We start from the raw sequence: 115,343 nt of genomic DNA, 5'->3' as shown, positions 1-115,343 counted from the left end.
TGTCTGCTGAGCATCTGATGATGTAGACATAACTTTACCTAATTCAGTATCAAAAAATTGCAAAATATCGTGCGTTATAATAAGCGATTGACTTGTTCAAAGCATCACATTTCGTTAAAGTTGCCACCTTGCATCCATACAAAGTTTAATTGAGAACGCCCCCGTGATTCTAAAACGACTAATTGGCTTGTTTTCGCCGGATTTAGCCATTGATTTAGGTACGGCAAATACACTTATTTATGCACCAGGCCGTGGCATTATATTAAATGAACCGACTGTTGTGGCGATTCGTCATAGCGGTTCGCAAAAAATTGTTGCTGCTGTTGGTCTTGATGCTAAACAAATGTTAGGTCGTACACCAGCGAATATTTCAGCGATTCGTCCGATGAAAGACGGTGTGATTGCCGATTTTGAAGTCACTGAGACCATGTTGAATCAGTTTATCGGTAAAGTACATGAAAAGCGTTTATTTCCACCAGCACCGCGTGTTGTGGTCTGTGTCCCATGTAAATCGACTTTAGTTGAACGTCGTGCGATTCGTGAAGCTGTATTTAATGCAGGCGCGCGTGATGTCCGTTTAATTGAAGAGCCAATGGCGGCAGCGATTGGTGCAGGTATGCCAGTCGAACAAGCATGTGGTTCGATGGTGGTTGATGTGGGTGGCGGTACGACTGAGATTGCGATCATTTCATTACAAGGTTGTGTTTATGCCGATTCATTACGTATCGGTGGTGATGTATTTGATGAGCAAATCATCAATTATGTCCGTAAAGCGCATGGTTGCGTGATTGGGGAAACCACAGCAGAAACCATTAAGAAAGAAGTGGGTATGGCTGTGACTGATGGCAAAACCCTTCAGATTGAAGTTCGTGGTCGTAATTTGGCAGAAGGCGTACCTCGTGCGATTACCGTCACTTCTGATGAAATCTCACAAGCGATTGCTGACCCATTACAAAGCATCGTGAGCGCAGTCAAATCTGCTTTAGAACAAACTCCACCTGAACTTTCTTCGGATATTGCAGAGCGCGGTATTGTGTTGACAGGTGGCGGTGCATTATTGCGTAACCTTGATAAACTGCTTGCGCAAGAAACAGGTCTACCTGTGATTGTTGCGGATGACCCTTTAACTTGCGTCACGCGTGGTGGCGGTAAAGTCTTAGAGTTCTTTGATAATCCGAACCATGACATGCTTTTTGTTGGCTAAATCATAAGGACTAGGCGGTGCAACCGAATCTTTTTTCAAGACAACCGCCATCTTTTCGCTCATTTATTATTGCGGTTATTTCATGTTTGGTGGTGCTTTTCTTTGATTGGCGCATGCCTTATGTGATTAAGCCTGCAAGAGATGTCTTGTATGCAGCGTATAATCCAATTTATGCGCTGGCAAGTTATCCTGTATTGTCGCGAGAATGGCTGAACCAACAAACCAAATCTGAAACCCAATTGCGCCGTGAAAATACCGCAATGCAGGCTGAACTCCTTCAAGCTCAAGTTCGACTCCAAAAACTTTCAGAACTCTCCGCGGAAAATAACCGTTTAAGGGGGCTTTTGGATACGCCATTGATTATCGATGGACGTATGCAAATTGCAGAAGTGATTGGAACAGATGCCGACCCATTGCGCCATATTATTATCATTAACCGTGGCTCTGTGGATCACTTAAAAGTTGGGCAAACTGTTCTCGATGATAAAGGGATTATGGGACAATTGATTAATGTGTACCCACATAGTGCCCGTATCATGTTGTTATCTGATAAAGAACATTCGTTGTCTGTACGTTTAGAACGGACAGGAATGCGTGCGATTGTATCTGGAACAGGTGATTTAGGTCACCTAAAAATGGAATACGTCCCGACGAGCGCGAATATTCAAGCGGGTGATAAGGTATTTAGTTCTGGTTTGGGTGAACACTTTCCTGCTGGTTATTTGGTGGGTACTGTTTCTAAGGTTAGCCGTCATACTTCAGGTGAGTTTGCAGAAATTGATGTTATTCCTGCGGCACAGCTTGCCAGTGGTCATCATGTGGTAGTGTTATTTTCAGAATCTTTAGCGCAGGAGCAACCTTATGCCGATCGCTAGATTGAGTTTTGAAAAACGCAAAGATCCACTTTGGATGATTATCATCTCAATTATTATCGGGTCAGTTCTTTTAGTTTATCCAATTGCTTACGAAGCTTCAGGATGGCGACCATCAATTATGCTGATGATCATGCTGTTCTGGATTCTTTATCAACCTAGTTGGTGTGGGGTTTGGTTCGCCTTTGGAATGGGTATTTTCACTGATTTATTGTTAGATGCGCCTTTGGGTTTAAATGCACTAAGTTTTGTGTTGATTACGTTTGGTACGCGTTATTTTATTCGTGAACGTCGAATTTTAACTTTCGCGAACTCATGGGTAATCGCTGTACTTGCAATTATTGCACACTTAACCTTTCTGTGGATGAGTCAAACAATATTGAGTACACATTTTTCAATAGCGCGACATTGGCAACCGCTTGTTACTAGCGTGATAGGATGGCCGATGGTTTATTACTGCTTACAAAAATGGCGCGTATAATTTTAGCTTCGAGTTCACCTCGTCGAAAGGAGTTGTTGCAACAACTCAGTTTGGATTTTGAAATATATAGTCCAAATATTGATGAAAGTGTCCGTGAAGGGGAAATTGTAGAACAATATGTTGAACGATTAGCGAGAGCAAAGGCACATGCTGTTCTAGGCTTATTTCCTAATGCAATTGTGATTGCTGCGGATACCAGTTTAAGTTTTGCAGGCAAGATCATTGGAAAACCACAATCAAAGCAGCACGCATTTGAAATCTGGTCAACAATTTCTGGGCAATGGCATGATGTCTATTCTGGGATTTGTGTGGCAACTTCTATCCAATGCTTAAGTGATGTGGTTAGAACACAAGTAGAGTTACAACAGCTTAGTCATTTCGACATGGAAAGATATTGGGCAACAGGTGAACCTGTTGGAAAAGCAGGGGCGTATGCAATCCAAGGGATAGCAGCTCAATATATTCCCCAAATTCGGGGCAGTTATAGTAATGTGGTCGGTTTACCGTTGTACGAAACAGCACAGTTATTAGAAAGCGTTAAAATTTAAAGTAGACACTTTCGGATATAAGAATTTTTATAAAATTTTGAGTGGATTATGGCAGAAGAATTGCTAATTAACGTCACACCGATGGAATGTCGTGTGGCTTTAATTGAAAATGGTACGGTCAATGAATTATTTGTTGAGCGCACTGTAAAACGTGGTTTAGTGGGTAATATTTATAAAGGTAAAGTGGTACGTGTACTGCCAGGTATGCAAGCTGCTTTTGTTGATATTGGGTTGTCTCGGACTGCTTTTTTACATATCAATGATATGGTTTGGTCACGTTCGCAACCTACCCCAAATGTTTTTGAGCTTTTGCATCCGGGACAGATGTTGACGGTTCAAGTAATGAAAGACATGTTGGGAACCAAAGGTGCACGTCTAAGCACAGATCTTTCTATCCCATCGCGCTATCTTGTGTTAATGCCTTATGGTAATCATATCGGTGTATCACAACGCATTGAATCAGAAGAAGAGCGTGATCGTCTTCGTAGCATGATTGAACGCATTCAGACTGAACACAGCTTACCAGGCAGTGTGATCGTTCGTACCGCAGCGGAAGGTGTGGACGAAGCTGCGATTGCACAAGATATGTGCTATTTGAGTAAGCTTTGGGAATATATTCAACGTAAACAAAAAGAAGTTGCGACACCTGAACTTATTTTTGAAGAATTACCTTTACCACAAAGAATTGTCCGCGATTTAGCCAGTGATGAAACTGCAAAAATCTATGTCGACTCTCGTGAAATTCATGCCAAATTAAATGAGTTTGTGCTTGAGTTTGTGCCAACGATTGAAAATCGTCTGATTCACTATCCCGGCGAAAAGCCACTTTTCGATTTGTATAACGTCGAAGAAGACATTCAGAAGGCCTTGCAGACCCGTGTAGCACTTAAGTCAGGTGGCTATCTGATGATAGATCAGACTGAAGCAATGACCACGATTGATGTGAATACAGGCTCTTATGTGGGTGGTCGTAGTTTAGAAGACACGGTGTTTAAAACCAATATGGAAGCGACACAAGTCATTGCGAGACAACTTCGTCTACGTAATTTGGGTGGCATTATCATTATTGATTTTATTGACATGCAAGAGCTTGAGCATCGACAAGAGGTCATGCGTCAGTTTGAACGTATGCTTGAACGTGATCATGCCAAAACAAAAATCACCCAAGTTTCAGAATTAGGCTTGGTTGAAATGACACGTAAACGTACACGTGAGTCTTTAGAGCATTTATTATGTGAATCATGCCCAACTTGTCAGGGACGTGGATATGTAAAGACAGCAGAGACAGTATGTTACGAGATATTTCGAGAAATTTTGCGTTATGCCCGTGCTTTTGATTCCAAGAGTGGCTTTACTGTCGTTGCACATCCAGCAGTGATTGATCGCTTATTAACGGCAGAAGCCCCAGCAGTCGCAGATTTAGAGCATTTCATTAGTCGAGTGATTAAATTCCAAGTTGAAAATTTATATACGCAAGAGCAATACGATATCATTCTGAGCTAAAGTTGTAACAAAATTTCGCTTAATCCTTGTTACAACTGAAATTTTACTTTCTATCATGAATTTTAAATACTAGAACCATAGAATGAGCCATAGGTATCTTGAGTACCTTAGCAAATAATATGAGGTATATAATTATGAATGTGAGCGAAAGATTAGTGAATCACGGTTTTAAGCATGTTTTAGACAGTAATCCAGTCAATACATGCTATATGGTCGATAGCCAAGGTAAAGAGGTTCAAATTACTACGGCGATGATCCGTTTAGCCTGCCATCAACTATTACAACGTTGTCGTACAATTAAAAAATAAGGGGCCATTTAAAGCCCCTTAATTTTTTAGCGAATTGCTTAATTCGCAACTTTCTGTTGTGGTAAATTTTCAATTGCTTGTTCAAAGCGTTGAATTTCATCTTCTAAATGGGTCAATAAGTTTTGCATTTTAGGTAAAGCATTACGACATGCAATCAAACCCACTTCTAACTTATCTAAATAACTTGTCATTGTAATATTTAGTGCTTGGCCATCCATGACGATTGATGCTGGATAAAGCGCATCAAGCTTGGCGCCATTCCAATATAACGGTTCGCGTGGACCCGGCACATTTGAAATTACAAGGTTAAATGCTTGGCGTTTCGGTAGCATACCAGAAACAATATTTAATCCAGCAGGGCCATAAACAACAGCACTGTAGTTTAGAATTTCATTCGCAGTCATACGACTAAAACGCTGTTTAGAGTTTTGTACGCTACGACGAATGATTTCTAAGCGCTCGATTGGATTCTCAATATGAGTCGCAAGATTGGCTAGAATCATCGTGATACGGTTACTTACATCTGAATCATCTGTACGTAAAGATGCTGGTACCATCGCGATCAAAGGTTTCTTCGGTAAACTATTATGACTAATCAAATATTCTCGAAGTGCACCAGAACACACGGCAAGTACTACATCATTGATGGTTACGCCGAGTGATTTAGCAATATTACGTAGACGATCAAGTTCAAAAGACTGAGCTGCAAAACGGCGAGAAGAACTTACACGTTGGTTTAAAATGGAAGGAGGAGCTTGGAAAGTTGAGACATAGTCTGGATTTTTACCAATTTCTTTAAACAATGTTTGTGAAAGTTCTTGCATGACTTTTGGCGTGACTTCAAGTTGAGACTTGATACCATCCATAATGCCTTTGATTTTACTTACTGTCGGGGGTTTTGGTGCTTTTAAACGTTTAGTACGTTTACCTTCTACACACCATAATGGTACGACATGTTTTTCATTTGGATCTTTTGATAATGATTTTTCAATGAGGCGCATACCCGCAACGCCATCGACCATCGCATGATGGATTTTGAAATACATTGCGAAGCGATTGCCTTCAATGCCTTCAATAATATCGCAAGTCCATAATGGTTTTGCACGGTCAATCAAGGAACTGTGTTGCTGTGAAATATAGACCAATAGTTCACGAATACGCCCTGGATTTGGTAACGCGATATGACGGAAATGATGATCAATATCGAATTCAGGATCTTCACCCCAGAATAATCCAGTTAGTTGATTGTTAAATGGAGGAACCGGAATACTCTTCGATTGACGGATATCTTGAACAAGATCATGTACGAATGTCGGAGATGCATTTTCTGGGATTTCAAATAAAAACAATCCCCCTACATGCATGGGTTGCTGTCTTTTCTCTAATGAAAGAAAAATAAAATCAATAGGGTGTAATGGGCGCATAGCAGATATAGCCTCTCATTGCATTTTTTATAAGATACTCTTGGAGCTCTTATTAGAATTATTGAACCGTTGTGTGAAGTATATACGGTTTGGTCTGGTTAAAATATGACTTTGTACAGGGGAGTCAGAAAAAATAAAACCACTGATGAATCAGTGGTTTTTATATACCAAATCTGCTAGGAATTATTTTTTCAGATTGCCCGAGTGTAATCCACACTCTTTGTGAGTTGCTTCTTCCCACCACCAACGACCTTCACGTTCATGTTGGTTTGGTAATACAGCACGAGTACATGGTTCACAACCAATTGAAATAAAACCACGTTCGTGTAGCGGGTTATATGGAATTTCCATCATTCGAATATAACTCCATACATCTGCACTGCTCCAATTTGCAAGCGGATTATATTTAATCAGTTGCTTGCCTTCACCTGAAAATCCAACATCCGCTTGAACTACGGGAATCTCATTACGTGTGCCTGGGCTTTGATCTTTACGTTGCCCTGTAATCCAACCATCCAAAGTCGCTAATTTTTTACGTAAAGGTTGTACTTTACGAACGCCACAGCATTCCTGATGACCATCTTCAAAAAAGCTAAACAACCCTTTTTCATTTACCAACTGCTGTACAGCAGCGGATTCAGGGAAGCAAATTTCGATCTTAATATTGTAATGTTTACGCACAGTTTCAATAAATTGATAGGTTTCTGCATGTAAACGCCCTGTATCTAAACTAAATACACGGAATGGTTTACCAATACGAGAAGCAATATCAATTAATACAACATCTTCGGCACCAGAAAATGAAATTGCAATTTCGCCTTCTTGGCTTAAAGCAAGCTCTAAAATTTCTCGTGGTGATTTATCTGAATATTCAGCAGCGAGCGCATCTACAAGGTCAATAGTCGGAATAACAGTCATAGGTGTTCCTGGCGAAAGGCTTGGGCACAATTGTAAATCATTCTAAGCAAAGCCATTTGCTTGTCTTCGATTTTAATCTTGCAGAATAAAATCGTTTTATTTAACAACAGCGCAAAAAATGAAAATCTTAATGGTATGATACAGCAATTTTTAATCAACATTGGATGCATTCATGGAAATCGTATGCCTAGACCTTGAAGGGGTACTTGTACCAGAAATCTGGATTAACTTTGCCAAGAAAACAGGAATTAAAGAATTAGAAGCGACGACGCGCGATATTCCAGATTATGATGTTTTAATGACTCAACGTTTAAACATTTTAAAAGAGCATGGTTTGGGTTTAAATGATATTCAAGCTGTGATTGCTGATATGGGACCATTTGAAGGTGCAAAAGAATTTGTTGAATGGGTGCGTACACATTTTCAACTGATTATTTTATCTGATACTTTTTATGAGTTTGCACATCCATTGATGAAACAATTAGGTTGGCCAACGATTTTCTGTCATAAACTTGAAACTGATGAAAATGGCATGATTACGGCGTATAAATTACGCCAGCCTGATCAAAAGCGTCAGGCAGTGAAAGCATTACATGGTTTAAATTTTCGTGTGATTGCTGCAGGTGACTCTTATAATGATACGACTATGTTAGGTGAAGCAGATCATGGTTTCTTATTTGATGCACCAGCAAATGTAATTGCTGAATTCCCACAGTTTCCACCATTGCATGGCTATGAAGCATTGAAACAAGCAATACGTTCTGTATCACAACGCGATATTCCAGAATAATTAAAATTTCTAAGCTTTTTATGAAAGATAAAGGAAATTTAAAAATAAAAGGCGCTTCTAAGCGCCTTTTATTTTTTACTATTTATTAGAATTTATAACCAATTTTCAAACCATAAGCGATCGCATCATTATTTTCAAACTCAGCTACGTAGTTCGGCGTATTAAATTGAGAACCTGATTGTGCTTTGGCATCCCCTAACCAGAAATACTTTACACCACCAGCAATAAAGTAATTCGGGGTAGGGCTATATTGAACTCCTAGACCTACATTCCAATAACCTTCTGTTGGCCCGAGTGTTGTAACTGGGTTACCTGCACCAGAATCCCAACCTACAGATACATTACCAGCCCAATGATCATTGACTTTACGGCCTACGCCAGCAGTTACAGAATATTGGTCATCTGTATAGGCAACCAAATCAAAACCATCTTTTTTACCAGTATTTTTTACAATATCTGATAAAAGTGAAGCTTCGCCAAATTTATAAGGGCGGATTGCAAAGTCTTTCCAATTCACCCAACGTAAGTTCGCAAATGCAATCGTGTTCTCCATGATCCCAGTTTGAAAGTCAAGATTGATGGATTGAGGTGTGGTGATTTCTGTTTGTCCTTCAGATTTATTAATTTGAATTAAACCCGCATTTAGATCTGCTGATAACGTCATTCCTGCAATACCATGCTTTTCATAAGCATTCATTTCATGCTTGATTTTTGCACGATATGTTAAAGATGCTTTGAGTGCAATTTCTGGAATTTGATAAGCGACACCAGCTAACCACCCAACAGCTTCATCACGTCCAGTTTTAAAGTCATAACCACTATAAGCACTGTAACTTACACCACGTAATAATACCGTTGCATCTAGTGTTTGATAAACAGCTCCTGCATAGAGGTTCCAGTTTTGATTTGGTTGATAACCTAAAATTAAATTCAAATCTTCAGTATCAACTGTAACTGAGGTACCACCTTTAAATGGAAAAGGGCGACTTTCAATAAAGTTATTTTTGCCTTTGTATTCTGCATCAGCTCCATAGGGTTGGTCATAAATAAGGCCAATAGAGAATTTTTCGGTTGCTTGGATTTTTAAAGCAGCGTTTGGCGAGTAATAATTACCTGCCATATTACCTGTGTCATTTTGTGAATTATCTTTTCCTGATACATTTGGATCAAGAACTGAAATACCTGCTTCAAAATAGTTGCCTGCTTGTAAAAAAGGGGCAATAGATTGACCTGAACGATCTAAGGCTGCTGCAAAAGCTGAAGTGGTTGGGAGTAAGCTAAGTAAAAGAGCGTGCTGAATCGCATTAAGCTTCATTGATATTTTCTCTCATATCACTTTGTAACAAGAATGTTGCGAAAAGTAACATAGTTTTTATGGCTCAAAATATTTTACAAATGTCCATAAATGAACTGATAAAGTCATGAAAATTTCTTGAGAAGTGTAGTGTTATATACTAGTCGGTATATTTGTAAATTTATTGTTAATACTTTGATTTATCGTATTTTCTATATTTTAAGAATCATTTGTAATAAATTTTTGAAACTATTTATTTTTAACACAAAAATAAAAAAGACCATCAAATGATGGCCTTTTTTATTCGATGTATTGATTAGAAACGGTAACCGATTTTCATACCATATGCGATTGCATGATTGTCTTTAAACTCAGCTAGATAAGCATCTGTTCCAGCATCTGCACCTGATTGTGCTTTAGCATCGCCTAACCAGAAGTATTTTACTCCACCTGCTATAAAATAATTAGATGCAGGACTATATTGCATACCTACACCAAGATTCCAATAACCTTCTGTAGGGCCTAAAGTCGTTACAGGATTACCAGCACCAGAATCCCAACCTACAGAAACATTACCAGCCCATTTTTCGTTAAGTTTACGTCCAACACCTGCTGTCACTGAGTATTGGTCATCAGAGTACTCAACTAGGTTGAAGCCTTTACCGCCAGTTGCTGCTGTTGCTAGTTTTGAGATTTGTCCGAATTTATATGGTTGAACAGCGAAATCTTTCCAATTTACCCAGCGGATATTTGCAAAAGCAACAGTATCAGCCATAATTCCTGACTGTAAATCAATATTTACAGACTGAGGTGTTGTTACAGTTGTTGTACCTGAACCATTTTTTATTGCTGCAACTTCTGTTGGATATAAAGCACCGATTGCCTCGTATCCTGTTTCTGTTGCATTTTTAACATCATGATCAATTTCTGAACGATAAGTAAGTGATGCTTTTAATGCAATTTCAGGAATTTGATAAGCCGCTCCTGCTAACCATCCCCAGCCATCAGTATTTTTAATATGGAGATCGTAGCCATTATAAACACTATATGCTGAACCACGGAGACTGATATCACCTTTTACAAGTTGATAAACAGGACCAGCATAGAGTGTGATATTTTTAATTGGTGAGAAACCAAAAACCATAGAGAGGCTTTCTGTATCTACATCAACACTAGTCGCTCCTTTTACACCTTGAACAGTTGTATCTGCTTTATTAATTGCATCACGGTATTGTTGTGTTACACCTTGAAGAATACCATTATCAATAGTTGCTTTTGTAAGACGCCCGATATCAGTATTTGCATTATAAACAGCAAGTGTTTCACCAGTTTTGGTTTTAAGAAGTGCTTGACCTGCTGCTGTTGTTAAATCAACACCAGCTGTTTGTAATTGTTTACTAACAGCAAGACCGACACGTTGTTCCGCAGTTAATGCATCAAAAGTCGGTTTAGCACGCGCCATAATGACATCTTCAAGTGCAGGTGAAAAAGCTTTATCTGCTCCATTTGCAACAAAAATATTATTTCCTGAGTATGTAGCCGCAGCACCAAATGGTTGATCATAAAGTAAACCAAAGGAGAATTTATCATTAAATTGAACTTTTACAGCTGCTGTAGGGAAGTAGTAATCATCAGCCATATCCTTGATTTGATCATGAGGAGCAGGTGTTTTACCAGCTTCTTGCCCTTCAACAGTTGGATCTAGAACCGAGAGACCAGCTTCAAAATAGTTACCTGGTTGAAAAAAAGCAGACATTGACTGACCTGAGCGATCTAATGCAGCTGCAAATACTCCAGTTGCAGGTAGCGTCGCTAAAATCATTGCAGTGCTAAGATGTTTTAATTTCATTTTAAATCTTTCCTTGAACTTCAAGATTTTCTAAGTAGAGAAGCTATGATTGGCTTGTCAAATCATGTATTGAAATAGATTTGATATAACTTCATGTAACAAAAATACCATAATTAAAATAAGAGTAAATGTTCTAAATGAACTTGTCAGTACGATTGATTACATGAAAATGCACAAAAAAAATGCTATTTAAATTTATGTACATTTGTGTTTTTATTGGTAATATGGTGATAAATATAAAGTATTACTAATAATTTAAAGTGTTTTGTTTTTGCATTTCTTTTTAATTTTTTTTTAATAAGGTCAAAGATTTTTTGTAAAAATTAAGAAATTTTTCTCCATAATTTTTCTTTAAAGCATTCTTTCACAACACAGAGAAGAGTTTAGGAATAATTTTACGCAAAATTTACGTTCACTGGTTTTTTCAATATAGAGAATTTACACCCTCAATTTCCATACTAATGATGACCTATTTTAAATGGCATATGCTATGTGGGAATTTATTTCTGTCTTCGTCCTTTCATTGTTGCTGGCGTATCCACTAGGTGCTTATCTTGCGGATGTGATGCAAGCCAAGCCAATGAAAAGTGACCGTTTTTTTAAATTGATTGAGCAACCGATTTATGCGGTACTCGGCGTCAAGCGCAGCGGGATGAACTGGAGACAATATTTGGGTGCTTTTGTTCTGAGCAATATTTTATTGCTGGGGGCAAGTGTCGCTATTTTAGTGACTCAAGCTTGGTTACCCTTGAACCCAGATCATATTCCTAATATGAATTGGGACTTGGCTTTACATACCACCATTTCATTTCTGACTAATACTAACCAGCAGCATTACTCGGGGCAAGCGCAACTGTCTTATCTATCGCAAATGACAGTGATTGTGGGGTTGCAATATTTGTCGCCCATTATTGGGCTTGCATTATTGGTCGCAATGTTAAGAGCTTTGTTCCTGGAATCTGCTAAAGAAAAAGGTTCAGATCAAAACAATTGGAATCAGATCAATTTAGGCAATTACTGGATGGATATTATCCGACCATTGTTTAGATTCTTTATTCCACTTGGTTTAGTTTTTTCTTTGCTGCTCACTTTTCAAGGTGTTCCAGCAACATTATCTGCTGGTCCAACCGCACAGGTCTTGGATCAAACAGTAGAGCTTAAAACCCAACATATTCCACTTGGTCCAGTCGCGCCAATGGTCGCGATTAAACAACTGGGGAGTAACGGTGGTGGTTGGTATGGTCCGAATAGTAGTGTGCCTTTAGAAAATCCAACGCCGTTATCCGATGTGATCGAGATGATTGCGATCTTGCTGATCCCATTGTCGGCAGTATTTATGGTGGGGCGTTTTATTCAACGCAAGAAATTGATGTGGATGATTTTTGGCACAATGTTGTTGATGTCGTTGGCTTCAACCTTATTAACTTTGTGGACCGAAAAATCATCTTTAAGTGTTAATGCTGCGTTGATGGAGGGGAAAGAGCTTCGTTTCGGTGCGGATGCATCTGCATTATGGGGAAGTTTGACCACGCAAGTGAATAACGGTTCGGTCAATATGATGCATGACTCAGCCTCACCACTGACAGGATTGGTTGAGCTGTGCAATATGCTGATTAATGCCATTTGGGGCGGTATCGGCTGTGGTCTATTACAGTTCTTTATTTACCTGTTCTTGGCTGTATTTATTGCAGGCTTGATGACCGGACGGACCCCTGAATTGTTTGGTCGAAAAGTGGAAGTCACTGAAATTAAGCTTTTAGCTTTTGTGATCTTGTTACAACCTGTAGTGATTCTTGGTTTGACGGCCATTGCAATTGCTTTCCCATCCATGACAGGGAATTCAAATCCAGCATTTCACGGCATTAGCCAAGTGTTTTATGAGTATGTCTCTGCTTTTGCCAATAATGGTTCAGGTTTTGAAGGCTTAGGCGATAACACCCTGTGGTGGAATCTGAGTGCCAGTATCGCTTTATTGGCAGGGCGTTATAGCGTGTTGATTATTCCAGTTTTGATCGCAGTCAGTTTGGCAACCAAGCCTCAAGCAGCCGAAAGTAAAGGTTCTTTACATATTGAGTCACCGACATTTGCACTGACTTTAATCGGGATCGTGTTGATTCTCACCTTATTGCAATTCATGCCAGTGTTGGTGATCGGACCAATTGCTGACTACTTGTCTATAAAAGTTTAAGTGTGGAGCAAGCACAATGAAACATTCAAATGCGACACAACAGATGGATATTTTGAATAAAGAAATTATTCAACAAACCTTTTATAAGCTGTTGCCACAGTACGCTTTTAAAAATCCAGTAATGGCCTGTGTCTGGGTGGGTACAATCTTAACGATTATCGCAACCTTGATGGGGAGTACCAGCTTCGGTTTTGGTCTGCTGCTGAGTCTGATCTTATTGGTCACGGTATTATTTGCTAATTATGCAGAAGCGGTTGCAGAAGCCAAAGGCCGCGGACAAGCCGCGTCATTGCGTCAGGCACGTGAAAACTTAACCGCAAATCGTATCCTCGATTTAAATGCGGTACCCAATACGATTTCTGCCAATCTACTTAAAAAAGATGATCTCGTCATTGTTAAAGCGGGTGAGATTGTCCCTGCGGATGGCGAGATTATTCAGGGTTTTGCGACCATCAATGAATCAGCCGTTACAGGAGAGTCTGCACCCGTACTACGTGAAGCCAATACCGACCGTTCAGGTGTGATTGGTGGCACTAAGGTCTTGTCGGATGAAATTATTATTCGAGTCAGTAATGAGGCAGGGCATAGCTTCTTAGACCGTATGATTGCCTTGGTGGAAGGTGCCAACCGTCAAAAGACACCGAATGAGATTGCACTGAGTATCTTATTGAATATCATGACCATCACCTTTATTGTGGTGGTGCTGACCTTACCTGTTATTGGTTCAATGATCGGGATCAAAATCAGCATCGTCTTGTTGATTGCACTATTGGTATGTTTGATTCCAACCACGATTGGCGGCTTGTTGCCTGCGATTGGGATTGCAGGGATGAACCGTGCTTTAAAAGCCAATGTCTTAGCTAAATCTGGCAAAGCGGTTGAAGTTGCAGGTGATATTGATGTGTTGCTGTTGGACAAAACAGGCACGATTACCTATGGCGACCGTCAAGCCACCGCCTTTTATCCATTGGCAGGTGTAACGCCAAGTGAGTTGCGCCAAGCCGCGATGTTGACTTCTTTTGCTGATCCAACCCCTGAAGGGAAATCGGTGGTGAGTTTGGGTAAAGAAATGGGAGAGAGCATTCGTGAGCCTCAAGATGCCGAATTCATTCAGTTTAGTGCATCGACACGATTGTCTGGTGTGGATTTGGCGACAGGGCAAAAGATTCGTAAAGGCGCAGTGGATGCCATTCTTAAATTCACCCATCAAGATATTAAGGATAACGTTGAGCTTAAAACTCGTGTCGAACAAGTGGCATCAAAAGGTGCAACACCACTCGTAGTGGCTTCGAATCACAGCATTTTAGGGGTAATTGAGCTATCGGATGTGATTAAGCAAGGCATTAAAGAGCGTTTTGCGCTGTTACGTGAGATGGGTATCAAAACCATTATGGTCACAGGAGATAATCCTTTGACTGCAGCAGCGATTGCTGCTGAAGCAGGTGTGGATGACTATATTGCTGAAGCGAGACCTGAAGATAAATTGGCTTGTATCCGTAAAGAACAAGCTGCGGGTAAATTGGTTGCTATGGTTGGTGACGGTACTAATGATGCACCTGCATTGGCTCAGGCTGATATTGGCTTAGCCATGAATTCGGGAACTCAAGCCGCGAAGGAAGCAGGTAATATGGTGGACTTGGACTCTGACCCAACCAAATTGCTGGATGTGGTGGAAATTGGTAAACAACAATTGATTACCCGTGGTGCATTAACTACTTTTTCCTTGGCAAATGATGTCTCCAAGTATTTTGTGATTTTACCTGCACTGTTTGCAGTCGCAATTCCACAACTTGGGGTACTGAATATTTTACAGCTTAGTAGTCCAAGCAGTGCCGTGATTTCCGCTTTGATCTTTAATGCTTTGATTATTCCAATGTTGATTCCATTGGCGCTCAAAGGCGTTCAATTCAAACCTGCCAGTGCACTGCAATTGTTACGCCGTAATATGCTGATTTACGGTGTAGGTGGCGTGATCTTTCCATTTATTGCGATCAAGTTGATTGACCTTATTGTGTCATTGTGGATTTAGGAGTGAAAAATGAATACTTTATTGAATCATGAGCAATTGAATCAACAGGACTTGGCATTATCTAATCAAGGACATTCAGTCCTACGTCCGAGTCTAGGTTTGATTGTGGTTGGTTTTTTCATTGCAGGGGTGCTGTATTCTACGGCTAGTGTTTCTATTGCTCAATTGCTCTTTCCAAAGCAGGCGAATGGTAGTTTGATTGAGCTGAATGGAAAGATTGTGGGTTCGAGTTTGGTGGGGCAAAACTTTGTTAGTGAACAATATTTCCATGGACGACCGAGTGCGGTAAGTTACAATGTAGATGGCATGGCAGGCAGTAATTTGGCAACCTCTAATCCTGATTTACAAACACAAATTAAAGAACGAACAGTGCAATTTGCACAAAATAATCATATTACTGAGCAACAAGTGCCAAATGAGATGGTGACAGCATCAGGAAGCGGAATCGACCCAGATATTTCACCTGAAAGTGCTTTATTACAGGTGAAACGTGTGGCACAGCAACATCATTTGCCTGAGCAGCAAGTTCGTGATTTGGTACAACAACAAATTCAGCCTGCGCAATTCGGCGTATATGGGCAAGCCCGAGTGAATGTGTTACAGCTAAATTTAGCCTTAGATCAATTGTCATCGACCACACGTTGATAGAGCGTAATTATGCAGATCGACCGTAATAACAAAGCAGATGCATGGTTGGCACATAGTCAACGTGAACAATCTGGACGTTTGACCATTTTCTTGGGTGCAGCACCTGGAGTCGGGAAAACCTATGCCATGTTGACCCGAGCGCATGAACTGATGCAGCAAGGGCAGCATGTGGTGGTCGGTGTGGTGGAAACTCACGGTCGATCTGACACCGAAGCTTTGATTCAAGGGTTGAATGTTATTCCAAGAAAGTCTGTGGAATATCAAGGGCGAATGTTAGACGAGATGGATCTTGATCAAATCCTCAAATTAAAGCCTGAAATTGTGTTGGTGGATGAACTCGCACATCTTAATGTACCCAATAGTCGGCATGAATATCGTTGGCAGGATGTCAATGAGTTGTTGGATGCAGGCATTGATGTCTATAGCACCTTAAATATTCAGCATTTGGAAAGTCTGAATGATGTGGTTTTTCAAATTACGGGGATTCGGGTAACTGAAACCGTCCCCGATGCATTACTGAAACGTTTGAAAGATATTCGATTGGTTGATTTACCTGTTCCTGAATTATTAGAACGGATGAATCATGGCAAGATTTATTTCGCCGATGTTGCCCCTCATGCATTACAAGGTTTTTTTAAAGCTGCAAATTTGACAGCGTTACGTGATCTGGCAATTCAAACTGTTGCAGGGCAGGTCGATATTGATTATCGAGAAAAATTTGTTGCGCAAGGGCAGATTATTCCGATTCAAAATCATGTCATGTTGGCGATAGATGGTTCTGAATTCTCTGAAGATTTGGTACGCCGTGCCCATCGGATTGCGGAAAGGCGCAATGCAACCTGGAGCGTCATTTCGATTCAAAAAAGTAAGGTTGAAACGACTCAAGCCTTTGCAGTGACGAAGGCTTTTAATCTAGCACGTAAGCTCGGTGCAGACACTTATTTACTCTATAGCAATCATATTGCATCGACCATTTTACAGGCAGCTTATGATTATGGTGCATCTAATATTTTACTTGGCAAAAGCCCTCAAAAATCGCTATGGCAGCGTCTATTTTCAGATCATATTGCCGATCAACTGTTAGAGAAACAGCATCCTTTTGAAATCACCTTTGTTCAGCCTTTAAAAGCCAAAAATAATGAAAAGCGTTTGCAGAAAGATGTGGCGCATTCATCTTGGCTGGAACAAGGTTTAGCGTTTAATCAACGTGAAGTGTTTGAAAGTATTATCATTGTGTTCCTAGGATTGATTGTGGCAGCAATTAGTGATCATTTTATTGGGTATAGTGATTTAGCTTTAATTTTTATTGTGACTGTATTACTGGTTGCGATACGCGCCCGCATGTTGATCACGATTATCAGCGTATTCATCTGTTTTCTACTCTACAACTACTTTTTTATCGAACCTCGATTTACCTTTATGATTAGCGCTGAACGAGGCGTGATTACCATCATTACATTTATTGTTTCAGCCTTACTGGTTGGGCGTTTAGCCAACCAATTACGTGCGCAGGTCTTGAGTTTACGTGCTGCAAATTCAGTCTCGTTACAGTTGCAAGAATTGGAAAGAAAACTATCGACCTGTGTGGATATTGAACAGGTATTAACCGTCGCCAAACAACATTTAGAGACCTCATTAAATGCGACAGTCTGGTTAAAAGTTGAAAATCAGTCTTTGGGTGATGTCTCTGCTTTAAATGAAAAAGATCAAATAGCCGCAGATTGGACGCAGAAGAATGCGAAACCCTGTGGACGCTTTACCAACACACTGACCAATTCTGAATGGTGGTTTATTCCACTGAATTTAGTGAAAGAATATGGCGTGATTGCAATTCGGTTTCATCAAAATGCTCAAACCATCAGTTTTGAATTACAACGTTTAACTGAGTTGATGATTGAAGATATTGCGCAAACCATTGCTCGGGTTCAACTCTCGTTACAGTTAGAAAATTCTAGAGTAGTGGCTGAAACGGAAAAACTACGTTCAGCTTTACTTTCTTCGGTATCGCATGATTTACGTTCACCCTTAGCAGCGATAATTGGTTCAGCAGATACGCTCAAATATTATGGTGAACAGATGCCTGAAAGCGATCGGCATGAATTATTAGACACTATTCACATTGAAGGGGAACGACTGGATCGTTATATACAAAACCTATTGGATATGACTCGACTAGGTCATCAGGGTTTGACTTTAAGTCGTGCTTGGATCGGTGCAGATGAGCTGATTGGCTCGGCAACGCAACGACTGAAACGCTATCAGCCTGAGGTGAAAATCGAAGTTGCTTTGGCGGAAGAACTTCCGCAATTGTATGTGCATCCTGCTTTGATTGAACAAGCCATTTTTAATGTCTTGGAAAATGCCGCTAAATTTTCACCAAATGATGTTCCGATTGAAGTGAAGATTCAGCAAGAGGAACAATTTCTGCAAATTGACATTATCGATCAGGGGATTGGCATTCCCGAAGATGAACGCGAGCAAATCTTCGATATGTTCTACACCATGCAGCGTGGTGATCGTGGTAAAACGGGAACAGGTTTAGGGCTAGCGATTGTCAAAGCCATTATTGGCGCACATATGGGCAGTATCGAAGCTTTTGCTGGAACAGATGGTCAAGGCACCTTAATTCGCATACGATTATCGTTACGTCAGGGTTAAACGATTTTTTATGTCGCAAACAATTTATTCAAATGCATCAATTCTGATTATTGATGATGAGCCTCAAATTCGAAAATTTTTAGACATCGCCTTACGCGCGCAAGGTTATCAGGTGCATGTTGCTGAAAATGGTATGAAAGGCTTAGAAATTTTGGCAACACGAGGTGCGGATTTACTGATTTTAGATTTGGGTTTACCAGATATGGAAGGACAGGAAGTATTGACCGAGATGAGGCAATGGTCAGATATTCCTGTGATTGTGTTATCTGCCCGTCCTGATGAAAATCAAAAAATTAAATTGCTCGATGCAGGTGCAAACGACTATGTCACCAAACCGTTTAGCATTCAGGAATTATGTGCCCGTATTCGGGTGATGTTTCGCAATAAACCACAACAGTCTGAACAGAATATTGTATTTGACGATGGTCAATTATCTGTGGACGTGGCTGAACATGTGGTGAGGTTCACGAATGAAGAAATTGTTCTCACAAAAAAGGAATTTCAACTGTTAGCACTATTGATTCGCCATCAGGGTAAGATCGTTACGCAAAAGCAAATTATGACCGAGTTATGGGGCATTAGCCATGAAGAAGATACCCATTATCTTCGAATCTTGGTGAAAAAACTCCGTACCAAAATTGGAGATTCTGCGATCACTCCAAAATATATTTTTACCATTGCAGGCGTGGGGTTACGTTTCCAAGGGCAATCCTAAATTGAAAATAAAAAGAGAGTTTGCAAAACTCTCTTTCTGACAAATAAACCGTTTATTTTAGATTTGGGTCGCCTTTTTTCAAAAAAAAACTTAATGCCAGTTTTTGTACCCAAGTGCCGTAAGGTGGATAGAACAATTGTGTTGGGAAGAAGCGATGGCGAGCAAAAACCGTTTTTGCATGTGACAACTCACGGAAACCTTCTTCACCGTGATAAGTCCCCATACCTGAGTTACCAATACCTCCAAAAGGTGCATCATGATTGACCACATGCCAACCCCAATCATTGATTGTGACACCACCTGAATGAGTTTGTTTTAAAATGTAGTCACGTTCAGTTGAATCATGGGTGAAACAATAGAGTGCTAAAGGTCGTTCACCTGCTTTGATATAGGCGATCGCGTCATCAAGGCTATCGTAAGCAACTAAGGGTAATACTGGGCCAAACAGCTCTTCTTTTAGAATACGCATATCGGGTGTGCAATTCAGTACAATATGTACAGGCATACGACGCGCATCTTTGTCACGATTATATTCGGCACAGGCAATAATTTGAGCGCCTTTGGCTTTGGCATCGTCTAGGATTTCTAATAAACGTTTGAAATGGCGATCATTGACGATAGATGTATAGTTAGAATTATTGCTGATGTTACTGCCATACATTGCCGTAAAATTCTTTTTACATTCTTCTGCAAATTGATTCACTTGTTCTTTGGGTACAAGTGCATAGTCAGGTGCAACACAGATTTGCCCACAGTTGGTTGCCTTACCATGCAATACACGTTTAGCTGCATCGGCTAATGGATAATGACGGCTGACAAGCGCAGGGGATTTACCGCCTAATTCTAATGTGACAGGCGTTAGGTTTTCTGCTGCTGCACGCATCACCACTCGACCAATTGCAGGTGAACCTGTAAATACAATATGGTTAAAAGGCAATGATGTGAATTGTGCAGGATCAAGAATTTCTTCACCGAAAATACAAACTTCATCTTCAGTAAAAACTTCAGCCAGCATGCGTCTCAGCACTGCATTGGTTGCAGGCGTAATCTCTGGCAGTTTAATCATGACCCGATTGCCCGCAGCGATTGCCGCAACCAATGGGCCAAGTGCTAAATAAACAGGGAAGTTCCACGGCACAATCACGCCAACGATGCCTTTCGGTTGATACTGTACAGCGAGACGGTTTGATAAAAACAGTAATTCAGTACGGCGTTTACTTGGTCGCATCCATTTACGTAAATGTCGAATGGCATGTTCTGCTTCCAAAACTGAGCCTAATAAATCCAATAATTTTGATTCATCTACCGATCGAGAACTAAAGTCGCTATTGATGGCAGCGGCAATGACGTCTTGGTAACGAATAATTTGTTTTTTGAGTTTGAATAATTTTGTACGTCGAGCATCAAGATCAGGATATGGATTCGCATCAAAAGCAGCACGTTGTTGGGCGAATACCAAGTGCATATGTTTAGTTGCCGAGTCGCTAAATTCCTGCGAATGAGAAAGTGTCATTGTTGCTCCTTCCATGCTTATTGGTAGAAATAGACTTTATGATTGATTGAATTTTTAGTCGATGTTAAATTGAGACAACAAAAAGTAATTTAGTGCCATTATCTACTGATCGAATGGATAAAGTAAAAATGCCTAAACAGAATATTGAGCAAAATATTTATATTGAAGCTCGTTATGATCATACGCTATTCGGTCAAGGCACGCCTATACTTGGTTTAAGCAGTTTGTTTGATGAAATGCAAAAACAAGGATATTCCATCGCTCAGATATTAGATGGTACGGGTATTGCGCATGATGCGTTAACATGTGCGACCACAACAATATCTCAATATCAAAAGTTGAAGTTATTTCAAAATATCCAATCTTTGTCTAAAGATCCATTGATCGGGCTTAGGGCAGGTCAAAAACAAAAATTATCAGATTTTGGGGTGTATGGTTATGCACTGTACTCTTCTCGTAATTTTCAACAAGCCGTCGAACTTGGCATTCGACATATCAAACTAGCCAGTCCTGTACTGCAAAAATCATTTTATATACAAAATGATACTGCAATTTTTGAAGCTAAAGAAATTATTGCTTTAGGACATTTATTGCCATTAATTTGCGAGTTCTGGTTTAGTTCAATGCAAACCTTAATTCAGTGCGTACTTGAAGCGCCGTTTCAGGCTAAAAGGTTATTGCTGCCTTATCCTGCCCCTGAATATGCAGATGAATACCAAAAGGTATTTGGTTGTGTTGTAGAGTTTGATGCAGAAGTGATGCAATGGCATTTTGATTTGGCATGGTTAGATGCGCCTTGTCCAAATGCAAACCCGATTACTGCGGATATGTGTCAATCTTTTTGTGAACGGATGTTGTGTGATGAACATGATGAGGAATCTGAACTGATCAAAACGATTCGTCTTATTTTCTTGGACAGTGTTGGGAATTTTCCAACTGCTCAACAGATGGCAGATCAATTACATGTATCTAAAAGAACTTTATATCGCCGTTTAGCCGATTTGAATGTGAGTTATCAAGAAATATTGGATAGTACGCGAACACGTCTTGCCGATGAATATCTAGCCGCGACAACACTGAGTATGGATGAAATTGCTGAAAGACTTGGTTTTTCAGATACTTCAAACTTTAGGAAAGCGTATTGTCACTGGACGGGAATTTCACCTAATCAATATCGTAAAAAGTTTGCTTAGTGAAATGCAAGAGCTAGGCATTATTTAAAATTAATTTTGATAGAGATTTAATCATTCTTTCATGATTCGCTTATATATTGCGGTGAGCGAATCTAAAAAGATAAATATGCAATGATATTTGAAAGCTTAAACATTTACTTGTTTGATTGCATAAACTCGTTTGCGACTCAGAATCCGATTGTGGATAGAGTTGCTATATTTACAGCACATGACTTAAATACAGTTTTTATATGTTTTCTTTTATTTTTATTGGTTTACCAATGGAAAATCTATAATTATTTATTCGCTAAAACACTTTTAATTGTGTTGCTTTCTTTAATCCTGAGTGATTTAGCTGAAATCTTCTACCATCATCCACGTCCGTTTGAAATAGGACTAGGTCATCAACTTATTGGGCATGGTCCAAGCTCATCATTTCCCAGTCAGCATACCCTAACCATCACAATCATTGCCTTTTCATATTGGTTAGCAGGTTTTAAGAAGATTGGTGTATTTGGTATTTTTGTCGGTATGGTCGTTGGTTTATCAAGGATTTATGTTGGGGTTCATTTTCCATTTGATATCATTGGATCTTTTATTATTGGTTTGATGTTGGTTGTATCTGTCAATTATATCGTGAAGGAATTGACTCTTAGAATTCGTAAAATTACATCGGTCAGTGCTTATGATGCTTAACAAAATGCTAAACGGTTACTTGAATTTTACGTTAAATTTATACTGAGCTTAGATAAGTTTATATTATCTTAACGTTACATATTTATGAGCATAAATTATTCTATTCATATTAATATGAACTCGGTTTAATTTATGAATGCTGTCTTTGTAGAGTTGAATCAGCTATTAAATTTGAATAATGCGATTAATCAATCAAATGAGCAAAAATCTAAAAATATTCTGTTCGATAAGGGATTATTTTTAGAGGAAGTAGATCATTATTTAGAAAAGTATCCAAATACACAACATATTGATATTTATTTGTATGATTTGAATGGACATCTACGAGGTAAAAGAATTGATGTCAAATGCTTAACACAATTGGTGAAAGCATGTTATTTACCCCTTTCTATTTATGCGATGAGTCTAAATGGAAATGTGATAGAAGAAACCAGATTAGGTAAATTTATTGGTGAACCAGATCATTTGTGCCAGCCTATCCTAGGTTCATTGCAACCTTGTGCCATTGAGCCTGAAACTAATGCTCAATTGTTATTGACGATGAAAGATGATCGCCATCAAGAGTGTTTAATTGAACCTCGTAATATTTTAAAAAGAATACTCCAACAATTACATGAAAAAAATTATCACCCTTGTATTGCAGCAGAAATAGAATTTTATTTACAGCCGTTGAGTGGGGAACAAGAAGTTCAAGAATTAATAACACAATGTTTTGATATTCATCTCTCTGATACACATCAACAAATTTTAGATGAGATTGAAGCTATCGCTAAACTACAGAATATTATAATTACAGGAATTATTTCTGAAGCATCTTCAGGGCAATATGAGTTTAATCTGCAACACACATGTAATCTTTTAAAGTTATGTGATCAGATTATGTTGTTAAAACGAACCATTAAACAAATTGCACATAAACACGGATTTCGCGCAAATTTTCTAGCAAAGCCAGATCTGTTAAAAGCGGGCAGTGGAATGCATTTTCATATGAGTTTGCTTGATCAAGATCAAAACAATATTTTTAGTCCTCGGAAAGATGGGTTATCTCAAGATCTCTTAAAAGTCATCAGTGGTTTGTTATGGTTAATGCCAAGTTCGATGGCAATTTTGGCACCCAATTTAAACTCTTTTAGACGCTTTAAAAAAGGTCATCATGTTCCCCTAGAGGCGAGTTGGGGGCTGAATAACCGTAATGTCGCTATTCGAATACCGTGCTCTGATCAAGAAAATCAAAGATTGGAATACCGTATGGCAGGAGCAGATTGTAATCCTTATCTTACCATTGCCATTATTTTGATTGGCACACTCTATGGTTTAACACACCAGTTAGAAGTACCGAAACAAATCAATCAACTTACGTTTAAATCTAAACATTATTTTTTATTGCCAATTGAGCAAATTGAAGCTTTAAAACTATTTAAAAATAACAAGATACTTGCAGAATATTTAGGTAAAGAATTTATGGAATTATGGTGCACAGTAAAACAAGCAGAACACCAAAGCGTTCATAGTCAAATCACATCAATTGAAAAGTCTTGGGATATTTAGGCGCATTTATTGATTTATCTAACCTTGATTTAGCAAATAACTGCTTTAAGGTCACAAAATATCTTTATAGGACAAATTGAGAAAATACATGAAAAACAAATTGACAGCATGAATAGTAGATTATAATTTAATCATAGTTCTAATTTGGAACTAAGTAGAAATTTATATCTAAGGTTGTTCAATCGATGATGTAGCTCTTGTCGGTTTGCTGTTGAATATATGATTTATTGATGGTCTTATTAATGTAGTTAAAGCTGTTTGCGCTTTAGTTTTAGGGGGAAGGAAAGCCATAATGTCACATAATACAATTACGGTGCGCCAAACGCAGTTTAAACCTGAAAAAATTAAAGCGCACTATACTGAATCTACGCTAATGTCACATTTTCTCACAGCATTATCGATGAGCTTTCCACAAGGAGAACGTTTTTTTGTAGAAACTGTTCGTAATGTGCGTGATCAAATTCATGATGAACAATTACAAAAAGATATTTCAGGTTTTATTGGTCAAGAGGCACATCATGCCCGCGCGCATGAACAGTTTAATCAATTGGTGCAAAGCAGCGAATATCATTTAAAAAAATTTGAAAAAGCTTATGAGCAGGAGATGATTCGCTTACGGACTTTGAGCCAACGCCGTCAATTGGCTGCAACGGTCGCACTTGAGCATTTTACGGCAATGATGGCTGGTTATATGCTTCAGTATCCAAATGTCATGTTTAAGGGTTTATCAGAAAACATGAAGAATCTATGGCTTTGGCATGCTGTTGAAGAAATCGAACATAAGCACGTAGCTTTTGATGTATATCAGCAAGTTTTTGCTAATCTAGCGCAGCGTCGTAGAAGTATGCGAACTATCACAGTGGGATTTATAACTAGTACTATTGTGATGACTAGTCATCTTGCTTGGCAAGATCGCAAAAATACCTTGTATTCCCCAGCACAACTTTTAAAAAATGCTCAAACGCTTTTAGGGCTGACTCAAATGACGTGGCGTTTACTGCCTGATTATTTAGCATTCTATAAAGCTAGTTTTCACCCGTCTGAGATAGACCAGCAAGATTTACTCACCAAAGCGAAAGGATTATTAGCTAATTAAATAGTTAAATTTATTTATAAAATTAATTATTTATAGATTTTTACTTTATTCAAGGATGCTATCGTTTATATCTCAATCCTCTAAATGGTGCGCTCAGCGGGACTCGAACCCACGTCGGTCGCTTAGGAGGCAACTGCTCTATCCAGTTAAGCTATAAGCGCATAATTTTATGATTATAAACAAAAAAGTGATTGCCTAAGCAATCACTTTTTGATGAATTTGATCAGATATTTAGTTTTTTGCTTTAAGATTTAAAGCTTTATATAGCACAAACATCAATACAATCCAGATTGGGATCATCAGCACAGATTCTTTGAAACCTTGTTGCCACATGATGTACAGCACGACTGCAATGAAAACTAAGACTAAGTAGTTACTGATTGGTGACCATAACGCAGGGAAACTGGTTTTTAAATTCTTTTGTTTTACCATCGCTTTGAATTTTAAATGAGTTAAGCTGATCATTGCCCAGTTAAGCACTAAAGCACCAACTACCACATACATCAAATGACCTAAGGCATCTTCTGGAACAAAATAGTTCAACAGTACGCAACCAAAAATCAATAAAGCAGATAATAAAACAGCAGGAATCGGTACACCTTGTTTATTTACTTTAGCGAAAACTTTAGGTGCATTCCCTTGTTGTGCTAAACCAAAAAGCATACGGCTATTGGCAAACATACCGCTGTTATATACAGATAAAGCCGCTGTTAAGATAATAAAGTTAAGTAAATGAGCCGCCCAACCAATTCCCATTTGACTAAAAATCATCACAAATGGACTTTTGTCTAAGCCACCTAAATCCAGTTGGTTCCAAGGCACAAGTGAAAGGAGAATCGCTAATGAGCCAACATAAAAAACTAAAATACGCACAACAACTTGATTAATTGCTTTTGGAATGGTTTTCTTAGGATCATTCGCTTCTGCCGCAGCCATACCAATCAGTTCGATTCCACCGAAAGCAAACATAATAAAGGCAAGCATGTAAAACAAACCATCGAAACCGTTTGGAAAGAATCCACCATGTGACCAAAGGTTACTAAATGAGGCTGTTGAATTTGCATCTGCTGTGAAAAGTAAGAACAAACCAAATAAAATCATAGCAACAACAGCTGTGACTTTAATGATGGCTAACCAAAACTCTGATTCACCATAGAATTTAACGTTAGTGAGATTAATTGCTGTAATAAGGACAAAGAAAAATAATACTGATTGCCAAGCCGCAATATGAGGCCACCAGTAGTTAATGTATTTTGCAACCGCAGTCAGTTCACTCATCGCAACAAGGATATATAGTACCCAATAATTCCAACCTGATAAGAATCCTGGAAACTTCCCCCAATATTGATAAGCAAAATGACTAAATGAACCAGCGACAGGTTCTTCGACAATCATTTCACCTAATTGGCGCATGATGAGAAATGCAATCAAACCACCGATTGCGTAACCCAAAATAATTGATGGTCCAGCAGACTGGATGACTTGCGCAGAACCTAAAAATAAGCCCGTACCAATAGCTCCACCCATAGCAATGAGCTGGATATGGCGGTTTTTTAGTCCACGCTGAAGTTGAGAAGAATCGTTGTTCAAAGGACTGAGCTCGACGAGGAATAAGTGGAATATTCTAATAGATTGCAAAGTTTTAGCCTAGTAAAAGTACAGCTTGGCTATGACTGGAAAGTAGTTTTTAAAAGTTATTTAAAATCCTATATTTGAACGAATAGTAAACTATATGGTGGTGGTATTTTAGACATTTAAATCAGATTTTTGTTTTTTAAACAGCAGTTGTTTATTTTCGTGCCATTGTTAAGTTATTCAACTTTACTCAATATATACGATGTGCTTTATCTATTCCGCTTTGCTTTAATCGTATAGTCGTATGGCATTTCAGATGACTCTACGATAATTTAAGCTCACATTCACTTGCACCAAGAACACGATAAAAGGATGAAATTGACATGAGTTCAGTACCACAAATTAAAGTCCCTGCAACCTACATGCGTGGTGGCACGAGTAAAGGTGTCTTTTTCAATCTCAATGATTTACCTGAAGCCGCACAAGTTGCTGGAAAAGCACGTGACTTGCTCTTGCTACGTGTCATAGGAAGTCCAGATCCTTATGGTAAACAGATTGATGGTATGGGCGGTGCAACTTCAAGTACCAGTAAAACAGTGATCTTGGCAAAAAGTGCAGAGCCAGAGCACGATGTCGACTATTTATTTGGACAAGTTTCTATTGATCAAGCTTTCGTAGATTGGAGTGGTAACTGTGGCAACTTGACAGCAGCAGTTGGTTCATTTGCGATTTCAAATGGTTTGGTCGATGCAGATCGTATTCCTGAAAATGGGATTTGTACGGTACGCATTTGGCAAAAGAATATTCAAAAAACCATTATTGCACATGTCCCTATAACCAATGGTCAGGTTCAGGAAACAGGTGATTTTGAATTAGATGGAGTGACTTTCCCTGCAGCAGAAGTTCAAATTGAATTTTTGGACCCCGCTGATGATGGTGAAGAGGGTGGGGATATGTTCCCTACAGGAAATGTTGTTGATCAATTGGTTGTGCCTGATGTTGGAACATTCCAAGCGACATTTATTAACGCAGGTATTCCAACGATTTTCTTGAATGCTGAAGATATTGGCTATCAAGGAACAGAATTACAAGATCATATTAATGGGGATGCCGCAGCCTTAGCACGTTTTGAAAAAATCCGCGCATATGGTGCAGTTCATATGGGCTTGATCAAAGATATTTCAGCAGCAGCAGCACGTCAGCATACCCCTAAAATCGCTTTTGTTTCAGAACCTAAAAGCTATACTTCTTCAAGTGGAAAAACTGTTGAAGTATCAGATGTCGATTTATTGGTACGTGCATTGTCTATGGGTAAGCTACATCATGCCATGATGGGGACAGCAGCCGTGGCGATTGGAACGGCAGCCGCAATTCCGGGTACTTTAGTGAATTTAGCAGCAGGTGGTGGCGAGCGTGAAGCAGTTCGTTTTGGTCATCCATCAGGCACTTTACGTGTCGGTGCTCAAGCCGAGTTAATTGATGGGAAGTGGGCTGTCAAAAAAGCGATTATGAGCCGTAGTGCACGTGTATTGATGGAAGGTTGGGTACGTGTACCTGGTGATACTTTCTAAATACTGATTTGATCTTATGAATAAAGCCTTCGTTTGAAGGCTTTATTATTTTAAAGTTATTAAAAACACAAAAACAATTTCTCTAAATAAATAATGTTATGATGTTGTCATTCTGGCAAGTTTTTGTCGGTTGATCCTTTCATTAAAATTTCCCGAGGCAATCGTGTCATCTATTTCTCAAGTTAATGCGGATGTTTTACAACAATCTCAACAACGTATTCAACAAGATTTATTGACAGCATTGGCTGCATTTTCTATTCCTGAACCATTAAAGTCAGCCGTTCATCATGCAGTAATGTTGGGCGGCAAGCGTGTCCGTCCTGCATTATGTTATGCAACAGCAGCTCTATTGCCGAATCATAATTTTGCAGCGGCTCGTCGTGCTGCCGTTGCGATTGAGTTAATACATTGTTATTCCTTAGCACATGATGATTTGCCATGCATGGATAATGATTTGTTACGTCGAGGTCAGCCAACCTGTCATGTGGCATTTGGTGAAGATACGGCACTATTAGCGGGTGATATTTTACAGTCCATGGCATTTGAGATATTGGGCAGCCGTTTGTTTGATGAACAAGGTCAAGGTACAGATGCAGCTATTGTATTGAAGCAAATGCAAATTTTGGCGACAGCAAGCTCTAAAATGGTTTGCGGACAGGTGCTTGATTTACAAGCCGAAGGTAAACAAGTTGATCAAACTGAATTAGAAAATATTCACCGTAATAAAACGGGTGCGTTGATTCAAGCCGCGATCATGATGAGTGCAGTGACTATCTTTACTGGGACAGATCAAGCAATTCCTAAATTGCGTCAATTTGGGCAAACCATTGGTTTAGCTTTTCAAGTACAAGATGACATTCTTGATGTTACGGCGAGTACTGAAATTTTAGGTAAAACTGCGGGCAAAGATGAGCAAGTGCAAAAATCTACTTATCCTGCATTGATGGGATTGGCTCAAGCTCAGGCTTATGCTCAAACTTTACATGATCAAGCTTTTGAAGCATTAGCATATTTCGGGGATGATGCTAAAGAACTTGTTGAGATTTCACAGTTTTTACTGGCGCGTAAAAGCTAATACTCATTTGTTAAAATATATGTTGATGATTAATCATTAGATTAATTGTCGAGATTGGATTTAATGTACAAGGTAAATATTCAAATTGTTCGATTTGTAGATTCAACTTTTCCAGGATGGGTTGAGTGTTTATTAACAGATACTTCGAATCGGGAATGGTTTTTTGTAGATAAAGTCCCTATTTTTACGAATCAAAATATGCATGAAATGAGTCTCTATCCACAGCATGGAGAGATTGCGTGTGAAATGATTCGATCATGGGTTGGGCCAGATGGACGGAAGCGTTGCATAATAACAACTGAACGGCCTTGGGGAATCTCAGCAAAGGAGGGTGAAACAGAGTTTGAGGTTTTCTATGATCAACTAAAATAAAAGCAAGAAAATTGGGGGGAAATCTTAAAAAGACATTTTTAGTAGAAAAATCTATTTTAATAATAATAGGAAATCTTGTTATGACTGAAGATCAATTAGAACAATGTGCGCTTGAATATGGAAAACAATTGGCTTTTTCAATCCAGACCCAACCCTTTGGACCAGATTGTGAGGTGTTTAAAATTTTTGACAAGATGTTTATGTTGATTGGTGCATATTCTGGAAAGTTGCTTGTAACCATCAAATGTAAGCCTGAGAAAAGCTTGGAATATCAAGAGCTGTATCCTTCAATTTCGGCAGGTTACCATATGAATAAGAAACACTGGATATCAATTGCCAGCGGTGATGAAATTACAGCAGATTTGCTGCAAGACCTGATTAAAGATTCTTATGATTTGGTGGTGAAGCAACTGCCAGTTAAGACCCGTAAATTAATTAATCAATAAATTTTTTAAATCATGAGTTTAAGTACAGTTATACTCAATTCTTTATTCTTTCTTTTGATTTCTTTTAAAATTGATAACCCAAAAAATAAATTGGAAGATAAATAAGGTACATAAAATTTTGATCGCAATTGGATGAAAAAAATAATTTAATAGCCAACAGATTATTAAAAATATAATTTGGAAAAAGGGAATAGCTGGAAAAATGGTAACAAATGCATTTGGTTTGTCACCATTTTTCATATGAAAAGTATTACGAGACTGTATTTCTGAAGATAAAAGTTGCCCACAACAAATGAAACTTAGGATTAAACCTATAATATAAATCATGAGCTTAAAATTTTTATGTGATCAAATGTGCTACTACAAACAGTAACACATTTGAGTTATTAAAATTAATGTTTACCCATAATTCCACGGATAGCATTAAGTACATCCGATGGGAGTACCACAGTTTTTGCATTGCTTGATTTAGATAGATCCTGCATTGCTTTCACATATTGCTCACCCAATAAATAAGCAACAGGAATTTCTTTATCACCTACAGCAGTGGTGATCATTTCAATCGCACGTTGTGAAGATTCAGCAAGGACTACTTGAGCTTCTGCATCACGACGGGAAGCTTCTAAACGACCATCCGCCTCTAAAATTGCAGCTTGTTTTTCACCATCTGCTTTCGTCACCGTTGCACGACGTTGACGTTCAGCCGCTGCTTGTGCTTCCATCGCAGCTTGCATGGTGTGAGAGGGTTGAATATCTTGAATTTCAACTGTTTTAAGGGTAATGCCCCAATCTGAAATATCATCAGAAATGGCAGCTTTTAATTTTGCCTTAATGTGATCACGAGATGATAAAGCATCATCTAAATCCATTTCGCCGACGATCGAACGTAATGAAGTTTGCACTAGGTTTTGAATCGCCCATGTATAATTTTCAATTCCATACACGGCTTTTTCTGGAGTTGTTAGATTGATATAAGCGACTGCATTCATTACTAAAACAGCATTGTCTCGAGTAATCACTTCTTGTGATGGAATATCTAACACAATATCTTTAGTTGTAATTTTATAAGCCACTTCATCGATATAAGGAATAACAAAGTTCAGACCTGGGTTTAGGGTGGTATGGTATTTACCTAGACGTTGCACAATCCATTTATACCCTTGAGGAACAATACGCACCCCTTTAAAAATAGTTGTGCCAATAAAAGCTAAAAGTGCTAAGACAACAATAGTACCGACAGACATTGAAAACCCTCTTTATGTTTATGAGTTGCTATGTGGTTGAACGACTAAATCATTACCTAAAATATCAATTACTCGGACACGATCACCAACTTGTACTGGAGCTGTAGAACGGCAATTCCATTCATCAGAACCTAAAAGGGGCATGGGAAAGCGTACGACGATTTGTCCATGATCAAGTCCAGTTTTAATCACCATACCCACTTGACCTATTGTTGATTCACGCGCTAGACCTGCTTTAGTTTTATCAATTGAAAGTGGTTTGATAAACTTGAACCAAAGAATCGTACATAAAATGGATAAAATTCCCCATGTGACCACTTGGGTGGTAAAGCCCATCATTGGGAAAAGCCATAGTAAAATGCAGACCATAATTGCGGCTACGCCAAACCATAACGCAGCAAAAGCGGTTAAAATCAACTCTGAAAGGATCAGCAAAATTCCTAATACAAACCAGTGCCAAGGTTCAACTACAAACTCCATAGATTTGCTCGCATCATTAAACTGAGTTAGGTGAAAAAACATTCACTTTGGCACTGTAGCAGATCATTATGTTTATGAATATACAAAGATTGTTTTTTTAGATATGGGGCTGATGATTATTATAAAATAGCAGCAGCCCCTTAAGATAATGATTAGAATTTAGCTCTTGGTGCAGGTTTAAATGCAGCAGGAGATTTCTTAAATGTTGCAATTGCATTTTGGATTGATGTAATTTTCGCTTGAGCCGATTTTTCACCTTCTAAAATTGCTTGATTACTCGATTTCAGATCAAGTACACCCAAATGACCGACTTTCGGTTGAATTACAACATTTGCTTGGCTCAATTCTTCATTAATACTTTGTTGCCCCATAATATTAATGGTCTGATCCAATAAACCCCACATGCTTAATGGTTTATCACCTGTTGGACGCGCAGATATATCGACTGCAATGACAATATCAGCACCCATATCTTTGGCAGTTTTCACAGGAATAGGACTGACTAAACCACCATCTACATATTTGGTATTACCAATCACAGCTGGAACAAAGACGTTGGGAATACTGCAAGAGGCCCGTACGGCTTGACCTGCATTTCCTTTAATAAACTCAGCTTTTTTACCATTGTCTAAACGAGTGGCAACCGCCGCAAAGCGAATTGGAAATTTTTCAATTGGTTTGTTACCAACTTGAGTATTGACATAGTTTTGCAGTTTTTGCCCAAGGATAATGCCTTGGCTATTGATGGTAAGATCACGCAAATCAGATTCTTGAAGTTTTAATGCGAGATTTTGCATTTGATAAGGGGTTTGCCCACTTGCATAAATACTTCCAACAAAGCTACCCGCACTTGTTCCAGTGACAATCTTAGCTTTAATACCATGAGATTCTAAAACTTTAATCACACCAATATGCGCAAAGCCTTTTGCACCACCTCCACCTAAAGCCAAAGCGATAACAGGTTCACGAGCTTTAATCGAAGTCGTAGGGGGAGCATTTTTTACAGTTTGATCACAACCAAATAAAGCTAAGCTGAATAAAGCCAAGCAAGACAGTCGAGCAATTTTCATATGAAGTGGAGATAAAATAGACAAAAAGATGGGCACATCAGAGCAGATTTACCCCTAATTTTCTAGTCCTTTTTCACAAGTTTTTGTAATGGTTCTGCCAGCCAATCAGGATTCTTTGGAGAAAAATGGCCAACATAACGCTGCATAATCTGTTCAAGGTCATTTTGATAGTGACCTGTTGGTGTAAATGCTCCTAAGCTGTAAATGGTTTTGCGATCATAATCGAAAGCAAACATCACAATAGGTATTCCTGCTGCATGAGCTATATGATAAAAGCCACTTTTTATTTTTTCAGCTTTTTTTCGCGTTCCCTCGGGTGCCATACCAACCCAAATTTTGTCATATTTGTGAATAGTCGCGACCACTTGTTCAGTGAGACCGTTAGTGCTGTCGCGGTGAACAGGAATGAGTCCTGCCCAATCTAAAATTGACTTAAAGGGTGGTTTAAATAAAGTATCTTTTCCCAAAACTGTAATTTTTAAACCGAGCCCACCAATTGCCAAGAAACCATACCAACCATCAATATTTGAAGTGTGTGGAGAAATGATAGCAACTGCTTTGGGTAAGTTTGGAATTTCTCCAACCACAGTCCAACCTTGTCCTAAAAATAGTTTTCTACACAAAGTACGACTGAAAGCCGTTCCACGTTGCGGAACTAACGGAGGTAAGTCAGGAAAATATTGTGGCATAAATCTGTAAATACGATGACAACTACAATTTATGTTAAACGCTCATGAGAGGTCTCGCATTGGCAAAAACTAAGATTTTATTGCCAGATCAATGAAAGGATTGGATACTTGAGTTCTCTATTTTGTTGCTCTGGAAAACTCTAAATGCTTAATCTTCGACAGATTTACATTTTATTGTTTTCTTTATACTGGGCACAGGGATTACCTGTAGGTTTCATGACCCATGCCTTACCCGTAATTTTAAGAGCACAAGGTGTCTCTTTAGCACATATAGGTGGTTTTGGTTTACTGATGCTGCCTTGGTCGGTCAAAATTTTTTGGGCGACGTATGTTGATCGTTTTGCACTTTCTCGTTTAGGGCATTACCGTAGCTGGATCATTCCGACGCAATTATCCAGTGTTTGTATTTTGGTTATTTTGTCATTTTTCCCTATTCAAGCACTTGATCAACCTAGTTATTTATTTATTTTCTTTGTCTTACTTTTTTTGATGAATTTTACTGGTGCGACACAAGATATTGCCACAGATGCTTTAGCTGTCAATTTACTCAAACAGGATCAACAGCATTGGGGCAATACATTTCAAGTGATTGGTTCACGCTTAGGATTTATTGTTGGTGGTGGAGCAGTGCTTTGGTGTTTAGATTGGTTAAATTGGCAAAAGACCTTTCTTATTTTAGCCATGTTGGTCTTTTTGAATACCATACCTATTTTGTTTTATCGAGAGCCTAGGCATGATTTTACAAATAGCGCGCAGACAACTTCTTCGATTTCATTTAGCCAATCAATTAAAAAATATCTTACTTATTTTACATCTTCTCAAGAGTTAAAAACGTGGTTGATGGTCTTATTGAGCTTTAAAGTTGCTGATGGTTTGGCAGGACCATTATTAAAACCTTTGATGGTAGATATGGGTCTAAATTACACCCAAATAGGCATTTTTATTACCATATTTGGTGCTATGGCTGCGCTGCTAGGAGCAGGTGTTGCAGGGTTTTTATTGAAACATTTTTCCAGAATACAATGTTTAATTACTTTCTCAATTCTCAAGATTATCAGTTTAGTTGCTTATACTGGCATTGCTTATAGATATGAAACTAATCAGCAGATTACTCCATTTGGGTTATATATCGTCAATGCATTTGAAGATGCATGTTCAGCAATGTTATTAGTGGTCATCTTAACTTTGATTATGCAGTACAGTCGCAAAGCATTTGCAGGTACAGATTTTACTTTTCAGGTATCGATTATGGCTACGATGAGTGGTTTACTCTACTTAGGAAGTGGAATTTTGGCTGATGCAATTGGATATTATCGTTACTTATGTTTGATTTCTATGATTGCTATTTTGTGTCTATTCCCGATTTTCTATTGGAAAGAAAATACAAGATGAAAACAAATTTTTATTACAAATTTCTTTTAATATTTCTTAATTTTGAAATATAAATGATGGTTTTTATATTGCTTCATCGGCAAAGTTTATTGTTTTAATTCAAAGTCTCGTGATTGTGCATAAGTATTTTTCATGGAATAGTGTTTTAAAAATATTATTTAATTTATTGAAATTTATTAATAAAAAACTATTTTTTATAGAATTCATAAAATGTAATTGATGTGTATAAAAATTAAACTTTAGTCGAAAATAGAATAAATAAATAAGATTTTAATCGTTTTGTCATATAAAGTTAATGTGTAGGATTTGTTACAAATTTAGCTAGGACGTAAACAATGAAAATCAAAATTGTAACAGCAGCAGTGCTTGGTTTACTCGCAACTTCAACATTTGCAGCACCAACAATCTATGGTGAGATTGATGCCAGTGTTGATTATTTACCAGAAAAAAATGCAAAGACTGCTAATCGAGATGTTTGGGAAATCAGCTCAAATAGTTCGTTTATTGGAATCAAAGGCGACGAAAAGCTAACAGATCGTTTAAGCGCTGTTTATGCTGCGGAATGGGGCTTAAGCGCTGATGGTGATAGCACTGATTGGACGCAACGTAACCGCTTTGTTGGTTTAAAAGACAGTCAATTAGGTACAATTAAAATTGGCGTACATGATACCCCAGTTAAGCAATTGTCGAGCGCTGTTGATACGTTTAATAATTATGTTGCAAATAAAGCGGATGTAAATGGTATTTTTACTGGTGAAAACCGTATTAGCAATGTCGTTGTTTATGAATCTCCAGCAGTAAAAGTACCTGTATTAGATGGTGCGATTAAAGTAAATGCTTTATTGGCAACAGGTGAAGCAACCGGCATTGATAACAGTAAATCAGGTGTTGCAAAAGTTGCTGGAAGAGGCCTAGGTGATTCTTGGTCAGCTTCAGCGAGTTTTGAAAGCCCATTATTAGTTGCTGGTATTGGTTATGATAAAGCAATTCCTAGTAATTTCTTGGGGCGTGGTTTTTTAAATGCTTCTGATAAGGCGATTGCAGGGAGTCAGTTATTTGCTGCGGCAAATACTGTACGTGCAATTGGACGTTTAAATCCAGTAGAAGGCTTAGCACTAAAAGTACTTTATCAAACGTCTGAAGTCGAAAAAGCATTGGGTAATGCTGCAGGATCTGAAAATATTGATGATGCTCAAGGTTGGTTAATTGGTGCTGAATATAATATTCCGCAAGCAAAAAATTGGACGGTAAAAGGTCAATATAGCCAAAATGATACGAGTTTTAAAAACAACACGGCAGATTTTAAAGCCAAACAAGTGATTGCTGGTGCTGACTATGCATTTAGCAAACAAGTTAAAACATATGGTTATGCGGGTTATCTAACGCTTGAACAAGCGGACAAAAAAGATAAGCAACCTGTAGCAGGATTAGGTTTAGAATTTAAATTCTAATATCTTGTATCTAAAAACACCCCCTAAGTTTTACTTAGGGGGTGTTTTTTTATTTCTATTTTATTATGTTGTAATATAATCATTTAACTGAATAAAATGATTTTCGACAATAACACTAAGATAAATTTTAGATGGAAAGTAAATGGAATTCATTGTTTTAAAATGAATTATTTTAACATATGCTTTGATACCTAGATCTAGATCCATTGTTTTGTTAACTCTCAATTATTTAGTTTAAGTCATTTTTAAGTTTTTATTCTTATCTTAAGCAAGTTAAGAAATCTATTTTCAGACTGTGAAGATCATGTTCCTACAGAAACTCAAGACCAAATCGATATCCTTGTTTGCATTTAATCTATTGCTTGCAATATGGTTAGGTATTTTTCTTAACTTTGCTTTTTATGAAAAAATCCAATCGCTTACGCCCTATACTGGGATAAAAGCGGGAATGTTTGTTGCAGCATCCGTTATAGTAGTTGTTGCAGCTTATCATTTTATTTTTCAGCTTTTTAACTGGAAATGGACAGCAAAACCAATAGCTATTGCTTTAGTTTTTATTGGTGGCTTTGCTTCATATACTGTGAATACGCTTGGTGTTTTAATTACATCAGATCAAGTACAAAATTTAATGCAAACTGATGTTGCTGAAGCACGTGATACATGGTCTTGGCATTTAGTTGTATGGACATTAGGAATGACTGTACTTCCCATCATTGCAATTTTGATGGTGAAGTTAAAGCCTGAACCAATCCTGCGTCAAATTGTAAAAAAAGTGATTGCTTCAATTGTTTCATTGGCTTTGGTTGGTGGATTATTGTTTGTTTTTTACGTTGATTTTGCAGCGATATTCCGTGAAAACCGTGATTTGAAGGGAATGATCTCACCGCAAAATATGATTGCTTCATTTGCTTCATATTATAAGAAGAAAGCACCTAAAGAAAACTTACCATTAGTGACTTATGGTGAAGATGCATCAATGCAGAAAGCGAATGTTGCTGCTTTACCTAAATTGATGGTTTTAGTGGTGGGTGAGACGGCACGTGCAGAAAACTTTTCTTTGAATGGTTACGCTAAGAATACCAATCCGAAGCTTGCGAAACAGGATTTAATTAATTTTGCTCAAGTGAGTTCTTGCGGTACAGCGACAGCTGTTTCCGTACCATGCATGTTCTCTGGTATGCCACGTAAAGAATATGATGAACGACTTGCAAGCCATCGTGAAGGTCTACTCGATATTGCAAAACGTGCAGGTTATCAAGTGACATGGATTGATAATAATTCTGGTTGTAAGGGAACTTGTGATCGAGTTGAACAATTTAAGATTCCAGAGCCAATTCAAAAGAAATGGTGTAAAGATGAAGAATGTTTTGATGATATTTTAATTGATAGCCTGAAAGCTTATCTTGCAACAATTCCTAAAGATGATACGCGTCCACGCTTAGTGGTACTACATCAAATGGGTAGCCATGGTCCAGCCTATTACAAACGTATTCCAGCAGAATTTAAAGTTTTTAAACCGACCTGTGATACCAATGCGATTCAAGGTTGTTCGCGTGATGCACTTGTGAATAGTTATGATAATACCTTGCTTTATACGGATTATGTTTTGGACTCATTGATTGAAACGTTAAAAGGCCAAACACAGCACGAAGCAGGCTTGTGGTATTTATCGGATCACGGTGAATCAACAGGTGAAAGTGGCATGTATTTACATGGAGCGCCCTATGCAATTGCCCCGACTCAACAAACCCATGTTCCAATGTTTATGTGGTTCTCTGATCTTTGGAAAAAACAAGCTCCAGAACAAATGAAATGTTTAGCAAAGCAAAATAAGAGTGAATTGAGTCAAGACAATTTGTTTCCAACGATGTTGAGTTTACTCGATGTCAAAACCAAGGTGATTGACCCTAAAAATGACATGTTAGCGACATGTTCTAACCCATAAGGTGAGATAAAGTCATGACCAAAATCTTGATGATCGAAGATGATTTTATGATTGCAGAGTCAACATTGACTCTGTTGCGCTACCATCAATTCGAGGTAGAGTGGGTCAATAATGGCGTAGATGGGCTGTCCTTATTAGCAAAGCATAATTTTGATTTGGTTTTGCTTGATTTGGGTTTGCCTATGATGGATGGTATGCAGGTATTGAGACAAATCCGTCAACGTAGTGCGCTTCCAGTATTGATCATTTCAGCAAGAGATCAACTGCAAAACCGTGTCGATGGATTGAATCAAGGTGCGGATGATTACCTAATTAAACCTTATGAGTTCGATGAGTTATTGGCACGAATTAATGCACTATTGCGTCGAGGTCATGCAGAAACAGCACAACTTAAAAATCAATCGCAGTTATTGAAAAATGGTGATTTGGTTCTTGATGTTGAGCAGCATTTGGCGACCTTCAAAGGACAACAGATTGAGTTATCAAACCGTGAATGGGCAATTTTAATTCCGCTTGTTAGTCATCCAAATAAAATCTTCTCCAAAGCAAATCTTGAAGATAAGCTTTATGATTTTGATAGTGAGGTGACCAGTAATACCATAGAGGTTTATGTACATCACTTACGTGCAAAACTAGGTAAAGATTTTATTCGAACCATCCGTGGTTTGGGTTACCGACTGGGACAATCATAAATATTTATGAAAATATCTAAGCAATACTCACTGAAAAAAAGACTGATTTGGGGAACTTCGGTCTTTAGTTTGCTGCTTGGATGTTTATTAATCTTTACAGCTTATAAAACAGCTTTACATGAAGTTGATGAGATTCTTGATACACAAATGCAATATATGGCTGAGCGTTCGACTGCTCAGCCATTAACAACTGTTGCGAGTAAAGTTGAATTGCATCGCACATATCACGAAGAAGATTTGTTGGTTGATATTTGGGCTTATAAAGATCAAAGTCATTTATGGCATCAAACACACTTACTCATCCCCCCTGTAAAACAAGCAGGTTTTTATAGCCAAGAAACACCACAAGGCAAATGGCGTGTCTATGTCATTCCTTTAAAAGACTATCAAATACAAGTTAGTCAGCAGGAAGATGTCCGCCAATCATTTGCTTGGGAATTGGCAGGGAGTATGTTTGTTCCCTATATCATTTTATTGCCTTTTGCGATTTTAGTTTTAGCTTTTATCATTCGTTTGAGTTTAAAACCTCTCGACGATTTCAAAACAGAATTAAAGCGACGTGATTCAGATGGCTTAGCCCCCATTGATGGCAATGATTATCCTCAAGAGTTGATCCCAACTATTGAGGAGATGAATCATTTATTTGAACGAATTCAACATGCTCAAACCGAACAAAAGCAGTTTATAGCAGATGCGGCACATGAATTACGAACACCCGTCACTGCACTCAATTTACAGACCAAGATTCTGATTAGTCAATTTCCTGAACATGAAGCTTTGCAAAATTTGAGTAAAGGCTTGGCACGTATTCAGCATTTGGTGACGCAGCTTTTAGCTTTAGCAAAACAAGATGTTGGATTAAGTTTAATCGAACCAAATACTCACTTTCGTTTGAATGATGTTGCACTCAATTGTGTTGAACAGCTTGTTAATCTTGCAATGCAAAAAGAAATTGACCTAGGTTTTGAACGTAACGATTTGATTGAAATGCAAAGTCTTGAATCAACTGTTCATTCAATTATTTTTAATCTGATTGATAACGCGATTAAGTACACGCCAGATCAAGGTATTATTAACATTTCGGTTTACAGTGACAGTGACGATTTTGCTTGTATTCAAATTGAAGATAGCGGTGTCGGTATTGATGCTGAACAATACGATAAAGTTCTAAAACGTTTTTATCGAGTGCATCATCATTTAGAGGTGGGCAGTGGTCTCGGGCTTTCAATTGTCGATAAAGCCACGCAGCGACTGGGTGGAAGCCTAGTTCTATCTCGAAGTCTTGATCTAGGAGGACTCTCAGTTTTAGTTCGCTTACCTAAAAAGCTCTAAGTTTAGCTATCGTTGATTTGATTGATTGAATTATCAAATGAGTTAAGTGATTGTTTCGGAATGCTCTTTTAAGTAACGTAAAAACAAAACACATTTCTGAATACGTTTGCCATCATTACCAACTTTGCTAATATTAAAGTTCAGAACCCATTTTAAGCGTTTCCCAACTTTACATACATCACTATAAACTTGCGATTCAGCAAGGAGGGCTTGATAAAGAATTTGACTAGCATCGGATAATTGTTCAAATTCGAAATGATAGGCTGTAGAAAAAATAAATAGCAACCAGTCACGAACAAAACAATCATGTAAACTCAGGACTTCATGTGGGTCAGTTTCAAAATCAATAAAACTAAACTGATTATTTTGATCGACGAGGATGTTACGAGCGAATGCTTCGCTTAAATAGCCTTGTTTAGAATGAATATACTGAATGGCTTGAATTGATTGGCTAAATAATAATGATTTTGAATGAATATCTTTTTGACAAGCCAATGCTTGATCCAGTTGTGAGATGCTACTTTGATGTTGTGATCCGATGTCTTCAAGCAAAATTCCATTTTTTGAAACTGCAAGAACATTCGATGTAGAAACACCTAAAGATTTGAGTGTTTGAATTCGATTGTATTCACATTGAATTGCAGCAGAACCACCTTGATTTGGAACTGGAGTAATGGCGCCTAAATTAAATATTTTTGCTAACCACTTCAACGGCGTGTAAAGCCATAAACCGTGACGTTCAGATGCTTTCTTTAACCATACTTTATGAGAACCTAGATCGTAGGCTTGAATGGAGGATTGTTGCTTAGTTAAAGTGGTTTCTAAGAAATTTTGAAAGTCATCCATCAGCAGCAAACAGTACCTAAGTGAATATCGTGATCATGCATGAACCCATGCGAGTAGGGCATCACTTTATCATATCAGGACTCATTTGCGTTACAGAATTAGCCGCTGCATGAGCTAAATGACGTTTATACGTGATCATATAAACCACAACATTGATAGCAAAGCAAATCCAAGCTGTCCATAAATTATGACTGAGAAAATGTGCACCACGCATCATTTGTGCCCAGCCCATTGCGAAGCCAAGTAATACACCTGCAAATAAATAAAACCAAGCTCTTTTACGCTGATCGAGACGATAAAGAAAATAGCCTGTAACTAAGGCAAAACCTGTACTTGCATGACCACCTGGAAAACAATGTCCAGCGGTTGCTGAAAAATCCCAAATAAAACCTGTGACAGTCTTATGGGTCATATCCCATGGGCAAGCATGAGCAGCTTGTGCCTTCATTAGACCAATAATGCATGTACATAACATACTGACCCAAAACATATAGCCATACTGCCAACGTTTTGCTTTGAATTTTTCTATTTTAAAAGAAGCGATCCACAGTAGGAAAAAGCTTGCATAGACAATAGTTAAAACTTTTTTGACATAAGTATGATTTAGCTTTGCAAGATACCAATCGCCTTTCAAAGCAAAATCGCCAAAAGTTCCTACCCATGGTTGAATCAAATATAGATCTATTGCTCCACCGACTGGAAACACGAATAAGAGGATAAAAAAACTCACAAATAATAAGAAACTTGCGATTAAGAAGAAACGTGTTTTAAAAATCATAGAGCATGCAATTCAGCAGAATGATAACTTGGTTATTTAATAATTTGAAACTTAATTACCTCTTAAAATGTTCATAAAAAAAGCGGCCTAATAGCCGCTTTAAAAATTATTTTTAGAACATTGATTCTTCTGAATTTGCTGAAATTTTATGAATTGAAAGATCCGCACCACGATATTCATCTTCTTGAGAAAGGCGAATCCCCATCGTAACTTTCAATATGCCATAAACGGTGAAACCACCAGCAAGCGCAATCACAATGCCTAAAACTGTTCCGATGATTTGAGAAATGATTGAGACACCTCCTAAACCACCTAATGCTTGTAGACCAAATATGCCTGCCGCAATCCCACCAAATGCACCACATACACCATGTAAAGGCCATACACCCAAAACATCATCTACTTTAAGTTTATTTTGTGTATAAGTGAATAAATACACAAACAAAGCACCTGCAGCCCCACCAATCACGAGTGCACCAATTGGGTGCACAATATCGGAGCCTGCACAGATTGCGACCAAACCTGCGAGAGGACCATTGTGTAAGAAACCAGGGTCATCTTTACCCATGAAGTTTGCTGACAATGTACCACCAACCATTGCCATAAGAGAGTTAATCGCAACTAATCCTGAAATAGCATCAACGCGTTGTGCACTCATGACATTAAAGCCGAACCAACCAACAATTAAAATCCATGAGCCTAAAGCAAGGAATGGAATCGATGAAGGTGGATGTGCACTCACACGACCATCATGCTTATAACGACCATGACGCGCGCCAAGTAAAATCACTGCGGCTAATGCAATCCAACCGCCCATAGCATGCACAACGACTGAGCCTGCAAAGTCATGGAAGCTTGCACCAAAAGAGCTTTCTAACCATTTTTGAAAGCCGTAGTTACCATTCCAAATCATGCCTTCGAAGAAAGGATAGATTAAAGCAACCAGAATTAAAGTGGCGATTGCTTGTGAACGCATTTTGGCGCGTTCTGCGATGCCGCCAGAAATAATTGCTGGAATCGCTGCTGCGAAGGTGAGTAAGAAAAAGCAACGCATTAGGTTATACCCATGGTCAGCCGCTAAAGTGCTTCCTGTATGGAAAAAGTTTTGTCCGTATGCAATCCAGTAACCGACAAAGAAATAAGCGATTGCTGAAATCGCAAAATCGGTCAGAATTTTACTGAGCGCATTGACTTGGTTTTTGTGGCGGACTGTACCAAGCTCAAGAAATGCAAAACCTGCATGCATTGCCAATACGAGTACTGCACCGAGCAGTAAGAAAAATAGATCTACGTTTTGCATAGTGGTGCTCAAAAAAAGTGCTAAATTTAATTTTGATGCAAACATTTGATTCGTTTTTTGCACCAAAATAGATTTAGTAAATCTAAAAACTTAAGTTGTCGTTGAACAACCCAATTTGATAAAAAATATAATGCAAAAAACGCACCAATTTAGAAAGTAAATTATAATTTTGGTGAAAAGTGGTGCATTTTGCTTAAAAATAGCACCATTTATTATGCTTTGAGAACTAAATTTTTAAATATGAATGCGTTATTGCAACCGAAAATTACAGTCTAAGCTCGGGCAATAGAACTTGAGTCTATTTTCATCGGATTCAGTATTTTTCCAAGTACATTCGTTACTTTGACTTAATAATTCATAAAAGATCTTTGATATATTGCTGAGTTTAAAAAGTGATTTGCTATAGGGTGCAAATGAACATATTTCGCATAGATTCCTTTCGTAATCGACTACTGGTCCTGTTTGCAGGGATGTCTTTTATGTTTGGACTATGTATTACTTTATATATTGGTAAGACTGCTTCGGCGCAAATGAGCCAAACCAGCGGTCAGACCTTATATATTGCCGCGAAAAGTATCAGCAATACCTTAGCAAATTCACTTACAGAACGTGAACGAGAAATGGTGTTATTAAGCCAATCTCCATTTTTTGCTGAAGCTGACTTTCATAACCCTCGAGTACAACAACAACTTGAGCAAGTTAAGAAGTCTTATAAATATTATGCTTGGTTAGGAATAGCCAATACTCAGGGGCAAGTCGTCGTTGCAGCTAATCATTTACTAGAAGGGGCAGATGTTTCAGAACGCCCGTGGTTTATTCATGGTGTAAATCAAGTCTATCTAGGCGATGTACATAAAGCTGTTTTACTGGCTAAGAAAATTAAAGCGATTAATCCTAATGAACCATTACGTTTTATTGATTTCGCTACGCCAATTTATGATCCATCGACACAGAAAATTAAAGGCGTTTTGGCTGCACATGCAGATTGGAGTTGGGCGAGTCATGTATTAAGCAGTTCATTGTCGGAAAATGCTGCACAACGAGGTATTGAGGTATTTATTGTCAATCAGCATGGTGAAATTCTATATCCATTTAAAAGTATTGGACAAGTCCAGCCTCCTGCATTTCAGGCAAATCGTGGACATTATTTTTTGCATAATTGGAATGAAAAACAACAGTATTTAACTACTGATGTTGCCGTGCTTTCTCAAACTAAGAGCAATTTAGGTTGGCACGTGATTATTCGTCAGCCTATTTCGATTGCTTTAGCAGAGGTGAAATCACTGCAACATAAAATATTAGCTCTGGGCTTTATTTTGTCATTATTGCTGTTGCTACTCACTTATAAATTGGCGAATAAATTCAGCCGTCCGATTGAATTATTAGCAGATTCAGCGCATGCAGTAGAAAAAGGGCAAGAAGATATTCAATTTGAAGCACAGACTAGTATTCGTGAAATTCAAGGTTTATCTCAATCGTTGCAAAGCATGACTGATACCTTGCTTACTCAGAAGCATCAACTTCAAGATGCCAATGCCACACTTGAGCAAAAAGTTGCAGAACGTACGCACGAACTACAAGTTGCCAACGTCGAGTTAGCTCATATTGCGCGTTATGATGCACTTACAGGCTTACATAATCGCCGTGCTTTCAATGATTATTTATCCTATCTATTTACTCAAATGTCACGTACACAACAGACTTATGCAGTGCTATTAATGGATATCGATTTCTTTAAAAAGGTGAATGATACCTTTGGACATGAAATAGGCGATCAGGTATTGCAACGTGTTGCAGAAATTCTTCCAACCGCTTTACGGATTACTGATTTCGTCGCACGTTTAGGTGGGGAAGAGTTTATTGCCTTGTTGCCTGTTACTTCATTGGATGGAGCTGCGATATTGGCAGAGAAAATCCGATCTACGATTGAACAAGAACAAATTATTGTAAATCACGCCATCAGTTTAAGTATTGGTGTAAGTGTAGTCCAGTTAGATGATACTGATATGAATGATGCGATTCGTCGTGCAGATAAAAATTTGTATATGGCGAAGCAGCAAGGACGTAATCGAGTGATTTCTTGACTGCTATTGCCATAGTGGATTAGAAAGTTGATTTAAATAGCTTTGGCAAAGCACTACTTTTAATATTTGATTATTGCTAGGGTTTTTAAAATTTTTAGGTGAATGAGCATGTCCTTTGATCTCAAAGTTAGTTTACAACAAAGGGCTGAGCCGTCTGCGCAGCAGAAAAAGTTGAATCGTCTCATTGATAAAATTGAACAGCAAAAAATTAGCCTTAGCATGTGGCAAAATGCCCAAGCTGAAATTCAGCAACATACACGGCAAAAACTTTTACCTGTGTATAGCGAACTCCATGAAATATTATTTCAGCAGTTAGAACAACTTTGGAATATGTTACACAGCCATGAATTTTCCAAAGCGGATATACAACAATTAGATAAAAAAATTGCCCAACTTGCCCGAATGTTGAAACGCTCACAAATGTTGAATGAAGAACGGCTAAAGTTAGTCAAGCAGATCGACACCTTTTATCAGCAACATGCGCAGCAATCATCGAAAAAAAATAAAAAAGTACAGTCAGTTAAGTTCGAACTTAATGAAAACTTTGATCAAAATATAGAATTAGAAGAAGATGACTTTGAGCAGTATGCTGCCGAGCAGCAACAGGCACGTGAACAAGCCAAACAACTGAGACAACAAGAAAAACGAGAACAAGCTGAGCAGATGGCAGCGCAATCGCTGAAAACCGTGTATTTAAAAATTGCTGCGGTGATTCATCCTGACCGTGAGCAAGACGAGACCAAGAAAGAGAAAAAAACCGAGTTATTCCAACTGGCAAGTCAGGCGTATGAACAGCAGGATTTGTTTTATTTATTGAAACTCCAGTTACAGCTCGAACAGAATAAAGCTGTAGGGGTGAAAGAGTTATCTGCGGAGCAAGTGAAGTTTTATAAACTGGCTTTGGATGTGCAAAGCCAGCAGCTTGAAAGCCAAATTGATGAGATTTTAGATTCTTTTCAGTTAGCTAAAAAAGTCAAAGCCGAGAATGTGCATATTAATGAAGTGTATAAAGCCATAGATGCCGATTGTGCTGAGTTAAAGCAGCAGTTGAAGTGGGAAAAAGAGCGTTTAAAGCATATGAAAAAAGTGAGTGGGGTGGAGATGTTGTTGGAGCATGGGGCACTGTAACCTCTCCCTAGCCCTCTCCTACAAGGAGAGGGAACACCCATTAAATATTTGCTTTCATAAAATTAGATGCCACTCCCTCTCCCTTAAGGAGAGGGTTGGGGTGAGGGGAATGAAAATGGAAAATAAAAAATGAAACTAGACCCACAATTATTAGAATTTGCCAAAAACATGCGAAGCAATGCTACTGATGCAGAACATTTAATGTGGCAACTGCTTCGTGCTAAACGATTTATGAATCTTAAATTTCGCAGACAGCATGTGATTGCACCATATATTGTGGATTTTTACTGTCACGAATTGGGTTTAGTGATTGAGTTGGATGGTAGTCAGTATGGTGTTGATGATACAATTCAATATAATGCCGAGCGAAAAGTTTTTAGAAGCTTTGAGTCTTAGAGTAGTAAGGTGTTGGAATCATGATTCAAAAAATGAGTTTTAAAAAATATTGGATTTAAAATAGCTCTAATCTTATGATTTTAATTCATGAATTAAATTAAATGCATAGCTGAAAATATTTAATCCCAGTTTTAGGGGGATGAGGGAATTATGGAGTTTATTAAAGTTCCATTGTCTGTAGTGAGGGATTATAAAAGAGAATCTATTTTATGGGTTTTATTTGTAATCTTAGCTGGGCAGTTTGGAGTGTTTTGTAATTGGTTTATACAAACATTTTTCACACAAAATACTTTACTTAGTGCTATTAAGTCAGATTTTAGTAATGGTAATTTTTATATTTTTACCATTAGTTTAATGGCTTCATCATTTTTTATTGTATTAGTTAGTTTCTTATACGATCAAGAATCACACTTTAAATCAATAAAACTTTTTACATTGGTATTTTTAGGGATTGGTATTCTTTGGTGCGGAATAGTACATTCATTAGTTCAATTAAAACCAACTTATATTTATGCTGAGTATATGTTTAAATACTGCTTACAGTTTGTAGGCTATTTAATAGGAATATTATTTTCTATTTATGCTGCTTGTATAGTGAAGTTGAACTATGATAATGAAACGCACAAAAAAGTTGATGATAAATCTTTCCACAGCACTACTGATCAATCAGTAAAAACAATGGATCAAAAAAGTAAAACCATAACGAAAGATAGAAAAGGAAGAACATTATGAAAATAAATTTTTTTGAAGTCAAACAGCCAATTGGTACTTTCTATCTATCAGTAGTTAATGCAAAGCAATTAATAAAAGTTACAGAAACTAGAGCTAGAGAAATTGATTCGAAAGATGTGCAAAGAGAATTCTCACCTGCTAGAGTTAATGAGATAGCTGATTATTGTAGAGACCCTGATGCTACTTTTCCTACATCTATTATTATTTCAATAAAACCAGACGCTTTTAAAGGGATATCTGGTAACTCTTTAGAGTTTTTGGATGATACTGTGATTGGTGAAATTCTAGATGGTCAACATAGACTATTAGGACTGGAAAAGTCTGGGATTTCTGAAAGATTTGATTTACCAGTCGTTTTTATGTTTGATTTAGATAACTATCAAAAAGGTTATGTATTCTCAATCATTAATAGTAAGCAAACTAGAGTAAATCCATCCTTAATTTATGATTTATTTGCTCTTAGTCATCATAGAAGCCCATATAAAACTTGTCATGAAATTGTCAGAAATTTAAATAGGGATAAAGAATCGCCTTTTTTTGATAGGATAAAAATGTTAGGAAGGAAAGAGGAACATCAAGAGAAAGCTTCTCTTTCACAATCAGCATTTATTAATTATTTAGTACCGCTAATTAGTAAAAAACCTGAACAAGATGCGATTGATATAAAGAATGGACAGCAAGTTTTGGGTGATTCTAAATTAATATTTAGAGACTATTTTATACATAATGAAGATCATGTCATCTTAAAGATTTTGTTGAACTATTTTAATGCTGTATCTAAAGTCTTTCATTGTGAATGGAATGATCCTGATAAATATATATTATCTAAACCAATTGGATATGGAGCTTTATTAAAAGTATTACCTTCTATTTTCAATAAAGGGGATGCAGAAGGTGATTTATCAGAAAGATATTTCACTAATATATATAAGCAAGTTCAATATTATTTTGATAAAAATAATATTGAAATTACTTCTAATCAATTTGGTTCAAATGAACAAGCTAGAACTAAATTAGCAAATCTTATTCTAGAGGCATTAAGTTAAAAAAATAAAGGGCTGAATAATCAGCCCTTTATACACAAATTAGATTAAATTAACAACACATTAAAGCGCTGCAATTTGCTCCATATTCGCTTTAATCTTCACTAACTGGTCAGCAAACTCAGCCAGTTTCGCTTTTTCGCCCTCAACCACAGCCGCTGGTGCTTTCGCCACAAAACCTTCATTGCCAAGCTTAGTCGCAATTTGATCATGTTGCTTTTGAACTTTGTCTAAGTCTTTTTGTAGACGACCAAGTTCCGCTTTCGGGTCAATTAAACCTTTCATAGGAACGAATACAGACACGTGACCCACAACAGATGAAGATGACAATGGTGGTTGCTCGGTATCAGCCAAGAAAGTAATGCTTTCTACTTTTGCTAGAGCTTTAAATAGCGCTTCAATACGGGTGATCTGTGCTTTTTCCGCTTCCGTTGTGTTTTGAAGCAACACTGGTAATAAACGTGCATTACCTAAGCCCATTTCACCACGGATGTTCCGTACCGCACCAATCAAACCTTGTAACCACTGCATGTCCGCTTCAGCTTGCTCATTGATTTTCTCTTGAGCAGGCACAGGATATGCGGCAGTCATAATCGTTTTGCCTTCAATACCCAGCATTGGCGCAAGCGTTTGCCAAATTTCTTCAGTCAAGTACGGCATAATCGGGTGAGCCAAACGTAAAGACGCTTCCATCACAGCCAATAACACACGACGAACTTCCGCTTTACGCTCTTCAGATACTTCAGCATCGTTCAATACTGGCTTGGTCAATTCTACATACCAGTCACAGTATTCATTCCAAATAAAATCGTAGATCGCTTGTGCAGCTAAATCTAAACGATAGGTTGCAAAGGCTTGTTGAACCGCAGCTTCCGCTTTTTGCAAACGGCTGATAATCCATTGCTCTGGTAACTCCCAAAGATCAGGGCGAGCAGTTTGACCAACGGTTTGACCTTCAACATTCATTAATACGAAACGGGTTGCGTTCCAAATCTTGTTACAGAAGTTACGATAGCCTTCAACACGCTTCATATCGAATTTGATGTCGCGACCCGTGTTTGCGAGTGCACAGAATGTGAAACGAACGGCATCTGTACCATAAGCTTGAATGCCTTCTGGGAATTCTTTACGGGTTGATTTTTCAATCTTGGCTGCTTGTTTCGGGTTCATCAAACCCGTCGTACGTTTCTGTACTAAAGTTTCAAGATCTACACCATCAATCAAGTCGAGCGGGTCAAGTACGTTACCTTTCGACTTAGACATCTTCTGACCTTCGCCATCACGAACTAAACCATGTACATACACAGTTTTGAACGGAATTTGTGACGTACCATCTTCATTTTTCATGAAGTGCATGGTCATCATGATCATGCGTGCAACCCAGAAGAAGATAATATCAAAACCAGTCACTAACACATCAGTCGGGTGGAAGGTATTGAGGAAATAATTTTCCGCATCTTTTGCTTTATCGCCAGTCCAACCTAAAGTTGAGAATGTCCAAAGTGCAGAAGAGAACCATGTATCCAATACATCTTCATCTTGACTCAATGCAACATCAGCAGGGATGTTGTTATTGGCACGAACTTCTGCTTCGTCACGACCAACGAATACATTACCTTCAGCATCGTACCAAGCTGGAATACGATGACCCCACCAAAGCTGACGTGAAATACACCAGTCTTGAATGTTGTTCATCCACGCCATGTACATGTTGCTGTACTGCTCAGGTACAAATTTGATGTCACCATCTTTCACCGCTTTAATAGCTGGCTCAGCAAGCGGTGCAATTTTGACATACCATTGGTCAGTCAATAATGGCTCAACGATCACACCTGAACGGTCACCGCGAGGTGGTTTAAGCGTATAAGGTTGAATTTGATCTAACCAGCCTTCAGCTTCAGCTTGTTCAACCAATTTCTTACGTGCAGCAAAACGCTCTAAACCAATGTAGTCTGCTGGTGCAGCAATGGTTTTAGAAATCTGTTCGCCTGCTTTGGCGATGTATTCAAACTCAGCCAGAACTTCCGCATTTTTGTTAAAGATGTTGATGATCGGCAATTCACAACGCTTACCAACTTCATAGTCATTGAAGTCATGTGCAGGCGTAATTTTTACACAGCCTGTGCCGAATTCTTTATCAACATATTCATCTTTAACAATTGGAACTGCACGACCTGTAATTGGCAGGATAATGTTCTGACCTACAAGGTGTGAATAACGCTCATCATCCAGTGCAACCGCAACGGCAGTATCACCCAATAATGTTTCAGGACGTGTGGTTGCCACAACAATGTGATCTTTACCATCGTGGGTACGGAGTGATTTGTCTTCAAAGAAATATTTGAAGTGCCACAATGAACCTGCTTCTTCTTTGTCTGATTCAACTTCAAGATCAGAAAGGGCAGTTTGTAATTTCGGATCCCAGTTTACCAAACGTTTACCGCGGTAAATTAAGCCATCTTCATGTAGTTTAACGAAGACTTCTTTCACCGCATTGGATAAACCTTCATCCATGGTGAAACGTTCACGTGACCAGTCAACAGAAGAGCCTAAACGGCGAATTTGACGAGTAATCGTACCACCAGATTGTTCTTTCCATTCCCAAATCTTTTCAATGAACTTTTCACGACCTAAGTCATGACGGCTGATGTTTTGTGCGCCAAGCTGACGTTCTACCACCATTTGTGTTGCAATACCGGCATGGTCAGTACCCGGTTGCCATAAGGTGTTTTTACCAGACATACGATTATAGCGAGTCAGAGCATCCATGATGGCATTGTTAAAACCATGACCCATGTGCAAGCTGCCCGTGACGTTTGGTGGTGGAATCATGATACAGAATGATTCACCTTGACCTGAGGGTTTGAAATAACCCTGTTGTTCCCAGATTTGGTACCATTTCTTTTCGATCTCAGTTGGATCGTAAGTAGTTGCAATATTTTGAGCAGATTGAGCGTCAGTCATAGTACAGAAGATTAAAATTGAATAAAAAATTAGATCTATTGTAGCAAAAAAATGATGAATATTTTCATCAAAAAAAGTCGATGAAAACAGTTGGTTTTTTCTTGAAAAAAGTTAGATTTATGTGTGCTACATCACACAATTAAAAATGTTTAAGCATAAAACAAAGATATAAAAATATTAAAACTTAAAAAAGGACGGTTACGATGAGTTATTCAATTCTATTAAAAATCAATGAAGTAACTTATGATAAGTTTGAGACGATTCGTCAGCAACTCAATGATGGAACAAGTGCGAGTCAATCTAGAGTTCTAGGTGAAGTACTTTCAGAAATTGCTTGTGACATCGTAGAACAAGTTTTTTCAGTATTATTGATTCAAAATAGCCAACCTACAGCGATATCGCAGAAATATAAGACTGAATCTGAAAAAGTAATTCAACAAATTATTGGTGCAGTACGTCGATATATGCCTTGGTCAATCGCACTATTTGGTAATGATCGGCTTTGTCCTTTTGTGAACTATTTTTCTAATATGATTAAATATCATGATCAGCAAGTTTATGTATCTTATCCAATTGATCGAAACCTAGTACAACAGGCACACGCGTTAGTTGCACAGATCAAAAACAATGAAATTAATGATATGGCTGATGTGTTCCATACTTTGATTCAGATTGTAGACTTGGGTGTAACTAATCTAATTCGTGAGCCAAAAAAATGCCTAAATTTCAATAAGGTGGTGGATAAAACTTTAAATGGGGTGATTCATATAACGGCACAACTCAGTTATAAGCGTTTAGAGAAAATGAGTAACCAAGTAGATTCAAATACGGCAACAGATTGCGTTAATCACTTTTTGGCATTTATGCATGTTGATCGTGAATAGAATGTGGTAAATTCAGCACTTGAAAAGCCAAAAATGAAAGAAAAACAGAATCTAAGGATGAATAAGGGCTTATTAAATAAGCCCTTATTTTATGGAATCTAGAATAGGGTTATTAGAATGAACACTGCCGTTTTTTTAAATATTCATGCCGATACATACACGCGATTTGCTCATATCCGTACGCAGCTCTTACAAGGTAGTAAAGAAAGCCAAGCAAATGCTTTGGGGGCAGTTTTATCTGAAATTGCATGTGAAGTGATAGAACAAGTTTTTATGGTGCTATTACAAGACAATCAACATCACTCACTCACAGGTGAATCTGAAAAAGTGATTCAGCAAATTTTAGAAGCAATCCGAAAATATATGCCATGGTCAGTGTCATTCTTTGGTAATGATCGTCTAGTTCCATTGGTTGAATATTTATCTAAAACAATTCGAGTTGAAGATGAGTCGGTATATATGACTTATCCGATTGAGCAACAGTTGACTCAACAGGTTAAAGCTTCGAGTCAAAAATTGGCTGAAGGGGAAAGTCGAGAAATTGCGAATTCACTTAAATTACTGACTGAAGTGATTGATGTAGGTGTCACTCATTTAATTCGTGAGCCTAAAAAGAGCCTAAAATTTAATTTTGTAGTCGATAAAACTTTAAATGGCGTAATTAATATGACGACTCATTTAGGGTATAAGCGTTTAGAGAAATTAGGTACTCAACTTGATCAACAAGTTGCGGCAACTTATGTAGATTACTTTCTTAAATTTATGCGTCACCCTGCATAAATAAAGGAGATATATGACATGGCGAAACTTAAAAGTCTTGAAAATAAAGTCGTATGGATTACAGGTGCATCTTCGGGTTTAGGTAAAGCTTTGGCACGAGAGTGCGCTTTACAAGGTGCTCAAGTTGTAATGACTTCACGTCGTTATGATGAGTTGGAATCGGTTCGAGTGGGTTTACTTAAGCCTGAACAGCATCTTTCAATCGCTGCTGATATTACCGATGAGGCTCAAGTCCGCCATGCACATGAACAAGTTCTCGCTACTAAAGGACGTATTGATTGGCTGATTAATAATGCAGGCTTGAGTCAGCGCGCGTTGATTGAAGAAACGAGTATGCACACTGAACGTGCCATCATGGAAGTGGATTATTTCTCACAAGTGTTCTTTACTAAAACCGTATTACCAACTTTGCTCAAACAAAAATCAGGTCGGGTAGTGTTTATTTCGAGTGTAGCGGGTCTTTTGGGAACCCAATATCGTGCGACTTATTCTGCGGCTAAGGCTGCAATTCACATGTGGGCCAATAGTTTACGTGCGGAAGTCGCTAAAGATGGAATAGTGGTTTCAGTGGTTTTTCCTGGTTTTGTTAAAACCAATGTTTCATTTAATGCTTTAAATGGTGAGGGTAAACCACAAGGGCATCAAGATGAAGCGATTGAAAATGGTTTAGAAGCAGATGTATTTGCAGAACGTGTCGTTGAATCTTTGATGGCAGGAGATGAATATATTGTTGTTGGTGGGAAAAAAGAACAATTGGGTGTCTTGGTCTCTCGATTATCACCAAACTTGTTGTATAAGATGATTCGCAAAATGAAAGTGAAATGAGTGTGAATAAGCGCAAGAAAGCCGTTTTCAATTGGAGTGGTGGTAAAGATTCATCTTTGGCATTATATAAAGTATTACAGCAGGATGAATTTGAGGTAGTTGCCTTATTAACTACAGTAAATGAAGAAACGGAATTGTCTTCTATGCATGCGATTCCATTTTTATTATTGATGAAGCAAGCTGAAAGTATTGGGATTCCACTTTATCCTGTATTTTTGCCCAAAAATCTGCCTGTGTATGAGCAGCGTATGTTAGATGCTGCCAATCATTTTAAAGCGCAAGGTGTCGAGCATTTTATCTTTGGTGATATTTACCTGAGCGATGTACGCAAATATCGAGAAGATCATTTGCATCCTTTAGGGATTGAAGTCGTTGAACCGATCTGGAATCTTAATTCGAACGAAGTGATGCAAAATTTTTTAGACTCAGGTATTAAAACTAAAATTATTGTGACTGATGCCAGTAAGCTCGATGAGTCGTTTATTGGTCAAGATATTGATGCTGAACTGATTGCACGAATGCCAAGTGAAGTTGATCTCTGTGGTGAGAATGGTGAATATCATACCTTTGCTTATGCTGGTGGTTTATTCAAGCATTCTGTTGAGTTTGAAATTACTGAGACGCGTCAGATGTCATACGAGTTTAAGTTAGAGAATGGGGAAGAAAAAACCTATCACTATTGGCAAGCGATTTTTGCAACGTAGAATAAAAAATCCTGTGAGTTGCACAGGATTTTTTTAATGTTAATGATGGACTGCCGTACCATAAGCAAATACTTCAACCATACCACCTTGCATACCTAATTCTGTGGTACTAAGACGAACTCCCATAATATGATTTGCGCCTATTCGATCTGCTTCTTGCTTGAGGCGGAGCATGGCTTCACGACGTGCGCGTTCAACCACACTTTCATAACTGGTCAGGCGACCACCAAAAAAGTTCTGAATATTAGCAAGTACATATTTAAAGTAATCATGTGAGATTACAACATTGCTACTCACCAATTGCCCCTTTGCTGATGTTTCAACAAATCGATTGGTATCAATTCGAATATGGGCAAATTGTTTTTCTTTTTCATCTAGTTCACGTAAATGTTTTTGTTCGATATGACGACCAAATCCCCAACCGACTGAAAATAGAATCAAGAAAAGAATAACCTGAAAAATTAATCCACTCATAGAAATGCCTAAGCGTTAAATGGATCAGGAAGTTTTGGGGTAATCGGTTGGACTACGACCGCTGTTCCATAGACAAAGAGTTCAGATGCACCTTGAGCGATATTTGAGGTCGAGAAGCGGATTCCGACAACAGCATTTGCACCCAAACTTCGCGCTTTATCAATCATACGTTGAGTTGCTTCTTGACGAGATTCTTCAAGTAATTCTGTATAACCTGTCAGTTCACCACCCACGATGTTTTTCAAACCAGCCATAAGGTCACGACCAACGTGTTTACTACGAACGGTGCTGCCATAAACAACATCTAACTGACGTAAAATAGTATGCCCGGGCATAGATTCTAAACTGCTTAATAACATAGTATTTGTCTAAATCATTGATATGCTATCTTTGAAGATAAGAAAAATTTGCATGTGTTGCAATAAAAAAGCTCACCGAAGTGAGCTTTTAAACCGAAAATAATCAAAATTATTGAGCGGCGTGAATTTGTGCGCTAGACGGTTGTGGGTTTACAGTTTCACTTGTATTGGCTTTTAAACCTCCACCAAGCGTTTTATAGAGTTCCACTTGGCTATTTAAGTTCGCTTGTTGTAACAACAATAAACCTTGCTCAGCCGAATATGCTGAACGTTGCGCATCTAATACGGTTAAGTAACTATCAATACCTGCACGGAAGCGAGCATTAGAAAGTTTATAAGTCGTATTTGTTGCTTCAACTAAACGACGTTGAGCTGTTAAACGATCACCAATATTGGCACGCGTTGCAAGTGCATCATTCACTTCACGGAAAGCAGACTGTACTGACTTTTCATAGTTAGCAAGTGCAATTTTTTGATCCGTTTCAGAAATCTTCACATTCGCTTTGCGTGTACCCCAATCGAAGATTGGCATGTTAATACTTGGCCCAATAGACCATAACGCATTTCCTGATTTGAATAAATCACTCAAGTCAGTTGATGCATAACCTGCCGAACCAGTCAAACTAATGGTTGGGAATAATTGTGCTTTTGCTGCACCAATATTTGCACCAGCAGCACTGAGTTGATATTCGGCAGCTTTCACGTCTGGACGGTTATTTAACAAATCACTTGGTAAGCCTGCACTTAACGCATTTTGCTGAGTAATGCGAGTCACTTGTTGTTGAGGCAGCAAGTTCTGAGGAACAGGCTGACCAACAAGCAAGTTTAACAAGTTCTGCGCTTGAGCAATTTGTGTTTTGTAATTAGCAACGTCATTACGCGCAGTTTCAACTGAAATTTGTGCCTGACGCACAGGAATTTCACTATCAATCCCTACATCGAAACGTTTCTTATTCAGATTAAATGAATCTTGTTGCGCTTTGAGGGTTTGATCTGCGAGTTTGAGTTGTGCACTTGCAAATGAATAATTCAACCAAGCTTGAGTGACTTGGCTGATTAAACTGATTTGCGTTGCATCACGCGAACTTTGAGTTGCTAGATAACTGTCTAATGCAGCATCTTTCAAGCTGCGTACGCGTCCCCAGAAATCAAGTTCATAAGAGGTGAGACCTAAACCAACTTGATAAGTTGAATAAGGATTATTCGGATCACGAGAAGGGCTGACTTGGCGCACAGCACTACCGCTTGCTCCGATTGTTGGCAATTGATTATTTTCTGAGATTTGATATTGCTGTTGAGCTTTTTGGATATTCAATGCAGCAGTACGTAAATCGCGGTTATTAGCAAGAGCCAAATCAATGACCTGTAATAAACGTTGGTCAGCAAAAAAGTCTTTATAACCTTGTTCAGCAATCGATTTTCCAGAAGCATTACCATAAGACGCGTAGCTTTCAGGAGTATTTGTGCTCACAACAGGCTCTGGCCCGCGCATACTTTGGCAGGCAGCCAAAGAGAGCGCGAGTGCAGAGATTGCAATGCCACGACTGGAAATAGACCAAACAGTTTGCATCACGATCAATGCTCCTGAGTATTTAAAGTTTTAGGTTTGTACTTAAAGATACTACGAATCCACACGAAGAATACAGGGATGAAGAAGATACCTAAAAGTGTTGAAGAAATTACACCACCAAGTACACCATAACCGACTGAGTGCTGACTACCAGCACCAGCACCGCTTGCTAACGCTAATGGTAAAACACCAAAACCAAAAGCAAGTGTTGTCATGATAATTGGACGTAAACGCATTTTTGCAGCATGTAAGGTTGCATCAAATAGATCTTCACCTTGCTCCTGCAATTCTTTAGCAAATTCTACAATTAAAATTGCATTTTTGGCAGAAAGACCTATGACTGCTACGATCGCGACTTGGAAGTAAATATTAAAGGACAAGTTTGGATCGCCCTTAATCACCATACCCAACCATGTCAATGTAAAGGCACCGATAATACCTAAAGGTACAACCAATAATACAGAAATCGGAATTGCCCAACTTTCATATAATGCCGATAGACATAGGAATACAATCAATAACGAAAGAATCAGTAAAGGCAGTGTCTGATTACCAGAATCACGTTCTTCTAAAGATAATCCAGTCCATTCATAGTCGAAACCTTGTAAGCCCATAGACGGTAACTTACCAATGATTTCTTCCATTGCTAACATTGCATCACCAGAGCTAACACCCGGTGCAGGAGTACCTTGAATATTGACTGATGATACGCCGTTATAACGTTCTAAACGTGGTGAACCATACGTCCATTCGCCTTTAGCAAATGCTGAGAATGGAACCATTTGGCCTTTGTTATTGCGTACATACCATTTGTTTAGGTCTTCAGGCATCATGCGAGTATCCGCTTCACCTTGGACATAAACTTTTTTGACACGACCACGGTCAACGAAATCATTGATATAAGAGCCACCCCAAGCCATGCTCATGGTGCTGTTAATATCACTAATACTGACACCCATTGCGCCAGCTTGCGCTTGATCAACAGTGATTTTGTATTGAGGTGTATCTTCTTGACCATTCGGACGAACACCTGCAAGACGTTTGTCTTGTGATGCCATACCTAAAATTGCATTTCGTGCCGCAATTAGTTTTTCATGACCTTGACCACTGACATCTTTCAACTGGATATTAAATCCTGATGATACGCCTAATTCAGGCATAGCAGGCAATTGTAATGGCATGATGTAAGAAGCATCTTTTACAATCATATTGAGTGCCATACCACGCTGAATAATCGCACCAATTTGTGATTCAGGTGTTGTACGTTCGCTCCAGTCCTTCAATTTAATGAAGGCGAGACCCGCATTTTGACCGACCCCAGTGAACGAGAAACCAGAAACGGTAAAGATCGAATCAACATGATCTTTTTCCTTATGCAGGAAGTAATCGGTCATTGTGGTGATAACTTTATCAGTACGTTCTAAGCTAGCGCTTGGTGGCAACTGAACTAAAGTCATAACTACGCCTTGGTCTTCTTCTGGTAAGAAAGAAGATGGCAACACTTTGTATAGACCAACCAAACCAGCAATCACTACGATATAAATAATCCCAGAGAAAATTTTATGGTGTGTCATACGATTGACACCACCTTGGTATTTCACTGAAAGTTTATCGAAGCTACGGTTAAACCAACGGAAGAAGCGCGCAAAAATATTATTACTTTCTTGCTTGTTCGGATCATGTTGCTTTAACAAAGTCGCACATAGGGCAGGGGTAAACGTTAATGCAACGATTAAAGATAAAATCATTGCAGTGACTAAAGTGATTGAGAACTGGCGATAAATAACCCCAGTCGTACCACCAAAAAATGCCATTGGTACGAATACCGCTGTTAATACACTGGTAATACCAACCAATGCACCAGAGATTTGCCCCATCGATTTTTCAGTCGCTGCTACAGGCTCTAAGTGCTCTTCTTGCATGACACGTTCGACGTTTTCTACTACAACGATCGCATCATCGACCAACAAACCAATCGCTAGTACCATTGCGAACATCGTCAGCGTATTGATCGAAAAGCCAAAGATATTAATAACAGCAAATGTTCCCAATACAACAACAGGAACCGCAAGGGTCGGAATGATTGTTGCGCGCCAGTTTTGTAAGAACAGGAACATCACGATAAATACCAATACCACAGCTTCAATCAGTGTGTGAACTACACTTTCAATAGATAGCTTAATAAATGGCGTTGTGTCATACGCAAGTTTGTCTTTTAAACCACTTGGGTAGTTATTGCGTAGTTCAGATAAGCGCTTTTCAACGGCTGCAGCGGTATCAAGTGCATTCGCACCCGTTGCAAGTTTAATTGCAACACCACCTGCAGGATTACCATTGAATTTAGAATCAAATTGATAGTTATCAGAACCTAATTCAACACGTGCTACATCGCTCAAACGAACTTGTGCGCCATCCGCAGTGTTTTTAAGGAAAATATTTCTAAATTGCTCAGGTGTTTGCAACATACTTTGTGCATTTACAGTCGCATTTAAAATTTGACCCTGAACTGCTGGAGCACCACCTAATTGACCTACTGCAACTTGAGCGTTTTGTGAACGTATAGCCGCAGCAACATCTGAAGGTGTGAGATTAAAGCTGGTAAGTTTCGCTGGATCTAACCAGATACGCATTGCATAAGAACCACCAAATACAGTCACTTCACCGACACCTGCAACACGACTAAGTGGTTCAGAGATGTTTGAGTTTACATAGTCTTTAATATCTGATGCAGATAAGCTGCCATCTGGCGAGTAAAATGCAACAACTTGCATAAAACTTGCACCAGACTTAGTCACTCGTACCCCTTGACGTTGTACGTCTTCAGGTAATAGTGCTGTAGCTGATTGAAGTTTGTTTTGAACTTGAACTTGAGCAATATCTGGATCAATGCCTTGTTCAAAGTTTAAATTGATAGATGCTTGACCATTACCTGCACTGTTTGAAGAAATATAACGTAAGCCATCCAAACCATTCATTTGTTGTTCGATGATTTGGGTAACTGTATTTTCAACTGTTTCAGCAGATGCCCCAGGATAAGTTGCAGAAATCGTTACCGTGGGGGGAGCAATTGTTGGATATTGCGCAACGGGCATTTTTGTCAGCGTGAGGATACCCGCCAACATAATGACCAGCGCAATCACCCATGCAAAAATCGGGCGATGGATAAAAAATTGAGCCATGCAATCTACCCCTTAAGCTTGTGAAGTAGCTTTTTGTTCAGCTTTTGGTGAATTGACTTGCTTTTGTTCGCTTGCCTGAGGAGCAGCATTCTGACCTTGAGGTGCTTTTGCTTGTGGTTGATAAGGCTTAGCAGAAACTTCTTGCCCTTCTTTGACCTTAGCAACGCCATCGACTACAACTTTATCACCATCTTTTAAGCCTTCAGTCACAATCCAATCTTGACCTTTTACGCCGACTGTTGTGATAGGGCGAGTTTCAATTGCACCTTTCGCATTTACGATCAGTGCGATTGCTTGACCTGTTGGTAAACGTGTTACGGCCGCTTGAGGAATCAAGTAAGCATTCGGTAGAACTGCTTGAGAAATTTTTGCAGTTGCATACATACCTGGTAATAACAGATGATTTGGGTTTGGGAATACCGCACGTAAAGTCACTGTACCAGTTTCTGGGTTAACGCTAGCGCCAGAGAATGCAAGTTGTCCTTCTAACGGATAATCAGAACCATCTTCAAGCGTAATTTTGACTCGAGTATTGTTGCTATTGTCTAAACTACCTTTGCTGAGTTGCTGACGCAGACGTAATAATTCAGCACTTGACTGATTGATATCAACATAGATTGGGTCAAGTTGTTGAATCGTCACTAATGGGTCAGCTTGATTTGCTGTAACTAAAGCACCAGAGGTAACTGATGAACGACTCGATTGTCCTGAAATAGGTGCTCGAACAGTTGAGTAACCTAAATTAATTTCAGCATTTTTAAGCGCTGCTTGTGATGCTGCGACATCTGCTTCAGCGAGTTGAACTTGAGCATTGATATCATCATATTCTTGTTTAGAAACAGCATTAGTTCCAACCAATTGACGATAACGACCTTCTTTCACACGTAGCGCATTTAGATTTGCTTGCTGACGCAATAAGGTTGCACGAGCACTATCAGCAGTTGCACGATTTGTATTCGCATCAATTTCATAGAGTGCTTGACCTGCTTGTACATAACTGCCTTCAGCAAATAAACGCTTTAAAATGACGCCGCCTGTTTGTGGACGAACTTCTGAAATTTGATATGCAGACGTTCGACCCGAAAGTTCTACGTTTTGTTCAACGCTTTGTGGTTGTGCAACGATGACACCGACTTCTGGAGGTGGCATTTTTTGTGCAGCAGCAGTTTGCTGTGCATTTTTAGGATCTTTGCTACAACCAACAAGCGCAATGCTTGTTGCTAATGCGCAAGCAGTCAGGGCAGGTGCCCAAAGCTTAGCCGACATCATTATTCCACCTCAATTTAGATTTCTTATCTAAAAACAAATTGTTGCTGAAATTGCTTTGATACAGCCAAAACCAAAGCAATGAAGTCCAAATCAACCCAATTCCCCAACCCGTGAGTACGTCAGTCGGAAAGTGAACCCCTGCGTAAACTCTAGATATCCCCATGAAAATAAACCATAACGTAGATACTAAAATGACACTAATGCGATATTTATGTTGCTGAAGCAATAACATCATTAAACTCGCAAGGGTTGCTGCATAAAGGCTATGGGCACTTGGGAATGATGCGCCATAGCTTTGAACTAAGTGATAAAACTCCAAGGGTCTTGGTCGATCAATACTCCATTTCAGAAGCCAACCAATCACAATACTTCCACCCACACTCAAAGTGATAAAAATCACATTCTTATAGTTTTTAATCCAAGTTTGATAAAGACACAAAAAAGTGGTTAAAAATAATAAAAATGGCATCCCACCCAACAGAGAAAGTAGAATTGTCACATGGTTAAGCGTCAATGAACGGTGTTCAAAAAAAGCTTGAACACTAAAAAGGTCTAAATTTGATGTGTTTGGAAAAATGAACCCAATCACACCCAATCCTAAAAAAAAGCAACCAATACAAAGCAGTAGGTACGGCATGCGAACCTCATTTTTTGCTTAACCATTGTTCAGGGTTATCGAATGTTTTGAAGTGTACTCGCGAGTACACTTTTGGTCAAGTCTTGAAATTTTATGATAATTTCATTTTCATATTTTTATAAGCTTCATTAAAAAAACATAACAAAATTCGATTAATGTCTCACTTTTTGCTCAGTTTTATTTTGTTCTTCTAACTGTACAGGTTGGCTAGGGGGCCAAAAAAAGTCACTTGGCCGAGTTAAGAAATGAGTCATCACTAATTTTGCGAGTGGTTTCCATTGAGCGAAGCGGACGCGTCGGGCACGAAGTGCAACAATAATTGTCAAGGTAAAGCTGACAAATAAGTTAGTTAGGCCGATTAGCATAACCCCTAAAAAAGACACGATGATTAAACCAATATCAGGGCTACCGATGGTCATAAGACCTTGAATAAAATTGGCAGAGGCAAAGGCAATATGTCGAATATCTAAAGGTAAACCAAGAATAAAACCAATCGTCCCCATACTGCCAAGCATGATGCCAAAAAGAAAATTACCAGCTAAAGCCCCAAGATTGGTTTCAATATAATTGGCAAATTTATCTAAACGCTGTTGTCCCATCCAGCGTTTCAAACGCTGGTGTTGTTTTAAGCGAGGACCAACCTTTCGGTAGACGGCCAAATTATCGAAGTAGCCTGCAAGTAGTCCTGAGAAAAATAAGCATATTCCAGCAATTGCAGCATGGGGTACAGCTAACGAAGTAAACGGATTTAGATCATGTAAGGTTTTGGTTGCTTTTGTTGATGAAAGCAAAGGTTCGTGTAGATTGTATTGCCATAAAAAAGTAATTAAAGCTGCTACAGGTATAGCAATCGAAATGTTACCGAGGATTGCAATAAATTGAGTTCGAATAATGTTGATAATCAGTGCAGCCAATTCAGCAATTTGAGCTGTTTTACTGCCTTTTTGATGTTGTACGGTTGCTGCAAGTGCCGCCGCTGTCATCGCAGGTTGTTTAGTCGCAACGGTAAAGTGTAAGACATGGATAAGCATGAAGCCTAATGCATAATTCATACTATATAAAAATGCATGTGTAAAAGGTGCGAGCACTAAACGGGCAGTCAAAATCTTTAAAGTAGCCATCGTTGCGATAATTGCACCAGCACCTGCTGCTGCTTTATACATACCAAAAAAGCCAGCTTTATCAGTGCTTACATAATGTTCACCTGTTTTACTCGCATTTTCAGTGACCTGTAATGCAATCAGTTCACTGGTTGAACTGAGTAAATGACGAACACTTTTTTCATCATAATGTGCCTTGGTTAAGTCGGTAAGTAATTCACCCAGTGCAAGATAGCGTATCTCATCTTTACTTGCCAATAAGCTCAATAAAAGTTCAATACGATCAATTGCTTGCTCAAGTAGAGACAATAAATAGGTTAAGCTAACACTCACACCAATACGTTTAGTTGCACGGCGAATTTTGAGCACAACTTCACGACATTGATCTAGCATCACGAATGCCTGAGATGCATCAGGTGGTGGCATTACAATAACCGCATCTTGATCATCAATTTGTTTTTTATATTTCTCGATGAATTCAACAATTTCTCGATTTTGAACTAAGAAGGGAGATTCATATTCAATAATATCTGGCTGAGCATTAATAAATTCAGGATATAAACCTATACCACTGATTCGATAAGACAAAACGGTAATCGCTTTGATTAACTCATTTTTAGAAATTTGTTTTTCAATCGTATTGCTTTGGCTTTCGGCTAACAGATTAAATAAAGTGATCCAGTCTTGATTCTCAATCAGATCAAGCCATTGACTATCTGTTTCTTGGTGAAATACTTTTCCAATAAGAGTCTTTAACTGCTGACCATCTTCAACCAATGGAAGAAAGTGCGCGCCAAGGCGTTGACTCAGCTGATTCCAAAAGCCATCCAATGAAAGAATACCACTATCAGCATATAAGCTAATCTGTTTGTATTGGCTAATCAGTTTGAGTAAGAAATTTTGTAATAGGAGCGCAGATGTCGGCGTCAATAATAATATTTTGATGAAGCCCTGAATCTGTTGTTTAACTTCGTCCGCATCCTTTGGATTTTTTGGCCGTAAGCGGTTAATTAATTCGATGATAATATTTTCATCTAAAACAGCTTGGTTTTGATCAAGCTGTTCCTGCATTTTTAAAAATAAATCAGATAAAGTTAAATGCATAGGCACTCATAAAATTATTGAAGTCGATGTAAGGCCATTAAGGTCAAATTAATCAGTGCTTGGCGATATCCATTATCTGGTAGCGCTTTAAGCGCTTCTAAAGCTGCATCCGTTTCTTGTTGGGCACGTTTTTGACAGTAGTCTAAGCCGCCTGAGTTGTGAACAATTTCAATGACTTTGTCCAAATGCTCGATACCACCTGTCGCGATACTGCGACGAATAATCGCATGATCATCTCCGGTTGAATGAGCTAATGCTGAAATTAACGGTAAAGTCGGTTTACCTTCCATTAAATCATCACCAATATTTTTACCTAATGTGTCGGCATCAGAGGTGTAGTCCAAAATATCATCAATAATTTGGAAGGCATTACCAAAATGACCAGCAAAACGACGCAAAGGCTCTCGATATTCTTCAGTGCCAGCTAAAATTGCTGCACCTTCTGTTGCAAGCTCAAATAAACGCGAAGTTTTACCGTGAATAATTCTGAGATAGGTTTCTTCAGTGGTATCAGGTTGATGTTGTGATTGTAGTTGAAGGACTTCCCCCTCAGCAATTTCACAGGTTCCAGTTGAAAAATCTTTCAGTAAGGTAATGTTATTGAGATCAACCAATAAGTCGAAAGCACGTGCGATTAGAAAGTCACCGACCAAAACTGCAGTTTGATTATTCCAAGTGGCATTTGCGGTTGGACGACCACGGCGTAAGTTGGATTCATCAACGACATCATCATGCACCAATGTTGCAGTGTGTAGCATTTCGATAATTGCAGCTAAATGTTGAGCATGTTCCATGTTTGCGACGCCGCAAGCACGAGCAGCAAGTAAACACATGATTGGGCGCATACGTTTACCGCCAGCTTCAACAACATGTTTACTGACAGACATAACAAGACCAACTTTAGAACTTATACCTTCATTGATCAGGTGATCCATCGCAGCAAAATCTGTCGCAACAGGGGAGAGAATGTCTTGCTTGAAATCGATAACCATATGAAGGAAAACCTCGTATAGGTGGATAATGTTGCCAAGTGTATCAATTAATTTATTGCTAAACAGTTATACAAGTCATGTAATCTGTGATTTACAACAAGACGGTGAGTTTTTTGGTCTTAATTTAGGCAAATAAAGGCAATTCTCTATAAACCGATATCACTCTACTTATGACTTGATAAAAACACAGTTTGTTATTGTCGCAATTTGTTTTTAAAAATGTATTTCAAATTTTGATCAGAATCAATCAAAACAAGCCGACATCAATCTAATTGATTTCATTAAAAAATCCAAGCAACTTATCAATATCTTTGCATTTGTGCAAAATGACTTGTTGTTTGATCAATTTTCACTTAAAATTTGTCCCCTTGTATAACCCCAGTGGCGTTCGTTTTAAGTTCGGTATATCCCTTTATCGACACGACGACACGGGCATGTTGGAGTACATTATGTACGCAGTAATCCAAAGCGGTGGTAAACAGCACCGTGTTGTTGAGGGTGAAACCCTTAAAGTAGAATTGTTGAAAGCAGAAACTGGTTCAACTATTACGTTTGATGACGTATTGATGGTTGTTAACGGTGACAGCATTCAAATCGGTGCTCCAGTAGTAGCTGGCGCAAAAGTAACTGCAGAAGTAGTTGGTCATGGTCGTCACGACAAAATCCGCATCATCAAAATGCGTCGTCGTAAACACTACCGTAAGCAACAAGGTCACCGTCAATGGTTTACCGAGTTGAAAATTACTGGTATCGCAGGCTAACTCAGGAGTAAATAGACATGGCAACTAAAAAAGCCGGTGGATCGACGAAGAACGGTCGTGATTCGAATCCTAAGATGTTAGGTGTTAAAGTTTACGGTGGTCAAACTGTAACTGCTGGTAACATCATCGTTCGTCAACGTGGTACAGAATTCCACGCTGGTGCAAATGTTGGTATGGGTCGTGACCATACTTTATTTGCTACTGCTGACGGCGTAGTAAAATTTGAAGTGAAAGGTCAATTTGGCCGTCGCTATGTAACTGTTGAAGCTTAAGCTTTAATGGTTCAAAAAAACCCGCTTTTAGCGGGTTTTTTTATTGGTCTTCATTTTGAAATGGATCATTAGTTTTACTACTTGCCAAATACACCCGTTTTTAAGTCTTCATAGGCTTGTAGAATTTCTTCATAACTATTCATTACGAAAAAACCATGCCCATTAACAGGTTCCTGTAAAGGTGGAGCAGATAGAAATAAGATGTCGCAATTTTCTAAAGCGGTGATTGAAACATCGGTCTCAAAACTAGACATCATCGCGATGGCTTGTTCCTCTAAAAGGTCTTCATCTTCAGCAAATTGCGCCTTACCGCGACGTAAATAAACTAATGTTGTATCTCCATGAGCTGCTGGCAGAATAATTTGATGTCCTTTATTTAAATGAACATCAAACACATTCATTGGACTAAATGTTTGAGCAATACCTTGAATATTTTCAAATTGCCCTGCAACAACACGGACATAACCAGCATCGTGTTCTAATAATATTTTTGGAATCGTATTATTCGATAAGCTTTGATAGCGAGGATGTGACATTTTATCTTTAGCTGGTAAATTGACCCATAATTGTACCATTTCAAAATAGCCGCCTTGCTCTCTGAATTCTGGGCTGAAATGTTCAATATGCTGTACCCCAGAGGCAGCTGTCATCCACTGCACATCACCTTGTTTAATAATTCCCCCATGCCCAATTGAATCTTGATGCTCCAATTCCCCAGCAAAAACGAAGGTCACGGTTTCAAAACCACGATGAGGGTGTTCGTGGACACCTTTTTTATTACTTTTAGGCTCTAAAATACCAGGTCCAAGATGATCTAAGAGTAAAAAAGGTGAAGTGGTATTACCTAACTCTTGATAGGAGAATACGGAAAGAGCAGGATAAAAGTCACCGATGGCAAAGCGGGTATCATTACGGTGAATAAAGGCAAGACTTTTCATTCGTTATACTTCTAAATAGAGCTTATAGTAGACTAACAAAATCTAATTTTTCGTCTAGCATATTGTTGATAAACAGTTTCTCATTTCAGACATAATCATTAAAAATGTATTCTTCTTGGATCTTTATCGCTAAGCACTTTTATTATTACAATTTCTACATAAAGGCTGTAACTTCATACATAATGCAGAACTTTGCGACACGAATTACACAAAACCAATGCTTTTCTTCATTTTTTAAATGATCAAAAACAGTAAGATGTCGTCATAACAGTAAAAATCTGATAGAAGGTTCATTTTATGAATTTCGTAAAAAAAATCGCTTATGCAACAACTTTAAGTGTAGCTACACTTGCCCCTGTTGTGAGTAGTCAGGTATTTGCTGCACCCGTGGCTGCATCGACTCAGCAGGCGACGAATAGTTTGGTTCAACAACTCTCTGGCTTACAAAGATTCACAGCAGATTTTGAACAAAGTACCAAAGTAGCTGCGAGTAATAAAGCAGTTCAGAAAAAAGGTTTAACTGCTCAACATATGAATCAGACTTTTAAAGGTTCAATGAAAGTTGAACGACCTGGAAAGTTTTATTGGGAAACCACAAGTCCTGCTAAACAAACGATTGTGACCACAGGTAAAGTAGTCTGGATTTATGATCCTGATCTTCAACAAGCTGTACGTCAAAGTTTGGATGATCAAATTGCGAATACCCCAGCGCTTTTACTGTCAGGGAATACCAATCAGATTATGCAATCTTATCGCGTAACGCAGCCTGATCGTAGTAAGCTTTATTATACTTTGTATCCAAAACAAGAGGATGGAGCATTTCAAAGTTTAACGATTAGTTTTGGTGCAAATAAGGCACCTAACTTAATGGTCTTGCAAGATTCTTTAGGTCAAACAACGAATGTTCGCTTTACTAATGTAAAAGTTAATCCAACTATTCCTGCATCAGTTTTTAATTTCACGCCACCGAAAGGTACGGATATTATTGATCAGTAAATGATGAAGGATAAGTGAAAAGCAACCTGTGGGTTGCTTTTTTTATGATAGGACGACATTAATAAAAGTTTTCTTTACAAGTTCAACAGTCTAGAGATTAATACTATCTATTCATCTTGAAGTTTATTGGATTTAAAAGATGGTTTATTTTATTCTTAGATAATAATTCAAGAATATTTTTAATAAAAATGAAAGATTTGGCTGATCAGAAAGCAATTCATAATTATCCTAAAATGACAGTGTTGAAATCGCTGAAGAATGTTGTAAAACAAAAAATAATTAGGATTATTGGTTTGTTCTTAAGACGGCATGCCTCGGGGAATGAGAAAGATATTTATCAAAAAATTGTATACCGACCTGTAAATGAAACTGAGATTTCAAACTTTAAAGTGACTGGAGAAATCCCAAAGCACTTGCATGGTTTATTACTGCGAATTGGTTCAAATCCAATTTATGTCAAAAAACCAACATTGTTTGAATGGTATCTGGGTGACGGCATGGTTCACGGGCTGAAACTACAAAATGGAGAGGCGATCTGGTTTAAAAGCAAAATGATTGCAACAGATATAGTTCAGGAAAATAAAAAACAGCAATCTATACAGGGGTATAGGAGGGGGGCTCATGATGTTATTAATACAAATATCTTTAAGCATGCTGGAAAGCTGTGGGCTGTGATTGAGGCGGGTGCTTTCCCAATCTGCTTGGACTATGAACTAAATGCGGAACGTTATCAGCTTTTTAATAGTGATGCGGATCTGCCGTTTACCGCACATCCTCGTAAGGATCAGAAAACGGAGCACTTACATGCGATTTGTTACGATGCTCTTGATCGTAAAAATGCCTATTACCAAGTGATTGATGGGAAGGGGGAGTTGATTCATGTGACCCAAATTTTTTTACAACATGGTCCTATGATTCATGATTGTCTCATTACACAGCAGGATGTGATTGTTTTTGATTTTCCTCTCACATTTTCCCTCACTCGGTTATTTACAGGCAAGAGCGTGCCTTATCAATGGAATGAACAACATCAAGCCCGTATTGGTATTTTAGCGAAGTATGGAGAAGCTGAGAGTATCCGCTGGATCAATGTTGCTCCTTGTTTTATTTTCCATGCCGCGAATGCATTTCGAGATGATAAAAGCCAAATTATATTGGATGTTTTAGTACATAAAAACGATTTTGAACATTCTCAACATGCAGCCTATGAGGATCAACATGCGATATTGGAACGTTGGATAATTGATTCGAATTTAAAGAGTATTAGTAGAATTATTGTGGATACTGATATTCAGGAATTTCCAAAAATTGATGAGCGTTATACGGGGAATTCCTACCGTTATTTATATACTTTGGGTTTTCCACAAGATGGCTTATTCAATGTTTTGAAAATCCATGATTTGGTTTTAGAAACCAACCGCACTTATGATTTTGGTCAGCAATGGGTCATGGGTGAGGTAACATTCGTACCTGAGCATGCGCAAAGTGCTGAGGGACAAGGTTATTTAATGACGTATTTACACCATATACACAGTGAAGCTTCAAAAGTGGCAATACTTAAAGTGAAAGGTGTAGAGATGAGTGTTCAAGCTGAAATAGAATTGGGAGTCCGTGTGCCGTTAGGTTTTCACTGTAACTGGATTAGTTTTGAAAAAGAGGAATAAGTTTCATAATGGATGACTGGCTAAAAATGTAGATACATTTCTTAATTTTATCTGTAGGCAAGGCTTTGTATAGTTAAGAAAAACATCAGAGACTTGTATGACGATGAACTTTACACAATTATCAAAAATTATTCCGCTTCTTCCTATCCTGACAGTTATTGCATTAACAGGTTGCCAACCTAAAAAAGATACAACTAATGAAAAGGACAAAGTTGATATTCCACTCATTCAAGCGAAAGTTATTGCAGTCAAAATACCCAAACAAAAAGTCTGCTTAGAAGATGGTTGTACCAAGTATGATTTACAAAACGTTGAAACCAATCAAAAATGGATTGATGAATATTTTCTCAATCGTATGAAAAAAGCTGAGCCGAATGCATTTTCGAACTTAGCTGATCAACAGGTAAAAGTCCCTGCTGGTGAACCATTACTAAGTGAAAGTAGTACCTATGTACGTTTTGTAGGGCAAAATTATAATTTGGCGACTTTCGCAATTCAGACTTACTCATATTCAGCTGGTGCTGCGCATGGTATGTCACATCAAGAATTTGTGAATTTTGATTTGTCGAATAAGAAACATATTACTGTTGCTGAGTTGTTGAAACCCGAAATGAATCAAAAACTTCGTGATGAGTTATATGCAGCTAATCAAAACTGGTTAGATGATCACCAAATTAAGAAAGATCAATTGCAAGTCAGTGATAATTTTTATTATGGAGTAAATGGTATTGTATTTGTTTATCCTCTATATGAGTTGGCTTCATATGCAGAAGGGATGAGCGAATTAACTTTACCGTATTATTCAGCCAAAAAATTTATCAAGGCTGAATATTTACCAAGCTTACCTAAAGAGCCAAATTAGTTGTTAGTCAGCATCTAAACATTGTTTATAGATGCTGATAGTTTATTGCCAATCGCTGTATTTTTTTAGGTTAAAGCCTTACACTATAGCCAGTTTTTTCTCTATTCATGATTGATTATGATCGACCCAAAATTACTCAGAAATAATATTGAAGCAGTGAATGCTGCTTTAGCAAAACGTGGTATTCAGCTTAATGTACAAGAATGGGCTGACTTAGAAGTTCGCCGTAAAGATTTACAATCCAAAGCTGAAAATTTACAGGCTGAACGTAACGCTGGTGCAAAACAAGTTGGTCAAATCAAAAAGTCGGGCGGAGATGCATCTGAAATTATGGCACGTATGGCTGCCATTGGAGATGAAATCAAAGCGGCTGAAGTTGCGCTTGCTGAGTTGCAAACTGAACTAGAGCAAAAATCACTGGCGATTCCAAACTTACCTGATGAATCTGTTCCAGAAGGTAAAGATGAAAGTGATAACTTAGAAATCTTAAAGTGGGGCACACCACGCCAATTTGATTTTGAGATCAAAGATCATACTGATCTTGGTGAGTGGATGGGTGGGCTTGAGTTTGAAACAGCAACCAAATTAACAGGTTCACGTTTTAGCGTACTCAAAGGTCCTTTGGCGCGTCTACAACGCGCTTTGACGCAGTTTATGTTAGATACGCATACGCTCAAAAATGGTTATACCGAAGCGTATGTACCCTATTTAGTCAATGCAGATAGTTTACGTGGTACAGGTCAGCTACCTAAATTTGAAGAAGACTTATTCAAGTTGCAAGGTGAAAAAGAATATTACCTGATCCCGACCGCAGAAGTGCCAGTAACAAACTTTGTGCGTGATGAAATCTTAGATGCCGATCGTTTGCCACTTAAATACGCAGCACATACACCATGTTTCCGTAGCGAAGCAGGTTCTTATGGTCGTGATACCCGTGGTTTGATTCGTCAACATCAGTTCGATAAGGTCGAAATGGTGCAAATTTCTAAACCTGAGCACTCAATGCAGGCGCTTGAAGACCTAACTGCACATGCAGAGGGCATTTTGCAGGCATTAGGCTTACCATATCGTAAAATTTTGCTCTGTGGTGGTGATATGGGTTTTGGTGCAACCAAAACTTATGACTTAGAAGTATGGGTGCCAAGTCAAAATACCTATCGTGAAATCTCAAGTTGCTCAAACATGGGTGATTTCCAAGCACGACGTATGAAAGCACGCTACCGCGTAGATCAGAAGAAGATCGAATTGGTGCATACGTTGAATGGTTCAGGTTTAGCTGTAGGTCGTACTTTGCTTGCAGTGATGGAAAACTATCAACGTGCTGATGGTTCAATCGAAATTCCTGAAGTTTTACGTCCATATATGGGCGGTATTAGTTATATCGACTAAAATGCATCGAATTTGTGCATAGTTTTTGCTTGGGCTCAATCAGATCTAAAAAATATAGAGGCGTATCGTGGAAATTTTCCCAATCTCTTTAAAGTTGCAGCAGCAACGTTGTCTGATTGTGGGTGGTGGGCATATTGCCTACCGCAAAGCAAACTTATTAGTCAAAGCTGGTGCGATTATTGATGTGATTGCACCAGAGATTGAGCCTGATTTGCAACAATTAGTTGAGAAGTCACTGGGTCAATATATCCAAGCCCCTTTTTCTGTAAATATTTTAGTAACGCCTTATCGCCTAGTAATTGCAGCGACAGATCAGCCTGATGTGAATAAAGCTGTCTTTGAGCAATGTGAGATACGTAATCTTCTCGTCAATAGCGTGGATGATATTCCAAATTGTCGTTTTATGGTGCCTGCAATTATTGATCGGTCACCACTCGTTATTTCTGTGGCTTCAAATGGAGCTTCACCTGTTTTATCACGTCAAATTCGTACACAGTTAGAAAGTTCTATTCCACATGGTATGGGTAAATTAGCTGAGTTTTCTGGTCAATGGCGTAAACAGGTTAAAGAAAAAATTGCGAATCCAGATGAGCGTCGTATTTTTTGGGAAAACTTATATGCAAGCCCACTAAAAGAACAAGTCTTTAATGACAATCTTGAGGTGGCAAATAATTTAATTGAACAAGCCTTAACAGAATGGACTGCACCGAAAGGTGAAGTCTATTTAGTGGGTGCGGGTCCCGGTGATCCAGAGTTGCTGACTTTAAAAGCATTACGCTTGATGCAACAAGCTGATGTGGTAATTTATGATCGTTTGGTTTCTGCACCGATCTTAGAGTTGTGCCGCCGCGATGCTGAAAAAATTTATGTCGGTAAAGCACGTTCTAATCATTCAGTCCCACAAGATGGCATTAATGCTTTGTTGGTTGAATATGCGCAAAAGGGTAAGCGTGTTTGCCGCTTAAAAGGTGGTGATCCATTTATTTTTGGGCGTGGTGGCGAAGAGATTCAAGAATTAGTTGAAGCTGATGTTACGTTTCAAGTTGTGCCAGGTATTACAGCGGCGTCAGGATGCTCTGCTTATGCAGGTATTCCACTCACGCATCGTGATTATGCGCAAAGTGTACGTTTTTTAACAGGACACCTTAAAGAAGGATCACCAGAACTTCCTTGGAGTGAGCTAGTGTATGAAAACCAAACTTTGGTGTTATACATGGGCTTAGTTGGTTTAGAACGCATTTGTGAGCAATTGATTGCTCACGGCCAGCGTCCAAATATGCCAGTTGCACTTATTTCCAAAGGTACTACTCCAGATCAAAATGTGGTTGTTGGAACTTTAGCTGATATAGCGACCAAAGTATCTGAGCATCATATCGTAGCGCCGACTTTAACCATTATTGGTGAAGTGGTCAGTCTGCGTGAACAGTTAAAATGGCAATAAAATTTCCTTTATGGCGTTGTCGTCATTCCAGATCTATTTAATAAATAGATCTGGAGAATTTGAATAGTAGAGAAAATTTGTGATTCATGTTGTCCTATACGAACCAGAAATACCTGCAAACACAGGTAATATTATTCGTTTGTGTGCCAATACAGGTGCTCAATTGCATTTAGTGAGACCTTTAGGTTTTGAACTAGACGATAAGAAATTGAAGCGAGCAGGTTTGGATTACCACGAATGGGCAAGAATGCAAATTTGGGACAATATCGAGCTCTGTCTTGCCGATTTAAAAACCAAAGGTGTTGAGCATGTTTTTCCACTGACCACTAAAGGTACAGCGACACCGCATACTGTCGATCTTAATCGTCCAGTTGCTTTGTTAATGGGACCTGAAACTCGTGGTTTACCTGAACAAGTGCGTTTAATGTTCCCACAAGAGCAGTGGATTCGTTTGCCAATGGCTGAAAACTCAAGAAGCTTAAACCTCTCTAACGCAACTGCAGTTATTGTCTATGAAGCGTGGCGGCAACAGGGTTTTAAACAACTTTAGTTCCTTGGGTTAGAGATCACCATACGGGCTCGCAATAACCAAGGTATAACCATTCAGATCTTTAAACCAAATCTCTCGATGGTGTGCGTTAGGGTTGTATTTCGGTCCTTCTAAAATTTCGATTTGATGAGTTTGTAATTTTTGAACAATCTCATCAAATCGATTGCTTTCAAACCACAATAAAACCCCATTTCCAATCAGCCGTTTGGGGTCACCGATATGTGAGTGGTTATGAGCTTGCCATTGGTGCAGTTGTAACACCATATGCTGCTCAAATAACAATTGTTCATATTCTCTGCCACCATGCCCGCTTTCTAAACCAAGTATTGTTTGATACCACTGACTGGTTTTTTCGACATCAGCTACCGCAATTAAAGGCTGTGGATACATACACACCTCACTGAATGATTAGAATTATTGTTCTTGTATTGCATCAAAACGTTGCTGTGCATAAATGACTTGTTCAATATTACTCTCTGCCCAGTCTTTTAATTGATATGCCATTTTTGCGACTTCTAAGCCGAGTGGGGTTAATGAGTAATCAACACGAATGGGTGCAGTATCTTGTACTTGTCTTGCAATAAATCCATCTCGTTCTAACATTTTTAATTTTTGTGAAAGCACTTTTGGGGAAATACCCTGAATACTTTTTTTGAGTAAATTAAAATGCTGAGTTTCTCTTGCAAGTATATTGATGATCAACAAAACCCATTTATCTGCAATTTTTTCAAAAAATAATCGAGCAGGGCAATGTTGTTGATAAATATTATATTTTAATGCTTGATTCATATTTAAACCCTTCTTTTTCTCCATTGAATGTCCCTAGTTACCGATTGGTAACTAATTGACACCTAGTTTCTAAAATATATCATTAAATCGAACTTTTTAAAAATTTTGGATAATCTCATGACAAAAATTGCAGTTGTTTATTTCTCTGGTTATGGTCACACCAAAGTAATTGCACAAACTTTTGCACAACCGATTGATGCTACATTGATCGAAATCGATCAGAACGGTGAAATTACAGAGCAAGATTGGCAAACCTTAAATGATGCCCAAGCGATTGTATTTGGCGCGCCAACATATATGGGAACAGCACCTTGGCAATTTAAGAAATTTGCTGATGCTTCCTCAAAAGTATGGTTCACGCGGGGTTGGCAAGATAAAGTTTTTGCAGGCTTTACAAACAGTGCGAGTTTAAATGGTGATAAACAAGTGACGTTGATTCAATTACAAACCTTAGCTTCTCAGCATGGTGGTATTTGGGTGAGTTTAGGTTTACTTCCAGCCAATACCAAAGCTGCTAAACGCGAAGATGTGAATAATTTAGGCGGTTCTGTTGGTTTACTGGTTCAATCACCTTCTGATGCGAGTGTAGATGAGATTCCTACAGGGGACTTAGAAACAGCGAAGCTGTATGCTGAACGTGTTAAATCAATTGTTGAAAAACTGCATAGCTAAGTTTTGAGTTAATAAAAAGGCGCATTTAGCGCCTTTTTAAATTTAGATGATTTTATTCGTGTTCATTGTGTTGAGGTGCATTATATTTAAAGCCTTTGGTTTTATAGCCTAAATATAAAACACCAAACATTGCCCACCATAAACCGTATTTTAATGCTGTATCTTCAATTTCCAGCCACATAGCGAAGACACTGAGGAAGCCACAAAGAGGAATGATGACAAAGTTTAAAATATCTTTGAAATTCTTGGTGCGACCATCACGTAATGCATAGCGAGAAATTACTGAGAGATTCACAAAAGTAAATGCAATCAAAGCACCAAAGCTGATCATTGAAATCACAACATCCAAACTCATAAAACCAGCGCTTAATGCGACCAATCCTACAATGATAATATTATAAGATGGGGTATATGTTTTATGACTAATATGGCCGAAGATTTTCTTGTTGATGACACCATCACGACCCATTACATACATTAAACGAGATACGCCAGCATGAGCTGAAATACCAGATGCCATGACAGTCACAATTGCAAACGCTAAAACGTAAGACTGGAACAGCGAACCACCCACCAATAATAAAATATCTGGCTGCGTTGCTGCGACATCTTGGAAGTAACTTTTTGGATCATTTGGAAAGTAAATTTGCATAAAGTAGGTGCTAATAATAAAAATTACACCTGCGAATAATGCAGTCAAGAAAATCGCTTTTGGTAAGGTCTTTTCAGTATCTTTAGTTTCTTCTGCTAGAGAGCTTAGTGAGTCAAAACCTGTAAATGAAAAGCACAGTAAAGTCGCACCTGTAATTAACGCACCAATAGAAGTTAGCTCATTCCAGAACGGTTGTAAGCTCCAAAGTTGATAGCGTGTTTCTGCAGTAATCGGACCTTCTGCGTTATATCCCATTTGTAGTTTGTTATAAACTAAATAGGTGAATACACCGATGACGATCAGTTGAACTAAAACAATCAAGCTATTAAAGTTTGCAACAAAACGAGCACCACGTAAATTAACACCAGTCATAAAGGCTGTTAATACAATCACCCAAACCCAATGATTTACATTTGGAAATAAGGCATCCAGATAGATTCCCGCCAAGATGATATTGACCATCGGTGATAGTAAATAATCGAGCCAAGAAGACCACCCCACCATAAAGCCAACATTTGGATGGATTGATTTTTGAGCGTAAGTATAAGCCGATCCAGAAGATGGATAACGGCGAATCATGTGCCCATAGCTTAGCGATGTAAACAAAATCGCAATCAATGCCACAATGTAAGAGGTAGGAACATGGTGATGACTTTCTTCTGATACCAGACCGAAAGTGTCAAACAAGGTCATCGGTTGAATATAAGCCAAACCAATAATGATAATGTGCCAGAGACCTAGCGTTTTTTGCAGTTTAGCTACCGATGGAGTCCCAGAAATATTTGTCAACGGCGTTATCCTCATAATCGTTGATCAAAGATCAGCTATGGTTTTAAGGGCCATTTGAGACAAAAATGACCCCCGCTACAAAATAAAGAAGTGCGCCAATTTATCGTAATTTATTATAAATTGTCAGTACTTTTATGCTTCTTTTAGCAATTTTTTTGCCAATTCGCCAAAGAAATAGATGAATAAAGATTCACTTAAAATAGCAAAGCCCCGATAACGAGATTATATCGGGGCTTTGAAAGTTAAATTGTTTATTTAACTTAATGAATTACCAAGCTTTTTGCAAAATTGCACGAAGATCTTCTAAATTTGCTTCTTTTGGATTGTAAATGATTGAACCATCATTTAGCGCTTTTTCAGCAACTTCGTCTAACTGCGCTTCTGTCACTTTACCCGTTTCACGTAAAGTACGTGGAAGTTTAGTAAGTGTGAATAAACGATCACGCATGGTTAAAATAGTTGCAATGGCTTTTTCTGCTCGCAGATTGGCAGGCGTCTGTGCATAAATATCTGCACCTGCAAGTGGAAGCAATAATTCACCAATCTTAGCACCATTGACTTCTTTGTTGTATTCAAGCACGTATGGCAAGAATAAGTTCATGCAAAGACCATGGGGCAGGTGAGCAACTGCACCTAAGGCGTGACCAAGTGAGTGTACTAAACCTACCATTGAATTAGAGAATGCGATTCCCGCCATAGTTGATGCTTGAGCAAGCTCTAAACGACCTTGTGCATCACTTGGGTTGTCTAAAACTTTGAATAAGTTTTCACTAATTTTCTTGATACCAGCACTTGCATAAGCATCGCTTAAAGGATTCGCTGCTAAGCAGGTATAAGCTTCAACACAGTGAGTTAGTGCATCCATACCTGTCATTGCAGTTAGGTGTGGTGGCAATGTTTGTGTCATGCGCGGATCAAGAATTGCAGCATGTGGCATCAAGTAATAAGAAGCAAATGCAAGTTTGACATTTTTTTGCGTATCAGAAACGACAGCAACCATAGTTGCTTCAGAACCTGTACCAGACGTTGTTGGAATGACGAAGAATGGTTTTAATGGTTTTGGTAGGTTATGTGCACCTGAGTATTGCAATAAATCATCGCCACCTTCTGAAACTAAAATATTAGTTGCTTTCGATGTATCAATAACTGAACCACCACCAATCGCAATAATGGCATCACATTTTTTTTCACGATACAGTTGTGCTGCTGCACGTACTACTTCCAAGCTTGAATCGGGTGGAACGTCATCAAAAATTGCACCAATTACAGCATCTGTTGTGCTAAAAGCAGCTTCAATTGGGCTGAGAAGACCATTTGCACGTACGCCTTTATCGGTAATGATCATTGGACGTTTTGCGCCTAGAGTCGCAAGTTCAAAAGGGATGTGCTCTAACGCAGCGTTACCAGCAATTACTTTTACAGGACAAAAAAATTCGTAATAAGGCTTAGCCATGTTATGCGCTCCGTTTGAAATATGATTGTGCGACTTTGAGGTAGATATTTTTTGCGCCAGTGAATTTTTCTTTGAATGTTAATTCAGCTGGATAACGTTTCACAGCAAGTGATGCAATCAATTTAGGTAGAATTAACGCTTCCATTTTATTTAAACAACGAACTAATCGAATGGCACTTGAAACATCACCATCAGCGATCATACGGTCGTTAGCAAATGCTTGAGCAGTACTTTCTTGGAAAGAAAATACAAGGAAAGCATGTGTTAAATGTTTAAAAGTAATTGTTAAATCTGGTTTGCCTTTATAATTAGGTAAAAGCTCCAATTGTTTTTCTTCGGTCACTCGTGCAATAAATGCAGGACCATTTGGGAAAACATTCATTGAAAGTATAAAGCCAACTGGAAATTTAGAGACTTCCTGTTGTACTTCGTCATCCACTTGGCTTGCCATTACTAAACCACGACCGACGACATCCATCATGAGTTTTACGTAGGCAAATTGCAAAGTGGGCTTCACTGCTTTGGTCGAAATCACTCGCGTATCCCTTGTTAAAATTATGCAAAAGCAAATTTAGAGTAATTACTCTAATTTATTTCTTTGGAATTTAAAAGTAGTTTATTCAGATTTGACTACAAGGTCATGAAAGAAATTCGTATTTTGTAAATAGCTAATAAAATCATGACAAAGTTGCTCAAAGCTTGGGTAATCTTCAAGCAAGTCTTGCAAGCGTACCATTTCTAAACCTGCGTATCCACAAGGATTAATAGTTTGAAAGCCTGTTAAATCACAATCAATATTTAAGGCCAAACCGTGGTAACTACGACCACGGCGAATTTTAAAACCTAAAGATCCGATTTTACGACCATCAACATAGACACCTGGTGCATCAGGCTTAGCGTAAGCCTCAATATTGTATTGTTTCAGCAACTCAATCATGGCTTGTTCAGCAAAGCTGACTAGAGTTCGGACATGCCATTTCAAACGGTTTAAATCTAATAGGAAATAAGCAACGAGTTGGCCCTTACCATGCCAAGTGACTTGTCCCCCGCGATCAGTATGGACAACTGGAAGGCTGCTGTGCGTAAGGATATGTTCAGCTTTACCAGCTTGCCCTTGTGTCAAAACATCTTGATGTTGTAATAACCAAACTTCATCGGGTGTGGTTTCATCACGATTGGTTGTGAAGTCTTTCATTGCTTCAAAACGAGTTGTGTAGTCTTGTAAATTATTGAAACAACGAACGATTAAGGAGGGTTTAGAATTCATTTTTAACACCTTGCTTTACATGCTCAAGTATTTCTGTACAGTTTGATTCGTATCCAGCAAGAGGGAGTTCGTTAATAAATTTAGCCCATTTTATAAATATTATTGGATCGGCTGAATTTGCTATTTTTATAGAATTTTCACCTAAGATAGATAGCGTTTCGCTGTAACATAAATTTTGATGAACGTATGTACTGAAAGAACCTGCATAAAAGCAAGCAAAACTCCAAATGAGGGCTAAGCAGATAAAAGGTATACGTTTAAAAAATTTCATATCATTTAATATTGTTTATTGGTGGTTGGTTATCTCTGATTCTGGAGGAATAAACATATATTCTTCAAAATTTTCAATATAATCATCAAGATTTTCTTCAAGCATTTTTCTATATTCGGTTAGGAAATATTCTATTGTTTCTTCTTTAGCATTCGCTAATTCTTCACCAGTATTCCATCCTGTTGTGCTCACCCAAGCATTAAAGCGTGATGTTGCGTAAAGCATGGAAGCGCTGACTTTTCCTCGTCCGATTACTTCCGTTATCTGCTGATTAGACAATTGAATATGCTGATCAGCTCGTTCATAGAATTCATCATCAATGTTTTGCATTATTATTCTCACAAAAAATCCAAAACACTTTCGTATTTTGGATTTCTTATTTAAAGCGCTGTCTTAATTAAAGGACAGGCTGCAAGATCAGCATATAGCGCATGAACTTGTTCTAATTCTTCGAAGCGTAATTGTGCAGTCAAAGAATGGTATTTACCTGTACGTGAAGGTTGTACTTTTACTGTACCACCATCGAATTCAGGGAAGTGCTTCTGCAAAATATCAACAACAGCCACTCGAAGTTCATCCCCTGCATTACCAATCAATTTGATTGGATAGTCCATCGGGAAAACCCAAAGATGTTCTTGCAATTCACGAGAAGGAGTGCGGTCTAACATGAGCAACCTCTTTAATTTGAAACGCCTGCATCAGTGCAGGCGCTTATGATCTAATAACTAGATGGGGATGAAATGTTTAATTTCAAGTCTCGATTAAGGGCTTACGCCATCACTCAAAACCTCCCATTAATTAGTCATTTTCCAAGAATGAACGTAAGTGTTCAGAGCGAGAAGGGTGGCGAAGTTTACGTAACGCTTTCGCTTCAATCTGACGGATACGTTCACGTGTTACGTCAAACTGTTTACCCACTTCTTCTAAAGTATGGTCGGTTGGCATATCGATACCAAAACGCATTTTTAATACTTTAGCTTCACGTTCTGTTAAGTTTTCAAGCACTTCACGTGTCGCTTCTTTTAAACCTTCTGAGGTCGCAGCATCGACTGGAGATGTGATGTTTGAGTCCTCAATGAAGTCACCAAGATGCGAATCTTCATCATCACCGATCGGTGTTTCCATCGAAATCGGTTCTTTTGCGATTTTAAGTACTTTACGAACTTTAACCTCGTCCATTTCAAGACGTTCACCTAACTCTTCAGGTGTCGGTTCACGTCCCATTTCTTGAAGAAGTTGACGTGATACACGATTGATTTTGTTAATCGTTTCAATCATGTGGACTGGAATACGAATAGTACGCGCTTGATCGGCAATCGAACGTGTAATCGCCTGACGAATCCACCAAGTTGCATACGTCGAGAATTTATAACCACGACGATATTCAAACTTGTCTACAGCCTTCATCAAACCAATGTTACCTTCTTGAATCAAATCAAGGAACTGTAAGCCACGGTTCGTATATTTTTTCGCAATCGAAATAACCAAACGTAAGTTTGCTTCAACCATTTCTTTCTTGGCACGACGTGCTTTCGCTTCACCAACTGCCATACGTTTAGAGATATCTTTGATATCTTTTACGTTCAAACCAAGGTCTTTCTCAATATCAGCAATCTTCTGTTGGAATGCCAATACGTCAGGACGCACTTTTTCTAAATGTGCTTTGGTTTCAGCAGGGGCTTTCGCGATTTGTTCATCTAACCAAGCTGGATTTGACTCTTGTTCAGGGAACGTTGTACGGAATTGATTACGATCCATACGACCACGACGTACTGCATAACGCATGATTTCACGTTCATTGGTACGAATTTGTTCATGTGTCCCACGAATCATTTCTGAAATGATGTCAAATAAACGTGGTGTGAATTTGAACATCATAAAGACTGCAGCTAAAGCTTCTAGTGCAGCTTTTGCTTCGTCACTATTACGACCATGTTTTGCTACAATTGCTTTTGTATCATTCCAAGCAGCTTCTAGTTCAGAAAAACGAACTTTGGCGATTTCAGGATCAGGTCCAGATTCACCTTCGGAATCATCATCACCTTCAGATTCTTCGTCTTCGTCATCATCATCAAGTTTTACATCTTTTGTCGCAGGTGAAGCGCTTTCAGCTTCTTCAAGTTCTGCTTCTTCTTCCAGTACTTCTGGAATGTCATCATCAGTTTCTGGGTCTAAGTAGCCAGAAAGAATATCGGCAAGACGACGCTCACCTGTTAAAAAGTCATTATATTCTTGTAAAACGACTTCAACAGCATTTGGCCAATAAGCAATTGAATGTAAAACGTCACGAATACCTTCTTCGATACGTTTTGCAATGCTAATTTCGCCTTCACGTGTTAAAAGTTCAACTGTCCCCATTTCACGCATGTACATACGTACAGGGTCAGTGGTACGACCAGGCTCACTTTCAACCGATGCTAATACGGCAGCAGCTTCTTCTTCAGCGACTTCGTCCGCAGCTTCAGTAGATTCACCAAACATGGTGTCATCAGTTTCTGGTGCACGTTCATGCACTGGAATACCAACGTCTTGAAGCATCTGAATGATGTCTTCAATCTGCTCACTTTCCGTAATTGAGTCTGGTAGATGATCGTTAACCTCAGCGTAAGTTAAGTAACCTTGTTCTTTGCCTCGGCTAATCAGAGCCGCTACTTGCGAAGTAGGGGAATTCATATCGCTCATCTTTGCTTACTCTTTTGTTGAATCTGTGGCGGTGAAAAACCGTGCATGATAGCACAATTCACGAGGAATGTTTTGGATTTGATCCGCTAGCTTTAAATAAAAAATAGGTTGGATTGAACTGTAGTTTCTTAAATATGGGGGTGTGTCATAATTTTTCAAGCAGAGAATTCCTATTCAAGAATTTTTTCATTTGTACAATTGTTAGAATATAAATACACAAAAAAAACGATGAAAAAAAGTACAAAACACCATTTTATAGTGAAAAAATCAAATAAAACTTGACAAGGTTTAATAAGACCGATAAATAGCGGCTAGACCCATTTATATTTTTTCATTTAGAGGTACTGTTAGTGTCTTCTACAGATTTCGAATTAGATGATGATAACTACGGTGAGGATGATGTTGGTTTTGATGAGTCATCAGGCAAAATCAGTGCCAAAGAATCATTAGAAAAGCGCCGTTTGATTGATGATCTACTCGCTCAACGCCGTTTAGAACGAGAATTAAAAGATTTCGATTATGATTTCGACGACGATGATTTGGATGACTAAAGTGAAGCAAAATTGCTAAGACTTTATGTTTGAAAATGTTATGCTGTTGCCGATGTATTTAAAATTTGGATCATAAAATGAGCACATTAGATTTAGACTTATTGAGTAATTTTCTTGACGGTGATCAAAATGAGCACGGTTTAGATTTTGCAGCGACTCATGGCTTTTTGTGTGCTATCGCGGTTGGTCCAAAATTTGATCGTTGGTTGGATGAGCTTTTTGAGAGTAATCAAAAGAAAGTTCCTAGTGAAATCATTGAACAAATCAAAGCTTGGTTAGAGTCTATTCGCCAAGATTTAGCCAATGAAAACGGAATTGAATTCCCTTTTGAAATTGAAGAAGCAGATGTTGATTCAAGTTTAGGTGATTGGAGCGTTGGTTTTGTTGATGCAATGTTCTTAAATGAAGAGGCATGGTTTGCTCCAGAGTTTGAAGAGCAATTGGTTGATTTAACTTTACCAATTATGGTGTTTAGTGGCATTGATGAAGAAGATCCTCAAATGGAGTCTTTCCGTCGTAATGGTCAATTGATGGATGAATTAGCAGAAGAAATTCCTGATAATTTGAATGAAATTTATCTCATGTATCACACGCCAACATGATTTTATAGTCATATAATTTTATTATCATAATTTGGAGTAAAATTATATTACTTTTATTTAAAAGCTAGTTCATATATGAACTGGCTTTTTTATTTTTAAATAAATAAAAATAAATATTTAATTTTATTAATTATTTATTTTAAAAAAATAATTAATTTTTTTGATTTTATTTTAAAGTATTTAATATGTTGAGTTAACTTAATCTATTATATTTTTTATTGTATGATTTGATCCTATCTTTTTGCTTGTGCTGATATTATTCTATTGGTGGTTATTTTTAATTTTTATAAAGAGTGTTGATTATGGGGAATAATAGAATTAAATATTTTTTTTTGGCTTTTTCTTTAATTCTTGCAGGATGCGGTGGTGGAGGTTCAAATGATTCGAACTCATCCTCTTCAAATAATAATACACCTTCTACAGGTGGTAATGAAATACTTAAGGGAGGAACGCTTGTTAATCCTGAAATACTTATTAGTACCAAAAAGTATTTAATTGGGCCTAATAATTTTTATAATTATTTTACATATTCTGGTACTGATAAAGAAACGATATTTTTAAAGGTGAATTTTGACTTACCATTCACTATGCAGAATAGGAGGAGATGTAGAGAATCTATAGCGAATGGGTATCTTGATACAGAGTATCCAATTACACGTATGTATGATAATAAAAATAAGTTAGAGCAATTAAATTGTTATGAAGATGTAAGGTATACATTTGATTCTTCAAATAAAAAAATATTTCAGGTGGTTCCAGCTTATAGAGGAAACGGGATTTTAAATTTTGCAGCAGTTAAAGGTAACGCAGCAATTATAGCACCTGTTGGTGAGCAAGGAAGTCCTAGTAATCCAATTTTAGTTAAAGCATCAAACAAGATGAATCATAATTCTTTTTATAATTACTTTAAGTATAGTGCAAAAGCGGGGGAGACAATTCACTTGTCGGTATTTTTAGATACACCATTAACCGATAGACAATTAAGACGTTGTCGTGAGGCTGAAAGTGATTTGACTTTGAACAAAGTTAGTGGTTATTCAACTGATCTATATATTTATGATGATAACTATAATTATGTAAAATCTGTATGTGATACTGAGGTTAAATATACTTTTTCTAAAGATGGTACCTATATTTTCTCATTTAACTTTGAGGGAGCAGGTAATAGTGATGGTGGTGGGAATGGAACAGGGACTATATACTTTGAAAGTCTAGGTACTCAGATGTCATATAACTAAGTTTTGATAATTTTATGTGTGGAATAAGGCTGTTCTAGAGTGGCCTTATTCAAAAAATATTGTGGCTTGGTGGTATTTAAAATTTTAGTGATATTTAAAATATAATTTTACTAAAGAAATAATTTAGTTTTTTTAAATTTTTATAAAATGAATTGTAGTTTGTGTAATCTATTTTAAATTATAGATTAATGTTGGTGAAGTCTTTAAATTGGTTTTAATATGGTCTTTTGTGAGAAATTTAAATTTTGACTATCTTTGTTAAGATTCTAAATATAATGATTGAACAACTTAATGTGTTTCATTGGATAAGTTTAGCTTACTTGAACTGATAAACACTCTGGGAGAATATCATCAATCCCCAGAGCTGATGTTCTGTCTAGATCATTTATGAATTTATTTTTCCTTACGGCAGAGATGCCAAATACTTTCATCGGCTGTGGCTTTATTTCTAAGATTTTCTGTTACAGTTGCTAATAATTCAAAATTGTAATGTTCTGCGTAATGCTTTGTTAATTCATCTTTAGGAACGGAGAATGGTGGTCCTTTAAGTAAGTTCTGATCATATTCAAGGTTAATTAGTAGCTGAGGTGCTTGTTTTGTAATTTCTAACAAATGTTGTGTGTATTGGCTTCGCATTTGTGGTGGAAGAGCGATTAGAGCAGCTCGATCGTAAACAGCATCTATATCTCCAAGTTGTTGTGCTGTTAACTGGAAAAAATCACCAACGAATAATTCAATTTGAGGATGTTGATAGTGAGTCAATTCACCTGATTGTGCCTCTTTAAAGCTCAATCCTAAATTTGAAATAAGATCTTGGATTGCAATAGGGCTAAGATCAATGCCAACTATTTGATAACCCTGATTTATTAGCCAGTTTATATCTAAACTTTTACCACAAAGTGGAACAAAAATACGTGCATGAGGCTTTAAATCTAATGATCTAAAATATTGGGTTAGTAGGGCGTGAGGTTGGTCTTGATGAAAACCAATATTATTGTTTTGCCATTTGTCATGCCAAAAATCATGTTGCATTATTTGAACCTCAGTATTCATTTAAATAGAGTTGAAAATGTCATCTACTATTTTTTTGATAAATAGAATTTCTTGATTAAGAACCAAAGTACGTATGCTATTGCAATAGCTAAAATAATAGTGCCAATACGTTGTGTAATAGCACTCATCAATGCTGGATTTTCACTAAAATGATAACCAACATAGGCAAGTAGCGTGGTCCAAAGGATTGTACCTGCAGCACTATAAGCCATAAACTTACTAAAAGGCATTTTGCTCATACCTGCTGGGATACTAATTAAAGAGCGAACTGCAGGTACCATACGACCAAAAAAAACGATCCTATGCCCATATTTTTCAAACCAAACTAATGATTTTTCAAGATCAGCAACACTAATACGGAGGTATTTTCCGTAGCGTTCGACAAGAGTAAAAAGGTGGTGTTGCGGAATTTTTCTACCAATCCAATACAGCAATGCCGCGGCTAGAAGTGAGCCGATACTACCAGCAATAATCACTCCGATTAAAGTCAGTTCACTTTTTGCTGCAGTATAACCAGCGGATGGCATAATGATTTCGGATGGAATCGGTGGGAAAATATTATCAAGAAACATTAAAAATGCGATACCTAAGTATCCTAGTTTCTCCATGATGGATAATACCCAGTCTTCCAGTCCCATAGCGCCTAAATGTGATTTGTGAGTTAGGGGTTAGAATAATGGTTGTCTAAATAACTCTCAATGATGTATTGGTTAATAATCTTGATGATTAAAATAAAAAAAGCCTTAGTTTGAGCTAAGGCTTTTTATTAAATCTTTATACTAATTTATAGGCGTTTGCGTTTTGCCGCTGCAATTTGTGACTGACGCATACGGAAGCCAGCTTTTTGTTTATCCGTAGTTTTATCAATACAGTAAACACAAGACACGCCGTGTTCATAGCTTGGTAATTCAGCTTCAACCTTAGTAAGTGGCCATCCACAAGCGTGACACTTAATATTTTCACCTTCTTCAACGCCGTGAGTCACCGCCGTACGACCATCAAATACGAAGCATTCACCTTCCCACATACTTTCTTCGGCAGGGGTTTCTTCTAGATATTTTAAAATACCGCCTTTAAGATGGTAAACTTCATTAAAGCCTTCTTGTAGAAGTAGAGAAGTTGATTTCTCGCAACGAATACCGCCCGTACAGAACATCGCAATTTTTTTATCTTTATGTTGTTCAAGGTTTTGTTTTACATATTCAGGAAATTCACGGAAACTTTCAGTTTTCGGATCAATCGCACCTTTAAATGTACCAGCTTTGTATTCATAGTCATTGCGAGTGTCGATCAGGATCACGTCATCACGACTAATCAGATCATTCCATTCTTGAGGATCAAGATAGTGGCCCACTAAATCACGTGGCTTCACTTCGACACCTAAAGTGACAATTTCATTTTTAAGTTTAATTTTCATTTTACGGAATGGTTTTTCAGAGCTTTCAGACTCTTTATATTCCATTGCATTAAACCCTTCGTTTAAAAGGAATTGATGAACGGTATCAATCGCGGCACGGTCGCCAGCAACAGTTCCATTAATTCCTTCAGACGCTACAATCAGAGTTCCACATAAATTGATGCTCTTCACTAAGTTCAAAAGACGTTGTTGCAGGTCTGCTGCATCTGAAACTTCTTTAAATTGATATAGTGCCGCAACAACCCAATTATTGGTCGCTTGCTGTTCTACAGGTGCAAGCTGTTCTACAGTAGCGTTCATGGATAACTCCAAATGTATTAAGATAGAAAAATAAGGCGCACATTTTAGCGCGAAATCTGAAAATAAGCGAGAAAGCCATAAAACAAATATGGTTTTAAAGGAGTTGGTTTTGAGTAACGATCGTCGAATTCCATCATTGACCCCCTGTGCAGGACGTTGCTCAACGGTATTTGGTGATCTGGTTTGTCGTGGTTGTCGCCGTTTTAATCATGAAGTGATTCAGTGGAACACCTACACGCCTGAGCAAAGACTCATGGTTTGGAGACGATTGGATGCACAATTGAATCAAATATTAGTGCCTTTGCTACCTCATGCAAATCTACAACATATTGAAGGTTTTATTCACAGTAAACATATTCGTGTCTTAGAGACAGCCACTACAGGGCGGAAGTTGTATCATGCTTTGAAAATTTGCGAGAAGAATAAGCATTTGGCACATGATAGTGGGCTTGGTATTACAGATTCACAGGTTAAACCAATTTGGGATGAGTTTGAGCGTCGTGTGTTGGCTTTGGCTAAGGCGAGTTATGAATTGGCATGGTTACGTGCAGATGGTATCAGTGCAACCTTGTTACGTGCCCTAGAAGAAGATGAGATCTAAAAAGATTTTTTACGAAAAGTTAGCCAATAAATAACTATTTCAGCAATTAATACATTTATCGTCCAGCCTAACCATGCTTCAAGCTGATAAATGTGGATTGGTGTAAGCCAATCCCAATAGGGTTGAATTTGGTAAAGTGCAAGTTTCCATGTTCTCAAGCTTAATGCAGATAAGGCTAAAGCAAAACTTCGAATCATCCAGTTACGATGTGCAATCCATTTTTTTTCAAAAGCATAATAAAGTGCAAATAGGGTACTTGTCCCCCATAATAATCCAAGAATGACAAAGCAGATTTGAGTAGTTAGACCTCCATTTGCTGAGATTGCAAGAATGAAGCCGCTAGGCAAGGCGGCTCCAAGTGTTGCAATAATATAAAGCCAGCCCGCATAGCGATGTAAACGTGGTGTGTTGTTACGAATTGAATGTGAGAATTGGGTAAAACCCGCCAATAATACCAAGCTGCTAGTGATAACATGAGTTTGAAATGCAAAGCGCCAAGGCTGAGAATGTACGACATCTTGCTTAAGAACTAAAAAATTGGTGCTATCTGACCAAGGGAAATAATTCAGGCAGATTTTAAGCATTAACCAAGATAGATAGCCGAAAACTAATATGATGATCAATTGAGAGAATCGGTTGAGTATTTTCCACATAAATATTGATCACTGTTATGCTGTGCAAGCAAAATAATTGAAATAGTTTTTTAGATGAGAACATTAAAATGAATAAGCCTAAACAATTATTAATTGCGATTGCTATTTTATCAAGCACTACCCTGACTTTAGCACAACCCGCTCAAATAGCACCTTCATGGACAGGGTTATATAACGATGAACAAAAAATTTCTTTGTTTATGCAGCAAAAAGGTAATGATGTTACTGGCTATAGTTTTTTGAATGGTAAGCAATTAAATTTTAAAGGGAAAATAAAGCAAACTGATTCAAATTATACATTAACCTTGAATGAAGTTGGGCGGGGTGTGGATGTTGGTCGATTCGTATTGAATTATAAGGGGAATACTTCACCGATTGAAGCGCAATGGTCGTCTGCAACTCAAACGGTAAAACCTAAATTTTTTAGTTTAAATGCACAGCAATGTAAATATGCAAAAGAGCAAGGGGAATTTCCTGATGCTTCTCTGCGTTTGTTAAAAGATGCTGATTTACAAGTACCTTTAGGTCAATTGCAATATATGCGCAATGAAATTTATGCACGTCATGGATATGCTTTTCAAAATAAAAAATGGGCGATCACTTTCTCACAATATGATTGGTATATGCCATGTTATCTAAATGTAGATGCACGTTTGACTCAAATTGAAAAAGAAAATGTAAAGCGTATTAAAATGGTCGAACCATATGCTAAAGATGTGGATTGGGGGCGTTAATTCATTTTGATGAATACTGTTTCTAATAAAAAAGCTGCCATTTGGCAGCTTTTTTAACATTAATTTTAAAAATAAAATTAACGTTTGATGTCGCGTTGAGTCGAGCCTGTGTAAAGCTGACGTGGACGACCGATCTTGTAAGGACCGCTGTGCATTTCTAACCAGTGGCTGATCCAACCAACTGTACGTGCAAGCGCGAAGATTACAGTAAACATTTCTGTTGGAATACCAATCGCTTTTAAGATGATACCTGAATAGAAGTCTACGTTTGGATACAAGTTACGCTTGATGAAGTATTCATCAGAAAGCGCAATTCTTTCAAGTTCCATTGCAAGAGCAAGTTGTGGATCTTGGATACCTAAAGCTTCAAGTACTTCGTCACAAGTTTGTTTCATGACTTTCGCACGTGGATCGAAGTTTTTGTAAACACGGTGACCGAAGCCCATGAGTTTAACTTCTTTGCTCTTCACTTTTTCCATGAATTCAGCAACGTTTTCTACGCTACCAATTTCATCTAACATTTTAAGTACAGCTTCGTTTGCACCACCGTGAGCAGGTCCCCAAAGTGCAGAGATACCAGCAGAGATACATGCATACGGGTTCGCACCAGTAGAACCAGCAAGACGAACTGTAGACGTAGATGCATTTTGCTCGTGGTCAGCATGAAGCGTAAAGATACGATCCATTGCACGTGCAAGAACAGGATTTACTTTGTAGTCACGATCAGCAGGAGTTGCAAACATCATATGCAAGAAGTTTTCTGCATAACCTAAGTCATTACGTGGGTAAATGAATGGTTGACCTACAGTGTACTTATAGCTCCACGCTGCAAGCGTAGGGATTTTCGCGATTAAGCGAATTGCAGTAATTTCACGATGGTTAACATCTTCGATGTCTAAACCGTTGTGATAAAACGCAGATAATGCACCTACTACACCAACCATGATTGCCATAGGGTGAGCATCACGACGGAAACCATTGAAGAAACGGCTTACTTGGTCATGAACCATAGTGTGGTTGCGAACTTTAGCATCAAATTCTGCTTTCTGTTCAGCATTTGGAAGCTCGCCATTTAATAATAAGTAGCAAGTTTCTAAATAGTCTGCTTGAGTCGCTAATTGATCAATCGGATAGCCACGGTGTAATAACACACCTTTGTCACCATCAATGAATGTGATCTTAGATTCGCAAGCAGCTGTCGCCATAAAACCAGGATCGAAAGTAAAATGACCAGATGCTAATACATCTTTAACGTCAATTACATCTGGGCCCAATGTGCCGCTGTAAATTGGTAATTCAATTTCTTTGCCATCAAGCTGTAATACGGCTTTTTTGCCAGTTGCTGCAGACATTCAATAGATCTCCTGTCCTGGTGAATGATTATCTGACTCGAAATCCTAATCTTGTCATGTGCGAATCAGACGGTGTCAAAATTTGCTATAAGATTAGTGGCTACTAAAATTTTGTCAATTATACTTAGGGATAAAAAATAACGTTATTGCAGTCAATTAGTCATTCAGTATCAAAGAAAAAATTGAGTAAAATCACAGCATCGGTCGAGTATAATATGTCAAATCAGGTTTGAGGTGCATAAAAAAAATGAAGCACCAGTACAATTGTAAGTAAATTTTTATTCGAGTTATATTTTGGTGCTTAAAAAATAAATACTTACCACAATTCAAAAGCCTATATATCTCAGGGTCTAGAATTAACTATCCATTAAAAAATAGATTAAAAGTTTTATATATCGAGTCATAATTGATTCATTATGGTGCGATTAATTGTATAAAAAATAGCTTATTTTTTATGAGTATCTGGTATGAGGAAACAGATTATTGATCCCTGATATTTAATATATAAATGAGGGGTATTATTTTCGCCTATATTTAAGATTGTAGTTTTTGATTAATTTTTATACATTAAGCTGAGTGTTATTGAAATATATTAGAAATAATTTTGACAAAAAATTAAGTAAACTAAAAAATAATAACTCATATTTTATTTTTATATAACAGTAATATATTGGGTTTTATTGCGGTTTCAAGCGCAGCTTACATACGTATTAAATGTGAATGATTCTTATTTCATTGCATTTTCGACTAAAGCGAAAACTGATTGTTTGTATTTTGATATTTCACGTTTTATAATTCGTTGTCGTTATATAGGTTGGGCGTGCATTATGCTTGCCTGACTATGCCAGCTTTCCTTTGAATTAATTCAAACAAACTCCGGATGGAGTTTCTACCTACAGGATGCCCGCTGTGAAAAGCAACAGACCTGTCAATTTGTCCATGGGTCAGGTGTTAGCGGTAAATTTACGCTCACCCGTGGCTATTGCATCAATTCTACACCGTTTATCAGGTGTAATCGTTTTCTTATTAGTCGCTGTTCTTTTATGGATTTTGGATAAATCTTTATCTTCACCAGAAGGATTTGACTACGTTAAAAATGTCGTTTTCGGAAATATCTGTGTACGTTTCATCGTATGGGTATTTGTAGCTGGCTTAATTTTTCACTTCATTGCAGGGGTAAAGCATTTACTTGCTGATCTTGGTTTTGCTGAGGAACTTCAAAGCGGTCGTATTGCAGCTACTATTTCATTGATTTTGTCTGCGATCGGTATTCTCGCGGCATTTGTATGGATTATGTTCTGATGAAAAGTGCTACAGGTTTAACAGGTTCAGGTTCTCGCGATTGGTATATCCAGCGTGTCAGTGCTGTAGTTTTGGCTGCTTACACTGTGGTGATGTTCGGTTGGATCTTGTGTAATAGCGGATTCGGTTACGAACAGTGGGCTGGCTTTATGTTGACTCTACCAATGAAGATTTTCTCTTTATTGGCAGTATTGTCACTCGTTGCTCATGCTTGGATTGGTATGTGGCAAGTCTTTACTGATTATGTAACGACTCGTCAAATGGGTCCTTCGGCTTCAGGTTTACGCCTTGTACTCACTACAGCTGTCATTATTTCAGTGTTCGTGTACGCAATCTGGGGTATCCAGATTTTCTGGGCAAATTGATAGGAAGAGATCATGGGCGCAATTAACCCTAAAGAAGATTATTCAAATATTCAAAACCTCACTTTCGATGCAGTTATTGTTGGTGGTGGTGGTTCTGGTATGCGTGCTTCTTACCAACTTGCTCAAGCTGGTTTAAAAGTTGCAGTATTGACCAAAGTATTCCCGACACGTTCGCATACGGTTGCTGCTCAAGGCGGTATTGGTGCATCGTTAGGTAACATGCAAGAAGATAACTGGCATTATCACTTCTATGACACGGTTAAAGGTTCGGATTGGTTAGGCGATCAGGACGCAATCGAGTTCATGACACGTGAAGCGCCAAAAGTTGTGTATGAGCTTGAACACTTAGGTATGCCGTTTGACCGTAATGAAGATGGTACGATCTATCAGCGTCCATTTGGTGGTCACTCAGCAAACTATGGTGAAAAAGCAGTTCCACGTGCTTGTGCTGCTGCTGACCGTACAGGTCATGCATTACTTCATACTTTGTATCAAAGTAACGTAAAAATGGGTACTCAGTTTTACGTTGAATGGATTGCATTAGACTTAATCCGTAACGAAGCGGGTGATGTTCTTGGTGTAACCGCAATCGACCAAGAAACAGGTAACATTGCAGTATTCCAAGCGAAAGCGACTTTGTTTGCTACTGGTGGTGCTGGTCGTGTTTATCGTGCATCAACCAATGCTTATATCAACACTGGTGATGGTCTTGGTATGGCTGCTCGTGCAGGTATTCCATTACAAGATATGGAATTCTGGCAATTCCACCCAACGGGTGTTGCTGGTGCAGGCGTATTGTTAACTGAAGGTTGTCGTGGTGAAGGTGGTATCCTTCGTAACAAAGACGGCGAACCATTCATGGAACGTTATGCTCCAACTTTAAAAGACTTGGCGCCACGTGACTTCGTATCGCGTTCTATGGACCAAGAAATTAAAGAAGGTCGTGGTTGTGGTCCTAAGGCGGATTATATCTTATTAGATATGACTCACTTGGGTGCTGAGACGATCATGAAACGTTTACCATCTGTATTTGAGATTGGTAAGAAGTTCGCGAACGTTGACTGTACGAAAGAGCCAATTCCAGTTGTACCAACAATCCATTATCAAATGGGTGGTATTCCTACGAATATTCATGGTCAAGTTGTTGTACCGCACGGTGTTGAAGAGGGTGAATTCTCTGCTCACTATGATAAAGATACGAAAGAGTATTCTTATAAAGGTACACGTGATTATGTGAAACCAGTAAAAGGTTTCTATGCGATCGGTGAATGTTCTTGTGTATCAGTACATGGTGCAAACCGTTTAGGTACAAACTCATTGCTTGACCTTGTGGTATTTGGTAAAGCAGCGGGTGAACACATCATTGACTACGTGACTAAACATCATGGCGATGATTATCAGCCGCTTCCGACTGATGTGTTAGAAAATACATTAAAGCGTATTCGTAAGTTAGATGATTCAACGACGGGTGAAAACGCGCAAGAAGTTGCTGATGCAATTCGTGATATCGTTCAAGATCACGCAGGTGTATTCCGTACTCAAGCATTGCTTGACAAGGGTGTAAAAGAAATTCTTGCGATTGAACCACGTGTTCGTAACATTCATTTGAAAGACAAATCTAAAGTATTTAACACTGCACGTGTTGAAGCATTGGAAGTTGAAAACTTGTATGAAGTTGCGAAGGCGACTCTAATTTCTGCTGCTGCACGTAAAGAATGTCGTGGTGCGCATACAGTTGTTGACTATGAGTTAGCACCTGATCACCCAACTTATTCTTACGGTCGCCGTGATGATGAGTGGATGAAGCATACTTTATGGTATTCATCAGACAACCGTCTTGAATATAAGCCGGTACGTTTCAGCCCATTAACGGTTGAAGCAATTGAACCTAAGCCACGTACATTCTAATCGGGAGAACAAAGATGAGTAGAGGCACTCGTACATTCGAAATCTACCGCTATGATCCTGATAAGGATAAAGCGCCGTACATGCAAACTTTCAAACTTGAGTTAACCGATAAGCATCGTATGTTGCTTGATGCGTTACTTGCGTTGAAAGTGCAAGATGAGTCATTAACATTCCGTCGCTCTTGCCGTGAAGGTATTTGTGGTTCGGATGGTGTGAACATCAATGGTAAAAATGGTTTAGCGTGCTTGTGGAACTTGAACGATTTACCAGAGAAGATTGTGATCCGTCCTTTACCTGGTTTACCAGTGGTAAAAGATTTGGTTGTAGACATGAACCAGTTCTATGATCAATATGACAAGATCCAACCGTTCTTGATTAACAATCAGCCTGCACCAGCAAAAGAGCGTTTACAGTCTCAAGCAGAACGTGAACACTTAGATGGTCTATATGAATGTATTCTTTGTGCATGTTGTTCAACATCATGCCCATCATTCTGGTGGAACCCTGATAAGTTCCTCGGACCATCTGCATTGTTAAATGCATATCGCTTTATCATTGACTCTCGTGATACGGCAACACAAGAGCGTTTGGCTCGTTTAGACGACCCATTCTCTTTGTTCCGTTGTAAAGGGATCATGAACTGTGTATCAGTTTGTCCTAAAGGTTTAAACCCGACGAAGGCAATTGGTCACATTCGTAATATGTTGTTAGATCAAGCTGGTTAATACAGTTTTCTGACATGTGAAAAGGGAGCTTTTAAAAGCTCCCTTTTTTATCTTGATTAAATAGTTTTCTGTGTTGGTGGGCTTGCAAGGCTTATTATCGAGTCTTTAAAAAATATTATTGGGTGTTGAAAATTTATAAATTTTGAGCTTAAGAAAAATGACTTGGATTAATAAGAAAAATGAATGATCTATTTTTAGGCGCTCTGCATAATGTTTGTGCAAGAATTGTAGAAAATCTTTAACTTTGGTCGATAAAGGTGCAACTATTATAAAAAGGGCGGTATATTAGAATATAATTAAGAATGTGTATTTCGCTGCTTTATAGATGGTATGTGTCAAAAAAATCAATTCGTACATGAGAACATGTTACGATTTCTGCCACGACCTGAAGCAAAAAATAAGCATATTCCTGATGTTATATCGCTCTAATGCTTACCAATTGTATGTATATAGTTTGGGTTAAAGTCAATTTAGAAAAGTTAATATTTTTGTTAATTTTTCTAAAATGGTTTGCAAAAAATTGCTCGATTTCATCGAGTATAAGGATGAGTTATGTGCTTTGAATTGAAAGTGCATAGCTCATTTATTACATCAAAAGGAATACTCCTGATGTGTAGTGATAATGTCTCAAGGTTGGATGATCTTGAGTAGTAGTGTCATGTTACCAATTTGATACTATGAATCATGGGTGTGCTTAAAAGGCAACCTGTATTATTTTTTGCAATAGGAAATGGGTCCAAAAATGCAAGAAGTTGCTGACGCACTGCGTCTTGACACTGAACTTTCCGCTGATAGTGCAGCGTATATTGAAGAGCTTTACGAACAGTACCTAACTTCTCCAACCTCAGTGTCAGAGGATTGGCGTGAATATTTCGATAAATACCCTAAAGGTGATCAACCACACGGCAGTGTGCGCGAGCAATTCCTCCTTTTGGGTCGTAATTCAAACCGAGTTCAACCTGTTGTACAAAGCACTGTAAGTACAGAACATGAGCGTCGTCAAATTGGTGTATTACAACTGATTGCTGCTTATCGTAACCGTGGTCATCAAAAAGCCAAACTTGATCCATTAGGCCTTGCGAAACGCGAAGAAGTTCCAGATCTAGATTTATCTGCACACGGTTTAACCAAATCTGATTTAGATACTGTATTTAATACAGGTAACCTCGCGATTGGTAAAGCAGAAGCAACATTGTCTGAAATGGTTGAATCCATGGAAGCAATTTACTGCTCTTCAATCGGTGCAGAATACATGCATATCGTTGATACCAAAGAAAAGCGTTGGATTCAACAACGTTTGGAAGGTGCTCGCGGTAAATTCAATTACACCAATGATCAGAAAAAAGGTTTTCTTGAGCGTTTAACCGCTGCGGAAGGCTTAGAGAAATATCTTGGTAATAAATTCGTTGGTGCAAAACGTTTTGGTGTAGAAGGCGGTGAGTCTTTTATTCCAATGATGAATGAAATCATTCAACGTGCAGGCAGCGTCGGTTGTAAAGAAGTTGTGATTGGTATGCCACACCGTGGTCGTCTCAACCTTCTTGTGAACATCATGGGTAAAAACCCAGCGGATCTTTTTGGTGAATTTGAAGGCAAGAGCCTACATAAAAAAGGTTCTGGTGACGTTAAGTATCACCAAGGTTTCTCTTCAAACGTAATGACTCCGGGTGGCGAAGTTCACTTAGCATTGGCGTTTAACCCATCACACTTAGAGATCGTTGGCCCTGTAGTTGAAGGTTCGGTTCGTGCACGTCAAGTTCGTCGTAAAGATATTGGCGGCGATGACGTTCTTCCAGTGATTGTACATGGTGATGCTGCATTTGCGGGTCAAGGTGTAAACCAAGAAACCTTCCAAATGTCACAAACACGTGGTTACACAGTGGGCGGTACCGTTCACATCGTGATCAATAACCAAGTAGGCTTTACAACTTCTGATCCGCGCGATACACGTTCTACAGAGTATTGTACGGACGTTGCGAAGATGATTCAGGCGCCGATTTTCCATGTGAATGGTGATGATCCTGAAGCTGTGATTTTCGTAACTCAGCTTGCACATGATTTCCGTCATACTTTCCGTAAAGATGTCATCTTAGACTTGTTCTGCTACCGTCGTCGTGGTCATAACGAAGCAGATGAACCATCTGCAACTCAACCATTGATGTATCAAGTGATCAACAAGAAAGCAACAACACGTACGTTGTATGCTGATCAACTGGTTCAAGAAAAAGTGCTTGATCGTGCAAGTGCTGATGCCATGGTTGAAGGTTATCGCTCAGACTTAGAAGCAGGTAATCATGTTGCCAATGCTTTAGTTCGTGAACCAAACAAAAAAATGTTTGTGGATTGGTCGCCATATTTAGGTCATGAATACACAGATATTTGGGATACAACTTTTAGCATCGATCGTCTAAAAGAACTTGGTTTGAAAATGAATACATTACCAGAAGGTTTTGTATTACAACGTCAAGTTCAGAAAGTGATCGAAGATCGCGTGAAGATGCAAACAGGTGAAATGCCACTTAATTGGGGTGCTGCAGAAACTTTAGCATATGCAACTTTGCTTGATGACGGCTTCTTGGTTCGTATTACGGGTGAAGACGTGGGTCGTGGTACATTCTCGCACCGTCATGCCAAATTACATAACCAAGTCGATGGTTCTGTTTATATTCCACTTTGCCATATCAAAGAAAATCAGCCTCGTACTGCTGTCTACGACTCTTTACTGTCAGAAGAAGCAGTGCTTGCATTTGAATACGGCTATTCAACGACATTGCCAAAAAGCTTAATCGTTTGGGAAGCTCAATTTGGTGACTTCGCAAACTGTGCGCAAGTTGTTATTGACCAATTTATCGCTTCGGGTGAAACCAAGTGGGAGCGTGTGTGTGGTCTAACTATGTTGTTACCACACGGTTATGAAGGTCAAGGTCCAGAGCATTCATCTGCACGTTTAGAGCGTTTCTTACAGCTATGTGCTGAAGACAACATGCAAGTGATGACACCAACGACACCTGCACAGATTTTCCATGCATTACGTCGTCAAGCGGTTCGTCCGATTCGTAAGCCAATGATTGTAATGTCACCAAAATCATTACTTCGTCATAAACTTGCGACTTCAACTTTAGATGAATTAGCAAACGGTTCATTCCAAACCGTGATTGATGAAGTTGATCAAATCAATAAAGCTGATGTGACTCGTTTAGTTCTTTGTGGTGGTAAGGTTTATTATGATTTACTCGAAAAACGTCGTGAGCTTGGTCTAAACCATATTGCGATCGTTCGTATCGAACAATTGTATCCATATCCAGAACAACGCTTAGCTGAGGTTATGGCTCAGTATCCAAACATTCAAGAACTTGTTTGGGCACAAGAAGAGCCGAAGAACCAAGGTGCTTGGTTATTTATCGTTCCTCGTTTATATGAAGACGTTCTTAAATCAGGTAAACAAATTCGTATTAGCTATGCTGGTCGTGACGCATCTGCCGCACCTGCTTGTGGCTCGCCATACTTGCATGCAAAACAACAAGCTCAGCTTATCAATGACGCACTCGCGATTGAAGTTGAACAATCAGGAGATTCTAAATAATGGCAACCGAAATTAAAGCACCGGTATTTCCAGAGTCAGTTGCTGACGGTACGATCGCAACTTGGCACAAGAAAGTAGGTGAACCTGTATCACGTGATGAAGTGATCTGTGACATTGAAACCGATAAAGTTGTTTTAGAAGTGGTTGCTCCAGCTGATGGTAGCTTAGTTGCAATCATCAAAGGTGAGGGCGATACAGTTCTTTCTGACGAAGTGATTGCTCAATTCGAAGCTGGTGCTGTTGCTGCCGCTGCTCCTGAGGCTGCACCAGCCGCTGCTGCTCCAGTTGCATCTGCGCCAGCAGCTGCATCAACTCAAGCAGTTGATCAAAACCAAGCGCCTGCAGTTCGTAAAGCATTGTCTGAAACAGGTATCAATGCTGCTGACGTTCAAGGCACAGGTCGTGGTGGTCGCATCACTAAAGAAGACGTTACAAGTCATCAAGCTAAACCTGCTACATCAGTTCAACCATTAAGCGTTGCTGTAGGCGAGCGTATCGAGAAACGTGTTCCAATGACACGTTTACGTAAGCGTGTTGCTGAGCGTTTATTGGCTGCGACACAACAAACTGCAATGTTAACAACGTTCAACGAAGTTAACATGAAGCCAATCATGGAAATGCGTAAGCAATATAAAGATGCTTTCGAAAAACGTCATGGTGCACGTTTAGGCTTTATGTCTTTCTTCGTTAAAGCGGCAACTGAAGCGTTAAAACGCTACCCAGCTGTAAACGCTTCTATCGATGGCGACGATATCGTATATCACGGTTTCTATGACATCGGTGTAGCTGTTTCTTCTGATCGTGGTCTAGTTGTGCCAATCCTTCGTGATACAGATCGTATGAACTACGCTGAAGTTGAAGGTGGTATTGCTGCATATGCTGGTAAAGCACGTGAAGGCAAATTATCGATCGAAGAAATGACTGGTGGTACGTTCACGATCACGAACGGCGGTACTTTCGGTTCATTGCTTTCAACACCTATTTTAAACCAGCCACAAACTGCAATCTTGGGTATGCATAAAATCCAAGAACGTCCTATGGCGGTAAATGGTCAAGTTGAAATCTTGCCAATGATGTACTTAGCACTTTCTTATGACCACCGTTTAATCGATGGTAAAGAAGCTGTAGGTTTCTTAGTAACAATTAAAGAATTGTTAGAAGAACCAGCTAAACTCATTCTTGATCTTTAACATATTTAAATCCCCCTAAATCCCCCTTTGATAAAGGGGGACTACCAGTCACGGTATTTCCCCTCTTTGCAAAGAGGGGGTTAGGGGGAGATTTAAGGAATAGAAAAATGTCTCAACAGTTTGATCTTGTTGTCATTGGCGGTGGACCTGGTGGTTATGAAGCGGCGATTCGTGCAGCTCAACTCGGTTTCAAAGTCGCTTGTATCGAAAAACGTATTCACAACGGTAAGCCATCTTTGGGTGGTACATGTTTAAACGTGGGTTGTATCCCTTCTAAAGCATTGCTTGATTCTTCTCACCGTTACGAAGCAACAATTCATGAGCTTGCTGAACACGGTATCACGACTGGCGAAGTTAAATTTGATTTAGATACTTTGTTAGCACGTAAAGACAAAGTTGTTGATCAATTGACGGGTGGTGTTGCTCAATTACTTAAAGGTAATGGTATCGAGTGGTTACAAGGTACTGGTAAATTACTCGCAGGTAAAAAAGTAGAATTCACACCGTTTGAAGGTGAAGCACAAGTTTTAGAACCTAAATATGTCATTCTTGCGACTGGTTCTGTACCTGTAAATATTCCAGTAGCTCCAGTTGATGAAGACTTAATCGTTGATTCTACTGGCGCATTAAAATTCCCAGAAGTCCCTAAACGCCTTGGTGTTATTGGTGCGGGTGTTATTGGTTTAGAACTTGGTTCTGTATGGCGTCGCCTTGGTTCAGAAGTTGTTGTGTTCGAAGCATTAGATGCTTTCTTACCAATGGCAGACAAAGCATTGGCAAAGGAATATCAAAAAATCTTGAAAAAACAAGGTTTGGATATCCGCATTGGTGCGAAAGTTTCTGGCGCTGAAACCAATGGTCAAGAAGTAACGGTTAAATACAACCAAGCTGGCGAAGACAAAGAACAAGTTTTTGACAAGCTTATCGTTTGTGTAGGCCGTAAAGCATATGCAGAAGGTTTATTGGCAGAAGATTCTGGCATTAAATTGACTGAACGTGGTTTGGTTGATGTGAATGATCAGTGCCAAACATCTGTAGAAGGTGTTTACGCGATTGGTGACTTGGTACGCGGTCCAATGCTTGCTCATAAAGCAATGGAAGAGGGCGTAATGGCAGTTGAACGTATACACGGACATGCTGCTCAAGTGAACTATGACACAATCATCAGCGTTATTTATACACATCCAGAAGCTGCTTGGGTTGGTTTAACTGAAGAACAAGCTGCTGAAAAAGGTCACGAAGTTAAAGCAGGTCAATTCCCGTTTGCGGTGAATGGTCGTGCGTTGGCTGCTGGTGATACTGCTGGTTTTGTGAAGTTCGTTGCTGATGCAAAAACTGACCGTTTATTAGGTATGCACGTTGTGGGTCCAAATGCATCTGATATCGTACATCAAGGTATGATCGCACTTGAATTTGTATCTTCAATTGAAGACCTACAATTAATGACTTTTGGTCATCCAACTTTCTCAGAAGTTGTACATGAAGCCGCGCTTGCTGTTGATGGTCGTGCCATCCACGCGATTCAACGTAAACGTAAATAACAAAATAAGTGTGGTTCGCCACACTTTTTAATTAATGATGGTTGAAATAAAAACAATCATTTACTCAACTTGTAACAGTCTATAATTTATAATATATCTAGACTGTATGACAATAAACTACATAGTAGGTAACTGAATGAACTTACATGAATATCAAGCTAAAGCATTATTGAAAAAATATGGTATGCCAGTACAGGAAGGTATCTTGGCAACAAATGCAGATGAAGCCGTTGCTGCGTTTGAACAGCTTGGTGGTAAATTTGCTGTAATGAAAGCACAAGTTCATGCTGGCGGTCGTGGTAAGGCTGGCGGTGTAAAAGTTGCGAAATCAAAAGAAGATGTTATCGAATTTGCAAACAATATTATTGGTACGCGTCTTGTAACGTATCAAACAGATGCAAATGGCCAACCAGTAAATAGTATTATTGTTGCTGAAGATGTATATCCAGTTGAGCGTGAGCTTTATTTGGGTGCGGTTGTAGACCGTTCTAGCCGTCGTATTACTTTCATGGCTTCTACCGAAGGTGGTGTAGAAATCGAGAAAGTTGCAGAAGAAACTCCTGAAAAAATTATTAAAGTTGAAGTCGATCCACTTGTTGGCTTACAACCATTCCAAGCGCGTGAAGTTGCATTTAAATTAGCATTAAAAGATAAACAAGTTGGTCAATTTGTTAAAATCATGACAGCTGCATATCAAGCATTTGTAGAAAATGATTTTGCTTTATTTGAAATTAACCCACTTTCAGTACGTGAAAATGGTGAAATTTTGTGTGTTGATGCAAAAGTTGGCATTGACTCAAATGCGTTATACCGTTTACCAGAAGTTGCTGCTTTACGTGATAAATCTCAAGAGAATGAGCGTGAATTAAAAGCATCTGAATTTGATCTTAATTATGTTGCTCTAGAAGGTAATATCGGTTGTATGGTCAACGGTGCTGGTCTTGCAATGGCAACAATGGACATCATCAAACTTTATGGTGGTCAGCCTGCAAACTTCCTTGACGTTGGTGGCGGTGCAACGAAAGAGCGAGTAATCGAAGCGTTCAAAATCATCCTTGCTGATACGTCTGTTCAAGGTGTTTTAATCAACATCTTTGGTGGTATCGTACGTTGTGACATGATTGCTGAAGCAATTATTGCAGCGGTTCAAGAAGTAAATGTCACTGTACCCGTTGTTGTTCGTTTAGAAGGTAACAATGCTGAGTTAGGTGCTAAATTACTTGATGAATCTGGTTTGAAATTAATTTCTGCGAATGGTTTATCTGATGCCGCAGAAAAAGTTGTAGCTGCAGTGAAAGCGTAAGGAGTATCAATCATGAGCGTATTAATTAATAAAGACACTAAAGTATTGGTACAAGGTTTTACTGGTAAAAACGGTACTTTCCACTCTGCACAAGCTTTAGACTACGGCACAAAAGTTGTTGGTGGTGTTACTCCAGGTAAGGGTGGTACAACTCATCTTGAACTGCCTGTATTCAACACGATGAAAGAAGCGGTACGTGAAACAAATGCAGATGCATCTGTAATTTATGTACCAGCACCATTCGTTTTAGACTCAATCGTTGAAGCGGTTGATTCAGGTGTTGGTTTAATCGTTGTGATCACTGAAGGTGTTCCAACAATCGACATGCTTAAAGCGAAACGCTACTTAGAAACTAACGGTAACGGTACTCGTTTAGTTGGTCCTAACTGCCCAGGCGTGATCACTCCGGGTGAATGTAAGATCGGGATTATGCCTGGCCACATCCACCAACCAGGTCGTATTGGCATTATTTCACGTTCAGGTACATTGACTTATGAAGCTGTTGCTCAAACAACTAAGCTTGGTTTAGGTCAGTCGACTTGTATCGGTATCGGTGGTGACCCAATCCCAGGTATGAACCAGATTGAAGCACTTCAATTGTTCCAAGATGATCCAGATACGGATGCAATCATCATGATCGGTGAGATCGGTGGTACAGCGGAAGAAGAAGCTGCTGAATTCATCAAATCTAACGTGACTAAGCCAGTAGTCGGTTACATTGCTGGTGTAACTGCGCCTAAAGGTAAACGTATGGGTCACGCTGGTGCGATCATTTCTGGCGGTCAAGGTACTGCTGAAGAGAAATTCGCTGCATTTGAACGTGCAGGAATGGCTTACACTCGTAGCCCAGCTGAGCTTGGTTCAACGATGTTGCAAGTTTTAAAAGAGAAAGGTTTAGCGTAATTCGTTAGATTTTAATCTTTAAAAAACCCTAATGGAGACATTGGGGTTTTTTATTGTGGGAATATCATCTACCAAATTTACATTTAATTTGTGAAAGAATCCCCATTATAAAATACTTGACATGGTTATTTTGTATTCGTACTTTATAAGATAAGTTTCAATACTAGCAATAAATTAATGGAAGTTATATATCTAATTTTTGGAAAGTTATATGGCAATTTGCCGTATAACGTTAGTTAGGTCTTAAAGCGCTATGCAAGCATTATTCGTACATGGAATGGGGCGCTCGCCTTTATCTGGTTGGCCAATGCTTCGCCACATTAAAAAGGCTGGCATTACAACTAGGTGCTTCGGCTATTCTGTAAGCTTACAATCGTTTTCTGAAATTCAAGTTCGCTTGACTAGATGGATTGAAGAAATCGCAGCAAAGGGAGATTATGTACTGATAGGTCATTCCCTTGGGGGAGTGCTAATCCGCTCTGCTTTAAGTTCGCTCCCAGCAGAAACAAACCAGCCCAAACACATCTTTCTGCTTGGTTCTCCAATCCAAGCCTCACAACTTGCTCAGCGTTTCAACAGGAACTTCCTGTTTCGCTCAGTCACACGTGACTGTGGTCATCTGCTTAGTTCGATAGAGCGAATGGCAGCTATACCGTGTACTGAACATTCAACCACAGGCATTGCTGGTATTAAAGGGCTTTCAGGAAAACTGAGCCCATTCAGAACAGAATTTAACGATGGAATTGTCTCGTTATCTGAGGTAAGTGCCGATTGGCTTACAGATCAAGTCAAGTTACCTATTATCCATAGCCTACTTCCATCTAGTAAACAAGTTGCACAAATCATCATTCAACGCATTAATTGCAAAGATACCCATGCTCAGTTTTGAAATCAAATTCCTTAATCTATGAGCCTGAAATCTCATGTACTACAACAATGACTAATTATTTTGCTTCATTCAACTATTTTGGATTGCAGTGAAGACTTTTGTGCACTCTTTGATTGTATTAAACTAGCATTTGATAATGAAATTATTGATAAACGTGTTTTTATGACTGCTTTGTTGGCTGGGATTGAGTCAACTTCTTAATTCAATTTGTTTCATTACATAGATCAACAGTAGTAGAACGATGAGTTAATTAGTCTAAGGCTAAGATAAATGATTAAAGAAAAATTAATTTATAGTATTAAGCAGTTTATAGATAAAAAAGATATATCTATTAAGAATGCACAAAGAATAGAAGTTTTTCTTGATAATTTAAAGTCTGAGGAAGAGTTGATAAATAATATGGTTCTAATTTTAGCTTCATATGTGTATGGAGGCGGAGAGTACATGTATGATGAAGATGAGGTAATTGCAGAATTGAAGAAAATCTTAATTTTTTAAAATGATGCTTAAACTCCACTAGTTATCTATTTATATTTTTTAGATGAAAAAAAGAGCCTTATTACTAAGACTCTTTTATAGATCAACAATGTTTATTCAGCTTTGGGTTTTAACCCTTGAGTCAAACCATTGATATCACCACCTTGTAAGCCAAGTTCATTCATTAAACTATCAATGAGCGGTGCTTGTGAACGATAGCGTAGGGCACTATTCACTACTTGATCAGATAAAGACGTTTGACCATTTTCAACTGAGGCGCTTCCAACAGTCCCACCACTAGCAAATTCATTTAACCCATTTACCTGTAAAATCTTGATGTCATCAATATTTTCCATTGGTTTAACACTTTCACGAATGATCTCTGGTAAATGCTTTAACAATGCCAAACGAACTTGCATTTCCACTTGCTCAGCAGAAAGAGTATTGGCGGCTTCATTCACTGCACGAGCACCTTCCGCATCAACCTGATATTGTTTCTCTAAAGCTTGGGCAAGCAATATTTTAGCATCGGCTTCACCTTTCGCTTTTAAGCGAATTTTTTCAGCATCTGCTTCAGCAGCAATACGCACAGCTTCCGCTTCATCAGCAGCGGCTTTTTTACCTGCATCGGCGGCAACGGTAATTGCAATCGCTTCTTTTTCAGCAGTCTGTTTGGCTGCAACCAGTTCAACCGCTTTTTGACGTTCAGCACGTTGTGTTTCACGTACAGTTACAACTTCTTCTTCGGCTTTTACGGCTTCGGCACGGGCTTTATCTGCTTGGGCTTTGGCTTCTGATTCAGCACGAGATTTTTCAGCAATCGCAATGGCACGATCTTGCTCAGCCAATTCAATGGTTTTCTTTTGTTCAACCTGCGCCTTTTGAATCAATTGTGCCTTTTGGATATTTTCATTCTCAACATCACGGGCAGAGGCAATACGTTTCAGCTCAACTTCACGTTCCGCAGCGATACGAGCTTCTTCAGCTTCACGTTTTTTACCTGCTTCTTGTGATGCGATTTCAGCAGTTTGTTCTGCTTTACGAATTGAAATTTCACGCTCTTGTTGTAGCTTGGCATATTCCTCTTCACGAGAAATTTCCAAACGAGCACGTTCAGCTTCCAAATTTTTAGCACGAATTGCCAAGTCCGCATCTTGTTCAATATCGTTACGTTTTTTACGACGATCTTCAATAGTTTCAGTTAGTTTGGTTAAACCTTCTGCATCAAAGGCGTTCTGTGGATTAAAGAATTTAAAACTGGTCTGGTCTAAACCAGTCAATGACACTGTTTCAAGTTCTAAACCATTTTTAGATAAATCTTCAGAAACGACTTGCTGAACTTTCTGTACAAAGTCCACACGTTTTTCATGTAGTTCTTCCATTGCCATCTCAGCAGCAACAGCACGTAAAGAGTCAACAAATTTACCTTCTACCAAGTCTTTCAATTCTTGAGGCGACATGGTTTTTCGACCTAATGTTTGGGCTGCCGTTGCAATTGATTCACCAGTAGGTTTGACTCGAACATAGAATTCAGCCATGACATCGACACGCATACGATCACGAGTGATCAGTGCTTGATCTGCTGCCCGTTTAACTTCGAGGCGCAGCGTATTCATATTCACAGGAATAATTTCATGTAAAACAGGGAGGACAATTGCTCCTCCGTTCAGAATAACTTTTTCACCTCCAAAACCTGTTCGTACAAAGGACACTTCTTTGCTGGAACGGGTATATAGGCGAGCAATCACAACACCGATAAAAATGAGTGCTGCAAAAATAATACCTGTGATGATTAAAATTTCAGTCAATGCTGAACTCAACATTTAAAATCCCTCATTAAATTAATATATAAATTAAGCAGTAATTGCTTGGAATCCAATTTTTGTTCTTTGGGTTAAAATCACATCTTGCCCTTGATAAAAAATAATATCTAACTCAGGTTCAACCAAGACATAATGGGTTTGACCAAATTGATCTTTTACCTTTGCTTGAGCAGGGGAGTTTTGTTTGGCTTGTCCTAAAATAATTTGTGCTGTACGACCAATCAGCTCATCACTATGAATAGCTGTGGTTTCATCTTTTGGAATAATTTTACTGATCAATGCTGCACTTGTTCTCACTAGTGGCATACATAAAAATAAACACATAGGAGCAATGATCCAAGCAGATAAATAATGCTCGGTTAAATGGAAAAAAATATCCTGAATAATGAGACCTGTGAGTGAGTAGACCGTTAAAAAGATAATTAACCAAATGAGAAGAGGAACTTTTCCTAAATAAAGCCATTCTAAAAGCTGAGTAAAAATACCGTCAGTATGTTCAATAGAAATATCTGCATGATCAACATCAACTAGACTGTCTGGTAAAAATTGATCAATGAAACTACTACTACCGCCAAATAATAATAAAATTAATTCTAGAGCACCTATAAATAGGCATAGCATTAATGAAATACTAAAAACAATGTTTGATGGATGTGTTAATAAATCCCATATCATTTGTATTACTCTTATTTCTTTTAGAGATAATTAATAAAATTTTTATAAAAATAAATCATTTATAAGATTAAATGTAACTTGATTTAATTTCAACCCAAATCATTAATATTATTAAAGACAAAAAAAACGCAATGATTGGGGTAGTCATTGCGTTGAACAACGAATCTGCAGAAACAGTTTCGGTTGAAAGGAGAAATGTCATGAGATTAGTGTTTACTAATCTACTTGGCTATAGTACAAAAAAACCTGACAGAGTTCATAGGTATTCATGTAAACTAGTGTTAATGGATGTTAATATGTGACAAAAATTGTTAGTTATCGGGTTGTTACCGAGGTCTAAAGCTAAATTTAAATAAGATATTTACATGAAAAAAGCCTAAATATTAGGCTTTTTTGCGATAAAAGTAACGTAAATTAGAATTTAAACAAACCTAATCCACTTTTCACTTCATCTAATGTTTGTTGAGTAATATCACGACATTTATCTGTACCATGTTTTAAAATGTCCATAATATAATCAGGATCTTTTTCGAGTTCAGCTCTGCGTTCACGAATCGGTAAGATTAATTCTTTGAGTACACCTTCTAGGCGTTTTTTCACTGTACCATCACCTAAACCACCACGACGGTAATGCGCTTTTAGTTCTTCGATTTCTTCTTTATTTGGATCAAACGCATCAAGGTAAGTAAATACAATATTACCTTCGACTTGACCTGGATCTTCAATTCTTAAGTGATTTGGATCGGTATACATCGCATTGACTGCTTTTTTAATATCTTTATCAGAAGCATTCAGGACAATCGTATTGCCGAGTGATTTAGACATTTTAGCTTTACCATCAAAACCAGGTAAACGCCCCATATTCGATAATAATGCTTTACATTCAGGTAATAAGTCATGACCAATTTGGCGGTTAACACGACGGACAACTTCATTGGTTTGTTCAATCATTGGGATTTGATCTTCGCCAACAGGTACTACAGTCGCTTTAAATGCGGTAATGTCTGCTGCTTGAGCCACTGGATAACATAAAAAGCCAGCAGGAATATCTCGTTCAAAACCACGCATTTGAATTTCTGACTTAATGGTTGGATTGCGTTCTAAACGAGCAACCGTCACAAAGTTCAGATAGAGCATGGTCAGTTCATTGAGAGCAGGCAAGCATGATTGGACACAGATCGTTGTTTTAGTTGGATCAATACCAACTGCCAAATAATCTAATGCAACTTGAAGAATATTATTACGGACTTTATCTGGATTATCAGCATTATCAGTGAGTGCTTGAGCATCTGCTAATAAAAGGTGTTGATGATGACTGTCTTGTAAACCAACACGAGAGCGTAATGAGCCAACAAAGTGTCCAAGATGAAGTTGTCCAGTAGGGCGGTCGCCTGTCAAGATGATTGGACGTTGATCAGCATTACTCATGATATGTTCCAAGATTCAGTAGTTTCATAAATATAAAGATTGATATTATTGTACGGGAAATAAAATTTTTTCGTCAGCGATTGCTTAAACTTTTTCTTAAAATAATGTTGTGAATTTATTGAGGAATTCTACAATAGCGAAATAAATACAAACTGGGAAATAAAAATGGCGAGTGGTTTATTGTTATTACTCGATGATATTGCAACGATTTTAGATGATGTTGCGGTAATGAGTAAGATGGCTGCAAAAAAAACAGCAGGGGTGTTGGGTGATGATTTAGCTCTAAACGCGCAGCAAGTCAGTGGCGTACGCGCAGATCGAGAGTTGCCTGTGGTATGGGGAGTTGCTAAGGGTTCTTTCGTTAATAAACTTATCTTGGTTCCATTAGCATTACTGATTAGTGTAGTTGCACCTTGGTTAATCAATCCTTTATTAATGATTGGCGGTTTATTTCTATGTTATGAAGGAGTAGAAAAAGTTGTACACATGCTCCAACACAAAAAAGCAAAAACAGCTGAGGAGGCCAATGAAAGCTTGGAACAGATCGAAATAGATTTAGACAAGTTTGAAAAAGAAAAAGTAAAAGGTGCGATTCGTACCGATTTTATTTTATCTGCTGAAATTGTGGTGATTTCGTTAGGTACAGTTGCAACAGCAGCTTTTATGACTAAAGTGACTGTATTAAGTGTTATTGCAATCGTAATGACCGTAGGTGTTTATGGTTTTGTTGCAATGATTGTGAAAATTGATGATTTAGGCTTATATTTAACACAACAAGCATCTTCGTTAAAAAATAAAATAGGTCGAGGTCTACTCGCATTTGCTCCTATTCTAATGAAAACATTATCTATTGTTGGAACGGTTGCAATGTTTTTGGTAGGTGGTGGAATTATTTCGCATACAGTTCCTTTATTACATCATTTTACTGAAGAAACCGTAGACCATTTAGAGTTGATTCCAAGTTTTGGTTCAATTATTGGTGCATTAACACCAACTTTGATTAATCTGGGAATAGGCTTTATTGCAGGTGCTGTTGTATTAATGGTTGTTATGCTTATTCAAAAATTTTGGTCAAAAGCATCTGCATAAATAAAATGCTCAATCACCATCATTATCATATGTGAGGTTAATATGCGTTGGAAAGGTCGTCGTGTCAGTACCAATGTTGAAGATCGTCGTGGTGGTGGCGGAGCAAAAGCAGGTGGTATCAGTATTATAGGTTTGATCGTTGCATTTGTTGCGTGGAAGTTTTTTGGAGTAGATCCGCAACAAGCCTACCAAGCAACTCAAGCGGTTACCAGTGCCCAATCTTCGCAAGAGGGTGCTGCGCCACAAAATTTAACTGCTGAACAGAAAGAGGCAAGTGATTTTGTTGGAACTATTCTTGCGGATACAGAAGATACTTGGACTCCGATTTTTCAAAAACTTGGCATGACTTACACGCCACCACGCTTAGTTTTGTTTAGCGGTGTCGATAAATCAGCTTGTGGTAGGGCACAAGCAGCAATGGGACCGTTTTATTGTCCTGCGGATCAAAAAGTTTATATCGATACTGCTTTCTTTAAAGATATGCGTCAGCAAATGGGTATTTCTGGTGAGCAGAATCAGACAGAACTTTCTCGTCAAGATCAAGCAGGGGATTTTGCACAGGCTTATGTTATTGCGCATGAAGTCGGGCATCATATTCAAAATCTATTGGGCATCTCTGGTCAAGTACAGCAAGCACGTGCACAAGCTAGTCAAACACAAGGAAATCAGCTTTCTGTCCGTTTAGAATTACAGGCGGATTGTTTTGCTGGTATTTGGGCGCATCAGAATCAACAGCGCACTCAATTTTTAGAGCAGGGTGATATTGAAGAAGCGATGGATGCTGCCGAGAAAATTGGCGATGACTATTTACAACGTAGAGCTACAGGTCAGATTGTTCCCGATAGTTTTACACATGGTAGTAGTGAACAACGAATGCATTGGTTTCAGCAAGGTCTGAAATCTGGAGATATCAATCAATGTGATACTTTTAAGTGAAAATGATGAATATTTGTCCTTGATTTTTATACGGAAGATATACGATTTATAAGAAAAATTAACGTAAAATTAAATTGTCTATACTGATTTGAGGATGATGGGTTTATTACTGCATCTAAGTTATCTCTTTTGAAATAAAAAAATTGCTGTATAGACACTAATTTTTCACTCAGTTTTAGAATAATCCATTCATAAATTTTATCGACATTAAATTTTAAAATTTAAGTAACGTATCTTATTGAAAATAAGTTAGAGGATGTATGGGGAATTATTTTCTATTACAGGCATTAACCGTAATTTTTGCATTATCCATTGCAACGACCATTTTTAATAAAAGAATCTTAGGATTCCCACAGGCAATTGGTGTGCCGATTGTGTCGGCAATTTTTGTCTTTATTTTACAGTGGGGAGCCAGTTTATTAAATGGAAATGAGTTTGTTACGATTAATATTCATAATATTGAAGCCGCAGTACGTGAAATTGATTTTTATGATTTTTTAATTAATGGTGTAATTTGCTTTATCCTAACGTCTTCTGCTTTAAAGTTTAAAATTTCAGATCTACGTAATTACTGGAAGCCAATCAGTATATTAGCAACGATTGCTTTAGTATTATGTGCCGGTTTTTATGCGGGAATTTTATATTTTTTCCAATGGGCAGTGGGCTATCCTGTTCCGATTTCAGTTTTATTGCTACTCGGCGCGGCCTTGGGAGCAACCGATCCAATTGGAATTAAAGGCGTATTAAGTTCCATTCGTGCACCTCATCACTTAATTGTAAAACTAGAAGGCGAATCTTTATTTAATGATGCGATGTGTATCGCTTTGTTTATGACTTTACTGAAAGTTTTACAAGGTGAGCACTTCTCATTGCTTGCGACCGTTGAAACATTATTATATGAAATTTTTGTCGCAGTGATTATTGGTTTCGCATTTGGCTTTGGAATTTTGCGGTTATTGCGTGGTAAGCATGAGATGGAGTCACTAATTTTAACGACTGCATTACTTGCGAGTGGTTCATATCTGGTTGCGTTATTTGCGCATGCATCTGCGCCAATTGCTTGTGTAATTGGCGGTTTAATTGTTGGGAATAAATGGCAAGAAATCCGTGAACAACGTGAAATTCGTGAAGTAAATCATTTCTGGCATACAGTTGAAGGCATTATTAATTCATTTCTATTTACATTGATTGGTTTAGAATTATTTATTTTAGATTTAAGTGTAAATTTAATTATTGGTGGAATTGTTTCTTTCTTAATTCTTCATTTTTCAAGATTCGCAGCGAATTTCTCCGCTTTTGCTTTATTTCCTTCATTTCGATACAAAAGTTACAATGGTAGCTTAACTATTCTGTCATGGGGTGGCGTCCGTGGGGGTATTTCATTGGCTTTAATTTTAGCTGTTGCGAACATTCCTCAGCTCAGTCCTTATAGCAGTATTTTAATTGGATATACTTTTATTAGCGTACTTTTATCTGGTGTTGTATGTGGCTTAGGCTTACCCGCTGTCATGAATACTTTTTATTATAACCCAAATGAGCAAACAGAGGGTCTAAAAGGTTTTTATCAACAGATGTGTAATAAAATGAACCGACGTGGTTTTAAATATATCGTTGGTGAAGATGCTTTAGGTAAAGAAATAATAACAATTTATAATCCAGAAATTTTATTAGATCAAAAATCAGATGATGGCGTGGCAACAGTCCACCACCCAAATAAAAGAGATGAAGTAAGGCGTTTAGAAAATCCCAATAATTTTTAATATTATATTTTATTCTTTTGATAAAAAGCCTTTAGTGAATATTAAAGGCTTTTTTATTTTATGGTTTTAAAATTTCTAAAAATTATTTTAACCGATCTTAAAATTCTTTTTAGGAACTAACTAATATTATTTTATATATTTATTAAGAAATGTAATTTTAATAACTATTAAAAAGGTATTTTAAATATTTTTTATTTAAAAATCATTTGTTTATTTTGGTGTAATTAATTGTGTCAATGTAATTGTTTAATACATGGTTTTTGTGAGCTATTTAACATTTTTTTTATTTGATTTAAAGTGATGTTGTGAACTATGTCACTAGAAACAATAACTTAAATCTAAAGTAACAACTTAATTAAAAACTAGTTAGAAATTAATAATTTATAATGAGGAATATAATCATGGCTGAAATACAAATTATTTCCAAGGAAAGTCATAAAACCCTTGCAAATACGACGGCAAAAACAGCTTCACTATCATCTTCTGAACCGGCAGTTGTATTAGTTAAGATTCCTACAACTGATATTTCGGCAGTGAAAAGAGATGGAGCGAATGCTGTTGTTCTATTAAAAAATGGAGAAATGATCGTAATTCAAAATTTCTTCAGCGAGAGTGCTAGCCTAGATAATAGCCTTGTATTTCAAGGGGAAAATGGTCAGCTAATTTGGGCAAGATTTAAAGATGCAGAAAATGATGCAGATGCAGATAGTGACGCAGATGCAGATAGTGATTCTGACCATGAAGGTGCAGTTTATTTAGAAGAAACACCAGCAGCAGTTCCTGAAGTTGCACAAGCGCCAGTTTCAGATGTTGTTTTTCAACCAATTCAATCTGTTGAACCCTTACTTTATCATGAAGGTGGATTAAGCCCTTGGTTATGGGCGATACCACTTGCTATTGGCGGTATTGCTGCGGCTGCAGGCGGTGGTGGCGGGAATGATAATAACAATAATACTCCTCCAGATACTACGCCACCGAATACAAGTAATGTTGGATTCAATATCAATCAAGTCACCGCGGACAATGTGATCAATATTGCTGAATCATCAAGTAATGTCACCATTACAGGAACGTTGACAAATATCCCAGCGGATGTAGTAACTACAGTAGTGACGGTGGTTGTGAACGGCGTCAGTTATAACGCGACTGTAAATACTACGAATGGTACATGGAGTGTGAGTGTACCAGGCAGTGGTTTATTGGCAGATGGAGATAAAGTCATTGATGCCACTGTGAAATTCACAGATGCAGCAGGGAATAGCAGCACAGTTAACGATAGTCAAAGCTATGGTGTGGATGTCACTGCACCGAATGCACCAGATATTAATCCAATCAATGCGACAGATCCGATCACCGGTACAGCAGAACCGGGTTCAACCGTAACGGTAACCTTCCCGGGTGGCGGTACAGCAGTTGTAGTTGCGGGACCAGACGGTAGTTGGACGGTACCAAATCCAGGTTTAAATAACGGAGATACAGTTACTGCAACTGCGACTGATCCAGCAGGAAACCCATCACAACCAGCAACAGAAACAGTCGATACGCTTAGCCCAGTAACAGA

The 115,343-nt window shown here is 38.3% G+C and carries 103 protein-coding genes, 1 tRNA gene and 1 pseudogene (1 of these 105 running past the window's edge); 63 read left to right on the top strand and 42 right to left on the bottom strand.

The genetic code is table 11. The annotated features are described in order from the left end of the window. Positions 1-30, bottom strand: partial view of an Asp-tRNA(Asn)/Glu-tRNA(Gln) amidotransferase subunit GatC gene (gene gatC, locus IEV17_RS10705; RefSeq protein WP_004664595.1) — the 5' end (the start) only. It extends 288 nt beyond the left edge of the window; the window shows 30 of its 318 coding nt (coding positions 1-30); its start codon is at positions 28-30; the stop codon falls past the left edge of the window. Between the two features lie 133 nt (positions 31-163). On the opposite strand from gatC, the gene IEV17_RS10700 reads away from it, so the two are divergent. From IEV17_RS10700 to IEV17_RS10675, 6 genes are all read left to right on the top strand, one after another. After that, positions 164-1,204: a rod shape-determining protein gene (locus IEV17_RS10700; protein ID WP_004664594.1), complete on the top strand. Its 1,041-nt coding sequence runs from the start codon at positions 164-166 to the stop codon at positions 1,202-1,204. Positions 1,205-1,221: 17 nt separating this feature from the next. Further along, positions 1,222-2,079, top strand: a complete 858-nt coding sequence (gene mreC, locus IEV17_RS10695; protein ID WP_004664592.1) for a rod shape-determining protein MreC — start codon at positions 1,222-1,224, stop codon at positions 2,077-2,079. Continuing rightward, a complete protein-coding gene (gene mreD / locus IEV17_RS10690; protein WP_004664590.1) occupies positions 2,066-2,557 on the top strand; it encodes a rod shape-determining protein MreD in 492 nt (163 codons plus the stop codon). The genes mreC and mreD overlap by 14 nt, the downstream gene beginning before the upstream one ends. Further along, positions 2,545-3,105 (top strand): Maf-like protein, encoded by a 561-nt coding sequence (locus IEV17_RS10685; RefSeq protein WP_034601982.1) that lies wholly within the window; start codon positions 2,545-2,547, stop codon positions 3,103-3,105. Before mreD ends, IEV17_RS10685 begins: the two co-directional genes overlap by 13 nt. A gap of 48 nt (positions 3,106-3,153) precedes the next feature. Then, positions 3,154-4,608, top strand: a complete 1,455-nt coding sequence (gene rng, locus IEV17_RS10680) for a ribonuclease G (RefSeq protein WP_004664586.1) — start codon at positions 3,154-3,156, stop codon at positions 4,606-4,608. 134 nt (positions 4,609-4,742) lie between these two features. Continuing rightward, on the top strand, positions 4,743-4,916 hold the full coding sequence (locus IEV17_RS10675; RefSeq protein ID WP_004664584.1) for a PA1571 family protein: 174 nt from the start codon (positions 4,743-4,745) through the stop codon (positions 4,914-4,916). Positions 4,917-4,954: 38 nt separating this feature from the next. Here IEV17_RS10675 and IEV17_RS10670 read toward each other — a convergent pair whose 3' ends face one another. Beyond that, entirely contained in the window at positions 4,955-6,340 is a 1,386-nt protein-coding gene (locus tag IEV17_RS10670; protein WP_004664582.1) for a WS/DGAT/MGAT family O-acyltransferase, read from the bottom strand. Between the two features lie 183 nt (positions 6,341-6,523). Then, entirely contained in the window at positions 6,524-7,258 is a 735-nt protein-coding gene (locus tag IEV17_RS10665) for a phosphoadenylyl-sulfate reductase (protein WP_004664580.1), read from the bottom strand. Positions 7,259-7,430: 172 nt separating this feature from the next. Between IEV17_RS10665 and thrH the strand changes: the two genes are divergently transcribed. Then, a complete protein-coding gene (gene thrH / locus IEV17_RS10660; RefSeq protein ID WP_004664578.1) occupies positions 7,431-8,048 on the top strand; it encodes a bifunctional phosphoserine phosphatase/homoserine phosphotransferase ThrH in 618 nt (205 codons plus the stop codon). An 85-nt stretch (positions 8,049-8,133) separates the two neighbouring features. Here the strand turns inward: thrH and IEV17_RS10655 are convergent, their stop codons facing one another. Next, on the bottom strand, positions 8,134-9,363 hold the full coding sequence (locus IEV17_RS10655) for an OmpP1/FadL family transporter (protein ID WP_004664576.1): 1,230 nt from the start codon (positions 9,361-9,363) through the stop codon (positions 8,134-8,136). Positions 9,364-9,658: 295 nt separating this feature from the next. Further along, entirely contained in the window at positions 9,659-11,191 is a 1,533-nt protein-coding gene (locus tag IEV17_RS10650) for an outer membrane protein transport protein (protein ID WP_004664575.1), read from the bottom strand. 490 nt (positions 11,192-11,681) lie between these two features. Here IEV17_RS10650 and kdpA point away from each other — a divergent pair, with 490 nt between their 5' ends. The 5 genes from kdpA to IEV17_RS10625 are packed head-to-tail and all read left to right on the top strand — an operon-like array spanning position 11,682 to position 19,429. Further along, complete coding sequence (gene kdpA / locus IEV17_RS10645) at positions 11,682-13,379, top strand: potassium-transporting ATPase subunit KdpA (RefSeq protein WP_034602042.1); 1,698 nt, start codon at positions 11,682-11,684, stop codon at positions 13,377-13,379. Between the two features lie 16 nt (positions 13,380-13,395). Further along, on the top strand, positions 13,396-15,408 hold the full coding sequence (gene kdpB, locus IEV17_RS10640; protein ID WP_004664571.1) for a potassium-transporting ATPase subunit KdpB: 2,013 nt from the start codon (positions 13,396-13,398) through the stop codon (positions 15,406-15,408). 9 nt (positions 15,409-15,417) lie between these two features. Further along, a complete protein-coding gene (kdpC, locus tag IEV17_RS10635) occupies positions 15,418-16,053 on the top strand; it encodes a potassium-transporting ATPase subunit KdpC (RefSeq protein WP_004664570.1) in 636 nt (211 codons plus the stop codon). A 12-nt stretch (positions 16,054-16,065) separates the two neighbouring features. Beyond that, on the top strand, positions 16,066-18,714 hold the full coding sequence (locus IEV17_RS10630) for an ATP-binding protein (RefSeq protein ID WP_004664569.1): 2,649 nt from the start codon (positions 16,066-16,068) through the stop codon (positions 18,712-18,714). Positions 18,715-18,724: 10 nt separating this feature from the next. Next, on the top strand, positions 18,725-19,429 hold the full coding sequence (locus IEV17_RS10625) for a response regulator (protein WP_004664568.1): 705 nt from the start codon (positions 18,725-18,727) through the stop codon (positions 19,427-19,429). Between the two features lie 52 nt (positions 19,430-19,481). Here IEV17_RS10625 and IEV17_RS10620 read toward each other — a convergent pair whose 3' ends face one another. Then, a complete protein-coding gene (locus IEV17_RS10620; RefSeq protein ID WP_004664567.1) occupies positions 19,482-20,942 on the bottom strand; it encodes a coniferyl aldehyde dehydrogenase in 1,461 nt (486 codons plus the stop codon). Positions 20,943-21,070: 128 nt separating this feature from the next. Here IEV17_RS10620 and IEV17_RS10615 point away from each other — a divergent pair, with 128 nt between their 5' ends. The 4 genes from IEV17_RS10615 (at position 21,071) to IEV17_RS10600 (ending at position 25,454) form a co-directional block, all read left to right on the top strand. Beyond that, the gene (locus tag IEV17_RS10615; RefSeq protein WP_004664566.1) at positions 21,071-22,135 is read left to right on the top strand and encodes an AraC family transcriptional regulator; all 1,065 of its coding nucleotides are present in this window, start codon (positions 21,071-21,073) and stop codon (positions 22,133-22,135) included. Between the two features lie 111 nt (positions 22,136-22,246). Continuing rightward, on the top strand, positions 22,247-22,810 hold the full coding sequence (locus tag IEV17_RS10610) for a phosphatase PAP2 family protein (RefSeq protein WP_004664564.1): 564 nt from the start codon (positions 22,247-22,249) through the stop codon (positions 22,808-22,810). Positions 22,811-22,942: 132 nt separating this feature from the next. Then, positions 22,943-24,358, top strand: a complete 1,416-nt coding sequence (locus IEV17_RS10605; protein WP_004664562.1) for a glutamine synthetase family protein — start codon at positions 22,943-22,945, stop codon at positions 24,356-24,358. A gap of 292 nt (positions 24,359-24,650) precedes the next feature. Then, positions 24,651-25,454 (top strand): metal-dependent hydrolase, encoded by an 804-nt coding sequence (locus IEV17_RS10600; RefSeq protein WP_004664554.1) that lies wholly within the window; start codon positions 24,651-24,653, stop codon positions 25,452-25,454. A gap of 85 nt (positions 25,455-25,539) precedes the next feature. Here IEV17_RS10600 and IEV17_RS10595 read toward each other — a convergent pair. Beyond that, positions 25,540-25,615: transfer RNA gene (locus tag IEV17_RS10595), tRNA-Arg, on the bottom strand. A 70-nt stretch (positions 25,616-25,685) separates the two neighbouring features. Continuing rightward, positions 25,686-27,044 carry an amino acid permease gene (locus tag IEV17_RS10590; RefSeq protein ID WP_004664553.1) on the bottom strand — a complete coding sequence of 453 codons (1,359 nt, stop codon included), beginning with the start codon at positions 27,042-27,044 and terminating at the stop codon, positions 25,686-25,688. 368 nt (positions 27,045-27,412) lie between these two features. Here IEV17_RS10590 and prpF point away from each other — a divergent pair, with 368 nt between their 5' ends. The 4 genes from prpF (at position 27,413) to IEV17_RS10570 (ending at position 30,493) form a co-directional block, all read left to right on the top strand. After that, positions 27,413-28,600, top strand: coding sequence for a 2-methylaconitate cis-trans isomerase PrpF (gene prpF / locus IEV17_RS10585; protein ID WP_004664552.1), 1,188 nt, complete (start codon positions 27,413-27,415; stop codon positions 28,598-28,600). A 163-nt stretch (positions 28,601-28,763) separates the two neighbouring features. Beyond that, a complete protein-coding gene (locus IEV17_RS10580) occupies positions 28,764-29,675 on the top strand; it encodes a polyprenyl synthetase family protein (protein WP_004664551.1) in 912 nt (303 codons plus the stop codon). Positions 29,676-29,738: 63 nt separating this feature from the next. Further along, the gene (locus IEV17_RS10575; protein WP_004664550.1) at positions 29,739-30,047 is read left to right on the top strand and encodes a hypothetical protein; all 309 of its coding nucleotides are present in this window, start codon (positions 29,739-29,741) and stop codon (positions 30,045-30,047) included. A gap of 80 nt (positions 30,048-30,127) precedes the next feature. Next, the gene (locus IEV17_RS10570; RefSeq protein WP_004664549.1) at positions 30,128-30,493 is read left to right on the top strand and encodes an MmcQ/YjbR family DNA-binding protein; all 366 of its coding nucleotides are present in this window, start codon (positions 30,128-30,130) and stop codon (positions 30,491-30,493) included. 392 nt (positions 30,494-30,885) lie between these two features. Here IEV17_RS10570 and IEV17_RS10565 read toward each other — a convergent pair whose 3' ends face one another. The 4 genes from IEV17_RS10565 to IEV17_RS10550 form a co-directional block, all read right to left on the bottom strand. Continuing rightward, positions 30,886-31,737, bottom strand: a complete 852-nt coding sequence (locus tag IEV17_RS10565) for an SPFH domain-containing protein (RefSeq protein WP_004664547.1) — start codon at positions 31,735-31,737, stop codon at positions 30,886-30,888. A gap of 18 nt (positions 31,738-31,755) precedes the next feature. After that, the gene (locus tag IEV17_RS10560; protein ID WP_004664545.1) at positions 31,756-32,217 is read right to left on the bottom strand and encodes an NfeD family protein; all 462 of its coding nucleotides are present in this window, start codon (positions 32,215-32,217) and stop codon (positions 31,756-31,758) included. A gap of 152 nt (positions 32,218-32,369) precedes the next feature. Then, entirely contained in the window at positions 32,370-33,287 is a 918-nt protein-coding gene (locus IEV17_RS10555; RefSeq protein ID WP_004664543.1) for a patatin-like phospholipase family protein, read from the bottom strand. A 62-nt stretch (positions 33,288-33,349) separates the two neighbouring features. Beyond that, the gene (locus IEV17_RS10550) at positions 33,350-33,976 is read right to left on the bottom strand and encodes a 1-acyl-sn-glycerol-3-phosphate acyltransferase (RefSeq protein ID WP_004664541.1); all 627 of its coding nucleotides are present in this window, start codon (positions 33,974-33,976) and stop codon (positions 33,350-33,352) included. Between the two features lie 144 nt (positions 33,977-34,120). Here IEV17_RS10550 and IEV17_RS10545 point away from each other — a divergent pair, with 144 nt between their 5' ends. The 5 genes from IEV17_RS10545 (at position 34,121) to IEV17_RS10525 (ending at position 40,788) form a co-directional block, all read left to right on the top strand. Next, entirely contained in the window at positions 34,121-35,368 is a 1,248-nt protein-coding gene (locus IEV17_RS10545) for an MFS transporter (RefSeq protein WP_004664540.1), read from the top strand. Between the two features lie 335 nt (positions 35,369-35,703). Then, positions 35,704-36,819, top strand: coding sequence for a porin (locus tag IEV17_RS10540; RefSeq protein ID WP_004664539.1), 1,116 nt, complete (start codon positions 35,704-35,706; stop codon positions 36,817-36,819). A gap of 304 nt (positions 36,820-37,123) precedes the next feature. Beyond that, a complete protein-coding gene (locus IEV17_RS10535) occupies positions 37,124-38,764 on the top strand; it encodes a phosphoethanolamine transferase (RefSeq protein WP_004664537.1) in 1,641 nt (546 codons plus the stop codon). A gap of 14 nt (positions 38,765-38,778) precedes the next feature. Then, a complete protein-coding gene (locus IEV17_RS10530; RefSeq protein ID WP_004664536.1) occupies positions 38,779-39,456 on the top strand; it encodes a DNA-binding response regulator PmrA in 678 nt (225 codons plus the stop codon). A gap of 6 nt (positions 39,457-39,462) precedes the next feature. Then, complete coding sequence (locus tag IEV17_RS10525) at positions 39,463-40,788, top strand: ATP-binding protein (protein WP_004664535.1); 1,326 nt, start codon at positions 39,463-39,465, stop codon at positions 40,786-40,788. 42 nt (positions 40,789-40,830) lie between these two features. Here IEV17_RS10525 and IEV17_RS10520 read toward each other — a convergent pair whose 3' ends face one another. The 3 genes from IEV17_RS10520 to IEV17_RS10510 all read right to left on the bottom strand — a co-directional run bounded on the left by IEV17_RS10520 (position 40,831) and on the right by IEV17_RS10510 (position 43,712). Continuing rightward, on the bottom strand, positions 40,831-41,634 hold the full coding sequence (locus IEV17_RS10520) for a hypothetical protein (RefSeq protein WP_004664534.1): 804 nt from the start codon (positions 41,632-41,634) through the stop codon (positions 40,831-40,833). Between the two features lie 61 nt (positions 41,635-41,695). After that, the gene (locus IEV17_RS10515; RefSeq protein WP_004664533.1) at positions 41,696-42,412 is read right to left on the bottom strand and encodes a phosphatase PAP2 family protein; all 717 of its coding nucleotides are present in this window, start codon (positions 42,410-42,412) and stop codon (positions 41,696-41,698) included. A gap of 112 nt (positions 42,413-42,524) precedes the next feature. Next, on the bottom strand, positions 42,525-43,712 hold the full coding sequence (locus IEV17_RS10510) for an ammonium transporter (protein WP_004664531.1): 1,188 nt from the start codon (positions 43,710-43,712) through the stop codon (positions 42,525-42,527). A 413-nt stretch (positions 43,713-44,125) separates the two neighbouring features. Here IEV17_RS10510 and IEV17_RS10505 point away from each other — a divergent pair, with 413 nt between their 5' ends. The 5 genes and pseudogenes from IEV17_RS10505 to IEV17_RS10485 all read left to right on the top strand — a co-directional run bounded on the left by IEV17_RS10505 (position 44,126) and on the right by IEV17_RS10485 (position 49,098). After that, on the top strand, positions 44,126-45,796 hold the full coding sequence (locus IEV17_RS10505) for a sensor domain-containing diguanylate cyclase (protein WP_004664529.1): 1,671 nt from the start codon (positions 44,126-44,128) through the stop codon (positions 45,794-45,796). A gap of 108 nt (positions 45,797-45,904) precedes the next feature. Then, on the top strand, positions 45,905-46,924 hold the full coding sequence (locus IEV17_RS10500) for a coiled-coil domain-containing protein (RefSeq protein ID WP_004664527.1): 1,020 nt from the start codon (positions 45,905-45,907) through the stop codon (positions 46,922-46,924). A 129-nt stretch (positions 46,925-47,053) separates the two neighbouring features. Continuing rightward, positions 47,054-47,345, top strand: a pseudogene (locus IEV17_RS10495) (endonuclease domain-containing protein); the annotation flags it as partial. 125 nt (positions 47,346-47,470) lie between these two features. Then, positions 47,471-48,052 carry a hypothetical protein gene (locus IEV17_RS10490; protein ID WP_004664524.1) on the top strand — a complete coding sequence of 194 codons (582 nt, stop codon included), beginning with the start codon at positions 47,471-47,473 and terminating at the stop codon, positions 48,050-48,052. Beyond that, positions 48,049-49,098, top strand: a complete 1,050-nt coding sequence (locus IEV17_RS10485) for a DGQHR domain-containing protein (RefSeq protein ID WP_004664522.1) — start codon at positions 48,049-48,051, stop codon at positions 49,096-49,098. The genes IEV17_RS10490 and IEV17_RS10485 overlap by 4 nt, the downstream gene beginning before the upstream one ends. Positions 49,099-49,158: 60 nt before the next feature. Here IEV17_RS10485 and IEV17_RS10480 read toward each other — a convergent pair whose 3' ends face one another. Then, positions 49,159-52,059: a valine--tRNA ligase gene (locus IEV17_RS10480; RefSeq protein WP_004664520.1), complete on the bottom strand. Its 2,901-nt coding sequence runs from the start codon at positions 52,057-52,059 to the stop codon at positions 49,159-49,161. A 203-nt stretch (positions 52,060-52,262) separates the two neighbouring features. Between IEV17_RS10480 and IEV17_RS10475 the strand changes: the two genes are divergently transcribed. The 4 genes from IEV17_RS10475 (at position 52,263) to IEV17_RS10460 (ending at position 55,252) form a co-directional block, all read left to right on the top strand. Next, positions 52,263-52,943 (top strand): hypothetical protein, encoded by a 681-nt coding sequence (locus tag IEV17_RS10475; RefSeq protein ID WP_004664518.1) that lies wholly within the window; start codon positions 52,263-52,265, stop codon positions 52,941-52,943. Positions 52,944-53,060: 117 nt separating this feature from the next. Continuing rightward, positions 53,061-53,723: a hypothetical protein gene (locus IEV17_RS10470; protein WP_004664516.1), complete on the top strand. Its 663-nt coding sequence runs from the start codon at positions 53,061-53,063 to the stop codon at positions 53,721-53,723. An 18-nt stretch (positions 53,724-53,741) separates the two neighbouring features. Beyond that, positions 53,742-54,548 (top strand): SDR family NAD(P)-dependent oxidoreductase, encoded by an 807-nt coding sequence (locus tag IEV17_RS10465; protein WP_004664515.1) that lies wholly within the window; start codon positions 53,742-53,744, stop codon positions 54,546-54,548. After that, positions 54,545-55,252: a Dph6-related ATP pyrophosphatase gene (locus tag IEV17_RS10460; RefSeq protein WP_004664513.1), complete on the top strand. Its 708-nt coding sequence runs from the start codon at positions 54,545-54,547 to the stop codon at positions 55,250-55,252. Before IEV17_RS10465 ends, IEV17_RS10460 begins: the two co-directional genes overlap by 4 nt. Before the next feature lie 39 nt (positions 55,253-55,291). Here the strand turns inward: IEV17_RS10460 and IEV17_RS10455 are convergent, their stop codons facing one another. The 8 genes from IEV17_RS10455 to sdsA form a co-directional block, all read right to left on the bottom strand. Further along, positions 55,292-55,726 (bottom strand): YbjQ family protein, encoded by a 435-nt coding sequence (locus tag IEV17_RS10455; protein WP_004664511.1) that lies wholly within the window; start codon positions 55,724-55,726, stop codon positions 55,292-55,294. Positions 55,727-55,734: 8 nt separating this feature from the next. Further along, positions 55,735-56,085: a YbjQ family protein gene (locus tag IEV17_RS10450; protein ID WP_004664510.1), complete on the bottom strand. Its 351-nt coding sequence runs from the start codon at positions 56,083-56,085 to the stop codon at positions 55,735-55,737. A gap of 109 nt (positions 56,086-56,194) precedes the next feature. Next, positions 56,195-57,655 carry a multidrug efflux RND transporter AdeIJK outer membrane channel subunit AdeK gene (gene adeK / locus IEV17_RS10445; protein WP_004664509.1) on the bottom strand — a complete coding sequence of 487 codons (1,461 nt, stop codon included), beginning with the start codon at positions 57,653-57,655 and terminating at the stop codon, positions 56,195-56,197. Between the two features lie 5 nt (positions 57,656-57,660). After that, entirely contained in the window at positions 57,661-60,834 is a 3,174-nt protein-coding gene (gene adeJ, locus IEV17_RS10440) for a multidrug efflux RND transporter permease subunit AdeJ (RefSeq protein ID WP_004664507.1), read from the bottom strand. Positions 60,835-60,846: 12 nt separating this feature from the next. Next, complete coding sequence (locus IEV17_RS10435; protein WP_004664506.1) at positions 60,847-62,103, bottom strand: efflux RND transporter periplasmic adaptor subunit; 1,257 nt, start codon at positions 62,101-62,103, stop codon at positions 60,847-60,849. Continuing rightward, positions 62,090-62,740: a phosphatase PAP2 family protein gene (locus IEV17_RS10430; RefSeq protein WP_004664505.1), complete on the bottom strand. Its 651-nt coding sequence runs from the start codon at positions 62,738-62,740 to the stop codon at positions 62,090-62,092. Before IEV17_RS10430 ends, IEV17_RS10435 begins: the two co-directional genes overlap by 14 nt. A 152-nt stretch (positions 62,741-62,892) precedes the next feature. Beyond that, positions 62,893-64,944: a site-specific recombinase gene (locus IEV17_RS10425; RefSeq protein ID WP_004664504.1), complete on the bottom strand. Its 2,052-nt coding sequence runs from the start codon at positions 64,942-64,944 to the stop codon at positions 62,893-62,895. A gap of 14 nt (positions 64,945-64,958) precedes the next feature. After that, positions 64,959-65,936 (bottom strand): All-trans-nonaprenyl-diphosphate synthase, encoded by a 978-nt coding sequence (gene sdsA, locus IEV17_RS10420; protein WP_004664503.1) that lies wholly within the window; start codon positions 65,934-65,936, stop codon positions 64,959-64,961. A gap of 449 nt (positions 65,937-66,385) precedes the next feature. Here sdsA and rplU point away from each other — a divergent pair, with 449 nt between their 5' ends. Continuing rightward, on the top strand, positions 66,386-66,697 hold the full coding sequence (gene rplU / locus IEV17_RS10415; protein WP_004664501.1) for a 50S ribosomal protein L21: 312 nt from the start codon (positions 66,386-66,388) through the stop codon (positions 66,695-66,697). Between the two features lie 17 nt (positions 66,698-66,714). Beyond that, the gene (rpmA, locus tag IEV17_RS10410; RefSeq protein WP_004640422.1) at positions 66,715-66,969 is read left to right on the top strand and encodes a 50S ribosomal protein L27; all 255 of its coding nucleotides are present in this window, start codon (positions 66,715-66,717) and stop codon (positions 66,967-66,969) included. 77 nt (positions 66,970-67,046) lie between these two features. Here the strand turns inward: rpmA and IEV17_RS10405 are convergent, their stop codons facing one another. Further along, positions 67,047-67,907 (bottom strand): pirin family protein, encoded by an 861-nt coding sequence (locus IEV17_RS10405; RefSeq protein WP_004664498.1) that lies wholly within the window; start codon positions 67,905-67,907, stop codon positions 67,047-67,049. Positions 67,908-68,204: 297 nt separating this feature from the next. Here IEV17_RS10405 and lolA point away from each other — a divergent pair, with 297 nt between their 5' ends. The 6 genes from lolA (at position 68,205) to IEV17_RS10375 (ending at position 74,809) form a co-directional block, all read left to right on the top strand. Next, entirely contained in the window at positions 68,205-68,903 is a 699-nt protein-coding gene (gene lolA, locus IEV17_RS10400; protein ID WP_004664497.1) for an outer membrane lipoprotein periplasmic chaperone LolA, read from the top strand. Positions 68,904-69,091: 188 nt separating this feature from the next. After that, positions 69,092-70,567, top strand: coding sequence for a carotenoid oxygenase family protein (locus IEV17_RS10395; RefSeq protein ID WP_004664496.1), 1,476 nt, complete (start codon positions 69,092-69,094; stop codon positions 70,565-70,567). Between the two features lie 97 nt (positions 70,568-70,664). Then, positions 70,665-71,429: an RsiV family protein gene (locus IEV17_RS10390; protein ID WP_004664493.1), complete on the top strand. Its 765-nt coding sequence runs from the start codon at positions 70,665-70,667 to the stop codon at positions 71,427-71,429. Between the two features lie 117 nt (positions 71,430-71,546). Beyond that, positions 71,547-72,818: a serine--tRNA ligase gene (gene serS / locus IEV17_RS10385; RefSeq protein WP_004664492.1), complete on the top strand. Its 1,272-nt coding sequence runs from the start codon at positions 71,547-71,549 to the stop codon at positions 72,816-72,818. A gap of 67 nt (positions 72,819-72,885) precedes the next feature. Further along, positions 72,886-74,259, top strand: coding sequence for a siroheme synthase CysG (cysG, locus tag IEV17_RS10380; RefSeq protein ID WP_004664490.1), 1,374 nt, complete (start codon positions 72,886-72,888; stop codon positions 74,257-74,259). A gap of 79 nt (positions 74,260-74,338) precedes the next feature. Beyond that, positions 74,339-74,809, top strand: coding sequence for a tRNA (cytidine(34)-2'-O)-methyltransferase (locus IEV17_RS10375; protein WP_004664488.1), 471 nt, complete (start codon positions 74,339-74,341; stop codon positions 74,807-74,809). 9 nt (positions 74,810-74,818) lie between these two features. On the opposite strand, the gene IEV17_RS10370 is transcribed toward IEV17_RS10375, so the two are convergent. Both IEV17_RS10370 and IEV17_RS10365 read right to left on the bottom strand, forming a co-directional pair. Beyond that, on the bottom strand, positions 74,819-75,199 hold the full coding sequence (locus IEV17_RS10370) for a VOC family protein (protein WP_004664487.1): 381 nt from the start codon (positions 75,197-75,199) through the stop codon (positions 74,819-74,821). Between the two features lie 24 nt (positions 75,200-75,223). Beyond that, the gene (locus IEV17_RS10365) at positions 75,224-75,598 is read right to left on the bottom strand and encodes a winged helix-turn-helix transcriptional regulator (protein ID WP_034602038.1); all 375 of its coding nucleotides are present in this window, start codon (positions 75,596-75,598) and stop codon (positions 75,224-75,226) included. A 117-nt stretch (positions 75,599-75,715) separates the two neighbouring features. Here IEV17_RS10365 and IEV17_RS10360 point away from each other — a divergent pair, with 117 nt between their 5' ends. Further along, complete coding sequence (locus tag IEV17_RS10360; protein ID WP_004664484.1) at positions 75,716-76,270, top strand: flavodoxin family protein; 555 nt, start codon at positions 75,716-75,718, stop codon at positions 76,268-76,270. Between the two features lie 52 nt (positions 76,271-76,322). Here the strand turns inward: IEV17_RS10360 and IEV17_RS10355 are convergent, their stop codons facing one another. The 7 genes from IEV17_RS10355 to rpoD all read right to left on the bottom strand — a co-directional run bounded on the left by IEV17_RS10355 (position 76,323) and on the right by rpoD (position 83,384). After that, the gene (locus tag IEV17_RS10355) at positions 76,323-77,726 is read right to left on the bottom strand and encodes an APC family permease (RefSeq protein ID WP_171062470.1); all 1,404 of its coding nucleotides are present in this window, start codon (positions 77,724-77,726) and stop codon (positions 76,323-76,325) included. A gap of 253 nt (positions 77,727-77,979) precedes the next feature. Further along, positions 77,980-79,164: an iron-containing alcohol dehydrogenase gene (locus IEV17_RS10350; protein WP_004664481.1), complete on the bottom strand. Its 1,185-nt coding sequence runs from the start codon at positions 79,162-79,164 to the stop codon at positions 77,980-77,982. A 1-nt stretch (position 79,165) separates the two neighbouring features. After that, positions 79,166-79,699, bottom strand: a complete 534-nt coding sequence (locus tag IEV17_RS10345) for a hypothetical protein (protein WP_004664480.1) — start codon at positions 79,697-79,699, stop codon at positions 79,166-79,168. 81 nt (positions 79,700-79,780) lie between these two features. Next, positions 79,781-80,431, bottom strand: coding sequence for a lipoyl(octanoyl) transferase LipB (lipB, locus tag IEV17_RS10340; RefSeq protein WP_004664479.1), 651 nt, complete (start codon positions 80,429-80,431; stop codon positions 79,781-79,783). 286 nt (positions 80,432-80,717) lie between these two features. After that, the gene (locus IEV17_RS10335) at positions 80,718-81,032 is read right to left on the bottom strand and encodes a DUF3144 domain-containing protein (RefSeq protein WP_004664476.1); all 315 of its coding nucleotides are present in this window, start codon (positions 81,030-81,032) and stop codon (positions 80,718-80,720) included. A 50-nt stretch (positions 81,033-81,082) separates the two neighbouring features. After that, positions 81,083-81,370 (bottom strand): YbeD family protein, encoded by a 288-nt coding sequence (locus IEV17_RS10330; protein ID WP_004664473.1) that lies wholly within the window; start codon positions 81,368-81,370, stop codon positions 81,083-81,085. A gap of 130 nt (positions 81,371-81,500) precedes the next feature. Beyond that, positions 81,501-83,384: an RNA polymerase sigma factor RpoD gene (rpoD, locus tag IEV17_RS10325; protein ID WP_004664471.1), complete on the bottom strand. Its 1,884-nt coding sequence runs from the start codon at positions 83,382-83,384 to the stop codon at positions 81,501-81,503. A gap of 350 nt (positions 83,385-83,734) precedes the next feature. On the opposite strand from rpoD, the gene IEV17_RS10320 reads away from it, so the two are divergent. The 3 genes from IEV17_RS10320 (at position 83,735) to IEV17_RS10310 (ending at position 85,775) form a co-directional block, all read left to right on the top strand. Beyond that, complete coding sequence (locus IEV17_RS10320; RefSeq protein WP_004664469.1) at positions 83,735-83,935, top strand: PA3496 family putative envelope integrity protein; 201 nt, start codon at positions 83,735-83,737, stop codon at positions 83,933-83,935. A gap of 77 nt (positions 83,936-84,012) precedes the next feature. Then, entirely contained in the window at positions 84,013-84,537 is a 525-nt protein-coding gene (locus IEV17_RS10315; RefSeq protein ID WP_004664468.1) for a YecA/YgfB family protein, read from the top strand. A gap of 302 nt (positions 84,538-84,839) precedes the next feature. Beyond that, positions 84,840-85,775, top strand: a complete 936-nt coding sequence (locus tag IEV17_RS10310; protein WP_004664466.1) for a hypothetical protein — start codon at positions 84,840-84,842, stop codon at positions 85,773-85,775. Between the two features lie 393 nt (positions 85,776-86,168). Here IEV17_RS10310 and tmpT read toward each other — a convergent pair whose 3' ends face one another. The 3 genes from tmpT to trhO form a co-directional block, all read right to left on the bottom strand. After that, positions 86,169-86,807 carry a thiopurine S-methyltransferase gene (gene tmpT / locus IEV17_RS10305; protein WP_004664464.1) on the bottom strand — a complete coding sequence of 213 codons (639 nt, stop codon included), beginning with the start codon at positions 86,805-86,807 and terminating at the stop codon, positions 86,169-86,171. Positions 86,808-86,854: 47 nt separating this feature from the next. After that, the gene (locus IEV17_RS10300) at positions 86,855-87,466 is read right to left on the bottom strand and encodes a DedA family protein (RefSeq protein WP_004664461.1); all 612 of its coding nucleotides are present in this window, start codon (positions 87,464-87,466) and stop codon (positions 86,855-86,857) included. Between the two features lie 146 nt (positions 87,467-87,612). Beyond that, positions 87,613-88,545, bottom strand: coding sequence for an oxygen-dependent tRNA uridine(34) hydroxylase TrhO (trhO, locus tag IEV17_RS10295; RefSeq protein ID WP_004664460.1), 933 nt, complete (start codon positions 88,543-88,545; stop codon positions 87,613-87,615). A 109-nt stretch (positions 88,546-88,654) separates the two neighbouring features. On the opposite strand from trhO, the gene IEV17_RS10290 reads away from it, so the two are divergent. Then, entirely contained in the window at positions 88,655-89,146 is a 492-nt protein-coding gene (locus IEV17_RS10290; RefSeq protein WP_004664457.1) for a DUF1289 domain-containing protein, read from the top strand. On the opposite strand, the gene IEV17_RS10285 is transcribed toward IEV17_RS10290, so the two are convergent. Next, complete coding sequence (locus IEV17_RS10285; RefSeq protein WP_004664456.1) at positions 89,143-89,799, bottom strand: DUF2306 domain-containing protein; 657 nt, start codon at positions 89,797-89,799, stop codon at positions 89,143-89,145. The two genes, IEV17_RS10290 and IEV17_RS10285, sit on opposite strands and share 4 nt — an antisense overlap. Positions 89,800-89,867: 68 nt before the next feature. On the opposite strand from IEV17_RS10285, the gene IEV17_RS10280 reads away from it, so the two are divergent. Next, the gene (locus IEV17_RS10280) at positions 89,868-90,533 is read left to right on the top strand and encodes a YARHG domain-containing protein (RefSeq protein ID WP_004664454.1); all 666 of its coding nucleotides are present in this window, start codon (positions 89,868-89,870) and stop codon (positions 90,531-90,533) included. 77 nt (positions 90,534-90,610) lie between these two features. Here IEV17_RS10280 and gltA read toward each other — a convergent pair whose 3' ends face one another. Beyond that, a complete protein-coding gene (gene gltA / locus IEV17_RS10275; RefSeq protein WP_004664452.1) occupies positions 90,611-91,885 on the bottom strand; it encodes a citrate synthase in 1,275 nt (424 codons plus the stop codon). A gap of 900 nt (positions 91,886-92,785) precedes the next feature. Between gltA and sdhC the strand changes: the two genes are divergently transcribed. The 11 genes from sdhC (at position 92,786) to IEV17_RS10220 (ending at position 106,092) form a co-directional block, all read left to right on the top strand. Further along, positions 92,786-93,187, top strand: a complete 402-nt coding sequence (gene sdhC / locus IEV17_RS10270) for a succinate dehydrogenase, cytochrome b556 subunit (protein WP_018676974.1) — start codon at positions 92,786-92,788, stop codon at positions 93,185-93,187. Further along, positions 93,187-93,552, top strand: coding sequence for a succinate dehydrogenase, hydrophobic membrane anchor protein (gene sdhD / locus IEV17_RS10265; RefSeq protein WP_004664449.1), 366 nt, complete (start codon positions 93,187-93,189; stop codon positions 93,550-93,552). The genes sdhC and sdhD overlap by 1 nt, the downstream gene beginning before the upstream one ends. Positions 93,553-93,564: 12 nt before the next feature. Continuing rightward, entirely contained in the window at positions 93,565-95,460 is a 1,896-nt protein-coding gene (sdhA, locus tag IEV17_RS10260; protein WP_004664448.1) for a succinate dehydrogenase flavoprotein subunit, read from the top strand. A 14-nt stretch (positions 95,461-95,474) separates the two neighbouring features. Further along, on the top strand, positions 95,475-96,185 hold the full coding sequence (locus IEV17_RS10255) for a succinate dehydrogenase iron-sulfur subunit (RefSeq protein WP_004664446.1): 711 nt from the start codon (positions 95,475-95,477) through the stop codon (positions 96,183-96,185). A gap of 742 nt (positions 96,186-96,927) precedes the next feature. After that, positions 96,928-99,768 (top strand): 2-oxoglutarate dehydrogenase E1 component, encoded by a 2,841-nt coding sequence (locus IEV17_RS10250; protein WP_004664445.1) that lies wholly within the window; start codon positions 96,928-96,930, stop codon positions 99,766-99,768. Then, positions 99,768-100,958, top strand: a complete 1,191-nt coding sequence (gene odhB, locus IEV17_RS10245) for a 2-oxoglutarate dehydrogenase complex dihydrolipoyllysine-residue succinyltransferase (RefSeq protein WP_004664443.1) — start codon at positions 99,768-99,770, stop codon at positions 100,956-100,958. Before IEV17_RS10250 ends, odhB begins: the two co-directional genes overlap by 1 nt. Positions 100,959-101,065: 107 nt before the next feature. Next, on the top strand, positions 101,066-102,499 hold the full coding sequence (gene lpdA / locus IEV17_RS10240) for a dihydrolipoyl dehydrogenase (protein ID WP_004664442.1): 1,434 nt from the start codon (positions 101,066-101,068) through the stop codon (positions 102,497-102,499). Positions 102,500-102,635: 136 nt separating this feature from the next. Continuing rightward, the gene (gene sucC, locus IEV17_RS10235; protein ID WP_004664440.1) at positions 102,636-103,802 is read left to right on the top strand and encodes an ADP-forming succinate--CoA ligase subunit beta; all 1,167 of its coding nucleotides are present in this window, start codon (positions 102,636-102,638) and stop codon (positions 103,800-103,802) included. Positions 103,803-103,814: 12 nt separating this feature from the next. Then, positions 103,815-104,705: a succinate--CoA ligase subunit alpha gene (sucD, locus tag IEV17_RS10230; RefSeq protein WP_004664438.1), complete on the top strand. Its 891-nt coding sequence runs from the start codon at positions 103,815-103,817 to the stop codon at positions 104,703-104,705. 253 nt (positions 104,706-104,958) lie between these two features. Beyond that, positions 104,959-105,594: an esterase/lipase family protein gene (locus IEV17_RS10225; RefSeq protein ID WP_004664437.1), complete on the top strand. Its 636-nt coding sequence runs from the start codon at positions 104,959-104,961 to the stop codon at positions 105,592-105,594. 270 nt (positions 105,595-105,864) lie between these two features. Then, the gene (locus IEV17_RS10220; RefSeq protein WP_004664435.1) at positions 105,865-106,092 is read left to right on the top strand and encodes a hypothetical protein; all 228 of its coding nucleotides are present in this window, start codon (positions 105,865-105,867) and stop codon (positions 106,090-106,092) included. A 92-nt stretch (positions 106,093-106,184) separates the two neighbouring features. Here the strand turns inward: IEV17_RS10220 and IEV17_RS10215 are convergent, their stop codons facing one another. The 3 genes from IEV17_RS10215 to trpS form a co-directional block, all read right to left on the bottom strand. Beyond that, positions 106,185-107,894 carry a flotillin family protein gene (locus tag IEV17_RS10215; RefSeq protein WP_004664433.1) on the bottom strand — a complete coding sequence of 570 codons (1,710 nt, stop codon included), beginning with the start codon at positions 107,892-107,894 and terminating at the stop codon, positions 106,185-106,187. 30 nt (positions 107,895-107,924) lie between these two features. Continuing rightward, on the bottom strand, positions 107,925-108,569 hold the full coding sequence (locus IEV17_RS10210; RefSeq protein ID WP_004664432.1) for a YqiJ family protein: 645 nt from the start codon (positions 108,567-108,569) through the stop codon (positions 107,925-107,927). Positions 108,570-108,983: 414 nt separating this feature from the next. After that, positions 108,984-109,997: a tryptophan--tRNA ligase gene (gene trpS, locus IEV17_RS10205; RefSeq protein WP_004664430.1), complete on the bottom strand. Its 1,014-nt coding sequence runs from the start codon at positions 109,995-109,997 to the stop codon at positions 108,984-108,986. Between the two features lie 165 nt (positions 109,998-110,162). Here trpS and IEV17_RS10200 point away from each other — a divergent pair, with 165 nt between their 5' ends. From IEV17_RS10200 to IEV17_RS10185, 4 genes are all read left to right on the top strand, one after another. Continuing rightward, positions 110,163-111,086, top strand: coding sequence for a DUF808 domain-containing protein (locus tag IEV17_RS10200; RefSeq protein WP_004664428.1), 924 nt, complete (start codon positions 110,163-110,165; stop codon positions 111,084-111,086). Between the two features lie 42 nt (positions 111,087-111,128). Next, positions 111,129-112,022, top strand: coding sequence for a KPN_02809 family neutral zinc metallopeptidase (gene ypfJ / locus IEV17_RS10195; protein ID WP_004664427.1), 894 nt, complete (start codon positions 111,129-111,131; stop codon positions 112,020-112,022). A 260-nt stretch (positions 112,023-112,282) separates the two neighbouring features. Continuing rightward, entirely contained in the window at positions 112,283-113,782 is a 1,500-nt protein-coding gene (locus tag IEV17_RS10190) for a cation:proton antiporter (protein ID WP_004664425.1), read from the top strand. A gap of 401 nt (positions 113,783-114,183) precedes the next feature. Next, the coding region (locus IEV17_RS10185; protein WP_188363582.1) for a BapA/Bap/LapF family prefix-like domain-containing protein at positions 114,184-115,343 on the top strand (1,160 nt) is incomplete at its 3' end.

This window comes from Acinetobacter modestus (assembly GCF_014636095.1).
GTDB classification, from domain to species: Bacteria; Pseudomonadota; Gammaproteobacteria; order Pseudomonadales; family Moraxellaceae; genus Acinetobacter; species Acinetobacter modestus.
This window is presented reverse-complemented; position numbering and strand designations above follow the sequence as displayed.

Bases quoted from the DNA above. Each gene is read 5' to 3' on its own strand.
- mreD (WP_004664590.1), top strand. From the start codon at position 2,066: ATGCCGATCGCTAGATTGAGTTTTGAAAAACGCAAAGATCCACTTTGG.
- IEV17_RS10685 (WP_034601982.1), top strand. From the start codon at position 2,545: ATGGCGCGTATAATTTTAGCTTCGAGTTCACCTCGTCGAAAGGAGTTG.
- rng (WP_004664586.1), top strand. From the start codon at position 3,154: ATGGCAGAAGAATTGCTAATTAACGTCACACCGATGGAATGTCGTGTG.
- IEV17_RS10675 (WP_004664584.1), top strand. From the start codon at position 4,743: ATGAATGTGAGCGAAAGATTAGTGAATCACGGTTTTAAGCATGTTTTA.
- IEV17_RS10670 (WP_004664582.1), bottom strand. From the start codon at position 6,340: ATGCGCCCATTACACCCTATTGATTTTATTTTTCTTTCATTAGAGAAA.
- IEV17_RS10665 (WP_004664580.1), bottom strand. From the start codon at position 7,258: ATGACTGTTATTCCGACTATTGACCTTGTAGATGCGCTCGCTGCTGAA.
- thrH (WP_004664578.1), top strand. From the start codon at position 7,431: ATGGAAATCGTATGCCTAGACCTTGAAGGGGTACTTGTACCAGAAATC.
- IEV17_RS10655 (WP_004664576.1), bottom strand. From the start codon at position 9,363: ATGAAGCTTAATGCGATTCAGCACGCTCTTTTACTTAGCTTACTCCCA.
- IEV17_RS10650 (WP_004664575.1), bottom strand. From the start codon at position 11,191: ATGAAATTAAAACATCTTAGCACTGCAATGATTTTAGCGACGCTACCT.
- kdpA (WP_034602042.1), top strand. From the start codon at position 11,682: ATGTGGGAATTTATTTCTGTCTTCGTCCTTTCATTGTTGCTGGCGTAT.
- kdpB (WP_004664571.1), top strand. From the start codon at position 13,396: ATGAAACATTCAAATGCGACACAACAGATGGATATTTTGAATAAAGAA.
- kdpC (WP_004664570.1), top strand. From the start codon at position 15,418: ATGAATACTTTATTGAATCATGAGCAATTGAATCAACAGGACTTGGCA.
- IEV17_RS10630 (WP_004664569.1), top strand. From the start codon at position 16,066: ATGCAGATCGACCGTAATAACAAAGCAGATGCATGGTTGGCACATAGT.
- IEV17_RS10625 (WP_004664568.1), top strand. From the start codon at position 18,725: ATGTCGCAAACAATTTATTCAAATGCATCAATTCTGATTATTGATGAT.
- IEV17_RS10620 (WP_004664567.1), bottom strand. From the start codon at position 20,942: ATGACACTTTCTCATTCGCAGGAATTTAGCGACTCGGCAACTAAACAT.
- IEV17_RS10615 (WP_004664566.1), top strand. From the start codon at position 21,071: ATGCCTAAACAGAATATTGAGCAAAATATTTATATTGAAGCTCGTTAT.
- IEV17_RS10610 (WP_004664564.1), top strand. From the start codon at position 22,247: ATGATATTTGAAAGCTTAAACATTTACTTGTTTGATTGCATAAACTCG.
- IEV17_RS10605 (WP_004664562.1), top strand. From the start codon at position 22,943: ATGAATGCTGTCTTTGTAGAGTTGAATCAGCTATTAAATTTGAATAAT.
- IEV17_RS10600 (WP_004664554.1), top strand. From the start codon at position 24,651: ATGTCACATAATACAATTACGGTGCGCCAAACGCAGTTTAAACCTGAA.
- prpF (WP_004664552.1), top strand. From the start codon at position 27,413: ATGAGTTCAGTACCACAAATTAAAGTCCCTGCAACCTACATGCGTGGT.
- IEV17_RS10575 (WP_004664550.1), top strand. From the start codon at position 29,739: ATGTACAAGGTAAATATTCAAATTGTTCGATTTGTAGATTCAACTTTT.
- IEV17_RS10570 (WP_004664549.1), top strand. From the start codon at position 30,128: ATGACTGAAGATCAATTAGAACAATGTGCGCTTGAATATGGAAAACAA.
- IEV17_RS10565 (WP_004664547.1), bottom strand. From the start codon at position 31,737: ATGTCTGTCGGTACTATTGTTGTCTTAGCACTTTTAGCTTTTATTGGC.
- IEV17_RS10560 (WP_004664545.1), bottom strand. From the start codon at position 32,217: ATGGAGTTTGTAGTTGAACCTTGGCACTGGTTTGTATTAGGAATTTTG.
- IEV17_RS10555 (WP_004664543.1), bottom strand. From the start codon at position 33,287: ATGAAAATTGCTCGACTGTCTTGCTTGGCTTTATTCAGCTTAGCTTTA.
- IEV17_RS10550 (WP_004664541.1), bottom strand. From the start codon at position 33,976: ATGCCACAATATTTTCCTGACTTACCTCCGTTAGTTCCGCAACGTGGA.
- IEV17_RS10545 (WP_004664540.1), top strand. From the start codon at position 34,121: ATGCTTAATCTTCGACAGATTTACATTTTATTGTTTTCTTTATACTGG.
- IEV17_RS10540 (WP_004664539.1), top strand. From the start codon at position 35,704: ATGAAAATCAAAATTGTAACAGCAGCAGTGCTTGGTTTACTCGCAACT.
- IEV17_RS10535 (WP_004664537.1), top strand. From the start codon at position 37,124: ATGTTCCTACAGAAACTCAAGACCAAATCGATATCCTTGTTTGCATTT.
- IEV17_RS10530 (WP_004664536.1), top strand. From the start codon at position 38,779: ATGACCAAAATCTTGATGATCGAAGATGATTTTATGATTGCAGAGTCA.
- IEV17_RS10525 (WP_004664535.1), top strand. From the start codon at position 39,463: ATGAAAATATCTAAGCAATACTCACTGAAAAAAAGACTGATTTGGGGA.
- IEV17_RS10520 (WP_004664534.1), bottom strand. From the start codon at position 41,634: ATGGATGACTTTCAAAATTTCTTAGAAACCACTTTAACTAAGCAACAA.
- IEV17_RS10515 (WP_004664533.1), bottom strand. From the start codon at position 42,412: ATGATTTTTAAAACACGTTTCTTCTTAATCGCAAGTTTCTTATTATTT.
- IEV17_RS10510 (WP_004664531.1), bottom strand. From the start codon at position 43,712: ATGCAAAACGTAGATCTATTTTTCTTACTGCTCGGTGCAGTACTCGTA.
- IEV17_RS10505 (WP_004664529.1), top strand. From the start codon at position 44,126: ATGAACATATTTCGCATAGATTCCTTTCGTAATCGACTACTGGTCCTG.
- IEV17_RS10500 (WP_004664527.1), top strand. From the start codon at position 45,905: ATGTCCTTTGATCTCAAAGTTAGTTTACAACAAAGGGCTGAGCCGTCT.
- IEV17_RS10490 (WP_004664524.1), top strand. From the start codon at position 47,471: ATGGAGTTTATTAAAGTTCCATTGTCTGTAGTGAGGGATTATAAAAGA.
- IEV17_RS10485 (WP_004664522.1), top strand. From the start codon at position 48,049: ATGAAAATAAATTTTTTTGAAGTCAAACAGCCAATTGGTACTTTCTAT.
- IEV17_RS10480 (WP_004664520.1), bottom strand. From the start codon at position 52,059: ATGACTGACGCTCAATCTGCTCAAAATATTGCAACTACTTACGATCCA.
- IEV17_RS10475 (WP_004664518.1), top strand. From the start codon at position 52,263: ATGAGTTATTCAATTCTATTAAAAATCAATGAAGTAACTTATGATAAG.
- IEV17_RS10470 (WP_004664516.1), top strand. From the start codon at position 53,061: ATGAACACTGCCGTTTTTTTAAATATTCATGCCGATACATACACGCGA.
- IEV17_RS10465 (WP_004664515.1), top strand. From the start codon at position 53,742: ATGGCGAAACTTAAAAGTCTTGAAAATAAAGTCGTATGGATTACAGGT.
- IEV17_RS10460 (WP_004664513.1), top strand. From the start codon at position 54,545: ATGAGTGTGAATAAGCGCAAGAAAGCCGTTTTCAATTGGAGTGGTGGT.
- IEV17_RS10455 (WP_004664511.1), bottom strand. From the start codon at position 55,726: ATGAGTGGATTAATTTTTCAGGTTATTCTTTTCTTGATTCTATTTTCA.
- IEV17_RS10450 (WP_004664510.1), bottom strand. From the start codon at position 56,085: ATGTTATTAAGCAGTTTAGAATCTATGCCCGGGCATACTATTTTACGT.
- adeK (WP_004664509.1), bottom strand. From the start codon at position 57,655: ATGCAAACTGTTTGGTCTATTTCCAGTCGTGGCATTGCAATCTCTGCA.
- adeJ (WP_004664507.1), bottom strand. From the start codon at position 60,834: ATGGCTCAATTTTTTATCCATCGCCCGATTTTTGCATGGGTGATTGCG.
- IEV17_RS10435 (WP_004664506.1), bottom strand. From the start codon at position 62,103: ATGATGTCGGCTAAGCTTTGGGCACCTGCCCTGACTGCTTGCGCATTA.
- IEV17_RS10430 (WP_004664505.1), bottom strand. From the start codon at position 62,740: ATGCCGTACCTACTGCTTTGTATTGGTTGCTTTTTTTTAGGATTGGGT.
- IEV17_RS10425 (WP_004664504.1), bottom strand. From the start codon at position 64,944: ATGCATTTAACTTTATCTGATTTATTTTTAAAAATGCAGGAACAGCTT.
- sdsA (WP_004664503.1), bottom strand. From the start codon at position 65,936: ATGGTTATCGATTTCAAGCAAGACATTCTCTCCCCTGTTGCGACAGAT.
- rplU (WP_004664501.1), top strand. From the start codon at position 66,386: ATGTACGCAGTAATCCAAAGCGGTGGTAAACAGCACCGTGTTGTTGAG.
- rpmA (WP_004640422.1), top strand. From the start codon at position 66,715: ATGGCAACTAAAAAAGCCGGTGGATCGACGAAGAACGGTCGTGATTCG.
- IEV17_RS10405 (WP_004664498.1), bottom strand. From the start codon at position 67,907: ATGAAAAGTCTTGCCTTTATTCACCGTAATGATACCCGCTTTGCCATC.
- lolA (WP_004664497.1), top strand. From the start codon at position 68,205: ATGAATTTCGTAAAAAAAATCGCTTATGCAACAACTTTAAGTGTAGCT.
- IEV17_RS10395 (WP_004664496.1), top strand. From the start codon at position 69,092: ATGAAAGATTTGGCTGATCAGAAAGCAATTCATAATTATCCTAAAATG.
- IEV17_RS10390 (WP_004664493.1), top strand. From the start codon at position 70,665: ATGACGATGAACTTTACACAATTATCAAAAATTATTCCGCTTCTTCCT.
- serS (WP_004664492.1), top strand. From the start codon at position 71,547: ATGATCGACCCAAAATTACTCAGAAATAATATTGAAGCAGTGAATGCT.
- IEV17_RS10370 (WP_004664487.1), bottom strand. From the start codon at position 75,199: ATGTATCCACAGCCTTTAATTGCGGTAGCTGATGTCGAAAAAACCAGT.
- IEV17_RS10365 (WP_034602038.1), bottom strand. From the start codon at position 75,598: ATGAATCAAGCATTAAAATATAATATTTATCAACAACATTGCCCTGCT.
- IEV17_RS10360 (WP_004664484.1), top strand. From the start codon at position 75,716: ATGACAAAAATTGCAGTTGTTTATTTCTCTGGTTATGGTCACACCAAA.
- IEV17_RS10355 (WP_171062470.1), bottom strand. From the start codon at position 77,726: ATGAGGATAACGCCGTTGACAAATATTTCTGGGACTCCATCGGTAGCT.
- IEV17_RS10350 (WP_004664481.1), bottom strand. From the start codon at position 79,164: ATGGCTAAGCCTTATTACGAATTTTTTTGTCCTGTAAAAGTAATTGCT.
- lipB (WP_004664479.1), bottom strand. From the start codon at position 80,431: ATGAATTCTAAACCCTCCTTAATCGTTCGTTGTTTCAATAATTTACAA.
- IEV17_RS10335 (WP_004664476.1), bottom strand. From the start codon at position 81,032: ATGCAAAACATTGATGATGAATTCTATGAACGAGCTGATCAGCATATT.
- IEV17_RS10330 (WP_004664473.1), bottom strand. From the start codon at position 81,370: ATGTTAGACCGCACTCCTTCTCGTGAATTGCAAGAACATCTTTGGGTT.
- rpoD (WP_004664471.1), bottom strand. From the start codon at position 83,384: ATGAGCGATATGAATTCCCCTACTTCGCAAGTAGCGGCTCTGATTAGC.
- IEV17_RS10315 (WP_004664468.1), top strand. From the start codon at position 84,013: ATGAGCACATTAGATTTAGACTTATTGAGTAATTTTCTTGACGGTGAT.
- IEV17_RS10310 (WP_004664466.1), top strand. From the start codon at position 84,840: ATGGGGAATAATAGAATTAAATATTTTTTTTTGGCTTTTTCTTTAATT.
- tmpT (WP_004664464.1), bottom strand. From the start codon at position 86,807: ATGCAACATGATTTTTGGCATGACAAATGGCAAAACAATAATATTGGT.
- IEV17_RS10300 (WP_004664461.1), bottom strand. From the start codon at position 87,466: ATGGGACTGGAAGACTGGGTATTATCCATCATGGAGAAACTAGGATAC.
- trhO (WP_004664460.1), bottom strand. From the start codon at position 88,545: ATGAACGCTACTGTAGAACAGCTTGCACCTGTAGAACAGCAAGCGACC.
- IEV17_RS10285 (WP_004664456.1), bottom strand. From the start codon at position 89,799: ATGTGGAAAATACTCAACCGATTCTCTCAATTGATCATCATATTAGTT.
- IEV17_RS10280 (WP_004664454.1), top strand. From the start codon at position 89,868: ATGAATAAGCCTAAACAATTATTAATTGCGATTGCTATTTTATCAAGC.
- gltA (WP_004664452.1), bottom strand. From the start codon at position 91,885: ATGTCTGCAGCAACTGGCAAAAAAGCCGTATTACAGCTTGATGGCAAA.
- sdhC (WP_018676974.1), top strand. From the start codon at position 92,786: ATGCCCGCTGTGAAAAGCAACAGACCTGTCAATTTGTCCATGGGTCAG.
- sdhD (WP_004664449.1), top strand. From the start codon at position 93,187: ATGAAAAGTGCTACAGGTTTAACAGGTTCAGGTTCTCGCGATTGGTAT.
- sdhA (WP_004664448.1), top strand. From the start codon at position 93,565: ATGGGCGCAATTAACCCTAAAGAAGATTATTCAAATATTCAAAACCTC.
- IEV17_RS10255 (WP_004664446.1), top strand. From the start codon at position 95,475: ATGAGTAGAGGCACTCGTACATTCGAAATCTACCGCTATGATCCTGAT.
- IEV17_RS10250 (WP_004664445.1), top strand. From the start codon at position 96,928: ATGCAAGAAGTTGCTGACGCACTGCGTCTTGACACTGAACTTTCCGCT.
- odhB (WP_004664443.1), top strand. From the start codon at position 99,768: ATGGCAACCGAAATTAAAGCACCGGTATTTCCAGAGTCAGTTGCTGAC.
- lpdA (WP_004664442.1), top strand. From the start codon at position 101,066: ATGTCTCAACAGTTTGATCTTGTTGTCATTGGCGGTGGACCTGGTGGT.
- sucC (WP_004664440.1), top strand. From the start codon at position 102,636: ATGAACTTACATGAATATCAAGCTAAAGCATTATTGAAAAAATATGGT.
- sucD (WP_004664438.1), top strand. From the start codon at position 103,815: ATGAGCGTATTAATTAATAAAGACACTAAAGTATTGGTACAAGGTTTT.
- IEV17_RS10225 (WP_004664437.1), top strand. From the start codon at position 104,959: ATGCAAGCATTATTCGTACATGGAATGGGGCGCTCGCCTTTATCTGGT.
- IEV17_RS10220 (WP_004664435.1), top strand. From the start codon at position 105,865: ATGATTAAAGAAAAATTAATTTATAGTATTAAGCAGTTTATAGATAAA.
- IEV17_RS10215 (WP_004664433.1), bottom strand. From the start codon at position 107,894: ATGTTGAGTTCAGCATTGACTGAAATTTTAATCATCACAGGTATTATT.
- IEV17_RS10210 (WP_004664432.1), bottom strand. From the start codon at position 108,569: ATGATATGGGATTTATTAACACATCCATCAAACATTGTTTTTAGTATT.
- trpS (WP_004664430.1), bottom strand. From the start codon at position 109,997: ATGAGTAATGCTGATCAACGTCCAATCATCTTGACAGGCGACCGCCCT.
- IEV17_RS10200 (WP_004664428.1), top strand. From the start codon at position 110,163: ATGGCGAGTGGTTTATTGTTATTACTCGATGATATTGCAACGATTTTA.
- ypfJ (WP_004664427.1), top strand. From the start codon at position 111,129: ATGCGTTGGAAAGGTCGTCGTGTCAGTACCAATGTTGAAGATCGTCGT.
- IEV17_RS10190 (WP_004664425.1), top strand. From the start codon at position 112,283: ATGGGGAATTATTTTCTATTACAGGCATTAACCGTAATTTTTGCATTA.